The sequence below is a fragment of the Aeromonas sp. Y318-1 genome (assembly GCF_027706125.1).
Classification (GTDB): Bacteria; Pseudomonadota; Gammaproteobacteria; order Enterobacterales; family Aeromonadaceae; genus Aeromonas; species Aeromonas hydrophila.
In genome coordinates this window covers 1-113,127 of the sequence record NZ_JAPDCM010000007.1, presented here as the reverse complement: position 1 = coordinate 113,127, position 113,127 = coordinate 1, and the positions used below count along the sequence as shown (strand labels likewise).

109 protein-coding genes, 2 pseudogenes and 1 CRISPR repeat array (1 of these 112 only partly in view) are annotated in these 113,127 nt (G+C 58.8%); of the genes and pseudogenes, 49 read left to right on the top strand and 62 right to left on the bottom strand.

The window, feature by feature from the left end; translation table 11 throughout:
• Together OKB87_RS12210 and OKB87_RS12205 are read left to right on the top strand one after the other, a co-directional pair.
• Positions 1-788, top strand: partial view of a glycoside hydrolase family 32 protein gene (locus OKB87_RS12210; RefSeq protein WP_168756081.1) — the 3' portion only. The gene continues 628 nt to the left of window position 1, outside the view; 788 of the gene's 1,416 nt are visible here — the last part of the coding sequence; its start codon lies off the left edge, out of view; the stop codon is at positions 786-788.
• Positions 789-815: 27 nt separating this feature from the next.
• The gene (locus tag OKB87_RS12205; protein ID WP_168756082.1) at positions 816-1,841 is read left to right on the top strand and encodes a substrate-binding domain-containing protein; all 1,026 of its coding nucleotides are present in this window, start codon (positions 816-818) and stop codon (positions 1,839-1,841) included.
• 76 nt (positions 1,842-1,917) lie between these two features.
• Here OKB87_RS12205 and OKB87_RS12200 read toward each other — a convergent pair whose 3' ends face one another.
• The 3 genes from OKB87_RS12200 to OKB87_RS12190 all read right to left on the bottom strand — a co-directional run bounded on the left by OKB87_RS12200 (position 1,918) and on the right by OKB87_RS12190 (position 3,826).
• Positions 1,918-2,646, bottom strand: coding sequence for an MgtC/SapB family protein (locus OKB87_RS12200; protein ID WP_024945078.1), 729 nt, complete (start codon positions 2,644-2,646; stop codon positions 1,918-1,920).
• A 203-nt stretch (positions 2,647-2,849) separates the two neighbouring features.
• Positions 2,850-3,224: a hypothetical protein gene (locus OKB87_RS12195; RefSeq protein ID WP_029299609.1), complete on the bottom strand. Its 375-nt coding sequence runs from the start codon at positions 3,222-3,224 to the stop codon at positions 2,850-2,852.
• 416 nt (positions 3,225-3,640) lie between these two features.
• Positions 3,641-3,826: a YgaP family membrane protein gene (locus tag OKB87_RS12190; protein WP_039213421.1), complete on the bottom strand. Its 186-nt coding sequence runs from the start codon at positions 3,824-3,826 to the stop codon at positions 3,641-3,643.
• Positions 3,827-3,914: 88 nt separating this feature from the next.
• Between OKB87_RS12190 and OKB87_RS12185 the strand changes: the two genes are divergently transcribed.
• Genes OKB87_RS12185 through OKB87_RS12165 form a run of 5 tightly spaced genes read left to right on the top strand, consistent with a single transcriptional unit; the run spans position 3,915 to position 9,378 of the window.
• Complete coding sequence (locus OKB87_RS12185) at positions 3,915-4,232, top strand: ArsR/SmtB family transcription factor (RefSeq protein WP_168756083.1); 318 nt, start codon at positions 3,915-3,917, stop codon at positions 4,230-4,232.
• Positions 4,229-4,642, top strand: a complete 414-nt coding sequence (locus OKB87_RS12180; protein WP_168756084.1) for a YeeE/YedE family protein — start codon at positions 4,229-4,231, stop codon at positions 4,640-4,642. The genes OKB87_RS12185 and OKB87_RS12180 overlap by 4 nt, the downstream gene beginning before the upstream one ends.
• 13 nt (positions 4,643-4,655) lie before the next feature.
• A complete protein-coding gene (locus tag OKB87_RS12175; RefSeq protein ID WP_270827594.1) occupies positions 4,656-5,102 on the top strand; it encodes a YeeE/YedE family protein in 447 nt (148 codons plus the stop codon).
• Between the two features lie 36 nt (positions 5,103-5,138).
• Positions 5,139-6,176, top strand: coding sequence for an efflux RND transporter periplasmic adaptor subunit (locus OKB87_RS12170; RefSeq protein ID WP_201355617.1), 1,038 nt, complete (start codon positions 5,139-5,141; stop codon positions 6,174-6,176).
• Positions 6,169-9,378, top strand: a complete 3,210-nt coding sequence (locus tag OKB87_RS12165; protein WP_270827593.1) for an efflux RND transporter permease subunit — start codon at positions 6,169-6,171, stop codon at positions 9,376-9,378. The genes OKB87_RS12170 and OKB87_RS12165 overlap by 8 nt, the downstream gene beginning before the upstream one ends.
• A gap of 60 nt (positions 9,379-9,438) precedes the next feature.
• Here OKB87_RS12165 and OKB87_RS12160 read toward each other — a convergent pair whose 3' ends face one another.
• Positions 9,439-11,868 (bottom strand): diguanylate cyclase domain-containing protein, encoded by a 2,430-nt coding sequence (locus tag OKB87_RS12160; RefSeq protein WP_168756087.1) that lies wholly within the window; start codon positions 11,866-11,868, stop codon positions 9,439-9,441.
• Positions 11,869-12,312: 444 nt separating this feature from the next.
• Here OKB87_RS12160 and OKB87_RS12155 point away from each other — a divergent pair, with 444 nt between their 5' ends.
• The 3 genes from OKB87_RS12155 to OKB87_RS12145 all read left to right on the top strand — a co-directional run bounded on the left by OKB87_RS12155 (position 12,313) and on the right by OKB87_RS12145 (position 16,228).
• The gene (locus OKB87_RS12155) at positions 12,313-13,329 is read left to right on the top strand and encodes a lipoate--protein ligase A (protein WP_168756088.1); all 1,017 of its coding nucleotides are present in this window, start codon (positions 12,313-12,315) and stop codon (positions 13,327-13,329) included.
• Positions 13,330-13,517: 188 nt separating this feature from the next.
• Positions 13,518-15,212, top strand: coding sequence for a pyridoxal phosphate-dependent decarboxylase family protein (locus tag OKB87_RS12150; RefSeq protein ID WP_270827592.1), 1,695 nt, complete (start codon positions 13,518-13,520; stop codon positions 15,210-15,212).
• 227 nt (positions 15,213-15,439) lie between these two features.
• The gene (locus OKB87_RS12145) at positions 15,440-16,228 is read left to right on the top strand and encodes a hypothetical protein (protein ID WP_201355620.1); all 789 of its coding nucleotides are present in this window, start codon (positions 15,440-15,442) and stop codon (positions 16,226-16,228) included.
• Positions 16,229-16,346: 118 nt separating this feature from the next.
• On the opposite strand, the gene OKB87_RS12140 is transcribed toward OKB87_RS12145, so the two are convergent.
• The 9 genes from OKB87_RS12140 to OKB87_RS12100 form a co-directional block, all read right to left on the bottom strand.
• The gene (locus OKB87_RS12140; protein WP_270827590.1) at positions 16,347-16,709 is read right to left on the bottom strand and encodes a copper-binding protein; all 363 of its coding nucleotides are present in this window, start codon (positions 16,707-16,709) and stop codon (positions 16,347-16,349) included.
• Positions 16,710-16,767: 58 nt separating this feature from the next.
• Positions 16,768-19,896: an efflux RND transporter permease subunit gene (locus tag OKB87_RS12135; RefSeq protein WP_270827589.1), complete on the bottom strand. Its 3,129-nt coding sequence runs from the start codon at positions 19,894-19,896 to the stop codon at positions 16,768-16,770.
• A gap of 76 nt (positions 19,897-19,972) precedes the next feature.
• Positions 19,973-21,505 carry an efflux RND transporter periplasmic adaptor subunit gene (locus OKB87_RS12130; protein WP_270827588.1) on the bottom strand — a complete coding sequence of 511 codons (1,533 nt, stop codon included), beginning with the start codon at positions 21,503-21,505 and terminating at the stop codon, positions 19,973-19,975.
• Positions 21,506-21,787: 282 nt separating this feature from the next.
• Positions 21,788-22,225 (bottom strand): hypothetical protein, encoded by a 438-nt coding sequence (locus OKB87_RS12125; protein WP_113994558.1) that lies wholly within the window; start codon positions 22,223-22,225, stop codon positions 21,788-21,790.
• Between the two features lie 181 nt (positions 22,226-22,406).
• A complete protein-coding gene (locus OKB87_RS12120) occupies positions 22,407-25,535 on the bottom strand; it encodes an efflux RND transporter permease subunit (RefSeq protein ID WP_270827587.1) in 3,129 nt (1,042 codons plus the stop codon).
• 9 nt (positions 25,536-25,544) lie between these two features.
• Entirely contained in the window at positions 25,545-26,744 is a 1,200-nt protein-coding gene (locus OKB87_RS12115; protein ID WP_045789362.1) for an efflux RND transporter periplasmic adaptor subunit, read from the bottom strand.
• 338 nt (positions 26,745-27,082) lie between these two features.
• Positions 27,083-27,889, bottom strand: a complete 807-nt coding sequence (gene xthA / locus OKB87_RS12110) for an exodeoxyribonuclease III (protein ID WP_017410695.1) — start codon at positions 27,887-27,889, stop codon at positions 27,083-27,085.
• Between the two features lie 111 nt (positions 27,890-28,000).
• On the bottom strand, positions 28,001-28,963 hold the full coding sequence (locus tag OKB87_RS12105) for an ion channel (protein ID WP_017410694.1): 963 nt from the start codon (positions 28,961-28,963) through the stop codon (positions 28,001-28,003).
• A gap of 54 nt (positions 28,964-29,017) precedes the next feature.
• On the bottom strand, positions 29,018-30,664 hold the full coding sequence (locus OKB87_RS12100) for a tetratricopeptide repeat-containing response regulator (protein WP_270827586.1): 1,647 nt from the start codon (positions 30,662-30,664) through the stop codon (positions 29,018-29,020).
• Positions 30,665-30,989: 325 nt separating this feature from the next.
• Between OKB87_RS12100 and OKB87_RS12095 the strand changes: the two genes are divergently transcribed.
• Entirely contained in the window at positions 30,990-32,195 is a 1,206-nt protein-coding gene (locus tag OKB87_RS12095; RefSeq protein ID WP_270827585.1) for an MDR family MFS transporter, read from the top strand.
• 157 nt (positions 32,196-32,352) lie between these two features.
• Here OKB87_RS12095 and OKB87_RS12090 read toward each other — a convergent pair whose 3' ends face one another.
• On the bottom strand, positions 32,353-33,393 hold the full coding sequence (locus OKB87_RS12090; RefSeq protein WP_270827583.1) for an FAD:protein FMN transferase: 1,041 nt from the start codon (positions 33,391-33,393) through the stop codon (positions 32,353-32,355).
• A gap of 330 nt (positions 33,394-33,723) precedes the next feature.
• On the opposite strand from OKB87_RS12090, the gene azu reads away from it, so the two are divergent.
• Together azu and OKB87_RS12080 are read left to right on the top strand one after the other, a co-directional pair.
• Entirely contained in the window at positions 33,724-34,164 is a 441-nt protein-coding gene (azu, locus tag OKB87_RS12085; protein ID WP_060390100.1) for an azurin, read from the top strand.
• A 191-nt stretch (positions 34,165-34,355) separates the two neighbouring features.
• Positions 34,356-34,559 carry a hypothetical protein gene (locus tag OKB87_RS12080; protein WP_029299646.1) on the top strand — a complete coding sequence of 68 codons (204 nt, stop codon included), beginning with the start codon at positions 34,356-34,358 and terminating at the stop codon, positions 34,557-34,559.
• 16 nt (positions 34,560-34,575) lie between these two features.
• Here the strand turns inward: OKB87_RS12080 and OKB87_RS12075 are convergent, their stop codons facing one another.
• On the bottom strand, positions 34,576-35,031 hold the full coding sequence (locus OKB87_RS12075; RefSeq protein ID WP_135354555.1) for a PD-(D/E)XK nuclease superfamily protein: 456 nt from the start codon (positions 35,029-35,031) through the stop codon (positions 34,576-34,578).
• 108 nt (positions 35,032-35,139) lie between these two features.
• Complete coding sequence (locus tag OKB87_RS12070; protein ID WP_162516677.1) at positions 35,140-35,700, bottom strand: HutD family protein; 561 nt, start codon at positions 35,698-35,700, stop codon at positions 35,140-35,142.
• 282 nt (positions 35,701-35,982) lie between these two features.
• Between OKB87_RS12070 and OKB87_RS12065 the strand changes: the two genes are divergently transcribed.
• On the top strand, positions 35,983-36,951 hold the full coding sequence (locus OKB87_RS12065; protein ID WP_263708214.1) for a nucleoside hydrolase: 969 nt from the start codon (positions 35,983-35,985) through the stop codon (positions 36,949-36,951).
• 123 nt (positions 36,952-37,074) lie between these two features.
• A complete protein-coding gene (locus OKB87_RS12060) occupies positions 37,075-37,410 on the top strand; it encodes a DUF3634 family protein (protein ID WP_270827582.1) in 336 nt (111 codons plus the stop codon).
• Positions 37,411-37,472: 62 nt separating this feature from the next.
• Here OKB87_RS12060 and OKB87_RS12055 read toward each other — a convergent pair whose 3' ends face one another.
• Both OKB87_RS12055 and OKB87_RS12050 read right to left on the bottom strand, forming a co-directional pair.
• Positions 37,473-38,672 carry a c-type cytochrome gene (locus OKB87_RS12055; protein ID WP_270827581.1) on the bottom strand — a complete coding sequence of 400 codons (1,200 nt, stop codon included), beginning with the start codon at positions 38,670-38,672 and terminating at the stop codon, positions 37,473-37,475.
• A complete protein-coding gene (locus OKB87_RS12050) occupies positions 38,669-40,594 on the bottom strand; it encodes an NAD(P)-binding protein (RefSeq protein WP_270827580.1) in 1,926 nt (641 codons plus the stop codon). The genes OKB87_RS12055 and OKB87_RS12050 overlap by 4 nt, the downstream gene beginning before the upstream one ends.
• A 609-nt stretch (positions 40,595-41,203) precedes the next feature.
• Here OKB87_RS12050 and cyoA point away from each other — a divergent pair.
• The 6 genes from cyoA to OKB87_RS12020 all read left to right on the top strand — a co-directional run bounded on the left by cyoA (position 41,204) and on the right by OKB87_RS12020 (position 47,658).
• Positions 41,204-42,274 carry a cytochrome o ubiquinol oxidase subunit II gene (gene cyoA, locus OKB87_RS12045; protein WP_080761608.1) on the top strand — a complete coding sequence of 357 codons (1,071 nt, stop codon included), beginning with the start codon at positions 41,204-41,206 and terminating at the stop codon, positions 42,272-42,274.
• Positions 42,274-44,250 carry a cytochrome o ubiquinol oxidase subunit I gene (gene cyoB / locus OKB87_RS12040; RefSeq protein ID WP_017410686.1) on the top strand — a complete coding sequence of 659 codons (1,977 nt, stop codon included), beginning with the start codon at positions 42,274-42,276 and terminating at the stop codon, positions 44,248-44,250. The genes cyoA and cyoB overlap by 1 nt, the downstream gene beginning before the upstream one ends.
• A gap of 4 nt (positions 44,251-44,254) precedes the next feature.
• Positions 44,255-44,866 carry a cytochrome o ubiquinol oxidase subunit III gene (locus OKB87_RS12035; protein ID WP_270827579.1) on the top strand — a complete coding sequence of 204 codons (612 nt, stop codon included), beginning with the start codon at positions 44,255-44,257 and terminating at the stop codon, positions 44,864-44,866.
• Positions 44,867-45,199, top strand: a complete 333-nt coding sequence (locus tag OKB87_RS12030) for a cytochrome o ubiquinol oxidase subunit IV (protein WP_041217878.1) — start codon at positions 44,867-44,869, stop codon at positions 45,197-45,199.
• Between the two features lie 11 nt (positions 45,200-45,210).
• Positions 45,211-46,107 carry a heme o synthase gene (cyoE, locus tag OKB87_RS12025; RefSeq protein ID WP_005302932.1) on the top strand — a complete coding sequence of 299 codons (897 nt, stop codon included), beginning with the start codon at positions 45,211-45,213 and terminating at the stop codon, positions 46,105-46,107.
• A gap of 189 nt (positions 46,108-46,296) precedes the next feature.
• Positions 46,297-47,658: an MFS transporter gene (locus tag OKB87_RS12020; RefSeq protein ID WP_270827578.1), complete on the top strand. Its 1,362-nt coding sequence runs from the start codon at positions 46,297-46,299 to the stop codon at positions 47,656-47,658.
• A gap of 153 nt (positions 47,659-47,811) precedes the next feature.
• On the opposite strand, the gene OKB87_RS12015 is transcribed toward OKB87_RS12020, so the two are convergent.
• Positions 47,812-47,910, bottom strand: coding sequence for a type IV toxin-antitoxin system YeeU family antitoxin (locus OKB87_RS12015; protein ID WP_270827577.1), 99 nt, complete (start codon positions 47,908-47,910; stop codon positions 47,812-47,814).
• Positions 47,911-48,040: 130 nt separating this feature from the next.
• Between OKB87_RS12015 and OKB87_RS12010 the strand changes: the two genes are divergently transcribed.
• Positions 48,041-48,400 carry a hypothetical protein gene (locus OKB87_RS12010; RefSeq protein WP_270827576.1) on the top strand — a complete coding sequence of 120 codons (360 nt, stop codon included), beginning with the start codon at positions 48,041-48,043 and terminating at the stop codon, positions 48,398-48,400.
• 254 nt (positions 48,401-48,654) lie between these two features.
• On the opposite strand, the gene OKB87_RS12005 is transcribed toward OKB87_RS12010, so the two are convergent.
• From OKB87_RS12005 to OKB87_RS11890, 24 genes are all read right to left on the bottom strand, one after another.
• On the bottom strand, positions 48,655-49,641 hold the full coding sequence (locus OKB87_RS12005) for a DUF2860 family protein (protein WP_270827575.1): 987 nt from the start codon (positions 49,639-49,641) through the stop codon (positions 48,655-48,657).
• Between the two features lie 271 nt (positions 49,642-49,912).
• A complete protein-coding gene (locus tag OKB87_RS12000; protein WP_270827574.1) occupies positions 49,913-50,221 on the bottom strand; it encodes a CcdB family protein in 309 nt (102 codons plus the stop codon).
• Positions 50,222-50,224: 3 nt separating this feature from the next.
• Entirely contained in the window at positions 50,225-50,461 is a 237-nt protein-coding gene (locus tag OKB87_RS11995) for a type II toxin-antitoxin system CcdA family antitoxin (RefSeq protein ID WP_270827573.1), read from the bottom strand.
• Positions 50,462-50,570: 109 nt separating this feature from the next.
• Positions 50,571-50,903 carry a type IV toxin-antitoxin system YeeU family antitoxin gene (locus OKB87_RS11990; protein ID WP_270827572.1) on the bottom strand — a complete coding sequence of 111 codons (333 nt, stop codon included), beginning with the start codon at positions 50,901-50,903 and terminating at the stop codon, positions 50,571-50,573.
• An 83-nt stretch (positions 50,904-50,986) separates the two neighbouring features.
• Positions 50,987-51,301 (bottom strand): hypothetical protein, encoded by a 315-nt coding sequence (locus tag OKB87_RS11985; RefSeq protein WP_270827571.1) that lies wholly within the window; start codon positions 51,299-51,301, stop codon positions 50,987-50,989.
• A 142-nt stretch (positions 51,302-51,443) separates the two neighbouring features.
• Positions 51,444-51,740 carry a hypothetical protein gene (locus OKB87_RS11980; protein ID WP_270827570.1) on the bottom strand — a complete coding sequence of 99 codons (297 nt, stop codon included), beginning with the start codon at positions 51,738-51,740 and terminating at the stop codon, positions 51,444-51,446.
• 32 nt (positions 51,741-51,772) lie between these two features.
• Positions 51,773-52,114, bottom strand: a complete 342-nt coding sequence (locus OKB87_RS11975) for a hypothetical protein (protein ID WP_270827569.1) — start codon at positions 52,112-52,114, stop codon at positions 51,773-51,775.
• A gap of 1 nt (position 52,115) precedes the next feature.
• Positions 52,116-52,658 carry a hypothetical protein gene (locus OKB87_RS11970; RefSeq protein WP_270827568.1) on the bottom strand — a complete coding sequence of 181 codons (543 nt, stop codon included), beginning with the start codon at positions 52,656-52,658 and terminating at the stop codon, positions 52,116-52,118.
• Positions 52,659-52,786: 128 nt separating this feature from the next.
• A complete protein-coding gene (locus OKB87_RS11965; protein WP_270827567.1) occupies positions 52,787-53,014 on the bottom strand; it encodes a hypothetical protein in 228 nt (75 codons plus the stop codon).
• On the bottom strand, positions 53,011-53,373 hold the full coding sequence (locus OKB87_RS11960; RefSeq protein WP_270827566.1) for a hypothetical protein: 363 nt from the start codon (positions 53,371-53,373) through the stop codon (positions 53,011-53,013). The genes OKB87_RS11965 and OKB87_RS11960 overlap by 4 nt, the downstream gene beginning before the upstream one ends.
• Complete coding sequence (locus OKB87_RS11955; RefSeq protein WP_270827564.1) at positions 53,370-53,585, bottom strand: hypothetical protein; 216 nt, start codon at positions 53,583-53,585, stop codon at positions 53,370-53,372. Before OKB87_RS11955 ends, OKB87_RS11960 begins: the two co-directional genes overlap by 4 nt.
• A complete protein-coding gene (locus OKB87_RS11950; protein ID WP_270827563.1) occupies positions 53,585-54,082 on the bottom strand; it encodes a hypothetical protein in 498 nt (165 codons plus the stop codon). The genes OKB87_RS11955 and OKB87_RS11950 overlap by 1 nt, the downstream gene beginning before the upstream one ends.
• A 200-nt stretch (positions 54,083-54,282) precedes the next feature.
• Entirely contained in the window at positions 54,283-54,651 is a 369-nt protein-coding gene (locus OKB87_RS11945) for a helix-turn-helix domain-containing protein (RefSeq protein ID WP_104014566.1), read from the bottom strand.
• Positions 54,652-54,663: 12 nt separating this feature from the next.
• Positions 54,664-54,963: a type II toxin-antitoxin system HigB family toxin gene (locus OKB87_RS11940; protein ID WP_104014565.1), complete on the bottom strand. Its 300-nt coding sequence runs from the start codon at positions 54,961-54,963 to the stop codon at positions 54,664-54,666.
• 215 nt (positions 54,964-55,178) lie between these two features.
• The gene (locus OKB87_RS11935) at positions 55,179-55,517 is read right to left on the bottom strand and encodes a hypothetical protein (RefSeq protein ID WP_270827562.1); all 339 of its coding nucleotides are present in this window, start codon (positions 55,515-55,517) and stop codon (positions 55,179-55,181) included.
• Positions 55,518-55,541: 24 nt separating this feature from the next.
• Positions 55,542-55,733, bottom strand: coding sequence for a hypothetical protein (locus OKB87_RS11930; protein ID WP_270827561.1), 192 nt, complete (start codon positions 55,731-55,733; stop codon positions 55,542-55,544).
• Positions 55,730-56,227 (bottom strand): RadC family protein, encoded by a 498-nt coding sequence (gene radC, locus OKB87_RS11925; protein ID WP_270827560.1) that lies wholly within the window; start codon positions 56,225-56,227, stop codon positions 55,730-55,732. Before radC ends, OKB87_RS11930 begins: the two co-directional genes overlap by 4 nt.
• 72 nt (positions 56,228-56,299) lie before the next feature.
• Entirely contained in the window at positions 56,300-56,557 is a 258-nt protein-coding gene (locus OKB87_RS11920) for a hypothetical protein (protein ID WP_270827662.1), read from the bottom strand.
• 72 nt (positions 56,558-56,629) lie between these two features.
• A complete protein-coding gene (locus tag OKB87_RS11915; RefSeq protein ID WP_270827559.1) occupies positions 56,630-57,055 on the bottom strand; it encodes a DUF2787 family protein in 426 nt (141 codons plus the stop codon).
• A 236-nt stretch (positions 57,056-57,291) separates the two neighbouring features.
• On the bottom strand, positions 57,292-57,837 hold the full coding sequence (locus tag OKB87_RS11910) for a hypothetical protein (RefSeq protein WP_270827558.1): 546 nt from the start codon (positions 57,835-57,837) through the stop codon (positions 57,292-57,294).
• Complete coding sequence (locus OKB87_RS11905; protein WP_270827557.1) at positions 57,830-58,306, bottom strand: lecithin retinol acyltransferase family protein; 477 nt, start codon at positions 58,304-58,306, stop codon at positions 57,830-57,832. The genes OKB87_RS11910 and OKB87_RS11905 overlap by 8 nt, the downstream gene beginning before the upstream one ends.
• Before the next feature lie 155 nt (positions 58,307-58,461).
• Complete coding sequence (locus tag OKB87_RS11900; RefSeq protein ID WP_270827556.1) at positions 58,462-59,022, bottom strand: hypothetical protein; 561 nt, start codon at positions 59,020-59,022, stop codon at positions 58,462-58,464.
• 256 nt (positions 59,023-59,278) lie between these two features.
• On the bottom strand, positions 59,279-60,814 hold the full coding sequence (locus tag OKB87_RS11895) for a hypothetical protein (protein ID WP_270827555.1): 1,536 nt from the start codon (positions 60,812-60,814) through the stop codon (positions 59,279-59,281).
• 10 nt (positions 60,815-60,824) lie between these two features.
• The gene (locus OKB87_RS11890) at positions 60,825-61,496 is read right to left on the bottom strand and encodes a hypothetical protein (protein WP_270827554.1); all 672 of its coding nucleotides are present in this window, start codon (positions 61,494-61,496) and stop codon (positions 60,825-60,827) included.
• Positions 61,497-61,576: 80 nt separating this feature from the next.
• On the opposite strand from OKB87_RS11890, the gene OKB87_RS11885 reads away from it, so the two are divergent.
• Complete coding sequence (locus OKB87_RS11885; RefSeq protein ID WP_270827553.1) at positions 61,577-61,948, top strand: helix-turn-helix domain-containing protein; 372 nt, start codon at positions 61,577-61,579, stop codon at positions 61,946-61,948.
• A gap of 493 nt (positions 61,949-62,441) precedes the next feature.
• Here the strand turns inward: OKB87_RS11885 and OKB87_RS11880 are convergent, their stop codons facing one another.
• From OKB87_RS11880 to OKB87_RS23675, 4 genes are all read right to left on the bottom strand, one after another.
• Positions 62,442-63,386, bottom strand: a complete 945-nt coding sequence (locus OKB87_RS11880; RefSeq protein ID WP_270827552.1) for a hypothetical protein — start codon at positions 63,384-63,386, stop codon at positions 62,442-62,444.
• 82 nt (positions 63,387-63,468) lie between these two features.
• Entirely contained in the window at positions 63,469-64,146 is a 678-nt protein-coding gene (locus tag OKB87_RS11875; RefSeq protein WP_270827551.1) for an inovirus Gp2 family protein, read from the bottom strand.
• Between the two features lie 363 nt (positions 64,147-64,509).
• Positions 64,510-65,892, bottom strand: coding sequence for a DUF3987 domain-containing protein (locus OKB87_RS11870; protein WP_270827550.1), 1,383 nt, complete (start codon positions 65,890-65,892; stop codon positions 64,510-64,512).
• Between the two features lie 78 nt (positions 65,893-65,970).
• Positions 65,971-66,159, bottom strand: a complete 189-nt coding sequence (locus OKB87_RS23675; RefSeq protein WP_429075814.1) for a helix-turn-helix transcriptional regulator — start codon at positions 66,157-66,159, stop codon at positions 65,971-65,973.
• Between the two features lie 63 nt (positions 66,160-66,222).
• Here OKB87_RS23675 and OKB87_RS11865 point away from each other — a divergent pair, with 63 nt between their 5' ends.
• Together OKB87_RS11865 and OKB87_RS11860 are read left to right on the top strand one after the other, a co-directional pair.
• The gene (locus OKB87_RS11865) at positions 66,223-68,082 is read left to right on the top strand and encodes a hypothetical protein (protein WP_270827549.1); all 1,860 of its coding nucleotides are present in this window, start codon (positions 66,223-66,225) and stop codon (positions 68,080-68,082) included.
• A gap of 176 nt (positions 68,083-68,258) precedes the next feature.
• A complete protein-coding gene (locus OKB87_RS11860) occupies positions 68,259-68,660 on the top strand; it encodes an H-NS family histone-like protein (protein ID WP_270827548.1) in 402 nt (133 codons plus the stop codon).
• Positions 68,661-68,723: 63 nt separating this feature from the next.
• Here OKB87_RS11860 and OKB87_RS11855 read toward each other — a convergent pair whose 3' ends face one another.
• A complete protein-coding gene (locus tag OKB87_RS11855; protein ID WP_270827546.1) occupies positions 68,724-69,233 on the bottom strand; it encodes a hypothetical protein in 510 nt (169 codons plus the stop codon).
• A gap of 763 nt (positions 69,234-69,996) precedes the next feature.
• On the opposite strand from OKB87_RS11855, the gene OKB87_RS11850 reads away from it, so the two are divergent.
• The gene (locus OKB87_RS11850; RefSeq protein WP_270827545.1) at positions 69,997-70,731 is read left to right on the top strand and encodes a LysM peptidoglycan-binding domain-containing protein; all 735 of its coding nucleotides are present in this window, start codon (positions 69,997-69,999) and stop codon (positions 70,729-70,731) included.
• Here the strand turns inward: OKB87_RS11850 and OKB87_RS11845 are convergent.
• A pseudogene (locus OKB87_RS11845) lies at positions 70,645-70,824 on the bottom strand (transposase family protein); the annotation flags it as partial. The gene OKB87_RS11850 and the pseudogene OKB87_RS11845 sit on opposite strands and share 87 nt — an antisense overlap.
• Before the next feature lie 956 nt (positions 70,825-71,780).
• Between OKB87_RS11845 and cas3 the strand changes: the two are divergent.
• The 8 genes from cas3 to cas2e are packed head-to-tail and all read left to right on the top strand — an operon-like array spanning position 71,781 to position 79,948.
• Positions 71,781-74,381, top strand: a complete 2,601-nt coding sequence (gene cas3, locus OKB87_RS11840; RefSeq protein WP_270827544.1) for a CRISPR-associated helicase Cas3' — start codon at positions 71,781-71,783, stop codon at positions 74,379-74,381.
• Between the two features lie 3 nt (positions 74,382-74,384).
• The gene (gene casA / locus OKB87_RS11835; protein WP_270827543.1) at positions 74,385-75,872 is read left to right on the top strand and encodes a type I-E CRISPR-associated protein Cse1/CasA; all 1,488 of its coding nucleotides are present in this window, start codon (positions 74,385-74,387) and stop codon (positions 75,870-75,872) included.
• Positions 75,869-76,393, top strand: a complete 525-nt coding sequence (casB, locus tag OKB87_RS11830; RefSeq protein ID WP_270827542.1) for a type I-E CRISPR-associated protein Cse2/CasB — start codon at positions 75,869-75,871, stop codon at positions 76,391-76,393. Before casA ends, casB begins: the two co-directional genes overlap by 4 nt.
• On the top strand, positions 76,390-77,025 hold the full coding sequence (cas6e, locus tag OKB87_RS11825; RefSeq protein ID WP_270827541.1) for a type I-E CRISPR-associated protein Cas6/Cse3/CasE: 636 nt from the start codon (positions 76,390-76,392) through the stop codon (positions 77,023-77,025). The genes casB and cas6e overlap by 4 nt, the downstream gene beginning before the upstream one ends.
• Positions 77,026-77,037: 12 nt before the next feature.
• Positions 77,038-78,081 (top strand): type I-E CRISPR-associated protein Cas7/Cse4/CasC, encoded by a 1,044-nt coding sequence (cas7e, locus tag OKB87_RS11820; RefSeq protein ID WP_270827540.1) that lies wholly within the window; start codon positions 77,038-77,040, stop codon positions 78,079-78,081.
• Between the two features lie 3 nt (positions 78,082-78,084).
• Entirely contained in the window at positions 78,085-78,798 is a 714-nt protein-coding gene (gene cas5e, locus OKB87_RS11815; RefSeq protein ID WP_270827539.1) for a type I-E CRISPR-associated protein Cas5/CasD, read from the top strand.
• Between the two features lie 3 nt (positions 78,799-78,801).
• The gene (gene cas1e, locus OKB87_RS11810; RefSeq protein WP_270827538.1) at positions 78,802-79,683 is read left to right on the top strand and encodes a type I-E CRISPR-associated endonuclease Cas1e; all 882 of its coding nucleotides are present in this window, start codon (positions 78,802-78,804) and stop codon (positions 79,681-79,683) included.
• Positions 79,684-79,708: 25 nt separating this feature from the next.
• Positions 79,709-79,948: a type I-E CRISPR-associated endoribonuclease Cas2e gene (cas2e, locus tag OKB87_RS11805; RefSeq protein ID WP_270827536.1), complete on the top strand. Its 240-nt coding sequence runs from the start codon at positions 79,709-79,711 to the stop codon at positions 79,946-79,948.
• Between the two features lie 51 nt (positions 79,949-79,999).
• A CRISPR array of direct repeats spans positions 80,000-81,491; the repeat unit is 28 nt; unit sequence GTCTTCCCCACACCCGTGGGGGTGTTTC.
• Positions 81,492-81,693: 202 nt separating this feature from the next.
• Here the strand turns inward: cas2e and OKB87_RS11800 are convergent.
• Positions 81,694-82,848: an ElyC/SanA/YdcF family protein gene (locus tag OKB87_RS11800; RefSeq protein ID WP_270827535.1), complete on the bottom strand. Its 1,155-nt coding sequence runs from the start codon at positions 82,846-82,848 to the stop codon at positions 81,694-81,696.
• Between the two features lie 483 nt (positions 82,849-83,331).
• Between OKB87_RS11800 and OKB87_RS11795 the strand changes: the two genes are divergently transcribed.
• Positions 83,332-84,543, top strand: coding sequence for a NupC/NupG family nucleoside CNT transporter (locus OKB87_RS11795; protein ID WP_270827534.1), 1,212 nt, complete (start codon positions 83,332-83,334; stop codon positions 84,541-84,543).
• A gap of 182 nt (positions 84,544-84,725) precedes the next feature.
• Positions 84,726-85,169, top strand: coding sequence for an inhibitor of vertebrate lysozyme family protein (locus tag OKB87_RS11790; protein ID WP_017410358.1), 444 nt, complete (start codon positions 84,726-84,728; stop codon positions 85,167-85,169).
• Positions 85,170-85,238: 69 nt separating this feature from the next.
• Here the strand turns inward: OKB87_RS11790 and OKB87_RS11785 are convergent, their stop codons facing one another.
• Both OKB87_RS11785 and OKB87_RS11780 read right to left on the bottom strand, forming a co-directional pair.
• A complete protein-coding gene (locus OKB87_RS11785; RefSeq protein ID WP_270827533.1) occupies positions 85,239-85,781 on the bottom strand; it encodes a beta/gamma crystallin-related protein in 543 nt (180 codons plus the stop codon).
• 196 nt (positions 85,782-85,977) lie between these two features.
• A complete protein-coding gene (locus tag OKB87_RS11780; RefSeq protein ID WP_005302916.1) occupies positions 85,978-86,220 on the bottom strand; it encodes a DUF3297 family protein in 243 nt (80 codons plus the stop codon).
• A gap of 141 nt (positions 86,221-86,361) precedes the next feature.
• On the opposite strand from OKB87_RS11780, the gene OKB87_RS11775 reads away from it, so the two are divergent.
• The 3 genes from OKB87_RS11775 to OKB87_RS11765 all read left to right on the top strand — a co-directional run bounded on the left by OKB87_RS11775 (position 86,362) and on the right by OKB87_RS11765 (position 88,227).
• Positions 86,362-86,895, top strand: coding sequence for a metal-dependent hydrolase (locus OKB87_RS11775; protein ID WP_270827532.1), 534 nt, complete (start codon positions 86,362-86,364; stop codon positions 86,893-86,895).
• A 294-nt stretch (positions 86,896-87,189) separates the two neighbouring features.
• The gene (locus OKB87_RS11770; RefSeq protein WP_270827531.1) at positions 87,190-87,621 is read left to right on the top strand and encodes a YhfG family protein; all 432 of its coding nucleotides are present in this window, start codon (positions 87,190-87,192) and stop codon (positions 87,619-87,621) included.
• Between the two features lie 9 nt (positions 87,622-87,630).
• Positions 87,631-88,227, top strand: a complete 597-nt coding sequence (locus OKB87_RS11765) for a putative adenosine monophosphate-protein transferase Fic (RefSeq protein WP_270827530.1) — start codon at positions 87,631-87,633, stop codon at positions 88,225-88,227.
• An 863-nt stretch (positions 88,228-89,090) separates the two neighbouring features.
• Here the strand turns inward: OKB87_RS11765 and OKB87_RS11760 are convergent.
• From OKB87_RS11760 to OKB87_RS11730, 7 genes are all read right to left on the bottom strand, one after another.
• Entirely contained in the window at positions 89,091-89,639 is a 549-nt protein-coding gene (locus tag OKB87_RS11760) for a hypothetical protein (protein ID WP_270827529.1), read from the bottom strand.
• 986 nt (positions 89,640-90,625) lie between these two features.
• Positions 90,626-91,432: a tryptophan synthase subunit alpha gene (gene trpA, locus OKB87_RS11755; RefSeq protein ID WP_270827528.1), complete on the bottom strand. Its 807-nt coding sequence runs from the start codon at positions 91,430-91,432 to the stop codon at positions 90,626-90,628.
• Positions 91,429-92,622 (bottom strand): tryptophan synthase subunit beta, encoded by a 1,194-nt coding sequence (trpB, locus tag OKB87_RS11750; RefSeq protein ID WP_270827527.1) that lies wholly within the window; start codon positions 92,620-92,622, stop codon positions 91,429-91,431. Before trpB ends, trpA begins: the two co-directional genes overlap by 4 nt.
• Positions 92,623-92,701: 79 nt before the next feature.
• Complete coding sequence (gene trpCF / locus OKB87_RS11745) at positions 92,702-94,198, bottom strand: bifunctional indole-3-glycerol-phosphate synthase TrpC/phosphoribosylanthranilate isomerase TrpF (RefSeq protein WP_270827526.1); 1,497 nt, start codon at positions 94,196-94,198, stop codon at positions 92,702-92,704.
• Positions 94,198-95,211, bottom strand: a complete 1,014-nt coding sequence (trpD, locus tag OKB87_RS11740) for an anthranilate phosphoribosyltransferase (protein WP_043158896.1) — start codon at positions 95,209-95,211, stop codon at positions 94,198-94,200. The genes trpCF and trpD overlap by 1 nt, the downstream gene beginning before the upstream one ends.
• A gap of 10 nt (positions 95,212-95,221) precedes the next feature.
• Positions 95,222-95,821 carry an aminodeoxychorismate/anthranilate synthase component II gene (locus OKB87_RS11735; RefSeq protein WP_270827525.1) on the bottom strand — a complete coding sequence of 200 codons (600 nt, stop codon included), beginning with the start codon at positions 95,819-95,821 and terminating at the stop codon, positions 95,222-95,224.
• Positions 95,814-97,469 carry an anthranilate synthase component 1 gene (locus OKB87_RS11730; protein WP_270827524.1) on the bottom strand — a complete coding sequence of 552 codons (1,656 nt, stop codon included), beginning with the start codon at positions 97,467-97,469 and terminating at the stop codon, positions 95,814-95,816. Before OKB87_RS11730 ends, OKB87_RS11735 begins: the two co-directional genes overlap by 8 nt.
• 437 nt (positions 97,470-97,906) lie before the next feature.
• Between OKB87_RS11730 and rnm the strand changes: the two genes are divergently transcribed.
• The 6 genes from rnm to tesB all read left to right on the top strand — a co-directional run bounded on the left by rnm (position 97,907) and on the right by tesB (position 103,027).
• A complete protein-coding gene (gene rnm, locus OKB87_RS11725) occupies positions 97,907-98,788 on the top strand; it encodes an RNase RNM (RefSeq protein ID WP_168756044.1) in 882 nt (293 codons plus the stop codon).
• 102 nt (positions 98,789-98,890) lie between these two features.
• Positions 98,891-99,511 carry an L-threonylcarbamoyladenylate synthase gene (locus OKB87_RS11720; RefSeq protein ID WP_270827523.1) on the top strand — a complete coding sequence of 207 codons (621 nt, stop codon included), beginning with the start codon at positions 98,891-98,893 and terminating at the stop codon, positions 99,509-99,511.
• The gene (locus OKB87_RS11715; protein ID WP_429076708.1) at positions 99,504-100,415 is read left to right on the top strand and encodes a segregation and condensation protein A; all 912 of its coding nucleotides are present in this window, start codon (positions 99,504-99,506) and stop codon (positions 100,413-100,415) included. Before OKB87_RS11720 ends, OKB87_RS11715 begins: the two co-directional genes overlap by 8 nt.
• A gap of 35 nt (positions 100,416-100,450) precedes the next feature.
• Positions 100,451-101,047: an SMC-Scp complex subunit ScpB gene (gene scpB, locus OKB87_RS11710; RefSeq protein WP_011706719.1), complete on the top strand. Its 597-nt coding sequence runs from the start codon at positions 100,451-100,453 to the stop codon at positions 101,045-101,047.
• Complete coding sequence (gene rluB, locus OKB87_RS11705; RefSeq protein WP_011706718.1) at positions 101,040-101,963, top strand: 23S rRNA pseudouridine(2605) synthase RluB; 924 nt, start codon at positions 101,040-101,042, stop codon at positions 101,961-101,963. Before scpB ends, rluB begins: the two co-directional genes overlap by 8 nt.
• Before the next feature lie 200 nt (positions 101,964-102,163).
• Positions 102,164-103,027, top strand: coding sequence for an acyl-CoA thioesterase II (tesB, locus tag OKB87_RS11700; RefSeq protein ID WP_016351376.1), 864 nt, complete (start codon positions 102,164-102,166; stop codon positions 103,025-103,027).
• 64 nt (positions 103,028-103,091) lie between these two features.
• Here the strand turns inward: tesB and OKB87_RS11695 are convergent, their stop codons facing one another.
• The 3 genes from OKB87_RS11695 to OKB87_RS11685 form a co-directional block, all read right to left on the bottom strand.
• On the bottom strand, positions 103,092-104,270 hold the full coding sequence (locus tag OKB87_RS11695) for a dicarboxylate/amino acid:cation symporter (RefSeq protein WP_011706715.1): 1,179 nt from the start codon (positions 104,268-104,270) through the stop codon (positions 103,092-103,094).
• A 195-nt stretch (positions 104,271-104,465) separates the two neighbouring features.
• Positions 104,466-105,059, bottom strand: a complete 594-nt coding sequence (locus OKB87_RS11690; protein WP_077097871.1) for a class I SAM-dependent methyltransferase — start codon at positions 105,057-105,059, stop codon at positions 104,466-104,468.
• Between the two features lie 164 nt (positions 105,060-105,223).
• Positions 105,224-105,865, bottom strand: coding sequence for a TetR family transcriptional regulator (locus OKB87_RS11685; protein ID WP_077097873.1), 642 nt, complete (start codon positions 105,863-105,865; stop codon positions 105,224-105,226).
• Between the two features lie 143 nt (positions 105,866-106,008).
• On the opposite strand from OKB87_RS11685, the gene OKB87_RS11680 reads away from it, so the two are divergent.
• The 4 genes and pseudogenes from OKB87_RS11680 (at position 106,009) to OKB87_RS11665 (ending at position 112,822) form a co-directional block, all read left to right on the top strand.
• On the top strand, positions 106,009-107,202 hold the full coding sequence (locus OKB87_RS11680; RefSeq protein WP_077097869.1) for an efflux RND transporter periplasmic adaptor subunit: 1,194 nt from the start codon (positions 106,009-106,011) through the stop codon (positions 107,200-107,202).
• A 17-nt stretch (positions 107,203-107,219) separates the two neighbouring features.
• Positions 107,220-110,369 carry an efflux RND transporter permease subunit gene (locus OKB87_RS11675; RefSeq protein ID WP_270827522.1) on the top strand — a complete coding sequence of 1,050 codons (3,150 nt, stop codon included), beginning with the start codon at positions 107,220-107,222 and terminating at the stop codon, positions 110,367-110,369.
• Positions 110,362-111,768 carry an efflux transporter outer membrane subunit gene (locus OKB87_RS11670; RefSeq protein WP_270827521.1) on the top strand — a complete coding sequence of 469 codons (1,407 nt, stop codon included), beginning with the start codon at positions 110,362-110,364 and terminating at the stop codon, positions 111,766-111,768. The genes OKB87_RS11675 and OKB87_RS11670 overlap by 8 nt, the downstream gene beginning before the upstream one ends.
• Before the next feature lie 258 nt (positions 111,769-112,026).
• Positions 112,027-112,822 (top strand): annotated as a pseudogene (locus OKB87_RS11665) (integrase core domain-containing protein).
• The last annotated feature ends 305 nt before the right edge of the window (positions 112,823-113,127 follow it).

Below are 113,127 nucleotides of genomic sequence, written 5' to 3'. Positions count from 1 at the left end.
GGCTCGGTGAGTTTGGTTATATGTGGGAGTGCCCGGATCTGTTTGCGCTTGGTGAGCGCCATGTGCTGATCAGCTGCCCGCAGGGGATTGCCCCTCGGGGAGAGAACTATCGCAACCTCTACCAGTGCGGCTGGCTGGCGGGCGACTTCGACGGCGAGCACTTCGCGCACGGGTCTTTCCACGAGCTGGACCGAGGCTTCGAGTTCTATGCCCCCCAGACCACCCAGGACAGCGAGGGGCGGCGCCTCTTGTTTGGCTGGCTGGGACTGCCCGAAGAGAGCGAGATGAGTCAGCCCACCATCCCCTATGGCTGGCTGCACCAGATGAGCTGCCCGCGGGAGCTGTTCTGGCAGGATGAGTGGCTCTGCCAGCGGCCGGTGGCAGAACTGGCGGCACTGAAGGGGGAGCAGACCCGCTTCGAGGGGGAGCTCGGTGAATTTCCGGGGCTGGCCATCGATTCGGCCTGGCTCGATCTGAGTTTGTGCGGCGAGGGAAGCCTCTGGTTTGGCGCCGTGGCCGAGCTATGCTGGCAGCCGGGGCGCCTGGTATTGCGCCGCCTGAACTGGCAGAGCGGAGAGTGGGAGGAGCGATGCTGTCCCTGGCAGGGGGGCGGCATCACCGTCTTGTGCGATGGCTCCAGTCTCGAGTGTTTCGTCGATGGCGGCCGCCATACCCTGTCGGCGCGCTACTTCCCGGGACCGGGGCCGCAACTTGCGCCGGGCAAACCGGTCGCGGGCGGCAAAATTTGCCTCGATCACTGGCCGCTGGCGGCCTGCCTAGTACAATAGCCCGGTGTCAGTTTGCCGGGAGGTCAGGTGGAGAAGAAGAAACGGATCACGATTGCCCAGATAGCCGAGTTGGCGGGGGTGTCCAAGGCGACCGCCAGTCTGGTGCTCAACGGCAAGAGTGCGGAGTACCGCATCGCCGATGACACCCGCAAGCGGATCCAGGCGGTGGCGGACGAGTGCTACTACCAGCCGAGCTTTCATGCCCGCGCCTTGCGCGAGACCCGCAGTTACACCTGGGGTCTGGTGATCCCCGACCTCACCAACTTCGGCTTTGCCAGCATCGCTCGTGCCCTCGAGGCCCACTGCCGGGAGGCGGGGATCCAGCTGCTCATCGCCTGCTCCGAGGATGATCCCACCCTGGAGCAGCGGGTGGTGGACAACCTCATCAGCCGCCAGGTGGACGGTCTCATCGTCGCCTCCAGCGGCCACAGCGACGATATCTATGCCCGCATTCACGACCGCCTGCCGGTGGTGCAGCTCGACCGCCACATCGGCGAGTCGCGCCTGCCCATGGTGATCTCCGATGCCTGCAAGGCCACCGCCGAGCTGGTGCAGGAGATGGCCGGCCAGTGCGGCGAGGAGATCTACTACTTCGGCGGCCTGCTGGATCTCTCCCCCAGCCGCCACCGGCTGGCGGGCTACGAGCTGGGGCTGCACCGCGCCGGGCTGGAGGCGGACCCGACCCGGGTGCGCCACCGCGACTACCAGCCAAGCTCGGGCTATCAGTTGATGGCCGAGCTGGTGGCCGAGCTAGGCGCGCCCCCCAAGGGGCTCTTCACTGCCTCCTTCACCCTGCTGGAGGGGGTGCTGCGCTACCTCAACGAGGCGGGGCTGATGGAGACGGGCATGCGGCTGTGTACCTTCGACGATCACGACCTGCTCGACTGCATCCCCATGCGCATCGACTCGGTGGCCCAGGATTGCCCGGCCCTGGCCCGGGCGACCTTCGAGCTGATGCAAAAGCTTATTGCGGGCAACCCGCCGCCCCAGACCGCCCAGGTGATCAATCCGCGCATTCGCTGGCGCAGTCAGCGGGCTGCCCGGGTCGCCTGAGCTCCCCGCATCCTGAAAAGCAAAAGCCCCGTCGGCAATGGCGGGGCTTTTGCGTTTTCAATGGCGGAGTCTGGTGTCAGTCGGTGGTACTGGCGCGCCAGAACACCTGCTTGATGTGGGGGTGGATGCCGAGCTTCACCATCAGGGCGTCGAGCTCGTCGCCATCGATGGAGGTGGCCAGCAGCACCGCGGAAATTTCCAGATCCCGCTCGCCGAAGGGCTCGATGTCGAGCTCGCTCAACGGGTAGTTGGCCTGCTCCAGCATCTCTTCCAGCCAGTGCAGCACCTCCTTCTGGTACTCGCGCTGGGTGAGGGCGGTCACCCGATAGGTTACCTCGGTGTCGGTGTTGTCCACCGGACGGCGGTTGATCTGGTTGACCAGCGGGCGCAGCAGGGTGTTGGCGGCCAGCACGAACAGGGCGCCGAGGATCGCCTCCATGGCCAGCCCGGCCCCGCTGGCGGCGCCGACCGCCGCCACGCCCCACAGGGTGGCCGCGGTGTTGATGCCGCGGATGTTGCCGGACTCGCGCATGATGACGCCGGCGCCGAGAAAGCCGATACCGGAGACGATGTAGGCCACCACGTGCACCACCCCATAGGTGCCGCCGTGCAGGTCATAGATGCGCTGGGCCAGGTTGACGAACAGGGCCGCGCCCACCGCCACCAGCACGTTGGTGCGCAGGCCCGCGGTGCGCTGGCGATACTGGCGCTCCAGTCCCACCAGGCTGCCCAGCACGAAGGCCAGCAGCAGGCTGGCCAGGGTGTCGAGCAGAGAGATCATGTCGAATTGCTGCCACATTCTCATGGCGTACTCCTTCTGTTGCAGATGGCCTTTCTGAAGACGGGCGAGGGGACGGTACCCCCGCCAACGGCCCCGTGCGTGCAGGCCATGAGTTGACGAGAAACACGCACGAGGCGCCCGGCCCGTCCATCCAGGATGGCGGGCAGGGCGGTGAAACGGATTGAAAGGGGCCAGCATGGCTGGCCCCGGATATCAGTCGTGCACGATCAATTGAGCACGAGTTCGGGGTCGCGGCGGGGATGCAGCTCCCAGCGAACCGGGTGATGGACCCCCACCTGATGCACGAACTGCACCAGATAGCGACGCTGGGGCGGGGTGCAGTGCAGGTTGAGCACCAGCTCCCGCCCGCCGCTGCGACCGGGTCGCAGGGACTGCAGGGGTTGCAGGCCCGCCGGTTGCAGGGTGTGGTTCACCAGATCCAGCACCTGCTCCATGTCGGCCCGATCCTCGCAACGGATCTGCAGCCGGTAGTGGTGCTGGCGCCGTTTGCCACGCAGCCAGAGCGGCAGCAAGCCGCGGCCCAGTCTGCTCAGCAGGGGGTGAGTCCGGTTGGATACGGACAGAGTTGAAATAAAACGCATAGCAGCCTCCTTGTGGGAAGCAGAAACTATGCAGGCAAGGTGTCATGGCAAAGCCAGGTCACCTGACGTCAAGTGTAAAAAAGAGAAGAGGGGAGTGGATTTCCGCTTCTCGCAGGGCTGCGAGCATGCGGCAGAGGAAGACCTGCGGCTAGCTCGCGACCCGGGTACCGACGACGAGGGTCGGTCTACAACTGTCACTTGATGAGTTGCCCACTGATGGTCTCCGCTGTTGATTGACGGCCTGATGGTACTCATCCAGAGCGGTGAGGTAAAGCCTCATCACCCTTTCAGCAACATTTAGATACAAGTTTGTCAATAATCGGGGCCGGCTGGCTACCGCCAGGACGATGAAAGGGCGGTGAGCTCCCTCACCGCCCTCGTTCCATCTTCTGCTCTCCCCCTCGTTACCCGTCACGCTATTTCAGCCCCAGCCGCTTGAGGAGCATCGCGGCCGGACAGAAACCGGTGAAGGCGCTCTGGATCAGATTGACCCCGACAAAGACGCTCAGCCAGACAAAGCCAGGGTGTACCCAGGCGGTGAGCAGCAGCGAGAGCAGCAACATGCAGCCCGCGACGACTCTGACCCCGTTATCTACCGTCATGACCTTCTCCCTAGTTAATTTAGATGTTGCTAATTTAGTGTCGCTTTATACAATAGAACCAAATATCAGCAATTGCTAATTTACTTCCATGAGCCAATTCGACGAGATGAACAGACACGCGACAGCCGCCGCCTCCCTGCTCAAGGCGCTGGCTCATCCCGAGCGGCTGCTGGTGCTCTGCCAGCTGGTGGAGGGGGAGAAGGGGGTCGGGGAGTTGCTGGCTCACAGCCAGCTCGGTCAGTCGGCTTTCTCCCAGCAACTGTCGGTATTGAAGCGCCAGGGTCTTATCCGCTCGCGCAAGGTCTCCCAGCAGATCTACTACTCGCTGGTGAGCGAGGCCGCCATCGATGTGCTGGCGGCGCTGCAAACCCATTTTTGTCACTCAGAAAATAAGGAATTTCGATGATGGAAAGCCAATGGCTGCTCTCTCTGGGCGGCGGCGTGCTGGTGGGGCTCGCGGCCCTGATCCTGATGCTGTTCAACGGCCGGGTGGCCGGGATCAGCGGCATTCTGGCCGGTGCGCTGCAACACAGGGCACCCTGGCGGCTGCTCTTCTTGCTGGGACTGGGGGCGGGGGCCTGGCTTGCACTGAGCCTGGGTTGGGCCAGCATGCCCGCATTCAGCGCCCTGCCCGGTTGGCCACTGGTGCTGCTGGCCGGGTTGCTGGTCGGCATCGGCACCCGCCTTGGCAATGGCTGCACCAGCGGCCACGGCATCTGCGGCATGGGGCGGCTCTCCCTGCGCTCCATCGTCGCCACCCTCACCTTTATGGCGGCCGGCTTTATCACCGTCTTCGTCACTCATCATCTGTTGTAAGGGGCTGATCGCCATGAAGTTGTTGACAAGTTTGCTCGCGGGTCTGCTGTTTGGTCTGGGTCTTGCCATCTCCGGCATGATAGATCCGGCCCGGGTCATCGGGTTTCTCGACCTGGCGGGTCACTGGGATCCCAGCCTGGCGTTCGTGATGGGCGGAGCACTGCTGGCGTTCATGCCGGGTTACTTCCTGCTGGTCAAACCGCTCAAGCGCAGTCTGCTGGGGGAACCCATGGCCAGCGTGCCGGCCCCCAAACTGGATCGCCGCCTCATCGGGGGCTCGGCCCTGTTCGGCATTGGCTGGGGGCTGGCGGGGATCTGCCCAGGGCCAGGCTTGAGTCTCATTTCCAGCGGCCAGCCCATGGTACCGTTGTTTGTCGCCGCCATGGTGGCCGGGATTTTGCTTGTTGATCGGGTTTGGGTGAAGGTGCGGGAGAAGCGCTGCCACCCCCGCTCGGCCTGAATGGATTGCCCCTGCTGTCGGGGAAGGAGGAATATCATGGAACAGATCCGCGTGCTGGGGGCCACCATGCTGGCCGTGGTCTCCGCTCTTGTCTCTCCTATGACATGGTCTGCCGAGGCGACTGGTGATGCGACCCTGACCCTTGCCCCCCGTCAGGTGACCGACTGGCTCACCCTGGATGGCACCGTCAGTGCCATCCATCAGGGGACGGTGGCGGCCCAGACCAGCGGCCGGGTCTCCCGCATGCTGGTGGATGTGAACGATGAGGTAGTGGCCGGGCAGCCCCTGCTGGAGATCAGCGGCAAGGAGCAGTTTGCCGCCGTCACGGGTGCCCAGGCGCGATTGGCGCGAGCACAGGCCCAGCAGGTGGAGGCAGAGCGCCAGCTCGCCCGCTTTCAGGCGCTGATCGCCAAAGGGGTGATCACCCGCGCCCAGCTCGACAGTGCCCAAGCGACTGACCGGGCCGCCCGTGCCGAGGTGAACGCCGCCGAGGCTGCTCTCACCCAGGCTCGGGAAGCCTACGGTTATACCCGCATTCTGGCCCCTTACGCCGGGGTGGTGACCAAGCGGCTGGTGGAGTTGGGGGAGACGGTAGCACCCGGCACGCCGCTGCTCTCCGGCTTTTCCCTTGATGCGCTGCGGGTGGAGGTAGATCTGCCCCAATCTGCGCTCGCCCTCGCCAGTCAGCCTGCAGATGTGCAGGTGCTGCTGCCGGATGGCAACACCGTTACCCCCCTCAAACTGACCCGCTTCAACTATGCCGACAGCCAGAGCCACGCCTTCAGGCTGCGCCTCGACCTGCCGCCGCAAACCGCCGGGGTGCTGCCCGGCATGTGGCTCAAGGTACAGCTCAAACAGGGCGAACGTCAGCTGTTGCAGGTGCCGGAGCAGGCCCTGCTCAGGCAGGGTGAGTTCAGCGGTCTCTACCTCAAACAGGGGGATGGCTGGGCGCTGACGCCAGTGCGGGTGGGTCACTGTCAGGTGGGGCAGTGCGACATTCTGGCGGGCGTCCAGAGCGGCGATCAGGTAGCGGCGGATGGCTGGGCGCGCCAGCAGGCGGTGGCCCATGAGTAACGAGCTGAACGGCAACAAGGAGAGGCTGGGGCCTGCCGGTCGGCTGGCGGCACTGTTTCAGGGCTCGGCCATCACTCCGCTGCTGGCGTTGGTGGGGCTGTTGCTCGGCCTGTTTGCAGTGCTGGTGACCCCCAAGGAGGAGGAGCCGCAAATCGATGTCACCTTCGCCGATGTCTATATCCCCTTTCCGGGCGCCACTCCGGCAGAGGTGGAATCCCTCGTCACCACCCCTGCCGAGCAGGTGGTCTCCCAGATAAAGGGAATTGATACTCTCTACTCTTTTTCTCAACCCGATGGCGCCCTGCTGGTGGTGGTGTTCAAGGTGGGGGTGAGCCGCGAACAGGCCATCGTCGATCTCAACAACCAGCTCGACTCCCACCGCGACTGGTTGCCACTGGGGATCGGGGTCGGTCAGCCACTGGTAAAACCTCGGGGGATCGATGATGTCCCCATCGTCAGTCTCACCTTATGGAGCAAAGAGTGGAATAAAGAGGGGAGCAAGCAACTGGGGGCCGCCGAGCTGACCCGGGTTGCCCACGAGCTGGAGACCGAGCTCAAGCGACTGCCCGGCGCCCGCGATATCTACAGCCTGGGAGGCCAGCGTGCCGTGCTGCGGGTGATGCCGGATCCGGCGGCCCTCAGCGCCCACGGCATCAGCTGGGGCGAGCTGAGCCAGCGACTTGCCGCCGCCAATCAGGCGGGCCCGACACAGGCCATTGAGCAAGACAACAGTGAGATCAAGGTGCAGGTGGGGCAGTTCCTGCAAAGCGAGCAGCAGGCCCGCGAGCTGGTGGTGGGGTTGCACGATGGCAAGCCGGTTTATCTGGGGGATGTGGCGAGCGTGTCGCTCGGGGAGGAGACCCCGGTGCAGCGCAGCTGGATGGGGCAGGGGCAAGCCAGTTATCCGGCGGTGACGCTGGCAATCGGCAAGCAGCCGGGCCAGAACGCGGTCGAGGTGGCCAAGCGGGTGGAAGCGCGGGTCGAGAGCCTCAAGAATCGACTCATCCCTGCTGGCGTCGAGGTGACGGTGACCCGTGACTACGGCGTCACCGCCGAGACCAAATCCAACACCCTGATCGGCAAGCTGATTTTTGCCACCACGGCGGTGGTGCTGCTGGTACTGGTGAGCATGGGCTGGCGCGAGGCGCTGGTAGTGGGCGTTGCCATCGTCATTACCCTGGCGCTTACCCTGTTTGCCAGCTGGGCGTGGGGCTTTACACTCAACCGGGTGTCGCTGTTTGCGCTGATCTTCTCCATCGGCATTCTGGTGGATGACGCCATAGTCGTGGTGGAGAACATCCACCGCCATCGCGGTCTGGGCAAGGGTTCTCTCAAGGAGCTTATCCCGGGGGCGGTAGACGAGGTGGGGGGGCCGACCATACTGGCGACCCTGACCGTGATCGCGGCCCTGCTGCCGATGGCCTTTGTCAGCGGCCTGATGGGCCCCTACATGAGCCCCATCCCCATCAATGCCAGCATGGGGATGCTTATCTCCCTGCTGGTTGCCTTTATCTTCTCACCCTGGCTGGCGAGTCATTTGCTCAAGGGTGAGATGCACGGTGCCCACGGCGAGGCCAAGGCAGGCCTCTTCCAGCGGCTGATGACCCCTTTCCTGATGGGCGCTGGTGCCAGGAGGGCCAGACACCAGCTCTGGCTGGCCATCCTGCTGCTGGTCGCGGGCGCCGCCGCCATGCCCATGGTGCAGTGGGTGGTGCTCAAGATGCTCCCTTTCGACAACAAGTCGGAATTCCAGCTGGTGCTCGACATGCCGGAGGGGGCGACCCTGGAGCAGACCGAGCGCACCCTGCTGGCGGTCGGGCGAGAGCTCGCCAAGGTGCCGGAGGTGAAGGATTACCAGATCTACGCCGGCACCGCGGCCCCCATCAACTTCAACGGGCTGGTGCGTCACTACTTTATTCGCAGTGGTGCCAACGTGGGGGATATTCAGGTCAATCTGGTGGACAAGCATGAGCGCCATCGCAGCAGTCACCAGATTGCCCAGTCGGTACGGGCGCCGCTGCAGGCCATCGCCAGCGCGGCGGGGGGCAACCTGAAAGTGGTGGAGGTGCCGCCCGGCCCGCCGGTCTGGTCACCCATCGTTGCCGAGGTGTATGGCCCGACACCGGCCGCTCGCGAAGCGGCCGCGCGCGCCGTACAGGCCCGTTTTGTGGCCACGGCGGATCTGGTGGATGTGGATATCTATCTGACCGACCCGCAACCCAAGTGGCGGCTGGTGGTGGATCGCAGCAAGGCGGCCCGCTTCGGGGTTGATCTCGGCGACCTGGTGGCGACCCTCAACGGGGGCGTGGGCTATCAGGATGCCAGCTGGCTGCAGGGGCACGGCGCCAAGTATCCGGTGCCGATCCGCATCGAACTGGCCCCCGGCGACAAACGGGATCTGGCGGGCGTGCTGGCGCTCAAGGTGCGCAGCCAGAGCGGCCAGCTCATCCGGGTATCCGAGCTGGTGAGCCGCCGCGATGAGGTGGCCCCCAGCTATATCATGCACAAGAACATGCAGCCCATGGTGATGGTGGTGGCCGACATGGGCGGCCACACCGACAGCCCGCTCTACGGCATGTTTGCCGCTGGCGCCGATATCGAGCTGCCCCAGTATTACGTGCAGCAGCCCGACAAGCTGGGGGAGGTGGCGCTGTTGTGGGACGGGGAGTGGAAGGTCACCTACGAGACCTTCCGCGACATGGGGATTGCCTACGGGGTGGGGATGATCCTCATCTACCTGCTGGTGGTGGCCCAGTTCCGCTCCTATCTGGTGCCGCTCATCATCATGGCCCCCATTCCGCTCACCCTCATCGGGGTGATGCCGGGCCACGCCCTGCTGGGGGCCCAGTTTACCGCTACCTCGATGATCGGGATGATCGCGCTCGCCGGGATCATAGTGCGCAACAGCATCCTGCTGGTGGACTTTATCGAACAGCTGCGGGCGAGTGGCGTGGTGTTCGAGCAGGCGGTGATTGCGGCGGCGCAGGTACGGGCCAAACCCATCCTGCTGACCGCGCTGGCGGCGATGATCGGGGCCCTGTTTATCCTCGATGATCCCATCTTCAACGGGCTGGCCATCAGCCTGATTTTCGGGATCCTGGTCTCCACCCTGCTCACCCTGGTGGTGATCCCGCTGCTCTACTACAGCCTGATGTCGCGCCCTGGGGTCGCGATCGCGGCAGACCAGTCGGGCGCACAATGACAGAAGGGCCACCTCGGTGGCCCTTCTCGTTTCACACGTTCAGGTGGCTGGGGCGCTGGGTCAGCGTCCTTTCATCAGCGGGAAGTAGCGCCGGTCGGCCTGGCTCATGTGGCCGACGACCAGCTCCTGAATGATGAAGTTGAGCAACTCGTCGTTGCCCAGGGTGCCCGCCCTGGCGGCGGTCATCAGCTGGCTGGCTTTTTGCAGCAACAGCTGGTGGTCTTGCTGGTGGCTGGCCAGCTCCGGATAGCCGAGTTCGGCCAGCATCTGCTCTTCAAAGGCGAAGTGGTGGCGGGCCACGTCGAACAGGCTCTCCATGCACTCCAGGAACAGGGCCGGGTGCTCCTGGTGATCCTTCATGTGTTCCAGCAGCCGGTTGGTCAGCACGAACAGCTGACGATGCTCGGCATCGATACGGGGATGGCCGCATTCGTGGCTGCTCTGCCACACCAGCGAGCCCTGCTCCGGATCCAGCCCGGCGGTGAACAGACAGACCCGGCCCCGTCCTCTGCCCTTGGCCTGATACATGGCCTGATCGGCGTGGTGCATCAGGGTCTTGGGGTCGGTGCCGTGCTCCGGATAGAGCGCCACCCCTATGCTGCTGGAGATGCGCAGCTCCTGCTCCTCGTCGATACGAAACGGATGGCGCAGGCTCTGGTGCAGATGGTCGGCCACCGCCAGCGCCTCGTCCCCGGTATCGGGCAGCAGGATCACGAATTCGTCCCCTCCCAGCCGTGCCACCAGATCCCGCTCCCGCACGCAGTGGCGCATCCGTTCGGCCACCATGTTGAGCAGCACGTCGCCGGTCTCATGGCCGAAGGTGTCGTTAATCGGCTTGAAGTGGTCGAGATCGATGAACAGCAGGGCCAGCTGCGCTTCGCCCTCCATAGCCTCCTTCAACCGCTGCTGCAGCAGCCGGCGGTTGGGCAGGTTGGTGAGGGGATCGTAGAAGGCGAGCCGGCGCATCATCTCCTCGCGGGCGGCCCGCTCTGTGATGTCACGGGTCACCCCCAGAATCGCCTCCGGCTCCCCCTGCTCGTTGCCGTGCAGGGTGGTGACCGTTTCGGTGGCCACCAGATGTCCCTCTTTGTGACGCAGCTGGGTACGAATGACGCAGCGGGTCTGCTCGTGGTCGCCGCGTTGCCAGGCGGCGAGGGAACCGCTCAGCTCGGCGCGCAGCTGCTTTCTGGATGTCTCCGGAATCAGCTGCCTGATGGGGAGGGTCAGCACGTCGATCGCCTCGTAACCGCTGAGCGGCAAGATGGCCGGGCTGACATAGCGAAAGCGCAGGGTGGCGGTGTCCATGGTCCAGATGACGTCGGCGCTGTTCTCTGCCACGAAGCGGTAGTGCTGCTCGCTCTGGGCCAGCTCGCGGGTGAGCCGCTGGCGGTCGCGCGCCTCCTGGCGCAGGCGCAGGTAGAGGTAGCAGAAAATGCCGAGCAGGGTCAGCAGGGAGAAGGTCACCAGCATGGCCACCGCCACGCTCTTGTCGAGCAGTTGGCGTTGCTGGCGGATCCGCTCCCGATCTGGGTTGTAGAGAAAGTGTTCCAGATCGGGCAGGGCCGAGAGCAGGCCGGCCTCGAGGTAGCTTCTGGCGATCTGTTGCCAGCGCTCCGGCTGCATGTAACCGGGCTCGACCAGATCTGGCTGCATCAGCTCCCGGGTGGCGCTGGCTTCGAACTCCAGCTGCTCGCGGCCATAACCGCTCGGGTACTGCTCCATGATCCAGTTGATCATCTCGGCCGGGTTTTCCATGGCATAGCGCCACCCCTTGAGGCTCGCCTGCTGGAAGGCGTAGACCCGCTCCGGCCGGTTGTTCAGCTCGCGCTCCGAGGTGAACAGGTTGTCACCGTAGAAATCGAAGTCGATGCTGCGGGGGGAGAACACCCGGTAGGGGATCCCCATCCGGGCCAGATAGAAGGGCTCGGTGGTGCTGTAGGCACTGATGGCGTCCACCTGGCCGGCGAGCAGCGCCTTCAGCCCCTGTTCATAAGGCAGCTTGCTCCAGCTGCCCGGCGCGGCATGGCGATTGAGGTAGATCTGCAGCTCCTGGGAGCCGGGCTCCAGCATCAGCCGTTTGCCCGCCAGATCCGCCGGTTGGCGAATGTCGGGCCGCTCCAGAGTGAGCAGCACCAGCGGGGAATGCTGCAGCATGGAGGCCAGCACCACGACCTGCTGGCCACTGGCGCGCGCCAGCAGCAGATCGCTGCCGCTGACCCCGTACTGGGCATTGCCCGACATCACCTCGTTGACCACATTGGTGCCGGTGACGGCGGGTCGCAGGGTGACATCCAGCCCGGCATCTCGATAGAAGCCTCTGGCCTGGGCCGCGTAATAACCGGCAAACTGGAACTGATGTTGCCAGGGCAGTTGCACCACTATCTTGTCCACTGCCTTGGATGGCAGGGAGAAAAGGGTGCAAAACATCGCTGAACCAAGCATTGGCAGATACCAGCGCAGGCGATGAAGGGAGGAATTTACGACACTCATACTCATTCCTCTCGGGAGACGGGGGTCAGTCCTAGAGTCAAACAATTCCTTGTTGCCCGCAAGGGGGCGAAAGGGCGCTGGAATGGGGCATACATGACAGAAAAAAAGATTTCTGTGTTACTCATCACGTTTGGCTTTCCTGCTCGGTATTTTTGGCAATTATGTGAATAATTACGGAGCCATATGACCAATAAAAACGGTCGCATTTTAATCGTATTTGCCAGTCGTTTACCTCAATATCAGTAAGTGATTACTTAATTTTCAGCGCAATGCGTCAGCCTGTGTCGCCGTATCAACGGATACATTCATGTTGCTGTCAGATTGTGTCGATCTTTTATTTGTTGCGTTATCGGTCAGTAACGAGCCGAAACAGGCAGAAGGGGGCCGGATCCTGTCGACCCCGGTGTTATGATAGCGACTCTTCCATCCCGATGAGGCCTTCTCATGTCCCGATTGCGTCTGTTGCTGTCCGACTCTCACGACCCCCTGTTCAACCTGGCGGTGGAGGAGTGCATCTTCCGTCAGATGGATCCGAACCAGCGGGTGCTGTTCCTGTGGCGCAACGCCAATACCGTGGTGATCGGCCGGGCCCAGAACCCCTGGAAGGAGTGCAACACCCGCCGCATGGAGGAGGACGGGGTGACGCTGGCCAGGCGCAGCAGCGGCGGCGGCGCCGTGTTTCACGACCTGGGCAACAGCTGCTTCACCTTCATGGCGGGCAAGCCGGAGTATGACAAGAGTATCTCCACTGCCATCGTGCTGGACGCGCTCACGCGGCTCGGGGTCGAGGCTTTCGCCTCCGGGCGCAACGATCTGCTGGTGGCGACCCCGGACGGGGAGCGCAAGGTGTCGGGCTCGGCCTATCGGGAGACCCATGATCGCGGCTTTCACCACGGCACCCTGCTGCTGGACGCAGACCTCGGCCGGCTCGCCAACTACCTCAATCCCGACCCCAAGAAGCTGGCGGCCAAGGGCATCAGCTCGGTACGCAGCCGGGTGGCCAACCTCTGCGAGCTGCTGCCGGGCATCGATCACCAACAGGTGAGCGAGGCGCTGCAGGAGGCCTTCTTCAGCCACTATGGCGAGCGGGTGCAGCCCGAGCATATCTCCCCTGAGCAGATGCCCGACCTGCCCGGCTTTGCCGATACCTTCGCCCGCCAGCGCAGCTGGGAGTGGAACTTCGGCCATGCCCCGGCCTTCAGCCATCAGCTGGACGAGCGCTTCGGCTGGGGCGGGGTGGAGCTGCACTTCGACGTGGAGAAGGGGGTGATCGGGCGGGCGCAGATCTTCAGCGACAGCCTGGATCCGGCGCCGCTTGATGCGCTGGCCGCGCGGCTGCCCGGCACGGCCTACCGCGCCGATGCCCTTGACGATCTGCTGCGCCAGTGGCGCAGTGAGTTTGCGGCCCGGGAGATCGAGCTGGAGGAGCTTTCTCGCTGGTTGCTGGCGGCGCTGCGCTGACGTTTTTCTCGCCGATAGGGCGGGTGGATCACAAAATCAAAAGAGGCGCCCGAAAGGCGCCTTTTTGCCAGCCGCCGTCCGCCCTCATACATGACAAAAAGTAGGGGAGGCCATTAGATATTGTCGCTGTTTCAAACGGTGATCCGGGGGTATAAGGACTGCACATTTGCTGTACTAATGGTATAAAAATGAGTGACTTGGTCTATTTGAAAGATGAAGGCGTCAACGCCATCCACCCCGAATTCAAACGTCGTTTTGCCACAGTCAAAGCCAATTTCTTCTCGCGCAACCCCGATCTCTGGCCGGTCTTTCGAGAACCCGGTTTTGCCACCCTAAACGAGTTTCGTGCCCGTGGCCTGGCCCCGGCGGCGCGGCTCAATGCCTGGCCGGATGGCCGCGCCCGCCTCGCCGACTTGTGCGAGACCATGCCGGTGCCGGCCACCATGCGCACCCCGGGCGAGCCCATGGCCGAGCTGCTGTTTGCCAGCGCCCTGTCCAAAGACTGGGAGAACCCCTCCAGCGTCGAGAACGTCATCACCATGTCGGCGGATCCCGCCATTTACGGCGCCCAGATGGGCATTCTGGCCAACCCCAACCTGGTCTACTCCGAGTATGCCGGGGTGGCCGAGGAGCTGGAGAAGAAGGTGGTGCGCCAGATAGCGCTGCTGGTAGGTTACGATCCGGCCCGCGCCACCGGCATCTTCACCCAAGGCGGCACCTTCTGTAACCTCTACGGCTACCTGCTCGGCATCCGCAAGAGCCTGCCGGAGGCCAAGCACAAGGGGCTCGGCCACTATCAGGACTACCGCATCATCAACTCCCAGGGCGGTCACTACTCCAACATCACCAACCTCTCCCTGCTCGGAGTCGACATCGAGAACAAGACCATTCGCATCCAGGTCGGCGAGAACAACGACATCGATCTCGACCACCTGGAGCGCACCCTGACCGCCTGCTTCGCTCTCAAGCACGTGGTGCCCACCATCATGCTCACCATGGGCACCACCGACACCTTCGGGGTGGACCAGGTGAAACCCGTGGTCGAGCTGCGGGATCGGCTCTGCGAGCGGTTCGAGGTGGCGGTCAAGCCGCACATCCACGTCGATGCCGCCATCGGCTGGTCGATGATCTTCTTCCTGGACTACGACTTTGCCGCCAACCCGCTGGCCATCAACAGCGCCACCCTGGCGGGGATCGAGCGCAACGTGAGCCGCTTCGCCGAGCTCAAATACGCCGACTCCTTCACCGTCGACTTCCAGAAGTGGGGTTATGTGCCCTACACCTCCAGCTTGGTGATGATCAAGGAGCAGGATGACCTCAAGGCGATGGAAAACGACCCGGAGAACTTCTCCTATTTTGAGCGGGATATTCAGGGCCAGACCCACCTGCAGTCCACCATCGAGTGCTCCCGCGGGGCGAGCGGCCTGTTTGGTGCCTATGCGGCGCTCAACTACCTGGGGGTGGAGGGTTATCGCACCGTGCTGGCCCACTGCCTGCAAAACGCCAACTACTTCCGCTTCCGGTTAAGCCAGCTTGGCAACGTCAAGCTGGTGGCCCAGGAGAACCAGGGGCCGAGCGTGGGCTTCAAGATTTACAACCCCGAGTGGGTGCAGGACCCCGACGCCGAGTTTGCCTTCGAGCTGGCGCGCAGCCCGGATGCGGCCTACAAGGCGCGCTTGCAGCGCAACACCGACTACCACCGCAGCCTGTTTACCGGGCGTGGCAAGGTGGGGCTCTACACCAACTGGGTGGAGGCCATCGCTCACTCCGACTATGACGCCCGCGGCAAGTACTCCTACATCGCCGGGGAGAAGGCGGTGTTCATGAACCCGGCCTGCGGCCGCGAACAGATCGACGCCTTTATCGATCATATCCGCGGCTGATGGTGCGGCAGTGACGGGGCGCAGGCGGGTTTCCCCCTGCGCCCTGCTTTTTGATACGCCAAGCAATTGAATCAAAAGGGCTTGCTTGCGAATGGCCCGGGAAGTGTGAGGCGCTGCACGTTGCGCCTCTCTGTTTCCCTTTCTGACTTTTATCCCCCTGTTTTTTCCGTACGGTATGGACTCCAACGGGTTGATTTTCAGCCCTGGACATCAACAAAGGAGTCGTTATGGACAAGCACAGACGCAGAGTCACCCTGGGGCTGTTGAGTACCCCCCTGGTCGCTACCCTCGCCGGCTGCAACAGCAGCAATGACAGCCAGGGGAGTGCGGCGGATTTTCGCACCACCCTGACCGACCGGCTGAGCGCTGAGCTGCACGACGAGCAGACGGCCCGCCAGCTGGCCCCCTTCATCGAGGAGGCCTGCTTCAACATGACCCCGTCCCGGGTCGCCATCGACCAGGCCCACTGCGTCATCGCCTTTGCCTTCGGCAACCGCCCCAACGCCTCGGGCAACCCGGATGAACTGGCCGAGCCCGGCCCCATGAACGAGGCGCTGGCCGCCTGCTGCGCGGCCCTCTATCGGCAAAAGCCGGTGCCCATGTACGTGCAATGGGAGATCGCCCGCTTCCTCGACTCGGCCCGCTATCCCGATATTCCGGCCCGGGATGTCATCTCCATCGAGCCTTACTGGGATGATGCGGGCAAGCTGGTCTACCTCAGCACGGACGGGGTGGTGGAGGCCATCGTCAGGGATTACGCCGGTGGAGAGGCTGCCGCCCTCGGCACGGCGGCCGTCATCGGTCACCGCGACCACGTCAAACGCTGCATCATCACCTGCCGTGCCCGCAAGGTGGCGAGCCATGCCCCGGAGGGGATCGAACTGCCCGTCTGGTATGACGAGCAATCCGATCAACCCTGGACCCGTCGCCGCGACCTCTATGTATTGCAGGACATGTCTGTTCAGTTGCTCGGGATAGCTCAGGCGAATATCGCTCAGGCTTATCCGAACGGCTGAGGAGGCCGCTCGGCGGATGGTGCCGTAGCGGATAGTGCAGTAGCGGATGGTGCAGTAGATAGCGCAGTAAAAGAAAACGGCGGGATGATCCCGCCGTCTTTTATTGAAATGACTCTGCTCACTGTTTCTGGATGGCGGTCACGGTGAGCTTGCCGGCCGGGTTCTCGGCGTGAAAGCGCACCGCATCTCCCACTTTCAGATCTTTGAGCAGGGCCGGATCGGCCACCCGAAACACCATGGTCATGGCGGGCATCTTGAGGTTGTCGATCGCCTCGTGCTTGATGCCGACCTTGCCGTTGGCCGCGTCAATGCGGCTGATGACCCCCTGGGTCATCGCCATCTCGCCCATCTCGTTCATGCCTTCCATCTGGCTCATCTGGCCCATGTCGTGGCCGGCATGGTTCATCATCTCCTCGGCCTGCAGGCCGGTGTGGGCGGCAAGGCCAAGCAGCAGGGTCAGGGTCAGCGTCTTGTAGTTCATGGTGTTTCCTCGTCGTTGATTCAGATTCTTGGTTGTCAAAAAGGGGGCTATCACCGGGTTAGCCGGCGGGTTGGTGCTCGGTCGCGCCCAGGTGCCGGCTGCGCCACAGGTAGTAGGCGGCGGGCAGCACCAGCAGGGTCAGCACCAGCGCGCTCACCATGCCGCCAATCATGGGGGCGGCGATGCGCTGCATCACCTCGGAGCCGGTGCCGTGGCTCCACATGATGGGCAGAAGGCCGGCGATGATGGTCACCACCGTCATCATCTTGGGGCGCAGGCGCAGGGCGGCGCCGTGGATCACCGCCTGGTGCAGGCCCGCCTGGTCCGGCTTGCCGCTGGCCACGAGGTCATCCCAGGCGTGGTTGAGGTAGACCAGCATCAAGACGCCGGTCTCCACCGCCACCCCGGCCAGGGCGATAAAGCCCACTCCGACTGCCACCGAGAGGTTGAAGTCGAGCAGCCAGAGGGTCCAGATCCCGCCCACCACCGCCAGCGGCAGGGTGGTGAGAATGAGCAGCACCTCCTGGAAGCGGCGAAACGCCAGATAGAGCAGCAGCACTATGATGGCGACCGTGAGCGGCACCACGTAGGCGAGGCGCGCCTTGGCCCGCTCCATGTATTCGAACTGACCGGACCAGGTGAGGGCGTAGCCCGCCGGCAACACCAGCTGCTTGTCCACCTCGGCCTTGGCCTGTGCCACGAAAGAGCCGATATCGCGGCCGCGAATATCGACGTAGACCCAGCCGTTGAGGCGCGCGTTTTCACTGCGCAGCATGGGGGCCTCGTCGCTGATGTAGACCCGGGCCACGTCCGCCAGCGCGATGCGCGCACCGCTCGGGGTCACCAGCGGCAGCAGCTCCAGGCTCGCCACCGAATCGCGATAGCTCTGGGGGTAGCGCAGGTTGATGGGGTAGCGCTCGCGCCCCTCGATGGTCTGGCCCACCTCCATGCCGCCCACCGCGGTGGCGAGCACCGCCTGCACGTCGGCGATATTGAGGCCGTAACGGGCCGCCTTGAGCCGATCGATATCCACCTTGACGTAGCGGCCACCGGCCACCCGCTCGGCGTAGACCGATGAGGCGCCCTCCACCTTGCCGACGATCTGTTCCAGCTGCTGGCCGAGCTGCTGGATCACCTTGAGATCGGGCCCGGCTATCTTGATGCCGACCGGGGTCTTGATGCCGGTGGCCAGCATGTCGATGCGGGTCTTGATGGGGGGTACCCAGGCGTTGGTGAGGCCGGGGAAGCGGATGAGGGAGTCGAGCTCCTCTTTCAGCTTCTCCGGGGTCATGCCGGGGCGCCACTGGTTGCGGGGCTTGAGCTGGATGCTGGTCTCCATCATCACCAGATCGGCGGGGTCGGTGGCCGATTCGGCGCGGCCCGCCTTGCCGAACACGTTCTGCACCTCGGGCACGGTACGAATGAGCTTGTCGGTCTGCTGCAAAATCTCCCGTGCCTTGCCCACCGAGATATTGGCTGCTGTGGTGGGCATGTACATGATGTCCCCCTCATCCAGCGGCGGTATGAACTCGGAGCCCAGGTACTTGAGCGGCCAGAAGCCCGCCACCGTCACCACGGCGGCGATGGCCAGGGTTGTTTTCGGACGGGCCAGCACGGCCTTGAGCAGCGGTACATAGCCCTGGCTCAGCCAGCGGTTGAGCGGATTGGCCTGCTCCGCCAGCACCTTGCCACGGATGAAGTAGCCCATGATCACCGGCACCAGGGTGATGGCGAGCCCGGCCGCCGCCGCCATGGCGTAGGTCTTGGTGTAGGCGAGGGGGTGGAACATCCGCCCCTCCTGCGCCTCCAGCGCGAACACCGGCAGGAAGCTGATGGTGATGATCAGCAGGGAGAAGAAGATGGCGGGCCCCACTTCTATGCTCGCCTCGGTGATGATGCGCCAGCGGTTCTTGTCGGTGAGCGCCTCCCGCTCCATGTGCTTGTGGACGTTCTCGATCATCACGATGGCACCGTCCACCATGGCGCCGATGGCGATGGCGATACCGCCGAGCGACATGATGTTGGCGTTGATCCCCTGCAGGTGCATGACAATAAAGGCGGTTAGGATGGCGATGGGCAAGGAGATGACCACCACCAGGGATGAGCGCAGGTGGAACAGGAAGGCGAGGCAGACCAGCACCACCACCGCGAACTCCTCCACCAGCTTGCCGGAGAGGTTGTCGATGGCGCGTTGGATAAGGTCGGAGCGATCGTAGACGGTGACGACCTCGACCCCCTCTGGCAGGCTGCTTTTCAGCTGGGCGAGCCGCGCCTTGACCCCGTCGATGGTGTGCTGGGCATTCTCGCCGTAGCGCATGACGATGATGCCGCCCACCACTTCCCCTTCGCCGTTGAGCTCGGCCAGGCCGCGCCGGCTCTGGGGTCCGGTGACCACATCCGCCACGTCGCCCAGCAGCAGCGGGGCGCCGCGCACAGTGGTGCCGAGCGGGATCTGCTTCAGATCATCGACGCTTTTCAGATAGCCGTTGGAGCGCACCATGTACTCCGCTTCCGCCATCTCGATGACGGAGGCGCCGGTCTCCTGATTGCCCTGCTTGATGGCGGTCTCGATAAGGGAGAGCGGGATGCCGTAGGCGCGCAGCTTGTCCGGATCGACCCGCACCTGATACTGACGCACCATGCCGCCCACGGTGGCGACTTCGGAGACCCCCTCCACCGTCTGCAACTCGTACTTGAGGAACCAGTTCTGCAGGGAGGTGAGCTGGCTGAGGTCATGCTTGCCAGTTCTGTCCACCAGCGCGTACTGATAGACCCAGCCCACCCCGGTGGCATCGGGGCCGAGCTGGGGACGGGCGGAGGCGGGCAGGTTGGGCGCGACCTGGCTCAAATACTCCAGCACCCGGGCGCGGGCCCAGTAGAGGTCGGTGTTGTCGTCAAACAGCACATAGACGAAGGAGTCGCCGAAGAAGGAGTAGCCGCGCACCGTGGTCGCGCCCGGCACCGCCAGCATGGCGGTGGTGAGCGGGTAGGTGACCTGATCCTCCACTACCTGAGGCGCCTGGCCCGGATAGGCCGTCTTGATGATCACCTGCACGTCGGAGAGATCCGGCAGGGCGTCTACCGGGGTCTGTTTGACCGACCAGAGCCCCCAGGCGGTGAGCATGACAGTGAGCAGCAGCACCAAAAAGCGATTGCCCACGGACCAGCGAATGATGGAAGGGATCATGATCTGGCTCCTCCCTCTTGGCGTGGCGTGAACGGCAGGACATGGTCGCTAGTAAAGCGGCAAGGTATCGATGGGATCATGACTTCTTCTCCATCTCGGGCATCGCCATCTGATGCTGGCTATGATCCATGCCTTCCATCTTGCCCATCTCATCCGTTGCGGGCTTGGTGGTATCGCCGTTTGCCGGCGCTTGCTCCTGATGGATGGTGGTGATGCGGTACTCATCCCCCTCCTGCATCACCTGCAGATGAAGGGTCTGTCCCTCGGCCAGCTTGCTGATGTCGACCCCATCCGCCACGGTGAACTCCATCTCCATGGCGGGCCACTGCCACTCGGGGATGGGCTGGTGGGAGACCATCAGGGTACGGTTGGCCAGATCGATGCTTTCAACTTCGCCCTGGGTCCACACCTGGGCGGGGCGTACCGCAGTCATGCGCTGGAAGTCCGAATCGATGGCCGATTCGGAGTCGAGCAGGAACTGGGCCGAGCTGACGATGCTGTCCCCCGCTTCAACTCCCTCTTTGATGGCGACCTTGTCGCCAAACTGGGGGCCCAGGGTGACGGCCACCGACTTGAAGCTGCCATCCCCCAGCGCCAGCACCAGCCTGTCCTGGCTGCCGGTGCGGATCACCGCTTCGCTCGGTACCACCAGCCGGGGTTCGCCCTGCCCGGTGCGAATGCTCACCTTGGCGAACATATTGGGTTTCAGGAACTCGTCCGGGTTGGCGAAGCGCAGCCGCACCTTGAGGGTGCGGGTGGCGGCATCCAGGGTCGGGTAGAGGTAATCCACCTTACCTTGCCAACTGCGACCGGGGGCGTAGTCCAGGGTCATGGTGACCGGATCGCCCACCTTCAGCTGGGCCGCCTGGCGCTCGAACACCTCGGCGCTCACCCACACCTGCTTGAGAGTGCTGATGTTAAAGAGCGCCGCGGCGGGCTCCACATACTGGCCCTCGCGCACCTTCAGCTCGGAAACATAACCGCTGCTCGGGGCGTAGATGCGCACCGTCTCCTGCACCTGGCGGCTGCGCTTGAGGGCCGCAATCTGATCCGCCGGCACCTGCAAGGATTTGAGCTTGCCCTCGGCGGCGCGCAGCAGCAGCGGATTGGCGGTGTTGAGAGCGAGCAGATACTCGTGCTGGGCGTTGACCAGATCCGGGGCGTAGAGCTCATAAATCAGGTTGCCCTTGCTCACCTGCTGCCCCTCGCTCTTGATGGCGAGGGTGCGGATCCAGCCCGCCATGCGGGCGTTGACCGCCTCCAGCCTGTCCTCGTCATAACCGACGTAACCCACCGTCTCGATCTGCTGGTGGATGGGGAGCGTCTCCACCTTGGCGAGCCGCACCCCCAGGTTCTGCTGGATCTCGGGGCTGATGGTGACGGTGCCCGGCGAGCCGCCCTGTTTTTCCTCATAGACGGGGATGAAGTCCATCCCCATGTTGTCCTTGGCGGGGGCATCGCGCTTGTCGCGCGGATCCATGGGGTTGACCCAGTAGAGCGGCGTCTTCTCCTTGGCTGCAGTGCCAGTTGTGGTCTGTTTGGCGGCCCAGTAGCCGCCACCGGCGCCGAGGGCCAGCAGCAGGGCGGACATCAACAGTGTCTTGTTCATGACAAGCCTCCGGCGCGCGGGAGGCGAAGGGGCGACTGGTACGGCCGCGTGCAGGCAGACCGGATAACGGGGGTGGATGGCATGGTATCTCTTCTCTTCTGTCAGGCCGTCGGTGTGGTGGTGTGCGCGGGCTGGGCATCACCACGAGGCGGCAAACGGGGCGCAACTGTGTCAGCGCGCACGGCTCCCTGCGAGCGGGCGGTTTAGCAAGGGCGCAGGGTCAGGCAAGGCGGCAGAAAACGGGCAAGCCGAGGCTTGCTGTTGCCGCGAGAGAAGAGCTTTCTAGTGGCGCAGCACCGACAACATCAGGTGTCGGCGCGGCCAGGAGGGAGGGTGGGTGCCGCGGGATCGCAGGAAGGGATCCCGCAACCAGTTGTCCAGCCCGCTGCTCGCCGTCCCGAGGGGCAGCAGCAACAGCGGCAGCGCGAGCAGGGTCAGTAGGGCGGCCAGCAGCGGCAGGCCGGGAGTGCCGGTCGAGGTGAGCCCGCCGTGCATCTGGCACTCCTGGCTGGCGGCATCTTGCGCTCCCGCATCCGGGCTTGCCCCGTGGCAGGAGAGCCCCTGCATGGCACTATCGCTCATGGCCTGATTGCCGTGAGTCATGGCGGCGTTGAGGGCATCCACCCCGTGCCAGCCGATGCAGAGGGTGAGATTGCAGACGAGCATCAGCCCCAGCAACAGCCGGGCAATGCGTTCGATGGGCAATCTCGCTACGAGCATGGGGGAAAATCCTGACAATGACTGGGGGCACTGTAAACCTTACCTTGAGAGCAAGGTCAAGGTATGTGGGCAGCGGGATGCTGGCCGCGTGATCCCGCTCGCGGCTCGGGCCCGGCTGCGAGGTGTTGGCCCGCCTGGCGGATAAAAAAGCCCCCGCATGGCGGGGGCTGTGACTCAGGATTTACGACTTGGGTTGCGCCGTCTTGCCGCCGGCGCGTTCCGAGCGCCGCATGATGAGGCGGAAGAACAGTGGAATGAAGAAGATGGCGATGAAGGTCGCCGCCAGCATGCCGCCGATGACCGGCCAGCCGAGGGCATGACGGCTCGCCGCCCCGGCGCCGCTGGAGGTGACCAGCGGCACACAGCCGAGGATGAAGGCGAGCGAGGTCATCACGATGGGGCGAAAACGCAGCCGCGCCGCCTCCAGCGCCGACTCGATGAGGCTCATCCCCTCTTCGTGCTTCATCACCGCGAACTCCACGATCAGGATGGCGTTCTTGGCCGCCAGCCCGACGAGGGTCACCAGCCCTATCTGGAAGTAGACGTTGTTGGTCAGACCCACCAGCCAGGTGGCCAGCAGGGCGCCAAACAGGGCGAACGGGACGGCGGTGATCACCGCAAACGGCAGGCTCCAGCGTTCGTACTGGGCCGCCAGGATGAGGAAGATCATCACGATGCCGAAGCCGAACGCGGTGCCCGCACTGCCGGCGGCCGCTTTCTCCTGATAGGCAGAGCCGGTCCACTCCAGCTTGGCGTCGTTGCCGAGGGACTCGTCGGCCACGGCTTCCAGCGCGGCGATGGCCTGGCCGGAGCTGTAGCCCGGCGCCGGCTGCGCCATGATCTTGGCCGCCTGGAAGATGTTGAAGCGCTCCACCAGTTCGGGGCCGGTGGCATCACGCACCGTCACCAGGCTGCTGAGCGGGATCATCTCCCCCTTGTCGGAGCGCACATAGACGTTGCGGATGTCGCTCTTCTTGGCGCGGTAGTCCGCCTCGGACTGCAACTGCACCCGGTAGGTACGGCCGAACTGGTTGAAGTCGTTGACATAGACCTGGCCGAAGGTGGCCTGCATGGTGTCGAACACGGCGTTGATGGGCAGCCCCAGCGCCTTGGCCTTCTCGCGATCCAGATCGAGATAGACCTGGGGCACGTTGGCGCGGTAGGTGCTGGTCACGCTGGCGAACTCGGGGCGCAGCTTGGCCGCCTCGAGGAAGCGCTGCACCTCGGCCGAGAAGGACTGGGCATTGCCGGTGCTGCGGTTTTGCAGGTAGGCCTCCAGCCCGCCGGTGGTGGACATGCCGGTGATGGGGGGCGGGTTGAAGGAGGCAACGAAGCCGTCCGCCAGCCCCATCAGGCTCATGCCCTGGAAGGTCTTGGCCAGGGAGAAGGAGTCCTGCCCGGCACCTTGCCGTTCGCTCCAGTCCTTGAGGGTGATGAAGCTGATGCCGCTGTTGCTGATGATGGCGTTGGAGAGGATGTCAAAGCCCGAGAAGGTGATGACGTCCTTCACGTTGGGGTTGGCCATTGCCATCTGGTCGAAGTCGTTCGCTACCGCCTGGGTGCGGGTGAGGGAGGCCGCATCCGGCAGCATGACGGCGGAGAGCAGGTAGCCCTGATCTTCGTTCGGCACCAGCTCGCCCGGTACCTTCATCAGCAGGCCGTAGATGGAGACCAGGATGAAGGCGATGATGGTGAATGCCACCCCGACCCGGCGGTTGAGGAAGGCGACCCCGCGCACGTAACGGCGGGTGAGACCGTCGAAGGCGTTGTTGAACCAGACGAAGAAGCGGGCCGGCTTGTGGTGGCCCTCTTTCAGCAACACGGCACAGAGGGCCGGCGACAGGGTCAGCGCCACCAGACCGGAGATGGCCACCGACACCGCCACCGTGATGGCGAACTGCTTGTACATCACCCCGGTCATGCCGCCCATGAAGGCGACCGGCAGGAACACGGCGCACAGCACCAGCACGATGGCGACCACCGGGCCGGAGACTTCCTGCATGGCGAGGATGGCCGCCTCTTTGGGCGAGCACTTCTTCTCCTGCATGATCCGCTCGACGTTCTCCAGCACCACGATGGCGTCATCCACCACGATACCGATGGCGAGCACCATGCCGAACAGGGTCAGCAGGTTGATGGAGAAGCCCAGCACCAGCATGCCGGCGAAGGTCCCGATCAGCGACACCGGCACCGCGATACAGGGGATCAGGGTGGCGCGGAAGTTCTGCAGGAACAGGTAGACCACCACGAACACCAGCACGATCGCCTCGAACAGGGTGTGTACCACCTCCTCGATGGAGATCTTCACGAACTCGGTGGTGTCGTAGGGGATCTGGTACTCGATGTCCTGCGGGAAGCGCTCCTTGAGGCGCAGCATGGTGGCGTGCACCTGATCGGCTACCGCCACGGCGTTGGCGCCCGGTTGCAGATAGGTGGCGATACCGATGGCCGGCTTGCCGTTGGCCTTGGCCAGCAGGTCGTAGTCCTTGCCGCCGAGCTCGACCCTGGCCACGTCCTTGACCCGGATCTTCGAGCCGTCCGGCATGGAGCGGATGATGATGTTCTGGAACTCGCGCACATCCTCCAGCCGTCCCTTGGTCTGCACCGTGTAGGTGAAGTCGATGGGGGCCGTGGTGGGTTGGGCGCCGATCTTGCCCGCCGCGAACTGGGTGTTCTGCTCGCGGATGGCGCCGATCACGTCGTTCGGGGTGAGTTCGAGCTGGGCCAGTCGATCTGGCCTCAGCCAGATGCGCATGGCGTAGTCGGTGCCGCCGAACAGGGTGGTGTCGCCGACCCCGGGAATCCGCTTGAGCTCGTCGATGATGTTGAGCAGGGCGTAGTTCGACAGGTAGGTGGTATCGAAGGTGCCATTAGGCGATTGCAGGGTGACCACCTGCAGGATCGAGGTCGATTTCTTCTTGACCGTTACCCCCTGCTTCTTCACCTCTTCCGGCAGCTGGGCCATGGCGGCCGAGACCCGGTTGTTGACGTTGATGGTGGCCTGATCCGGATCGGTGCCGATCTCGAAGTAGACGTTGAGGTTCATCTGACCGTTGGAGGCCGAACCCGACTGCATGTAGAGCATCCGCTCCACGCCGTTGATCTGCTGCTCGAGCGGTGCAGCCACCGTCTGGGAGATCACCTCGGGGGTGGCGCCCGGATAGAAGGCGGTGACCGACACCACCGGCGGGGTGATCTGCGGGTACTGCTCGATGGGGAGCGATCGCATCGCCGCCAACCCGCCCAGCACTATGATGATCGAAATCACGCTGGCGAAGATGGGGCGTTCGATGAAGAACTTGGAAAACATACGAACTCCTTACTTGGCCGCGTTCTGGCCGACCATCTTGGTGGTGATCGCCTTCATCTCGGAGGCCGTGACGGGCTTGACCACGGCGCCGGGACGGGCCTTCATCAGCCCCTCGACGATATAGCGCTCACCGGGCTCGAGGCCGCTGTCGATCAGCACGCCGCTGTCGACCACGGAACCCAGCTTGACCGGGCGGGGCACCACCTTGTTCTCTTTGTCCACCACCATCACCATGCGGTCGGCCTGGGACTGGACGATGGCGCGCGGCGGCACCAGGATGGCATTTTTGCGGGTGCCCAGATCGATGGTCATGCGCACGAACTGGCCCGGCAGCAGCACGCCGTCCTTGTTGTCGAAGATGGCACGGGCCCGGATGGTGCCGGTCTGCGGGTCGACCCGGCTGTCGGAGAAGTTGAGCTTGCCCGCCTCGGGATAGACGGAGCCGTCCGCCAGCCGGATGTGGGTGCGCCAGTTGGTGGCATCCTTGGCCTCAATCAGTCCCTTTTTCACCGAGTTCTCGAAGTTGAGACGATCCTGCTCCGAGTAGGAGAAGTTGACGTAGAGGGGATCGAACTGGGTGATGGTGGTGAGCAGGCCGTTTTCGCCGCTGGTGGAGATGAGGCTGCCCTCGGACTGGGAGCTCTTGCTCGCCATGCCGTTGATGGGGGCGGTGACCTGGGTGTAGCTGAGGTTCAGTTCGGCCTCTTTCACCTTGGCCTGGGCGGCCTGATGGCTGGCGATGGCCGCCTCGTAGTTGGCGATGGTGTCGTCATAGTCCTTGCGGCTCACCACCTGGCGCTTGAACAGCGGGATGATGCGATCCCGGTCGGCGCGCGCCTTGTTGAGGCGGGCCTGCTCCTGGGCCAGGGTGCCCTTGGCCTGCTCCAGCGCCACCTTGTAGGGCTCGGGGTCGATCAGGAACAGCGCCTGACCGGCGGTGACCGGCTGCCCCTCGATGTAGGTGCGTTTGAGCAGGATGCCGCTCACCCGGGAACGCACGTCAATTTCGCGAAAACCGGCGGTCTCGCCCACCATTTCGGTGGTCATCGGCACGTCGGTCAGTTTGACCTCGGCCACCACCACGGGCACCGGCGGCAGTGCCTGGGCTCCGGCGGCCGGTTCATCACCACAGGCGGTCAGTGCGCTGGCCAGTGCCAGGGCGATACAGCCGCGCTTGAACATCTCTTCCCTGACGTATTGCACCTTCATCATCACACTCCTGTGGGATGGTGCGCGATTGCCGCGCCCAGCCTTTTTCTTCATGAACATGGTTAACTGCATGGTTACAAATTTAACTCATTGGATTACTGACAGTTTTCTAATGATAGAGCACGAATATTGAACCCAGGCTGCTCGACACTGAAAGTTGTCGGTGTCGATCGCGCAGTGGCGGAGGGGGCCGCGACAATTTGTGTCAGGCAGGCAGACCCTGCAGCGTGATCTTGCCGGGGAGCAGGAGACCCGGAGGGAATTATAAGAAGGAAAAAGCGGGGGAAGTGGGGGCTTGGTCACAGAGAGGGCTTCAAATGCCCCCTCTGTTGTCGTTATCAGGCGAAGCAGGCCCAGATGGGGGCGTGATCCGAAGGCTTGTCGATGCCGCGCAGCTCGTAGTCGATGCCGGTCTCGGTCACGGTGTCCTTGAGTGCGTCGGAGGCCATGATGAGGTCGATGCGCAGGCCCCGGTTCTCGTCAAAGCCCCTGGAGCGGTAGTCAAACCAGGAGAAGCGCTCGCACTCGGTGGGGTTGGCGGCGCGGAAGGTGTCGGTCAGGCCGAACCCTTTCAGGCGCTCCATCCATTCGCGCTCGATGGGCAGGAAGGAGCACTTGCCGTCCCGCAGCCAGCGCTTGCGGTTCGCCTCGCCGATGCCGATGTCGAGATCGGTGGGGGAGATATTCATATCCCCGATCAGCACCAGCTGATCGCCCGGGGTGTGGTGGGTCTCCAGATAGTGCTGCAGATCCTCGTAGAACTTCTGCTTGGCCGGGAACTTGGTCTCGTGATCCTGGCTTTCACCCTGCGGGAAGTAGCCGTTCATCACCTTGATGAGGGAGCCGTCTTCGCGCTCGAAGGTGGCCATGATCATCCGGCGCTGGGCCTCTTCGTCGTCGGTGGGGAAGCCTTTCTCCACCTTGACCGGCTTCTGCTTGCTCATGATGGCCACCCCGTAGTGGGCCTTCTGGCCGTGAAACTCTACGTGATAGCCCATGGCCTCCACGTCGGCCAGCGGGAAGGCCTCGTCGTGTACCTTGATCTCCTGCAGGCCGATCACATCCGGCTGATGCTTGTCGATGATGGCTTGCAGCTGGTGCAGGCGGGCGCGCAGGCCATTGATATTGAAAGAGATGATCTTCATGTCCGGGATGCTCATGTCATTTTTATAAGTGGCTATTGGACTAGGAATCCGCCGTGGATGCAAGTGAAGGCGAGGGGCCACATCCGGGACGGGCCGCCCGCCATAGCGGGCTCAGCGGGTCATCTTCTTGACGAACACCACCACAAACAGCGCCAGCGTGAAGCTGCCGGTGAAGGCCTCGAAGGCGGCGAAGAGCCTTGAGAGGCCGATGGGGGTGAAGTCGCCATAACCCAGGGTGGTGAAGGTCACCACGCTGTAGTAGAGGCACTCCAGCAGGAAGATGGCGTTCTGCTCAAAAGGGGCGCCGGGCCGGTAGATGAGGTGGTTGCCGTTGAAGCTCAGGCCAAAGAAGAAGTAGAAGATGCTGCAGATGAAGATGAGCAGCAGGGAGAAGAGTACCACCCGCATGGGGGCCTCGCCGTAGCCGCAGAACAGATCGACGATCCAGGAGGTGAAGCGCTGGGTCGACCAGAACGGCAGCTGCAGCCGGCGCATGGTGAGCTCCTGCTGGATGTAGCGGCCGGACATGGTGAAGATGCCTTGCGCTTCCGAGGCCTTGCGCAGATCGCGATAGGTCTCTTCGGCCTCCTTTAGCCAGATGCGGGCCTGTACCGGGTCACGCTCCTTGCGGCCGCGCCGCTCCTGCATCAGCCGCTTGCCGGTATCCAGGTTGTCGAGGCGGGTGTTGTGCCAGCGAATGCCGAGCAGGTTGACGTCGTCGAGGGTGGCGCAGTGCAGGTTCGCTTCGCTGAGATCTGCCTTCATCAGGCTGCCACCCTTGATGCGAATGCCGTAGAGGTGAGCCCCCTGCAGATTGGCGCGGTAGAGGTTGCACTGCTCCAGCAGGAACCCCTGCGGGGCCCCTTTTTTCACCAGGTTGAGGCCCGCCAGATTGGCGCGGGCCAGTTGCAGGCCGTGGCACAGCCCACCCTGCTGGATGTAGTGCTCCAGCTCGCGGGCGGTGTGGGGATCCTGATGATTGGCGTGGGGATCGTGCCAGCGGCACAGATCATGGTCCCCCGCCTCTTCGCTGCAGTGGCGACCGTCCGCCACCAGATATCGACACATGGCCATCGCCACTCTCCTCCCTTTGCCGAGTCAGTATCAGCATAGGCGAGCGGGCCCTGGTCAGCTGAGCTGGGTAAACTCCTGACGCAGCTTGCGAAAACGATCCTGCTGGGCCGGATTGAGGGGGATGCCGTCCAGCACCTCCAGGGTCTCCTTGCACTCGGCGCCAAACTCCGGGCTCTTGCGGTTTTTCTGCATCAGCTGCAGCAGCACCTGGATCTTGTTGAGGGCGGCGCCGGTATTGGCCGGAGCCCGGCGCAGCGCTTCGCGAAAGTGGCCGAGCGCCTGCTCCAGCTCGCCGCTCTGATAGGCCTTGATGCCCAGCTCGTTGAGCTGCTGATAGCGCTGGCGACGCTCGAGCACCGTCTTGTCATCGCGGGTGGCCTGGATGCAGGTGGTGAGCAGCCGATCCTCGTCTTCGGCCAGCAGCGCCTGCAGGCTTTCGGCATATTCGAATTCACCGAGCTGATAGAGGGCGAGGATGGTCTCGCCCAGCAGGCTGGGGGGCATGGTGGCCGGTTGATCGAGCCAGTTCTGGTTGGCGCGGTAGAGCATCTTCTTGCCCTTGAGCAGCTCCCCCAGGGCGATCTGCACCCGGGCCTGGCAGATCTGCTCGAACACCGGGTAGTTGAACTCCGACATCATCAGCGAATCGCGGATGCGCGACAGGGCCGAGTTGACCTGCTTTTGCAGGTTGGCGATGTGGTAGATGTCGTTGCTGTTGAGGGCGTAGAGGGTCAGCGCCTGGATATAGGCCCCCAGGTAGTGGGGGGTGCGATGGATGGAGTTGCGCGACAGGTCGATCAGCGACAGCAACACGTCCTTGGCCTGGGCGTAGTCGTGGCGCAGCAGGCACACCTCCGCCAGCCGGCGTGAGAGCTGCACCGACTGGGGCGAGATGTCGACCGCCCGCTTGAGCTCCTGCTGGGCCTGTTCGTCGTTGCCGAGGGCGAGCTGGGACTCTGCCAGCCAGAGGTGGGCCTCCACCATCAGCGGGGTGTTCTTGAGGGTGGCCTGCAGGTGGCTCACCGCCTCTTCGTTCAGCCCCAGAGTGTGGCACGCCTTGCCGAGGGTGAGCCGGGCCCAGCTGTTCTCCTGGCCGGCCAGCAGCTGGCGCATCAGGCTGCGGGCCTCTTTGGCCTGGCCCAGCTTGAGCTGGGTATCGGCCTGCAGGCAGCGGCAGAAGTTGGCAAAGCGCGGCACCGCGTCGGCCCGCTCGGCGCAGGCGGCGAGCAGGGTGGGCAGATCCTCTTTGGCAAGGGCGCTGAACACGCTCTCCAGCGCCTGACGGCGGGCGAGGGCGCGTTTGAGACGAAACGAAAACTGCTCCTGGGAGAAGGGCTTCATCAGGTATTCGTCGGGTTCGGCCTCCAGCGCGCTCAGCACCATGGCGCGGGAGCTGTCGCCGCTTACCATGATCACCACGCTCTGGGGCGGAATGAGCTTCTGATCCCGAAGGCTCTCCAGCAGCTGGCGGCCGTTCTCGCCGACCCCCAGCTCGTAATCGAGCAGGTAGATGTCAAAGGTCTCTTTCTGGCAACGCCGTCTCGCCTCTTCGGCCGAGTTGACATAGGTGATGCGGCTGATGCCGATGTTGATCAGCATCGCCTTCATCATCACCTGAAAGGAGCGCTGTTCGTTGACCAGCAGGATGCGCTTCGGTTTGGGTGGGGCTTTTTTCTCTGGCTCGGATTCCGGTGTCTGCATCTGTCTGGTCAGGGCGCTACGGGCGGATAACAGAAGTGTGCCACCAAAGCGCGCAGACAGGCAATTGAACATGGGGCGCTGCCGCGGTTTTTCCGCCAAGCCCCGCCATTCATGGCTTCTGCCGGACCAAATAGGGGGTGAACTGGGAGAGGGCAGATGGCGGACGCCAGCCTGGCCTGGACGGTGAAGCCGCCCACCGACCGGTGCTGAGCTGGTCCCTTCGGGCGGTTTTTTTCCGGGCGGGGATTGTGCGCTCAGGTGTCTTTTGATACCACTGAATGCTTTCCCCTGCGGATCAGCTGCCATTGCGCGACAAGGAGTTCCCATGCGCCTGCCCCCCTTTCCTCCGCTGGTCTGGATCGTGATCCTGGGTACCTTCATGGTGCGCACCAGTTTCTTCATGGTCTGGCCCTTTCTCTCGATCCTGCTCTACCGGGAGTATGCTCTCTCGGCGTCCGGCATCGGGATGCTGCTGGGCGGCGCGGCCGTGCTCTCCTGCCTCATCGGCTTCTATGTCGGCTGGCTCTCCGACCGGCTCGGTCGGCGCACCATACTGCTGCTCGGCTGCGCCCTGTCGTGCGGCGCCTACCTGCTGCTCGGGTTTGGCCACTCCCTCTGGCTCATCGCCCTCGGGGTGTTTGGCTCGGGTCTCTCCTACGCCTTCATCGACACGCCGGGCAAGGCGCTGATGGGGGATCTGCTGCCCGAGAAGGCGCAGCGGGAGCTGGCTCAGCACCTGCGCTACTTCCTGCTCAACGTGGGGGCGGGAGTGGGTCCCCTCATCGGCGTCATGGTGGGGCTGGGCGCGCGCCAGGAGACCTTCGTGGTGACGGCCGCCAGCTATGGTCTGCTCGGCATCGCTTTCCTGCTTGGTTTTCGCCGCGAGTGCACTGGTCGGCAGGATGCGGGCCTCACCCTGGGGGCCATGCTCAGGGTGGTGGGGCGGGATCGGGCCTTCATGCTGTTCATCCTCGCCAACCTGCTGATGATGCTGGTCTACGCCCAGGTGGAGTCGCCGCTGATCCAGTACCTGACCCGCGCCGGCGCCCCCGAGGTGGAGACCCTGGTGGCCCTGCTGGTGGCCACCAATGCGCTGACCATCATCACTCTGCAGTTTCCGTTGCTGCACCTGACCCGGCGCTGGCGGGTGAGCCTGCGGCTGCAGTTCTCCATCCTGCTGATGGCGTCCGCCCAGGTGTTGTTCGCCCTGTCGAGCCCGGCCCTGCTGTGGCCCTGGCTGGTGGCGGTGTTCTTGCTGAGCGTGGGGGAGGCGGTGCTGTTCCCGCTCTTCAACGTGCTGATCGACGAGATGGCGCCGGCCCACCTCAAGGGGAGTTACTTCGGGGCCAGCGCGTTGGCCGGGCTTGGCTGGGCGCTCTCGCCCCTGGTGGGGGGCTGGCTGTTGCAGGTGTGGGGCGGCCCGGCCCTGTTCGCCGTGATGACCGCGATTTGCGTGCTGGTGTTCCTCCTCTACGGGGCGGGCAACCGGGTGGCGCGTCCGTCTGCCGACTCAGCCGGCTGCGGGGAGTAATACGGAAGTAGCTTGGCTGTAGTCACTGGCCTGATGCCAAGCCGCTGGTGGCCCTGGCGCCCCGACGCACTCCCATCGACTCGAGCAGACGTGAAGACAAGGAGGCCCCGCAGTGCGGGGCCTCTTTTTTTATGGCTATTGGGTTATGGCGGCTGATTTACGGCTGTTTTGCCACCAGATAGGGGGCGAACTGGGGGGTATGGCTGGCGGCGAAGCCCTGCTCGGTCTTGACGATGAGGTAGACCGCGAGACCGTGCGCCTTGGCAAAGGCCATCGCCTGCTCCGGCCCCATCACCATGAGGGCGGTGTCGAGGGCGTCGGCCTCGAGCGCGGTCGGGGTGATGACGCTGGCGGAGACCAGCTTGTGGGTAATGGGCTGGCCGGTGGCGGGGTCGATGATGTGGGAGTAGCGCTTGCCGTCGAGCTCGTAGTAGTTGCGATAGCTGCCGGCGGTGCTGAGGGCCATGCCGTTGGGGATCACCACGTCCGAGAAGGCGCCGGGCTGGTCGGATGGCTCGACGATGGCCACCCGCCAGGGCTTGCCCTTGGCGTTGTTGCCCTTGCTGCGCACGGCGCCGGCCACCTCGATGAGGTAGTTGTGCACTCCCTTTTGCTCGAGCAGGCCGGCAATCTCGTCAGAGGCCGCCCCCTCGCCCAGGGTGGAGAGATCGAGGTAGAGATCGGGGATGCGCTTGCCGAGCAGGAAGTGATCCCCCTCGGGCACCAACGTCAGCCGGTCGATGCCCACCTTGTGGCGGGCGCTGGCGATCTGCTCGGCGCTGGGCCGTTTGACGGGCCGCTTGTCCGGCCCGAATCCCCACAGGTTGACCAGCGGGCCCACGGTGACGTCGAGCTTGCCTGCGGTGAGATGGCCGGCGTCGATGCCCTGCTGCACGATTTTGGCCATGGTAGCGGGAATCGCCATGGGGGGCTGGCCGCTGCCCTGATTGAAGCGGGAGATGAGGGAGTTCGGGTCGTAGGTGGAGATCTCGTGATTCATGCGTACCAGCAGGGCATCGACCTCTTGCTGCAGCGCCGGCTCGCCGCCTGGGAAGGGGTCGCTCAGGGTCACCGCGTAAAAGGTGCCCATGGTCTTGCCCTGAATGCGGGTCTGGGTCGGGGCCGGCTGACAGGCGGTCAGCATCAGCAGCAGGGTCAACAACAGGCCACGGTGGGCCGGGCGAGCAAGAATCGACATGACGGATCTCTTTGGCTGAAACGGATGGCACTGGAGGCAAGCGTGCCGGGGTCGCCAGCTTAGCCAAGGGGGCGACGGCGGGCGAGTCGCGGCTGGACAAAAGTGCGGGGGATAATTAAACAAAGAGTGGTTAGTGGGTGGCGCGGCCGGTTCGTCCAGACAAAAAAATGGGGGCAATCTGGTGACCTGACCCGCAGCTTTACGCTAAAGACATAGCCGAATGACGACAGTTGAGTAGAATAAGGTCGATTTTGACAGCATGTTTGCCAGCCATGGTGCGAGCCCGCAGGCAATTGTGTTGCCATCTATTGCCAATCAAAGGAGAGGATGATGAAAAAGGCGATTACCCTGCTGTTTCTGAGCACCCTGGCGGCCCCGGCTCTGGCCGATGAGTGCGCGTTGGTCATCGAAGGCAATGATGCCATGCAGTACAACCTCAAGGAGATGAGCGTCCCGGCCACCTGCAAAGAGGTCACCGTGACCCTGAACCATACCGGCAAGATGCCGGTGACCGCCATGGGCCACAACTGGGCGCTGGCCAACACCGCCGACTATCAGGCCGTGGCCACCGCTGGCATGAGCGCCGGTGCCGACAACAACTACCTGCCCAAGGATGACCCGCGCGTGCTGGCCCACACCAAACTGGTGGGCGGCGGCGAGAGCACCAGCGTCACCTTCAAGACCGACGGCCTGGCCGGCAAAGATCTCACCTTCTTCTGCTCCTTCCCCGGCCACTTCGCCATGATGAAGGGCTCCTTCAAGGTCGGCTAAGCACAGCTTGTCGACCCAGAAGCCGGGCACTGCCCGGCTTTTTTGTGGCCGCTTGCAGCGTGAGTTGGATGTCTGTGATGGCGCTATGGCGCGCCGTTTTATGATCCGGCGCCAGGTGAGCGGGGGAGTGAAAGGGTAAAATAGGCGCCTTTCGGGCCTGCTGGGCCCGCTCAAGAGGAAGCAAGGTCGTCATGAAAGCCATGAAATGGGTGATCAGCAGTTGCCTGCTGCTGGTGTGCGCCATCGCGCTGGCAGCGGAGCCGCCGGTCAAGAAGAGCAGAAACGGCATCTGCCATCCCCAGGGCGGCACCTATTACAGCCGCACCAAGCACTATACCCCCTACGACTCCATGCAGGCCTGTCTCGACAGCGGCGGACGGGCGCCCAAACGCTGATTACTACACAGAGATATCAAATCCAAAGTGTGAAATCGGCCAAGTCAAAACATCGGATGTTTTTAGTTGTACATTTGGCTGACTCAGTCTTTAACCATTCAAAGGCTGCTTTTTTATGTCCTTGTCCTTCTATCAAAATAATGACATTAGGTTCAGGCGCCTTATAGGCACTTTGCAGGAAGAAAGGGAACTTACGGTCAACAGAGCCAGAGACCTGTTGTTGGTGGGGCTCAATTCGAGTGAGGCCATATAGAGGATGGTTAATTACAAAAGCGCTAATGGCTTTAAGACCGTATAAATCTTCATAAGGAACACGGCATTTGAATGTTTTTGGTGCAGATATTTTACTGTCTTCAACATACTGAAATTCAATAAGAATTTCTCTTATTTTGGTCTGTAGTTGTTGATTGCTTTTTTCTTCTTCCGAGGTCAGTTCTGGTGGCGCCTCGAATCCTTCAAGAGTGTATTGCATAGGGCCTCTCATTACATGAAAGCAATGAGACCCATACTACCCTCCAATATTGATGATATTCAATATTGGAGGGTGTTTTTTGAGCATGACTAATATAGGAAAGTTTCTTCAAATAATGGGCTGCAGGGTAAAAAAGGCGATGGCGCTCTTCTTCTGGCAGTCGAAGTGGATGCTCTGCTCGCCGCTGATCAGCAGGGTCTCGTTGACCGCCATGGGGTGGCCCGCCGCCGTGAGCTGGCCGCTCAACAGGTAACAGAGATAGGTCTTGTCCGCTTCCAGGGTGAGGGTGAGCGGGAAGGGTAGGTTGAGCACCCGCACGTTGGCGCTGAGGCGGGCCGGATCATAGATGAGCCCCAGATCCGTCACTTCTTTTTTCAGCAGTTCGCAGTGGGTGTCGTCATCCCCGCTGAAGTGGGCCGCCTCGAAGGTGGCGTAGGGGTGGCCGTTGAGCACGAAGCCGGCCCCGCTGATGGGCAGCAGGATACGCTGATAGCCGGGAAATTTCGAGAAGGGGCCGGCCCCCTTGATGGGCGCCGAGCTCAGCCGGTAGGCAAAATCGAGCCTGTCGAGGCTGGTGCCGGCAGGGGAGATGAGGATCTGGGCTGTGGTGCCCTGCTTGTTCTTCCAGGGCATCTTCAGCTGGTCGGACTCTTTTATCAGGGTGATCAATGGCGCCTCGGCAGGTGGTGAGCGGGGTGAATCGTGTGGCCAGTGATACCACCCTGCCCGCCGCTCCACAAGGCTGCGGCACTCACCGGCCATCCGCTTGCCCATTATTTCGCCGGCGCCACCCGCTTCGCCTCTCCTTGTCTCCTGCCGCGTCGTCATCCCTGTATGAAATGCCGCCACTTGGGCAAGGCGGGCAAGGGCAAAGCCTCAGGCTGTGATCCCGGCGCTGTTAAAGCGGCGGCGGCTCGCTACACTGGCTGCTCTGTTGCCCAAGGAGGCCCCATGACTCACAAGATCATTCTGGATACCGATCCCGGTATCGATGACGCCATGGCAATTCTGTTTGCCGAAGCCCATCCCGCCATCGAGCTGCTCGCCATCACCACCGTATTTGGCAATGCCACCATCGAGAACGGTACTCGCAACGCCCTCTGGCTCAAGCAGCAATACGGCATGAAGGCGGACGTGGCGCAGGGGGCGGCCGCCCCGCTGCGGCGCGAACCAGTGGGCCCGACGACCGTGGTGCACGGACCGAGCGGGTTTGGGGACGTGACGGCGGGGGAAGTGACCCTGGCGCCGGATCCCCGGCCGGCCTGGCAGTATATCGTCGAGGCGGTGAAGGCCGCGCCCGGCGAGATCACTCTGGTCACCATAGGGCCGCTCACCAACCTGGCGCTGGCGCTGCAAGAGGCCCCCGAGATCACCGGCCTGGTGAAGCAGGTGGTGGTGATGGGGGGCGCCTTTGGCGTCAACGGCCATCGTGGCAACGTGACTCCCTATGCCGAGGCCAACATCCACGACGATCCGGATGCCGCCGACCGGGTGTTCACCGCCGACTGGCCGGTGGTGATCATCGGGCTGGACGTGACCCAGCAGAGTTTCTTCAGCAGCGCCTATCTGGATGCGCTGCGCGACGACGCGGGCGAGCCGGGGCGCTTCCTGTGGGATGTGAGCCGCTTCTACCTGCGCTTCTACTCGGAGCGGATCGGGCTCGACGGCTGCCACGTGCACGACCCGTCCGCCATCGCCTACGTGATCGATCCGACTCTGTTCACTCTGCGCGAGGGGCCGGTGCGGGTCATCAACGAGGGGCCTGCCATCGGTCACACCCTGCAGAAATTTGACGGCAAGTCCCACCCCCACGACGGCTGGGCCGATTATCGTGCCCAGCAGGTCGGGGTGTCGGTGCGGGATCAGGCGCTGCTGGCGCTCTATCGGGAGACGCTGGTGGCCTGGGGCCGCAGCCGCTAGGGGAGCTTGGTGAGCAGGGTGGCCTTGCGGCCGGGATTGAGGCGCGGCTGTGATCCGCGCCAAACAATCGGGGGTCAGTTGCGGCTTATACTGTCCGCAACCGTGTGAAGAAGGAGAAACAGGATGGCCTGGTTGTCGTTGCTGGTGGCGATCGCCCTCATCTGGTGGTTGATGAAGCTGGGGCGTGGCGCCCTGTTCGAGATCCGGCTTGCGCCCGGCAAGGTGCAGGTCAAGCGGGGCAAGGTGTCGCCTGCGTTCATCGAGCAGGCCAGGCAGATCCTGCGCCACGAGACGGTGCGTGGGCGCATCCTGGGTCAGCGCGATGGCGATGGGGTCAAGCTGGTCTTCTCCCGCTCCATTCCCGAGCCGGTGGCCCAGCGCTTTCGCAACATCTTCCCCTATGGTGATTATCGGCTGGGGGCGGTGCCGCTCTCCGGCTCCAAACCGCCCAAGGGGTGAGTCGTCACTCACATAGCAAACGGGCCTCCACTGGAGGCCCGTTTCGTTATGGTCGGCGTGACTTATTGGTGCAGGGCGCGCTGGGCCTTGACCGTCTCCGGCTTGATGGCCACCCCTTCATTGCCCCAGGAGGCGCGCAGGGTGTTGACCAGCTCGGCGATCTGCTGATCGTTGAGGGTCCAGCCATAACCCGGCATGTGGTAGCCAATGTTGCCCTGGGTGACCGGGGTCTCGGCGCCGTGCAGCAGCACGTTGAGCAGGCTGCTCGGATCCTCGGCCAGCACGGTCTGGTTGCCCACCAGCGAGGGGATGACGTGGTCATTGCCCTGACCGTTGACCCCGTGGCAGGTGGAGCAGTACATGGCGTAGTCCGCCTTGCCACCGGCACTGGCGTAGGCCCGGTTGCCCTTGCTGACCGCCGCGTCGTCGTCGAGTTCGGTCAGGTAGGTGGCGATACTGGCCAAGTCCGCGTCGCTGAAGTACTGGCTGCTGTGCGTGATCACTTCCGCCATGGGGCCGCTGACGGCCTGATGCTGGCTGCGGCCGGTTTTCAGCAGGTCGATCAGCGCCTGCTTGTCGTAGCGGGTGCCGCGAATGTTGGGGGCATACCAGCCATCCAGGGTGGCGCCGCTCAGATAGAGGGGATCCGCCTCGGTCAGGGCTTTTTCCTGCATGCCGAGCCCGCGCGGGGTGTGGCAGCTGCCGCAGTGGCCCGCCCCCTGAACCAGATAGGCGCCGCGATTCCACTCCTCGCTCTTGCCGGCCACCGGGGTAAAGCGACTGTCATCGTGATAGACCCAGTTCCAGCCGTTGAGCGGCCAGCGCATGTTGAGCGGCCAGGGGATGTCGCTCTCCTTGTTGGCAACAGCCTGCGGTTGCACATCCTGCATCAGGTAGTGGTAGAGGGCGGTGAGATCCTCATCGCTCATCTTGGCGTAGGCGGTGTAGGGCATAGCTGGGTAGAGGGGATCGCCGCTGCGGGTGATCCCTTCGCGCATCACCTTGATGAACTCGGGCAGGCTGTAGTTGCCGATGCCGTGGGTCTTGTCGGGGGTGATGTTGGTGGCAAACACGGTACCGATGGGGGTGGGGAAGCCCTTGCCGCCGGCGAGCGGCTTGCTCGCCTCGCTGGTGTGGCAGGCGGCGCAGTCCCCCAGCTTGGCCACGTATTCGCCGGCCGACATGGCAGACGCGGCCTGCAGGGTGAAGGCGGGCAGGGCCAGCAGCACGGCGCTGGCTGTCAGGGTCAGGGAACGGATCATTTGGCACCTCCCTTGTGGATGGCAACCAGCTCGTTGACGGCGCGCCAGGCTTGATCGATGGCGGAGTGGGCGTAGGGGCTCCAGTCCGAGTCGGAGTTGGCGATGGTGATGTTGCCGACCGGCTGGCGACCCAGCTCGATCCACTTGTCGCACTGCTCCTCGTCATCGAACAGGGTGTTGGTGATGTAGGAGTAGCCGTGGGACCAGCGGTTGACCGTGATGGCGAGGATATCCTGCTCATGGTTGAAACCGGCGCCGCCCAGCATCCCCTGCAACTGTTCGCGGATCATCTGCTCGTGCTGCTCGAACGGCATGCCGAGGATCATGGCGCGCCCCTTGCGGGACTGCTCGCGGGCCGAGAGGCCGCTGCCCGGCAGGGTCGGTACGTAGACCATGTGCAGGCACATGGGCTGATCCGGGTTCTTGGGATGCTCGTAGCCGCCGAGGTTGACCGGGTAGTCGAGCTTGACCCGGCTGTAGGGGGCAGCGGGGGAGTAGACCTCGTGCACCCCCAGCTTGACGAAGGATTGCCAGTTCTTGATCACCACCTTGGTGTAGACCAGCGGCGCCTTGACGTTCTGGCGCAGCGCCTCCTTCTGGGGCTCCGCCATCTCGGGCACCATGTAGGGGATCATCATGTTGTAGCCAGCCATGATGGACTGCTTGGCCCGCACCCGGTGCAGTTTCCCCTCCTTGATGTAAGTGACGTCCACTCCCTGTTTGCCGTCTTTGAGCGGTACGTTTTTGGCCTGCAGCGCCGTGCTGCAGAGGCGCAGCTGCACCTTGTGCTCGGGCAGGTCGAGCTTGCTGTAGTCAAACTTGGCCAGCACCACGTCCTGCATGGTGTGGCCGGGGGCCACCTGCGGGATGAGCTTGCGCACCATCAAGCGGGTCAGGCCGGCGTTGCCGTCCGGGAAGTGGAAGATGTAGGGATCGTCCAGCTCCGCCTGCTCCTCGGCATCGAACGGGGTCAGGTTCATGCCACCGAAACCGGGCAGGGCGCACAGGCGAGCATCGGCGCAGGCGGTGGCGTCGATGCCGACCGCCTGGAAGTCGTTGGTGCGTTGCTGGAAGTAGGTGATGGCCCGCTCGCTCAGGCCTACCTTGTCGCGCAGGAAGGTGGTGTAGCTGTTGCGGGTCATCCAGAGGTCTTTTTCCGCCTGGGTCATGCCGCTCAGGTAGTCGGTCTTCTCCTCGTGCAGCGCCAGCAGGGCCGCCTTGTCACTCTCATCGAGCGGGAAGTCACCGATAAACTGTGCCAGCGGCCGGCCGTTCAGGCGATCGCGCGGGATGTCGTCGGCCACGTTGTGGCCCGGGTCACCGCTCACCACCTTGTTGACGCCAAAGTGTTTCTCATCGAAGTAGACGCCGCGGCTCAGGCCCAGATCCGGGTAGAAGGTCTGCTGGAAGCCTTTGGCCAGCTCGTCGATGTTGACCTCGAGCGCCTTGAGCAGCCCCAGCGCCACCGGGCTGTAGACAGAGCGCGGCGATTGCAGGGATTCGCTGCCGCCGTAACCCAGCCGCAGGCCGTCGGGTGTGGTGAACTCGTTGCGCTTGGCGTGGCCGCCAAAATCGTCATGGTTGTCGAGCAGCAGGATCTTTTTGTCCGCGCCGAGCAGTTGCTGATAGAAGCAGGCCGCCGCCAGACCGCTGATGCCGGCGCCGACGATCACCAGATCGTATTCGCCCTCGAGGGGAATGTTGGCGAAGTCATACTGTTTGCCGTCGCGGGCGATACTGTGGGCCGGTTCGAAGGAGCCCGGGTGGTTGCCGCGCAGCCCGGTGAGGGCGGGCGGGTAGACCAGCGTTTTTTCAGCCAGCGCCGTGCCGCCTTCGGCCGCTTGCAGCAGCTTGATGGGGGCGACCCCGGCCGCAATGGTGATGGCGACGCCGTTGAGAAAGTCTCTGCGTGTGATGCTCATGGCAATCCCTGTGTATGAAGAGTCGAGTGAGAAATGGGATAAGGTTGAATTCGTGACTGGCGAGTAACGAAGGGGCGCAACCTACCGCCATATCCGGATGGAGTCCATGGGTTTGATAATAACTTATTAAACAAAATGATGGACCCTGTGATCGGCCAGGTCGCATGAGACGTATGTGGTGTGCATGTTTGCGGGTAAAGCCGCACCAACTTCATGGAATTAATTGAAATTTAATTTGATTAATTATGGTTAATTTCGAGTCCTTTAATTGTTCTGCCTTGAGCGGCCAAATGTGCACGGATTTCAGCCCGGAATTTCGCCGGCTAGCCACAAAGGGGTGTCATTTGTCCTTGTTAAATAAAGGGTTAAATCGCGGAGTGTCTGTTTAATAAACAGATACAGGGTGAAATGGCACCAGCTGGCGATGAAAGGGGGTCGAGGCGGTTTTGATAATTTTCATGACGTCAAGGCATTAACATGCAACACACAGAAATCGCAATCCACACACAAGTGAAAGATTAATTTTTCATGTTGTTCACATCCCCCCAGGGTGAAATAGAATGCTGCGTTTTTCTTACAACTTTAGCCCTGCGAAGATGAGGACATTGCATGAGACCTTTTGATGTAAAGAGGGGCTTGGGCGCTTTGCTGTTGCTCGCGACTGCCGGCTTGCTGAGCGGCTGCGACATGGCTCTGATGAGCCCCAAGGGACAAGTTGGTCTGGAGCAGAAGTCACTGATACTGACCGCACTCGGCTTGATGCTGATTGTGGTGGTGCCAGTGATCGTGATGGCGGTGGCGTTCGCTTACAAATACCGAGCGTCCAACACCAAGGCCACCTATGCACCGGACTGGGCCCACTCCAACAAGATTGAAGCGGTCGTCTGGACCGTACCCGTCATCATTATCGCCATCCTGGCGGTGATCACCTGGAAAACCTCCCATTCTCTGGATCCCTACAAACCGCTGGAATCCGAGGTGAAACCGATCCAGGTCGATGTCATCTCCCTTGACTGGAAATGGTTGTTTGTCTATCCGGAACTGGGCATCGCCTCGGTCAACGAGCTGGCATTCCCGGTCAACACCCCGGTCAATTTCCGGGTGACGTCTGACACCGTGATGAACTCCTTCTTCATTCCCCAGCTGGGCGGCCAGATCTACGCCATGGCGGGCATGCAGACCAAGCTGCACCTGATCGCCAACGAGGCAGGCCAGTACAAGGGCATCTCGGGCGGCTACAGCGGCGCCGGTTTCTCAGGCATGAAGTTCAACGCCATCGCGACCCAGGATCAAGCCGGTTTCGACGCCTGGGTTGCCAAGGTGAAGGCCTCCTCCAAGGCGCTCAACACCATGGATGAGTTCAATGCCCTGGCCAAGAAGAGCGAAAACCACCCGGTGGAGTATTTCGCCAGCGCCGATCCCAAGCTGTTCGTCAACATCATCAACAAGTTCATGGGCGACATGAAGCACGGCGAGCACGCCGCCATGCAACACGGCGAAAAGCAGGCCGCGATGTCCCATGACGAGTCCATGAGCCACGAGGGGATGGAGCATGACGCCTCCATGAACCACGCAGGCATGGAGCACGGCGACGCCATGCACCATGAGGCCCAGGGCGAGCAGATGGACCACGCCGGCCACATGCCGGCCGACAAGACTGTGAAAGCGGGTACTAACTGATGTTTGGAAAATTAACACTCGACGCTATTCCGTACCATGAACCCATCATCATGGTCACGATAGCCGGTATCATTCTGGGGGGCCTGGCCGTCGCCGGGCTCATCACCTATTTCGGCAAGTGGCAATATCTGTGGAAAGAGTGGCTCACCTCGGTGGACCACAAACGCCTCGGTATCATGTATCTCATCCTCGGCATGGTCATGCTGCTGCGCGGCTTTGCCGATGCGGTGATGATGCGTACCCAGCAGGTCATGGCCTCGGCTGGTGGCGAGGGCATACTGCCACCGCACCACTACGACCAGATCTTCACCGCCCACGGCGTCATCATGATCTTCTTCGTGGCCATGCCGCTGGTGATCGGCCTGATGAACATCGTGGTGCCGCTGCAGATCGGTGCCCGTGACGTCGCCTTCCCCTTCCTGAACAACCTGAGCTTCTGGTTCACCGCCGCCGCCGTAGTACTGATCAACGTCTCCCTCGGGGTCGGTGAATTCGCCCAGACCGGCTGGCTGGCCTATCCGCCCTTGTCGGGGCTGGAGTTCAGTCCCGGGGTCGGGGTCGATTATTGGATCTGGAGTCTGCAGATCTCGGGTCTGGGGACCCTGCTGACCGGCGTGAACTTCTTCGCCACCATCATCAAGATGCGCGCGCCTGGCATGACCATGATGCGCCTGCCGGTGTTCACCTGGACCGCCCTGTGCGCCAACGTGCTGATCATCGCCTCCTTCCCGATCCTGACCGTCACCATCGCCCTGCTCACCGCAGACCGTTACCTGGGTACCCATTTCTTTACCAATGACATGGGTGGCAACATGATGATGTACATCAACCTGATCTGGGCCTGGGGTCACCCCGAGGTGTACATCCTGGTACTGCCGGTATTCGGGATCTTCTCCGAAGTGGTGGCGACCTTCTGCAAGAAGAAGCTGTTCGGTTACACCTCGCTGGTGTGGGCGACTATCGCCATTACTGTGCTCTCCTTCATCGTCTGGCTGCACCACTTCTTTACCATGGGGTCGGGCGCCAACGTGAATGCCTTCTTCGGCATCACCACCATGATCATCTCCATCCCGACCGGGGTGAAGATCTTCAACTGGCTGTTCACCATGTACCGCGGTCGCATCGAGTTCACCTCGCCCATGCTGTGGACCGTCGGTTTCATCATCACCTTCACCGTAGGTGGCATGACCGGGGTACTGCTCTCCGTGCCGGCCGCCAACTTCGTGCTGCACAACAGCCTGTTCCTGATCGCCCACTTCCACAACGTCATCATCGGCGGCGTGGTGTTCGGTTGCTTCGCCGGTATCACCTACTGGTTCCCGAAAGCGTTCGGCTTCAAGCTGGATGACACCTGGGGCAAGCGTGCCTTCTGGTGCTGGATCACCGGCTTCTTCGTCGCCTTCATGCCGCTCTACGTACTGGGCTTCATGGGCATGACCCGTCGCGTCAGCCAGAACATCGATCCCGAGTTCCACGGTTGGCTGGTGGTGGCTGCCTGCGGCGCCGGCCTGATCGCGCTGGGCGTACTGTGCCAGGTGATCCAGATCGTGGTCAGCATCCGCGACCGCGAGAAGAACCGCGACCTGACCGGCGATCCCTGGGGCGGTCGTACCCTGGAGTGGTCCACTTCCTCTCCGCCCCCCTTCTACAACTTCGCCATCGAGCCGAAGATCAAGGGACTGGATGCGTTCTGGGAAGCCAAGCAGGACGGTTCCGCTTATCAGCAGCCCAAGCACTATGACCCGATCCACATGCCGAAAAACTCCGGTGCCGGCGTCATCATCGCCGCCTTCAGCACCCTGTTTGGCTTTGCCATGATCTGGCACATCTGGTGGATGGCCATCGCCGGCTTCGTCGGCATGATCGCCACCTGGATCATCCACAGCTTCAACGACGACGTGGACTACTACGTGCAGGTTGACGAGATCGAGCGGATCGAGCGTCAGCATTTTGAAAATATCAACAAGGTGGCTTAATTCCATGGCGACTGACGTTCTACATCACACCCAGGGTGCCCATGAGGATGGGCACCATGATGCCGGTGCCAACAAGGTATTCGGCTTCTGGATCTACCTGATGAGTGACTGCATCCTGTTCGCGACCCTGTTCGCGACCTATGCGGTCCTGGTCAACGGCACTGCCGGCGGCCCGAGCGGCAAGGAAATCTTCGAACTGCCGTTCGTATTTGCCGAAACCATGCTGCTGCTGCTGAGCTCCATCACCTTTGGCTTCGGCATGCTGGCCATGAACAAGAACAAGGTCGCGGCGGTCAACACCTGGCTGTTCATCACCTTCCTGTTCGGCGCCGGCTTCATCGCGATGGAAATCTATGAATTCCATCACCTGATTGCCGAGGGTTACGGTCCGGATCGCAGTGGCTTCCTCTCTGCCTTCTTCACCCTGGTCGGTACCCACGGTATCCACGTGACCAGCGGTCTTGTCTGGATCATCGTGATGATGGTGCTGGTAGCCAAGAAGGGGCTGACCGATCGCAACCGTACCCGTCTGATGTGCCTGAGCCTGTTCTGGCACTTCCTCGACGTGGTGTGGATCTGCGTCTTCACCGTGGTCTATCTGATGGGGGTCATGTAAATGAGCAATCATACCGTTGACAGTCACGGCGCCAGCCACGGCAGCGCCAAGAGCTACCTGATCGGCTTCGTGCTGTCCCTGATCCTGACCGCGGTGCCGTTCTGGATGGTGATGGACGGTTCTGCCTCCCACACCACCGTGCTGGCCACCGTGGTCGGCATGGCGGTGGTGCAGATCTTCGTGCACCTGGTCTACTTCCTGCACATGAACACCTCGTCCGAGGAGCGCTGGAACCTGGTGGCACTGATCTTTACCGTGCTCATCATCGCCATCGTGGTCGTGGGTTCCCTGTGGATCATGTACAACCTCAACATCAACATGATGGTTCACTGAGCAGGTTGGCAATGATGATGAAGCAATACCTGCAAGTGACCAAGCCGGGCATCATCTTCGGTAACCTCATCTCGGTTATCGGAGGATTCCTGCTGGCCTCCAAGGGGAGCCTGGATGTGCCCCTGTTCATTCTGACCATGGCTGGTGTATCACTGGTGGTCGCCTCCGGTTGCGTGTTCAACAACTACATCGACCGGGACATCGACTGCATCATGGAGCGCACCAAGAACCGTGCTCTGGTGAAGGGTCTGATCGCCCCCGGCGTATCGCTCTGGTACGCCACCGCGCTCGGCATTGCGGGCATTGCACTGCTCTATTTTGCGGCCAATCCGTTGGCCGCCTTGCTGGCGGTGCTGGGCTTCATTGTCTATGTGGGGGTCTACAGCCTCTACATGAAGCGTCACTCGGTCTACGGCACCCTGGTCGGCAGCCTCTCCGGCGCGGCTCCGCCGGTCATCGGCTACTGCGCGGTGAGCGGTCAGTTCGACTCGGGCGCCTTGATCCTGCTGGCGATCTTCAGCCTGTGGCAGATGCCGCACTCCTACGCGATCGCCATCTTCCGCTTCAAGGATTACCAGGCGGCCAACATCCCGGTGTTGCCGGTGGTGAAGGGGATCCCGGTGGCCAAGCTCCACATCACCCTCTACATCCTGGCCTTCATGGTGCCGACCCTGATGTTGTTCCTCGGCGGTTATGCCGGTTACAAGTATCTGGTGGTGGCCACCGCAGTCAGCGTCTGGTGGCTGGGGATGGCGCTGTCTGGCTACAAGGCGGCGGTGGATGACTCCCTCTGGGCGCGCAAGCTGTTCATGTTCTCCATCGTCACCATCACCTGCCTGAGCGTGATGATGTCGGTGGACTTCCAGCCGGAGGCCGAGCCTGCGGTGCTGGTGAGCATGCTGCCCTAAGGTGCATACCTGTCATGCTCCGTGTTGTGATGCGACGCGGGAAAATCAGTAGAATCCAGAGCCGGGAACCTTCCCGGCTCTGTTATTATGGGGCCGCCCCGTCGGGCACTTTTCCCCTCTGTCGGGTGTGGCATGGCGCGTGTCGGCTACCCCTTGAGTCTTCCTTTTCCCTGACCTATCGAGGCCATCATGAATGATTTCACCATGACGAGGGGCGAGCGCCGTGCCACCTGGGCGCTCGGCTCCGTCTTCTCGTTACGCATGCTCGGCATGTTTATGGTGCTGCCGGTGCTGACCACCTACGGCATGTCGCTGGCGGGGGCCTCCGAGGCGCTCATCGGCCTGGCCATCGGCATCTACGGCATGACCCAGGCGCTGTTCCAGATCCCGTTCGGCCTGCTCTCCGACAAGGTGGGCCGCAAGCCCCTCATCGTCGGCGGCCTGCTGATGTTTGCCCTCGGCAGCGTGATCGCGGCGCTGACTCACTCCATCTGGGGGGTGATCCTCGGCCGCGCCCTGCAGGGCAGCGGCGCCATCTCGGCTGCCGTGATGGCGCTCTTGTCGGATCTCACCCGCGAGCAGAACCGCACCAAGGCGATGGCCTTCATCGGGGTGAGCTTTGGCATCACCTTCGCCATCGCCATGGTGACCGGCCCCCTCATCACTCATGCGCTGGGGCTCTCCGGCCTGTTCTGGCTGATCGCCCTGCTGGCGCTGGCAGGCATCGCCGTCACCCTCTGGCTGGTGCCGACCCCGAGTGGCCACCTGCTCAATCGCGAGTCTGGCATGGTGAAGGGGGGGATGCGCACCGTGCTGACCAACCCGCGCCTGCTCAAGCTCAACTTCGGTATCCTCTGCGTGCACACCCTGCTGATGTCCAGCTTCGTGGCGCTACCGCCGCTGCTGGAGCGCGCCGGTTTGCCCCGCGACAGCCAGTGGCAGGCCTATCTGGTCACCATGCTGATCGCCTTCGTCAGCGTGGTGCCGTTCATCATCTATGCCGAGAAGCGCAGAAAGATGAAGCGGGTGTTCCAGATCTGCGTGCTGGTGATGCTCGTCGCCGAGCTGGTGCTCTGGCAAAGCGGCCTGCAGCTGTGGGGCCTGCTTGCCGGCTTGCAGATCTTCTTCATCGGTTTCAACGTGATGGAGGCGCTGCTGCCCTCTCTTATCAGCAAGGAGTCGCCCCCCGGCTACAAGGGCACCGCCATGGGGATCTACTCCACTAGCCAGTTCATCGGGGTGGCCATCGGTGGCAGCCTCGGCGGCCTGCTCTACAGCCTGGGCGGCGGCCCCCTGGTGTTTGGCGGCTGCGCCGCGTTGGCTCTGGTCTGGCTCGGGGTCAGCCTCACTATGGCCGAGCCCCCCTATGTGAGCAGCCTGCGCATCGTGTTGCCGGAAGGGGTGGCGGCCGACGCGGAGCTTGAGCAGAAGATCCGTGCCTGCGAGGGGGTGAGCGACGTGCTGCTGGCCGCCTCGGAGCGCTCCGTCTATGTGAAGGTGGACAGCAAGCGCCTGAGCCGGCGCGATCTGGAGTCGCTGGTCGCCGCTTGAAGACGCCCGCCAGCATGAAAAAGCCCGCCAATCCTGAAGTGAACCCTTAGTGCTGGATAGTAATGCATTGCTGGCGTTGGACATCCTGCTCGCTCTCCAGTTCTTTGATGATGTTAGGAAAGGAGGCTTGTAGCCGGTCGATAACCCCTATGCTCATTCGCCAATCAGTGAATCGCGATTTGATAGAAAATGTAGGTGATTATGCCCCTGAATCAGGCGAGCCCCAAAGCGTGGGGTGACGGTATGAAGCAAGCCCCACTGTGCAAAAATCCGAGCGGACTGGTCTGGTGCTAGATTGGCCCCTTGAAGATCCAGACACTTCGCCCCTCTTAACTTAAGAGGTAGTCTTGGAACTATGTTTAGTACTAGTCACAACGAGAAGATGGTCGAAGTATTAACAGGGGCAGAGAGCCGTCTGAATAACCCCGATTCCCGAGGTTCTTATTTTGATAACAATTTTACAGCTCTGGAAGGAGCCGCTGATAAGGGTGTGATTACTGGCTGCGGATATGATGCCGTGATGATTGATGAAGGACGCAACTTTGATTGTCGGTGGTTATCTCTGGTTGCCCAGTTATTTAATAACCACGAACGTTCTCTACTACTGATGTATGAGTATGCGCAGTCGCTATATTATCGCGAACAGGGGGCTGAACTTCTCTCTGGCAAGTGTTGGGAGCTAGGCACAGGGGGCGGATCTCCGTGCTTCGCGTTAACTATCGCAATCCTCGAAGTTTCGTAATGTGAAGGTCAGGAGTTCAATCCTCATCCTCCTTATTGTCGCCATATAAAACAATGGGGTAGCGTCTCAGTGAGGCTGGTCCTTTGTACTTTTTGGCTTGGGGTACAACGAAGTAGGGGCGATTCACTTTGAGACATCTAAACGGCCTCTGAGCTCTGGAAATCGTATCCCTATACCTTCTCAAGCAGTCTTTCTGATTACTGTAAAATGGCCCCCACTTAGGGGGGCATTTTCTTTTTCATGTACTGCTGTTATCAGAAATTGTAGAGTAGGCCAGTACTGAATACGGTCGACTCGGTGTCATAGAAACCGATCTCGGAGTCAGATTTGGCATAACCTGCAGTCAACGTTGCAGAAAGGGGAGCAATCCCAAAGAGTCGATGCCAGAAGAAGGTGCCATTGACAGCAAATTCGTCCGAGTCGGCCTGCTGGTTGAAGATAGGATTTACCTCATCATATTTGGTCTGGCCCACATAAATGTTGCTGACAAACGACCACTGAGAAGCACGCTTGGCAAAGGTTAATTGCATGCCATTGCTCTCGTAACTCTGAGCGCTGCCATCGAGGTCTGCTTGACGGTAGATAAACGCTGGTTCCAGAAGGTAACCTGGGGCGAAATGCCACTGATAAGAGAGCTCCATGGCATGCATTTTCCCGTTACGATCCAGCTTGGCTGCTGTCGCGGCGTCGAATTGACTACCACTTCGTTCCTCATCAACCTCGATGTTACGTGTGGTGAGGCTACCGTAGAAGTTACTGCCCCAGACCTTGTCCCAAGCAAACCGGACGCCTTTGGATTTGATATCGGTGGATTGGCGATTTACGCCAACGGCAAAAGGATCGCTCCACTGTTCAATCGGCATCGCGTTGAACACCACGGAGCCTGCCACTATCCCTTTATCGCTCATTTCCTGACGAATACCCAGTTGCTGAGTAAAGTCGAAGCGAATGGCATCCTGGATCAGGTTCCCCAAAAATACCTGCGTCCGGGTGTCAGCGAAAGTGTAGCGAATGTCGGCATTGAGGAGAGGGTTGACGGTAGAGGTATTATCGGCGTTACCTAAGCTATTAATGTGCTCTTTGCTGTCGTCACCACTATAAAAATTAGATTTATAATTGAGCGTGTTGATGCCCCCCAGCAGGAAGCCAGACCAGCCTGACTCTTTGGGGATGTCTCCCAAATCAGCATATGCATTAGTTGCTATTAGTAAACCCAAGCCAAGTAGGGTAGTGTTGCGCATTAGTTCACTCCAGATTAAAAGTGTAAAGCAAAATTATATGTCGATTAGCCTTAATAGCTACTATTAATAAAATTGTACTTATTGTGCTGGGTAGGAAACTTTGCCCACTATTTTTGCTCTTTCACAGATGGCCAGGGAGAATTGCACACTTACAGAACCTGTAAATGAGTCTGATCTCTGAGTCAGCCATCAATGCACCGTTTTGATGGGGATGAGGGCATGCATTAGAGCGGGAGGCTGGTTGATTCGAGGGCACTCCCATGTGAATGATTTAAATGCCATCGATCAGAAAATCTATCGCGTCCTTGATCTGTTGGCGATATCCCTGAACGTCCGCAACCTCACCCCCCAGTTGACCGATCCTGATCCCTGCCATTTCATGGGTCATCACGACGTACCTTTTTCCCTCAATGGTAATCACGGGATTGAGTCGTTGTGCTGGTTGTCCACTAAATGCGGTTAATGGGAACAGGGGGATCACCATCCGAGAATTCAGATCTCCAATGATATTGCTTTGTACATCAAGCAGATAGGGATAAGCCCGGCTATTACCGTTATTGCTGTATACAGTGAACTGCATTCTTTAAAAAGTCCTGTAGTCGTCAGAAAGCAAGCCATGCTCTTCATTGATACGATTCAACGTCTCAATTGCTGTACGGTTCTCGCGCTTCCAGTATTCTGCTTCTGAGTCACTGATCTCACGTTGTAATGCCGTTGCCAGGGTTGCAGAGAGATTGATCCCCGTAGCTCGAGCTCGTTCTAGCAGATGGGGATCTAAGGTGACACTCACAGTTCTTTTGTTACGGATGGTCGCTGGCATCACCTTTTCTCCAAAAAGCACGTGTGACTACACGTGTACTGATGGTATCACATCCCGATATAGGGTTGGTTGAACATTTTTAGATCGCCAATACTTCCAGTCTTGCAGGTTACCCCATTGGACTGGCCGAGGCATCTGCCCTGATATCCGGGTAGTCCGGGTAGATCGCTATATAGAGATACCCATGGCTCCCCAAGGTGTCAGCTTCGCAGGTGAAACCGCTGTGATGGACGGTGATACGTTGCTGACAGTGGGCATCCAGCTCGCCGGTCAGCAGTTTGCTTTCCAATTCTTTGATGATGGTAGGGAAGGTGGCTTCCAGCTGGTTTATTGCCTCCTCTGCCCATTCGCCAATCAATGAGGCCCGATCTGACAAAAAGTGCAGCCGATGATGTTCCTGGATAAGGCGAGCGCCAAAGCGGGGCGTCACGGTATGGGGCAAGCCTCACTGTGCAAAGATCCGGGTGGGCTGGTCTGGTGCTGTGGGTTGTTGGTCCTGGGTGTGGATGGTTGTCGTGGTCATGATTAGCGATACCTCAATTGGGTGTGGATGATGGTGCCGGGCACGTTGTGGCGCTGGCGTAGTCTGGCCAGGTGCTCGGGAAGGTCGGTCAGACTGGCCAGTTGCCCCCGGTAGAGCCGGGAGAGATTGACGTAGTCAGGGTGACTCACGGTGATGGTTATCTGATGCCCTGGCTGCCAGCGGCCAAGCAGGCGGGCTTTGGCCTCTTTGATGGTGGTGATGCCGGGAGCGGGTAACGTCTGCCGGTTGCGCAGGTGCAGTTTGTTAAGCTCGGGGGCATAGCGATGCACCTCGAGCCCTGTGATAAGACGGGTCATGTTCGGTGACTCCAATGATACAAAGGGCCAGTCTGTGAGGGCTGACCCTTTATGCTGTTTGTGGATAAACGGGGCTGGGTTGTTGTGGCTGTTGGTGCCGAGGCTGCAGAAAGCTGCCGGGCCGCAGTGACAGGCGCAGTGGTTAGTTGTTGTAAAACAGGATGTAGCTCACCCCAGCTTGCGTTGCTGCTGCGAGCAAGGGCTGTAACGTTGGTGGGTAGGCATCGAGCTCCATAGCCAGGTTCAAGGTGTACTCATAGGCGGAGTCATCCTTCACACCGACATGTTCATGGAAGGCCATACGCTTGACCCAATGCCATTCTGGTACCAGGTCTGCGTCATCGTAATCGCCGATGATGGCACTCATGGCGACATCCAGCATCTGCATCACCGAATGGCCTGCCAGTGGGTTCGTTGTTGCAGGTAGGATGTTAGTCATTGAGCGGTTCCTTCTTGTCTGTGGGCTGTGCGTTACATCTGATTGATAGCTGGTTTGCAATTGAGTCTATCCAGCAGATGCAGCGAGCCGTACTGGGCTACCAGTCGGTCTATGGCCATCCGGGCACAGGCCGCTCTGCTGGGCTTATTCTCAGGGATTGCGTAACGCACAGTGAGCCAGCCGCCGAGCAGCGCGATGCGATAACCACTCGGGATGTGGGTTAGCGACGTCCCTATGCCCCTCCCGTGAATCAGGAAGGGCACGGCCTGGCCGCCGATGTCGATATCCATGCGTTGCCCCTTGAGCTCGAAGGTAGTGTGTTCCCCGGTTTGCGGATGTTTGCCGGGCACCTTGATGGTGATGTTCTTAGCCATTTCACACCTCCGGCTTGGCTTCAAAATGTCGGGTCACAACGCCCGCTTCTGGGTCGATGCTGATAAACGCCGGTGCTTGTGGGTGGTACTGGTAGAGCCGTGCCAGTTCAGCGCGAAACGCCTCGACGTCTGGCGCAATCACATGGCTTGTATCCCCCTCGGCGTAGGTAAAGGTCTCCAGCTTCTCTGTGTTAATCCAGATGCCAAAGTACCAGGCGTCTTCCTCGGTATCGTATTGCTGCCAACCTTGAGCCAGCAGTGTCCGGTCGTAGTAGTAACGGTCAGCTTGATGGCTGCCCCGGTCGATACGGCAGCCGGTCACGGTGAGCTCGAGTTGGATACGCCCCGCCTTGTGAGCCTTCTTGACTCGGCGCAGCAGCTTGAGGGCCTTGGCTCTGCTACGGCCATTACCGAGCGGATGGGGCTGTCTGGCCCGCAATGCGAGGTGGGTCATTATCTTCGGTGTGGTGTTGTGGTTGAGCTGGCCGATAGCGGCGGTTATCTGCCAAGCGGTCAGGGTCTTGTAATCATGCAGGTCATGCATGGTGGGATTTCCTTCAAATGCAAACAGCCCCTCGGCGTGAGGGGCTGTGTGGGGTGGGAGGATTGTCTACAGCCATTGCTTGAGGCACTTGATGTCTCGCTGATAACGGCGGCAGTGGCGGTGCCAAATCACCCGTTCGGCTGCTGCCGCCAGCAGTGTGCGGTGGTCACCGTGCGAGGCAGGACCAGATTTGCCCCGTCCCAGTTATCCAGCTCCAGCACGCCAGAACGCACCAGGCTGGCCAACTGCGTATCAAGCTTGTCGGCCAGCTCCAGCGCGATGAACGCCTCGATATGGGCTCGGAGCCTGGCAATAGCGGCCTCTGGCGCCATTGATGATGTTGTGGACGTAGTCATGTATGGCTACTCCAGTCCGGTGCGTCGTTGCTGCCATGGTTGACGTAGGCTCCGACAATTACCCGCTGCCATTCGCCGATCGGTTGACCTGCTGCATTACAGGCGCAGCGAAAGCGGGCGAAGTTGATTTCGCGCGGCAGGTGTTCACGCATATCCCGTGGACTGACAAAGAGCGTGGTCTTGTGCAGTACCGGATTGGGGGCAACCAGCGGGCCGCCGATACGCCTCCCTTCCATATCGTGGGCATAGGCAAAGCCAGGCAGCATCAACTGCTGGCTGATAAGCTTGGCGAGCTCTGGATGGGCGCACATAGCCTGCGCCACAGCGGCCTGGCTAAAGCTATCGTTGAATTCGATCATGGGTGTTTCTCCATTTCCGCTGGTATGCGGTAAGCCGCTGCCAGCAGCGCAAACTGCTCGACCAGGTAACTGATGCTGATGCCCAGTTCATCACTGACCCCACCCCACAAATGGTGGTGCAGGTGAGCCATGTCATCAGAGATACGTTGGACTATCTGGGCTGTACCGCCCGGTGCTGAACTCGTCATGGTCAGGGTGATGGAAAGGTTCATCACATCTCTCCCCAAGGGGCTTGCTCCCACAGTGACAACCGGGTCAGTACGTCTTGCGCCAGCGCCTGTTGCAACTGCTGTATTACTTTCACCAACCGGGGAGCCTGCTCAGGACTCCCGCTCCATTCGCTCGATTGGTACAGGGCGCAGCAGGTGAATTTGTACAGCGCCACCAGTTCGGCATCGGTGAGTGGTGCCTGGTGGTAACGGTGGACAGGTCTAAACGGTTTAGAGCGACGCTGGCGCGGTTCCTTTTGGTCTTGCTGACGCCCTAGCTGATAGCGATGCCAGACTGCACGCCGGTTGGCGAGCATCATCAACCGTACCAGCCGGTCTACCCGCCACGTCCAGGTACTGGTGACATCGATTGGCGAGTTCCACCAGAGGGTGCGCAGCAACTCGAGGGTGTAGTGCGGTGGCATGGGGGCATTGCAAAAGCGGTGTAACTGCACGGCAAAGGTAAGGTAATCCTGGCGGTCGATCATGAAAGCAGACATGGGCATAGCTCCTTGAAATGCAAAAAGCCACCTGCAGTGAGGTGGCCCTGGTGGTTGGGTGATATTCAATATCCCTGGGAATGGTGAACCTGATGACAGGACACAAAGAGCACTAATAGAAAACGGGCCAGCAGATGCAGGCCCGTTATGGTTTTGTGTGCTGTTATTCCGTTGAACAATGACACATAGCTATCGCATCGTTATGCCGATAGCGGGTAATCCGAAATGAGGCTCTCCAGTGGGATATGCAGGCCGTTGGCCAGATTCCTTATCATCTTGAGCGTCAGTTTACGCTTACGGTTGAGGATGTCGGTTACCCGGCTGCGATGGCCCAGATAGACCACCATGTCCTCGGGGGTCAGCCCCTGCTGCTCCATCCGAAACTTGATTGCCTCTACCGGGTTGGGTGGTGCGATAGGGTAATGCTTGGCCTCGTAAACCTCGACCAGTGTGGCCAGCACGTCCAGTTCATCACCTTGTGGCGTGCCGACGGGAGCGCCCCACAGCTCATCAATGCGCGCCATAGCGGCATCATAGTCCTGCTCTGTTCGGATAGGGGTGATATTCATGGATACCTCCGCTTACACCTCTGTGGCATTAATTTTATCGTATTCGGCATGGGTGCCGATAAAGCGTACCTTGCACCATTGCCGTGGATAGTCCATCGCAACGATAAGCCGGTATTTATTTCCCGCGATGTTGAACACAACCCTGTTGCCAGCCACAAAGCTGGCAGTGCGATACATCAGCTTGACGGCTTGCGGGGTTTCCCACGTCGCGGTCTTGGCTTCGTCGTACCATGCTCTTAGCGGCTGCTCGGCATCGGCGTATCTTGGCTGCTCCCAGAACGCGCGTAGGGTTCGTAATGACAACACCTTCATTTAACCTAAGCCTTTTACCATTTTGGTAAATTTGTAAGTGGATGGTAGCCTGTTTTACCAAAATGGTAAAGCAGGCGATGATACTGTGCATGCTCTCTGCTGACTGTTGGTCAAGCACGAGATAGATCATCGGGATCATGTCGTTAGTGTTGATGATCCGGGTGATCGGGTGGAAACGTGATCGGCATGCATGTTATTGGGCGATCGACGGTTCGTTATTGGTGATCCTGGCGTGTGTCGGGGAGATCCGCATCAAACAGGATGGCGTAGAGCGCACAATCAATGCCGTTGACGGCATCGTGATGCGGGTAATAGGGCGGTGTGTCTCGGGATCGCCCGACGTAGTCACCAAAGCAGCTGAGACACTCGCGTATCTCTACGGTGGAGCCCTGCAGCAAGGTCTCTTCAAACTGCTTGGCATAACCCTCGTCGTCACGGGCCTTGGTGACGGCCTTCTCCAGCAACGTCAGCGCATCCTCATTACTGGCGGTTGTCAGGCCATGGCGTAACTTCTCGAGCGTTTCCTCAAGGGTATAGGGATTGGGTAGTCGCATGGTGTGTGTGCCTTCTTGGGTTGGCTAATGGCGCAACTGATGGAGCCGCGCATCGATGGCCTCGACACAATCGCTCTGGGTGAGCAGATAACCGCTCGGCAAGTGAGCGACGATAGCGGGCTCGGCCTGCATCTCGACGTTGTCCGCCAGCCAACAGCGTAACTCGATGAGGATATCGAGGGCGGTGAGGTGGGTTTTGTCTGGAGGAAGGCTCATAGCTGACCTCTTTCGGCAAGCGAGACTACGCCCTCAGCACCGACCACCAGATGGTCGAGCAATCGCACATCGACCAGCGCCAAGGCCTCTTTGAGGGCTTGGGTGAAGACCCTGTCAGATTGACTGGGTTCCGGGTCACCGCTGGGGTGATTGTGGACCGCGATAATCGAGGCACTGCACAGCAGTATGGCCCTTTTGACCACCTCCCGTGGGTAGATGCTGGCACTATCAATAGTGCCGCGAAACAGCTCCTCAAAGGCCAGCACGCGATGCTGGGCGTCAAGGAACAGTGCCCCAAACACTTCGTGTTCCCGGTCTTGTAGCAGGGTCTGCAGCCGCTCGGCGGCATCAGTGGTGCTGGTGATGGCAGTACCTTTTGCCAAGCGCTTGCGGGCAATCTGGTTAGCGATGCGCAGCAGGTCTTGTTCGGTCACGGGGTTGGTGACGACATAGGTGCCGGGGCATTCCCCGGCTTTAAGTTTGTGATAACGCATGGTGGGTCTCCTGAAAAAGAAAAACCCCGGTAGCGCTAGGCATGCCGGGGCTAAATGAGCGGTGTTGTTGGTTCAGATTAAGGGGCGTTCAGTCGGTCGTAGTGGTAATGGTTCCCGCGGTGGCTGTGGGTTCCGGTTCACCGGCATCAGCGGTTCGGGGACCAGCACGGTGAGCGGGATAGCCAGTGCGATGCTCAGCCGTTCGGCCAGCTCGTATGCAGGTCCTATGGTGTCGTAGTCAGCTACCCAGGTCGCCAGCGCCAGTCCACAGGTCTCTACCGCCCGCAGGTAGAGGCTGTAGCCCTGCACGGACAGGCCACTATCATGCATCACCTGCGTTTCCCCCTCTCGATTAATCGCCTCCAGCTCTATGGCTATCGGTTCTTTAGGCATCCATCCTCCTCAGTCACCACTGACGGTGACGGTAAAAAAGCCCAGCTGGGCGTAGGCAAGGAAATTGTGTTGCCACAGGGTGAACAGCTCCTGAGCCTCTGCCATCGGCAGTGGCCCCCAGCCTTGCAGGTAGTGCTCGTTGTCCAGAAAGTTGAAATCAAGCTCTTTGCACAGCTCGGCATCCAGGCCTTGGCCCTGATAGCTGAAATCGGTGATGTAATCGAAGCACCAGCAGCCGGCTTGACGGAGCAGACGCATTTCTACCGGATGAACACCACCCGCTGTTGGACTGTAGGTGGGATTGCGAAAGTGAAAGGTCAGGGCTGTCAGGTTGGTAAGGTCACGCTGGGTGTGCGTGAGCATGTCACCAAGCAAGGTGAGCAAGGGCTGTGTCACGGGCAAGGATGAGCTGTCCAGATTAACAGGCAGGGTCATGAGTAAACTCCGGGATAAAAAGAAAGCCCAGACCTGTAGGAAACAGGACCGGGCTGTAAATAGACTGTCATAACGCCACATAGGAAGGGCAGGACGTCGTGGTGATATCAACCGGTAGGCGCTGGAAATGCGTAAGGTTGATATTCCTAGTCTGTCGCTGCTTGGCATTGAGCATAGTCCAATGTGAACGAGATGCTGAACGTGAGGTGGCTGCAGTGATGCAGATGTCTGGTTACTCAGGGAGACACACAGAGCGTGATGTCATGCTCCTGGTTACCCAGTGCAAGGGAGACCTGTATCCGCAGCGCAGGCGTTGATGCGAGTTGTTGCTCCCAAGTTTGCAGTGCAATGACCAGGGCCTCGTGGCGCATCGGAGCCCACTGCAGTTGATAGCCCACGGCCTCTTGACCAAACCAGAAGGCATGTTCGCAGCAAGGCGGGGCTGCCTCTTCAATGAGTGTCAGCGACGACAGGCTGGCAATCACCCAGCGTCCCGATTGCCAATGCAGGGAACAGGTGGTGTTGGGAAAGATACCAGCCGGGTTTGCTGATGCGCCTGGCGACGATTGTGCAGCATTGTCATCATGTTCATGTTCATGTTCATGTTCATGTTCATGAGCCATGAGGGTCATCAGTGCTGTTTGTCCTTCGCTCAGCACCTTAAGCGTTACAGCCATGCAGGTAAGCGCTTGCTGCATCCACGTCTGAAACAGCGCCTCGGTATGGGCAGACAGGCCCGGCAATGCGGACCTGGGTAAGGTGGTATCGACGCGATTATTCATCGTTATTCTCCGGGCTTTTCCACCATGCGGCCAAGAGGCCTCCCAGCACAATGGCGCCGCCCAGCAACGGATGACCCGTGGCACGAGCAGCAGCCAGTAACCACCACGAGACCTGGGAGCTGTGACTGACCCCTTCGATACACCATTGCACAAAGTGCTCGCAGTTATTGAACGCCGGGTGATAGCGTTGCTCTCCCTGGCGACGATAGGCCCGCGCAATCGATGCTTGAGCGTCATAACGGCGGTAAGGATGTTCAATCACCCGCACTGCTTGCCCTTGGGCAAAGTCAGGGAGTGATACCGTCTCAATGCCATCGACGTCTCCGGCCCTGGAGGAGCTTGCCCCTACGCCTCCGGCGTAGTGAATAACCCGTCCCTGACCCAGATAAAGACCGTGATGCTCAAATCCCAGCCGAGCACTGACCAAGTGGTCGCCGGGCGATAATTCGTCAAATAATGATGCCGGCATTGCGCCTCCTTGAATGGATATAAAAACGGCATCCTGAAAGCAGGATGCCGAAGAGGTTCTATTAAAGTATTGTTTCTCACACTTCATGTTCAAGGGATTAAAACAATATTTAGCCTAATGCAACTGGAACCGTTTGTGTGTGTAACTTGGTTTTATTAGAATGTAATGACAGTTGTGCCGATATCCGTGATGATGGTTGCTTCATGGATTTCACAACCTCGGCCAGTTATTTTAAATGTTTGGCCATAATCAACGGATGTCGCTGGATTGAGCAGGTATGATGGGTAAACAACCGTACTGCAGCGTCCTTTATTTATAATAACATCCTGAATATGTACTTTATAGTCGGTAGTGGATGTGATGGAGACCCACTTGGTATAAAGGGGCAGGCGGGTATTCAAGTTTAAATTCAAATTCTCCTGCATCAACCACTTACCTTGGAAACCAGTCTCCAATATTTCTGCTGGCACAATAGCTTTCGTTTCATCTTTGATAGATAACTTAAGTTTTTTATTCAGCTCCCCTCCATTTTTACAATCCTCCTCCCAATCGGGATATAAATTGCGCATTGGAGGTAATGCTTCCCCAACTTCGCTATCGGCATTGTAGCGTTTTTCGTAGTCGCGAAGGCAACTCTCCACGCTGCTGGCAATGACCGAAGGTGAAAGTAATATCGATAATAAAACATAAGCAGCACTGCCGTTCGTCATCTTCACTTGATGAATCCTTGTTTTGTAGGTGAGGGTGTAAACGTGAAGGCCGTCAAAGACATAACCATTTAATGGTGCTTTTAGTCGGCTTCATGGAAATAATATATCAGTGTAAATGTTTTATTGTGCATTGTGTGGTGTGTATGCAGAGAGAAATTAATGGCGTAAGCTCTTGCTAGAGAAGGGCGGGGTAAATACCGCCCTCTCAGCTCAATTCTCTGTGAATGAACACCCAAATTTATAGTTACTTTTTATTGTTTCTTTAAGTGGACTGAATATCCTTTGGCAATGCCAACATGTTATCTAGCGCTGCATGAATAAATTGGTCCTCTTCGCAACCCCTGAGACCAAAAAAATCACGCTTTTCTAGCCAGTGGGTCAGCCACGCCATAGCCATCGCACACAGAGCTCCAGTGATAATGCCAGATAGCAGGCCACCAAAAGGTATCGGTGCTAGCAACAACTCGATGGACGACTCCAATGAAATACCTGCAATGACAATGCTGCCATTGAATATCAATAGTAATGCAGCTTGCGCGGACTCACGCCATGAGGTTCCTTGGGCGGGGAATATGAGCGTTTTAAGTGATCTACAGAGCGTGAATATCCCTTCTCGAATTAACCGAACATGTCGCCGATATGTCATCTTGAAAAGATTTATTACCAATGTCAGGAGGCTGGAAAAAATCCCTGACATCAACCCGTCAGTAAAAGAGGTGCAAAGCTCTTTTCGTTTGGTATTGAGGTCTGCCATACGTGTACGCCCTTGCTTTGACAAATACTGGCAGGCCTTTTTGAAGTCGTACTTGTGGACGAAACAGGTCTTCATATCCTGGATTAATCCAGAAAAAAACTCGACCAGTAACCATCCCAGCGCTTGCTGCGCCCCCATCTTGATCCCATCCAACATGCCAGCTTTTACGCCATTGAGGGTGTAATATTTGAGTTTCTCGGTGGTGCTAGGAAGATGGCGCTCTTTGACAGTTTGGCCTTGTTGATGTAGATGTTCAAGGCTGCCACTGTCAATAGAAAAGTATTCATCATTCGCCATATCTCGACCACTGGCACATTTCTTAGCCCACTCGAGTTTATCATCATCACGCATCGATTGATTTATATCACGACGAGTGATTGCCAAATTATCCTCATCAGTGGCAAAGTCTGCCTTGCGCACGGGATCATGCATGAAACCACCTGTACGATGAAATTCGTGATTAGAGGTGATATGGTCTGGGCTAGTGTGAGAAGCCCTTTCATCTCTCCCCGTATAGGCGTCGGTCACATTGCCTTGCTCATTGATGTGGTGACGAGTGAAGCGATTCCCAACGGAGTTAGCTCCGTTGCCTTCAAACCGTTCACCTCGTGAGTTTTTTTCCGCCGTATACTTTTTACGATTGTATTTATCTTTCTCCTTTGCATATATTCCCTGTTGCGCATTATGGATAGTGGTCACCTGTCCACCATCTTGGTCTAGTTGTGCAATGATCTTACCAAGGCCGAGAGGGCTCACAATGGCTTGCAATATATCATGTTGAGTTTTATCTATTAATTGTTCCAGTCGTTGTTGGCTGAAATCATGGCGTAATTGACTAAGCAATGTTCTTGCTTGCTCCAAGGTTATCTCATCTGTTATACCAAAAGAGAGTGGCTTGGATAATGCATTAATGCGTTCCCGATCAATCTCGGCGTTTAAAAGTGGTAATGTGGTTGTGGCTGGTAGTGCCTCACGCAAGTGGGCCCCTTTTTTCCATTCTGCACGTAATGCTTGGCGACGCTTTAATCGAGTAAGACGATCCACTGTTCGTTCCTTAGGCTGCTCTTAATTGATACCAAGCCTGACGAAATGCAACTTCGTTATCGTGCTCGTGTTCATCTGCGGCGATGATCATGTTGACGATGTCATCAAACATCTCGAGAGGTAGCGACGATGTGCATGCGATCTCAAAGGCCGTCGGCAGATTGGGTGGATTGTCATAAAAGTCCTCAATTTGAGTCAGCACCTCTTTGGGCAATATGCTATGGCTCATACCAGTGATGAACTCTTCGATCTCCACGCGTTCGTGTTCACAAAAGTGACCATCACAGAATGCAGTTGCGATGGCGACTGCGTACATAGCACGAATGGCGGCATAGGGCTCTTTCGCCTGTGCAAGTTGTGCCTTCATCCTGTCGACACTGATGGCGGACTCAGCTTTCCCTTCCCGGTATCCTTCGCGCCGTCCCTCTTCACGGATATCATCATCGTCGTCAAGATAGGCCCCAGCCGCAGCTCCGACTGCGCCGGCACCCACAGCGGCTGCAATGGTACCGGCTCCTGTGAGTGACCCAACGAGCGTTGCCGCACCAAGTAACGATCCTCCACCTGTAAAGGGGGCTGCAGCAATAGCACCAACGCCAAGCGCTGCCCCACCTAACATTTTCCAAAAGCTCATTTCAATCTCCAGGTTAAATTTATTTGAGTTAATGGGCTTGTTATACAACTCAAGAGTTCTTTTATCAACCTATCCGCTCGGTAGGCTATCAATCACAACTTTTTTGATTGGTCTTGATGGGATGGGTTATGAGCAAACTGACTGCAACAGAAGTCGATGTGGTGCTGGGAAAGCGGATCCAGCACAGGCGTAAAGAGCTTGGCGTGTCTGCTGCGCAACTTGCGGAGGCCTTGGGTTTCTCCCAACAACAGCTATCACGCTATGAGCGAGGGCTAAACCGAGTCAGTGCCACCTTGCTGGTCGATGTGGCCGGACTGCTGGATACACCTGCGGAGTGGTTCTTGTTGGAGTGCCCGACGAGGCACGCGGCCTTGACCCAATCAACACAGGCATTGTCATATGGTCCAGATAAGGGGCTAAAGAAACGATTAGACCAGCAGTGGTCAGCATTGCCATTAGAAAAGCAGCAAGCGTTGGTGCAATTCCTGGATTTTTATTAATACCAATCGCTGTGTTGAGGATTATTGACGTTTTCAGTGTCTGTAATAATCGGCGAAAATAACGAAGGCCTTATGCCTCCTTTTTCATTTAACGCTAACCAGCGCAATGCCTTGGGTGCTGGATTGTTGCCGCCGATATTCGCAATAAGAGTATTTTATTGTATCGTGTATCCACGTTAGAGATATTTGCATTGGTGTCTACATGAAAGGGCTTGGACAGCAGCGTATCGAATGGATGCTTTATCACGCATATCATTATTTAGAAAAGGTCTATATGGGTTGTCTGCTACATTCTTGGTGAGTGAGCCCATCCTGTCAACGGGCCTTCGTCAGGAAGACATCACGACAGGGAAGCATTGCATACCCTGTCGTGTCATATTTCTCTTCAAAGAGGAATATACAATCTCGAGTGAGGTTGAAGATTGTAGAGATTGATATGGCCAGATGATTTTTTAGTGTGGTATCCATCCATGCTACAGCAAAAAACATCATCTCAGCATTTCGTGTGGTGATAGTTTTTTAAGTCTTTGGTGATACGAAGTTTGATAATGCTGTCTTGACTACAAAACGCTTCAGTGATGTCGTTTATTTGGTTTATTATCGCACACTCGGATGATGCTCGCTGATTGACATTGACTGGCAATGGTTTGGGAATGAAATGAGGTATGTTGGGTCGTTTCTGCCAGGATGCTCGCCATTGGTGGTTTATTTTATCTATTGTAATGTGCTGGGGATGGCTTGGGTCCACTGCAAGCAACATGTTTACATAGTAATTGATGTTGGTATCATATCTCAGTTGCCATAAATAGCCATCAAATCCACGTTGTTGTGGCGCTTTGTTATTAAGTGCGTGCATGGTGTGTTTGAATGCACCAGCAAACTGAGATAGCGATATCTCTGTGCTGGTGTGACAAGGCGAGTATAGATTTATATTGACGATGGTCATGCCTTGCATGAGTAGGTGATGCGTTAACCATTTATTGACAGCGCTGCGTTTGCGTCTGAATAGACGGTCAAAATTAGCACTTTTCGCTCGATGCTCTGCTGTGTTGAGTAAGTTTGTAAGTTCACTCATATATCCGGAGAGTTTGTTTTTTAATTCGCTCATGTCTTGCTTATTTGTCAGCGAACATTGAGGGATGTTGTATTTCTCTAAAAGCGATTTACTTAAGCTCAGTGATGGATGTAAGGCATAGCATGGTGTTAATGCCGATACGTGACTGTACAGCTGTTGCCATTGTCCAAGGTGTGGGATGGGGGCGCTATTATTGTGAATGATTGACCACTCAAGCTGTTGCCACAGCTTGATAAGGTTATTGGCCCGCCAATGGGGGACGTTTGATAGGTCTATGCGTAGAGACCCTCCCTGTGTGTTGCCATCACAGTGCAGTTGGTGCCACATCTGGTCGGTGGCATTCATAGTGATATCGGTTCTCATTACGCTTTCTCCGGATTTTTTATATCTTTGTTTTTGAAAAACATCGACAATGCTCTGATAGAAGTGTCCATTGTCACAAAACTCAGAAATTTGGATTATCAATTTTCTGAATGCGGCTGCAGCCAAAGCTGCGATAGCCTGGCTTGCACACTTTGGTGTCCAGCTTGGCAAGGTACCCTGCGCGCAATAGCAGGGCGCTTAGCCGTCCCTCCTGTTGCGCTTCTGGTTTGTGTCTATCCAGGTGGTACTGTGCATTCTCTGGCACATGCACAAGTCCTATGGTTTCTTGTGGCATCAATGAGAGGGCGCTGGCCCATGCTGCTCTGATTTTATTAAGTAGGGTATCGTCGGTATTATTGAAATTACCCAAGGTATAGTACCTGTCTTTGTTAAAGAGCAGCAGGAGGTGGTAATGCTCATGGTGAGCGTTATTGCATTCTCTTGCCCAGGCGTAGTGAAGGTGGCAAGGATGGACTGATTTTCCCATGCGCTGTTTGTATTGTGTTTCTGCGGTTATTCTGGCTTTTAAGGCATCAATGAAGCGGGAAATGACGGCGCTGCCTGTTAAGGTGGGGTAGCATGGCATGTCGTTATCCTGGTGAGGGAAGCGTAGGTCTATTCTGAGTGCAAAGATTCTCGCATGCGTAGCTTGAGCGCTATCTATTGTTTGTGCAATCAGGTTGAGGTGGTGTTGATTAACAGGGGCGTAGCGTTCGGTTATTTTTGCTAGCTGCTGAATTAACGTTTTTTGGGCTGACACAATTCACTCCTATTGGATTGGATGGTTTAAAGAGCCGTGCACTAATGCACAGCATGCGATGTTGGTTGCTATGCTTTTAGGTCACTATGCAATAACGCCGTTTTTAGGTGGTGGTTATATTGGTGGCTTTGTTGTGTGACAATGTGGCAATAGTATTCTTTACATGCGGCAGATTAATTGCCTCTCTCTCTCAGGGAGTATGGTTGCTGTAGTGGTGTTTATATAACTACCACCGAGGTTTATTCGGTATGGCTGGGCAACGCATCGCCCAGCCATATTGCGCACAAATAGTGCATTTAAATAGTGCGCTCAATTAAATGTCAGTGTTATAAGGGGCGTGATTTCACTCTGGAATTAGCGTCGTTAGTGTTGGTCGTTTAGTGTAACAAAAACACTTTTTCCTGATTTATGTATTAGGATATATCTGTTACGTGCCAAGTATTCCAGTATGGTGCTGAGCATGTCACTATCAGTGATGTGGCGACACCCTCGCTGGATTTGGCGTTGAGTAAAATGGGGGTAACCGGTTTGTTGCCGTAACCAATAAATTACATGGCAGGCGTCATTGTGTAACTTCTCCCCTTGGTACGGATGATAAAAATCCCATTGTAACGTCATGAAGCGAGCGAGAATGTCAGCGGCATGATGAACTGTGTGCTCCTCAATGGTCTCACCATCCGCATTATAGAGGTGTACCAGTGCTGCAATCCGTTCCAGATGAACGGGAGCTTTTGCGAGAAACGTACCAAACGTCATGTGCTGATATTGTTCTTGTTGGCATTTGAACTGCTCAAGGTATTCCAGGGCGGCTGCTTTTGCTGGCTCAGAAAACACCAGCGTATGTTGTTTTTGCAGCGTGATTAGTCTCATGGCGCGCTCATTAAATTGCTCAACCAGTGTCGTTGAGTCAATCGCTGGCTCGGGAGTATAATTGAATGGCGTTCTCAGCAAGGCTGATTGGTGGTTCATTTGCTCTGGCACAATAATGCAACGCTGTAGGAGTCCTCTGTTGATGGCTTCTTCCCCCATTTTTTTCATATAGCGCTCGAATGGCCGTCCTTGCATTGCCAGCATCATACTGAAACAGGGTTGTTTGATATGATAATCGTGATGCTGGTCGCGAATTTCCAGGTCATCACCATCCCATGTGGCGCACGTAAACGGGATCATCATCTCATCCATGCGCTGTAACTGTGACGCCGCTTCGGTGGTTGCAAGGGTGACAGCCTGATAGATTAAGGTACGTTTAAATCCGGCTAGTGTCCCGTCTTCCATCACGACGGCAGGTGGCCGTGGTGCCACGGGTTTTTGTGCCTCCAATGCCGCCATCTCTTCGTCAATCAGGGAGGCGTCACGCACCAGGTCTATATTGGCGAGTTCTTTTTCCAATTTTTTCTCGAGCCGCTTGCACAGTTTCATCTGAAATTGATAGCGTGAAGTTATTTTTTTATAATCATCTTTCAATGAACTGGAGTAATTCAATATCCGCTGAGCGAGGAGTTTAAATATTCTGGTTTTTCCCGCCCCGGATTTTTGGATGATAATGGTGAAAAAATTAATGGGGGTCAGTTTGCCATTGAACGCAGAGATGTATCTCACCGTGTCTTGACTGGCATGGGCAAGGACTGTAAATGCCATGCACATCAGGGCGAAAAAATAATATTTTTCGAGCTGGGATAATTGGGTCATTTGTGCATCCAATTGATTTGGTTCATTGGTGTTTTTAACATTGATTATGTTATGCATGATAATTCACCTTCAGTTTTGGGTATTCGTTTGGTGTGCATCAGTCAGACTGGTGTTAGGGCTTATTTAGGTCTGCCTTTATCCAGGTAAGATATTCGTGTGTTTGGCCCTGCTGTTTATCCAGCGTTCAATTTCATCCGAGATCCAGTCGATCGTTCTTGTTGTCCCTAATCGAATGGGTTTTGGCAGGTCTATAACAAAATAGGCTGAGTTTGGTGACAGCCAGTTATATAACGTAGAACGTGATATCCCCAGCTTTTCGCACACTTATTTTCGTCTTAGGACCCTTGTCATGTTCACATCATCCTTATCAACACAGCGAGTCTTGCTGTGGAAGAGATGATGCGCCAAAAAAATGGGTGTGTCCAAGCGCTACCTTTATTGCGAAGATGCACCCAAAAACACCATTTGTTCATCTTAATGTGCTTATTTATATTTCAGCTGGCATTTTTTTCATTAAAATGCGGGTATTTAAATGCAAAGGGAGTGGCAGGTATGAGAGGTAATGCAAAGGAGTGGGCATGGTTTGATGGTGTATTTGGTCGGGGGGAGGCCACGAGGCTCTTGGATAGTTCACAGCAGGTCATTTTTGCGTGCTGGGAGCAGATATTGTTACTGTCCTTTTATGCTCGCTATTGGGTTGGTCATAAGGCAGGAATGCAGCGTGCTCCGTCCGGGGGGGATGGCCGTGCATCAGGACGGTATCGCAAAATGTTTACGGGTGATGAGCAGGCAAGGCTAGGCATTGAGCTGCGGCTGCACTTCTTGATGCTGGCGCAGCATGAGTGTCGTAGCCCGTCCGAGCAGCCTGTTTTACATCTGATAGAGCAGTTGCTGGAAGAGGGGGTGGGGGGGACGGAAATCCTGATGCGAGTCAAAGAGCTGTTCCCCCTGATAGCCAGCCGCATGGAAAGTCTGTGTGCACGCAAGCGCATCGTTTTTTCTGAATTGCCAGTAAATGATCGGCCACGATATAGCTATCGCCTGATGTTGAATGCGCTGTGTAACTTCATTCCTTTGTGCCAAAAAATGCTTGATGTGAAGCCAGAGGTCATTTTGAAAGAGGTAGTTCCGTCATGCGTCAGGCAAACTTGCCGATATTCGCTGGATGCCAGCATGGTCCATCAAGCGGCGGGGCGCGTAGTCGATACCGAGGCCCAGGGCGCGCCCTCATTGACACCGCCAGCATCAGATGAGTACACCCCCAAGGGAAATAAATTTGGTGCGATGGCAACGGTCAGCATGACGGTACAGGATGCGGTTAACCGTCTGACACCGGAACAAAAGCAGGCGCTGCTTGAGGATATAAGGGCCGCAATGGTCAATCGTCTTAATGAGGCGCTATCGGGTGTTTATTTCGAGGCTGGATACACCCAAAAAAATACACCTGACATGCCGGGGTCTTTGTCAAAAATATGGCTTTTGTCACAACATTCGGCACCTGACATGCTGACGCTGACCGTTTGTAGGGCTTCGTTAGAGGCTTCCTTGGCCAAGGGGAACGCCGCCAGTGTGTTGAAACCGCTCGTTCAGATGCTATCGGAACACGGTTATCCGCTGATCCCCCTGGATGTTCCCCCCTCCTCGACAGGGATGGAGAGCATAGAGCGTTGGTATGAGAGCAAAGAGGCTTTACAGCTTCATCGACACTCACATCGCCTGCGACGATACATTATTGGCATGTTGCTTTTTGATATTTACTCTGGTCATGAGGAACTGGGTTGCGTGTATGGCCCATCAGGATTATCGATGGCTAATAGCGAGGGGCTGATTGCGCGGATGACAGAAACCAAAGCAATGAAGTTGACGACCATTGTACTGCGTCATGCACTTTATTACGGGCTCGATATCAATATGTTGTATGACCAAGGCAAGAGTAAAGGTGTACAGCAAATTAAGACCATTCAGGATTTATTGAGTGCGCCGGTAACCCCTATGGCCGACAAGGTGGTCAACGTACACAAGATCTTCGAGACATGGGCGCAAGTGGATAACATCGTCTCCGATGGTCAGCGCGGTGATAAATTGCAGGCAGATAACGTGGTCAAAAATCGGTTCAAAGGGTTGTATAAAGAAATGACTGACCATATTGAACAAATCCAGAGTACAGTACGACATCAAGCCTCCCGTGCAAATGGCCAATCTTGTCATTTGTCTGACGGTGTTCCTTTGGCGCTCTGGGCTTATTAGGTGCGAGGGGGGAGGGCTTTTCATGCCCTTAGGTATGATGTGTGGCGTGTAATGAATAAGACAGGGCATGAAATAGGACTGTTAATTAACGGTCAATGTTTGCCTGTTTTATGGGGTAGCCCTGACAGGGGACAACCCCTTGAGCAGATTGAATGGATCTATTGAGGTGAATGTTGATGAGCGAATTTTTGAAGGTTTTGTTGAATGTGCGCAGTCTGCGGGCTGCACTGCGCGAGTTATCACTGGAGCAAGTCAAAGAAGCGCACGAGAAGATTGAAGCGATCTATCTGGAGCGATTGGAGGTTGCCCAGAAAGAGCAAGCCGCCAATGCTGAGCGTCAGCAGAAGTTGGCTGAGTTCCAGGCGATGTTGGCGCAGGCGGGAATTGACCCCACTGAGTTGGTGGGCAGTGCCCCGGTAGCAACGGCTGCGACTAAAGCTAAGCGGGCACCTCGTCCCCCGAAATACCGTTATGTTGAAAATGGGGTAGAGAAAACCTGGACCGGTCAGGGCCGTACCCCCAAATTCCTGGCACAGCAATTGGAGCAAGGCCGTCAGTTGGACGAGTTTCTTATCTAGCGCGAGACTTGGAACATAACGGGGGCTGTTGCGCCCCCGTTTGACTTCATGGTTGCGCGTATCTCAACGGGTCACGATGGTGGGAGCTTGGTCTTCATGAAATAGGCGCTGCTTATCAGAGAGCATGCGTGTCCCATCTGGGCGATAGAGTAATGATTGCGGATAACCCTCTCGGTGCCTGTATGGATAGTCATCAAATGCTACCCGCAATGGTCTGCTGTCATGCCAATTGGCGGCAATGACAACCCCTTTTCCCCACATTAAATCAATGACTCGCTCGCCCAGATAAAAAGGCCGGTTGGGATGGTGAGTGCTGACGGTGGGATGTTGCGTTTCCTGAAACAGGGTTGGGTAATTGACCAGCCAATCCCCTTCTTCGGCACACCTACCTGAGATATCGAAATAAACATGATTATACGGGTAGTTTGGCATAAAGACCCGAAGCCAGGCTTTACCATCGAACCAGCGGTCTATGTGGCCTTTGCGTTGTCTTTCAATAATAATGCCTTCACCATAGACGCAGCAAAAGACGTTATCACCGATATTGAATGATGTATGCGTATGACATGGCATAACGGTATTCTCGCTGGCTGAAATACGGTGAGGATAGGATAGGAAATGGGAGAGAGGAGAACTTGGTAAGATATTTCATTTTTTATTTATTTTATTGGTAAGTGATGCACTAGCGCTGTCAGATAAACCTCGCGGTGGTTGCTAACGTCGTATCGACTACGCGACTTGAATACCTTGGCCAAGAGGCTGTGATGTCCTTAGCTGCGAGTGTACATCGGTGTTTTCATCTGCACTGAATTGCACTACAGAAAGCCCAGGCAACGGCTGTGATATCGTCACCTGTGGCCAGGGCTTTGCATGATAAGGACACGGATAAAGGGGGGCGAGTAAATTGACATGGCAAATATAGGTATCACTATCTGTTTATTATTATTTTATAAATGGTCTTCAGTGTGTGCGGATAGTTCGCGATGTGCATTGGTATGACCTTAAAATTGGGTGGCGTTAAAATGTGATGATTGTCACGTTATTAAAATAAATTATTTGGCCAAGAATGAGTCTGAGCATTTAAGCAAAGAGGGGGTGAGGTGGAGGTGATATTGCGCTTTTATTATTTTGACTTTTGAAAATCAAACAGATAGGCTTTCATTCATTCATTCATTCATTCATTCATTCATTCATTCATTCATTCATTCATTCATTCATTCATTCATTCATTCATTTATTGCTAAACTATTTTTTGTTATTTTAACCAGGCCATTCCTTTTTATCCCCTCTTGTATAGTCCCGCCTAATTACAGGCATACCCCCTCAGGGACTATTTATGAAATTCAAACCAAGCAAGGTCTATCAAGTCGTTTGGACTTATCTCTTTTTGGGACAGCAGGCCCTGTTTCCAGTGGCCTATGCTGCTGAACAACTCGCCAAGCCAACTTCAGAGCAGCCTGAAGTCATCCGCTATCAGGTCGCCAAGGGAGATACGCTTGGTTCTGTATCACGCCGGTTTGGGGTGGCCCCGCATCAACTGTTGGTGTTAAACCACCATCTGACGCCTGAGGCACCTTATTTGGTGGTGGGAGATACCATCAATGTACCACGAACACAATCTTTGCCCACACTGGCGGGCGAGAACCCGCTGCACCTGAAAGAGGATAAAGCGAGTGCCATCAATGTGGAGCAAAAGGTGGCCCAGCATGCCGCTCGCCTGGGACAGGCATTCTCGGCCTCTGATGAGGTGGGCGCGCTTGTTGGGGCTGAAAATGAGAGTGAGATAGTCAAAGGTGCACGCCGTGCACAGCGCAACAGTATTGCCGCCTCCGGGGAGTTGGAGTCGACATCCGCACCGAGTCATGGGGCAAAGCAGGAGGCGCAGTATTGGCGTCAGCAGCTCGCCACTCAGTTTGAAGAGGAAGCCAATGCCTATGCCACCTCCTTGCTGGGAGGGATGGGCACAGCCAGAACTCGCATGACGTTGAAACAAGGGAATATGAACCTCACCGAAATCTTCAATATCTTTCCACCCGTCTGCGCTGTCGATCACAGCGCAGACGGTGAGTAACAGGACATCGTAAAAAAGGGTAATAAATCTTGGCATACAGGAGAGGGTCGGGAATATCATCGAAAAACTGAGCAAAACAGCATCAATAGACATGAAGAAACTCCTGAAAAAGGAGCATAAGATCACAGGGCCAAACCTGTTTTTTGGTCAAAAAATGTCTGCAATCTTGCTCTGTGTGTCCCTTGCCATTATTCACATCATAGTTAATATGATCTGTGTGTTTGTAAAAATAAAATAAATGTAAATCATGGCGTCGCGTTATCCAAGCATCTGTTTAGCTTTCGATTATGATGTTTATGGGGGTATTGGTTTTTGACAAAAAAGACCACCCGAAGGTGGTCATAAGGCAGTTACGGGTTGTGCATATAGGTCTTAAGTCGGGAGACGTTGACCTAAGGAACGAAAAATATCCAGAAGGATATGTACTATGCTGTGCTGTCTGTAACAGACATTGTCATGGTAGTTGGTCAGGTGAGACAGCGTCAAGATTGAAAAGAGATTGGTGTGTGATTTTATTTTTTATTTATTTTTCCAAGAGTACTATTCTCAGAAAATATCTCTGCATGGCTGTTATCTAAGTGTCATTCCAAGAATGAGAATAGTTAGGTTAATTACTCAGGATATTGTTGTCTGAACAGGGTAATGTGTTGTATGGGCCAGCCAGTTGTAGAACTCGCTGGTTTAATGCATGCTCTTGAACATCGCAGTTGCAATATTGAATCAAGCAGTTGGATTGCCGACAAATCCTGTCGGTAACTATCTAGTTGATACTTGTTTACACTGGAGCGTCAGGGGAATGATTGCTATTTAACTCACTACAGAATACCTAACTAATGAAATTTAGTTATGAGGTTGAAGTTCTGTTTTCACCAGAATAGTGCTAGTGCGTATGGGCCATCATTACTGTGTGACTTAAAGAACATAGTGTCGTTACATCAGTAGCCCCACCAGTGAGCCAGTGAGAAGAGAATGGCCGACGTGATGGAACAAAAGGCGGTGGCAATATGATGAACCGAAGACGAAAAACAACGGACACGGAGTCAGAGGTCATGACAATCCCCTTTGAATTGTGTCCAGCCAAAACCTACCAAAACCAGCAAGGCGTACCCCAGTTTGGCCCAAGTGTGTTTAACCACTGTCAGATAGTGGGAGAAACTGCACGTGCTTTGCTTAACCGTATGCCAATGACGATTCGAGACGCTCTCTTTCCATCTGGGAGTGCCCTACAGGCCGCCCTTCACGACATTGGTAAGGTCAGCCCTGTCTTTTTCCTCAAATTACAGTGTGCGGTGGAGGGTGAGCAGTCCTCTTGGCTGCAACGCATGCCTCAGTTCCGAGCAATGCGGGAACGTGACTGGGGTGGCCATGCCGGTGTCAGTGAGCTGGCCCTCGCTGCCATCACAAACAACCCGTTTGTTCCTCGAGTCGCCGGGCAGCACCACGGTTTTAATCCGCCTGATGCGATGTTAAGCGCCAGTGCTGAGCAGCTTGGTGGGAAATCCTGGCAAGCAGAACGGTGCAGGCTGGTGGAGGCGTTACAACGGGTTATGGGGGAAGAAATCCCCACTATCACGACGCCGGAACAAGCAAGACTATTGGCAGGGCTGACCACAGTGGCAGATTGGATTGGCTCTGGTCATCACTTTGAAGACCCAACAATCCCCTGGCAGCCAAGAATAGAACAAGCACTGGATGATGCTGGGTTTGTCTTGCCTCAGGTGCGTAAAGGGCTGGCTTTTGGTGATATTTTCAGGGCTGAGGATGGGACACCTTATCAACCCAATGAACCTCAGCAGCTTCTCCACCAGCACAGCCAGGGAGTCGGAGTCTATGTGCTTGAGGCGCCAATGGGGCTTGGCAAGACCGAGGCCGCGCTCTATGCAGCCTACAAAATGTTGGAAGAAGGCAAGGCCACGGGCATTTATTTTGCTCTACCCACTCAACTGACATCCAACAAACTGTTAGACCGCTTCAATGACTACCTCAAGCAGATCCTGACCGAAGAGAGTCCACACCGTCACTCCCTACTGCTTCATGGCAGTGCCTGGTTGGTTAATCAGGCGTTGGGAGAAGAGGGCAAACCCGGCCGTAGCTGGTTTGACAGTGCGAAGCGTGGTTTGCTGGCACCGTTTGCCGTGGGCACCCTCGATCAGGCATTGATGGCCGCCATGAACGTCAAGCACGGTTTTGTCAGAGCCTTTGGCCTGGCGGGTAAGGTGGTGATCCTCGATGAGGTGCACAGTTACGATGCCTACACGAGTGTGATCCTCGACGAGCTGATCCATCTACTTCGAACCCTGCACTGCACCGTAATTATTCTCAGCGCCACGCTGAGTCAGGCTCGCCGCAGTGAGTTGCTCGGGCAGCCGACACAGCAAGACTCCTACCCTCTCATATCCGTATCAATGGGTATCACACCATCACTGCTGCAAGAGCTGTCGGTGACACCAGAGGAATCCCGCTCAGTTCATCTGCAATGCAAACCCATGGCAGACCAGAGTGTGTTAGAGGAAGCGCTCATGCGAGCAACCCAGGGCCAGCAGGTGCTTTGGATTGAAAATACGGTGGCTGAGGCACAGGAACGTTATCTCGATCTGGCTGCCAGAGCACAGGAAGTGGGAGTGGCCTGTGGTTTACTGCACTCTCGCTTTACCGCACGGCATCGGCAAAACAATGAGACACATTGGGTTAGCTGCTATGGCAAGGCGGGCAGAGCAGCCCGTGGGAAGCAAGGCCGTATCTTGATCGGCACTCAGGTACTGGAGCAATCTCTTGATATCGATGCCGACTTTCTGGTAAGCCGCATGGCCCCCACCGATATGTTGTTTCAGCGTCTTGGTCGTCTCTGGCGTCATGAACAGACCCCGAGGCCCACCGAGGCCCGCAGAGAGACCTGGATCCTTACCCCTGACCTCGATGCTGCGCGCCAAGACCCCTATCAGGCCTTTGGTGCAACAGCCCACGTTTATTCACCTTATTTGCTCTGCCGCTCTTTGGAGGTTTGGCTTGCCCAAGTAAGGGAGGGGACAGTCTCCTTACCCGACCACATCCGCACACTGGTGGAATTCACCTATCAGGATCGCAGCGAAGATGACGTGATGGCTCGCTGGAAACAAGAGCTCTTTGACGGCTCTCGCCTGCGTAAAGGGGTCAACGGTCTTCGGCAACTTGCACGGCTTACGCTCTCCAAAGGGGGCAAGACCCTACCCGAGGCCAAAGCGCAAACCCGCTACAGCGAACAGGAGAGCGGTGATTTGCTGCTCCTGTCTGAACTGTCTCTGGACAACCACGACCAGGCCACACTCCTGACTTTTCTCGACGGTGAGCAGGTTGTTATTCCATGGCATGCACATCGCCTTACCCCAACAGAGTGGCGAGGCCGCGCGGCACAGGTGACCCAGCATCTGGTCAGCTGCCGTTTAAGCCAACTGCCCCGGCCACCAGCAAGGCTCTGGTGTCAAAAAGCAGGTTTGGGCAATGTGCTGTATCTGGGCCATCCGGAGCAGGATGACGCCGCTATATCTATTGCCCTGGTCACTACAGATCATCAACTGCATGCCGTCGATGGTTGCTCACTCCCCTTAAGCGATCGCCTCTCTTATCGCTATCGGGATGACATGGGTCTCACCATTACCAAATACAAGGAGTAAGCCTTGGAACATCGCTTCAATCTGATCGACGAACCCTGGATCCCGGTAGCCGACAAGGGACGGGTCGGGCTCAAGGATATCTTCACCCACCCCGAATACCGAACTCTGGGTGGTAATCCGGTGCAAAAGGCCGCCATTCTGAAGCTGCTGCAAGCTATCACCCAAGCCGCTGCTACCCCACAAGATATGGAGGCGTGGCAACAACTAGGTTGGCAAGGAATGGCAGACAGAGCCTGCAGCTATCTGGCCCAGTGGCACGATCGCTTCTATCTCTACGGCCCGGAACCCTTTCTTCAAATGCCTGCCATTGCCAAAGCTGCCATCAAGAGTTTCGGCACCGTGCTGCCCGATGTAGCGACCGGCAATACCACTGTGTTGACCCAAACCCAAGCAGAGCAGCCGCTCGATGATGGCGAGCGGGCCCTGCTACTAATCACCCAGATGGGTTTTGCGCTGGGCGGCAAGAAAGTTGATAACAGCGTGACATTAAGCCCTGGCTATCAGGGGAAGACTAAATCAGGAAAACCAGGCCCTGCTGTTGCCCATATGGGATTACTGCACAACTACTTTCTCGGCCCAACCTTGCTGGAGAGCATCTGGCTAAATCTCTTTACCGAGGCGGAGATCGCCGATCTCACCCTGTATCCGCTTGGCTTAGGTACGCCCCCATGGGAACAGATGCCAGAGGGAGAGGACTGCAACATAGCACAGCAGCTTAAAGGCTCCTTGATGGGGCGGTTGCTACCATTGTGCCGCTTTTGTCTGCTAACCAACGAAGGCTTGCACTACTCCGAGGGGATTGCTCACGGTAATTACAAGGACGGTGTTTTCGACCCCTCAGTGGCTATAGATATCAGCGGCAAGGAACCCAAAGTACGCTGGGCCGATCCCGAGCGCCGCCCTTGGAGGGAACTCACCAGCCTGCTTAGCTTTATCAGACCGGGAGGAAAATCGTTCGACTGTCATCAACTCAGGTTGGCATTTGCCAAAGTCAGACGACAACAGGCACCTTTTGCAGTCTGGTCAGGAGGGTTGAAGGTCAGAAATGATTCAGGTGAACAGAGCCCTAAAGGCTCAGACGATATGGTGGAGTCGCTTTGCTGGTTTTCTCCCAATCATGTTAACGAGCTCTGGTTTAGCCATTTCCAAACCGAAATCGGCAAGTTAGATGAGCTGGCGGATACCCTCTATGACAGCGTGATTAACTACTACAAGACAAAGTCAGCGGCTAATAAAAAGCCCACTAGCTTGGAGAAAGCACTTGCCAAACAGGCAAATAACCTCTTCTGGCAGCTCTGCGAGCGCCAGAGCCAGGCCCTGATCGATGGCTGTGATGAGGTAACAGCTCGCCAACAACTGCGCCGCCAATTTGCCCGCTACACCACCCAGGTATTTGACCAGTTTTGCCCCCATCAAACGGCTCGGCAGATGGATGCCTGGGCCAAAACCAAGCCAAACCTCTCCGCCTATTTGCAACAGGAGCAACCATGAGTACGCAACCGCAAGCGTCACAGAGTCGCGAGGTGGATTTTGTCGCATACCTCTGTCAGCGCTGCCAAAAAGACAAGGGATTTGCCGCCCGGCTGCGCCGTGCCGATAACCCCACCACCGAGTATCAAAGTTGGGACACCCTGGCCGCTTTCGGGATCAATCTGGAGTGTGCCGAAGAGCGCCAGCCATTTGCTCTGATTGCCGCAGCCGTGGCACGCAGTGATCAGGCATGTAATGGTGCCTTGCCACTGGGGCAGGCGATAGCCCTCGCGTTTAGCGAAGGACGCGAGAGCGATCAAGCCAAAGCCAAGCTACGCCGCCTGCTTGCCTGTGACGATACCGAAGAGGTATGCCGCATTTTGCGGCCGTTGCTGACGTTGATCCGTAGCCGGGTCAAGCAACCCCTAGATTACGCGGCACTGCTGGTGGACTTACGCTGGTTTCATCGCAGTGCAGATCGCGCCAAAGCACGTTGGGCTCAACAGTTCTACGGCTGGCAGGAAAAGGAGATAACAGCATGACCCTCTATGCCAGTGTGTTACGCCTAGATCGGGCCACAGTGAGAGCGCTGCGAGTGACCGACCTCTACTCACTGCACCGGGTGGTTTACGGACTGTTTGAGGATGTTCGTTCAGAAGCACAAAAGCAGGCCAGCGTACCAAGCGGAATTCAATGGGTCGATAAAGGAGGTGATCACCTTTGTCGCCAGATCTTGCTGCTCTCGGACCGTCTTCCTCAAACCGGTGAATATGGTGAAGTTGAATCACGCCCTCTGCCCGACGATTTTCTGTCGCACCGCCACTACCGCTTTACCGTCACAGTCTCTCCGACCAGACGAGATAACCAGAGCCGTCAACTCAAGCCAGTGAAAGGGCGAGAGGCCATTGCAGGTTGGTTTATCGAACGCAGCGCCAACAACTGGGGATTTAGTGTTGATCCCCTGCGGTTACAGGTCGATGACGTGAGAGTAGCCCAATTCAAGGCCAAAGCTGAGCGAGACATCACCCTGCAGCAAGCCACCCTGAGCGGCTATCTCACCGTGACAGACCCCGCACGTTTCGCCCTGAGCGTGGCCAGCGGGCTGGGCCGTGGCCGCGCCTTTGGCTGTGGTCTACTGCAAGTCGTTCCCCTTATCGAACAACCCCTTTTCTGACAAGGAATCATCATGAATAACGAGCTGAAAAATACTCGTATCGAGTTTCACATCCTCCAGTCTTTTTCCGTTACGTGTCTGAACCGTGATGATGTAGGAGCCCCCAAAACGGCAGTCGTAGGTGGCGTAACCCGCGCCAGAGTCAGCTCCCAATGCTGGAAGCGTCAGGTGCGTTTGGCCCTGCAAGAGTTTGGCGTCAAGCTGGGTATTCGTACCAAAAAGGTCGCCGAACTTGTCACTGAGCATTGCATCAAACTGGGTGCAGCACAGGAACCTGCCCAGCTGTGTGCAAGTAAGATAGCCGAGCTGCTGGCCGACGATACTTTGCTGTTTATCAGCGACAGTGAGGCCGAAGCCTTTGCTGGCTATGCCAAAGAGCAGCAGTTCGACGCAAGCAAGATCAAAGATAAAGAGCTGGCAAAGCTTGCTAAAAAAAGCCTCAACCCAGCCCTGGATGCGCTCGATATCGCTCTCTTTGGTCGCATGGTCGCCAAGGCAGCAGACATGAATGTCGAAGCAGCCGCCTCTTTCAGCCACGCCATCTCAACCCACAAGGTGGCCAATGAAGTGGAATTCTTCACTGCGCTCGATGATCGGCAAGAAGAACCCGGTTCGGCCCACATGGGGAGCCTGGAATTTAACTCCGCCACCTACTACCGCTATATCAGTCTGGATCTGGGTCAACTCGCCGACACCATGGGTGGGGATGAACTAAATAAAGAACAGTTGAAGCAAGCCATTGCCGCCTTTACCAAGGCGCTGTTTGTCGCGATTCCCGCTGCTCGTCAGACTACCCAATCCGGAGCCAGTCCATGGGAGTTTGCCAAAGTGTTGGTTCGTAAGGGACAGCGCTTACAGGTGCCATTTGATGAGCCAGTAAAAGCCGCTGGCCATGGCTTTTTACTCCCCAGCGTGAAAGCTCTCAAAGGCTATATCTCCAAGAAAGAGGCGCTCACCGGCAGCCTGTTTGGCAAGCTGGGAGATTACGAGTGGGGTGAGGACGAGACATTCAGTTTGGATCACCTGATCGCTAAGCTGCAAAGCCATGTGGAGTAAGTCATGAGTCAACCCTACCTGTTGCTATGGCTGGAGGGGCCACTACAAAGCTGGGGGCACGATTCCCGCTTTGGACGACGTGAGACCCTGCACTTTCCGACCAAGTCCGGGGTCCTCGGGATGGTCTGTGCTGCCCTTGGGGCCGGTGGCCCCCAGACATCCCTGCTCGCCCGATTTGCCGATCTCGATATGCAGGTCCACAGCTTTGCTCGTCGTCACAAGAACAGTGAGCTAGTGCCCCGTGAGCCCTTATTGCGCGATTTTCATATGGTGGGCAGTGGCTACGATGACAAGGACCCTTGGCAGAGTCTGCTGATCCCCAAAACCAGTGAAGGAAAGAAAGCGGTGGGAGGAGGCACAAAGATGACCTACCGCTACTACCTGCAAGATCAGGCGTTTGCCGTACTGCTCCAGGTCCCTGATGACCTGTTAACCGAGGTCGCCCAGGCTTTGCAAAATCCGGTCTGGGATCTCTCCCTTGGCAGGAAAACCTGCGTACCCACCGAGTTCATCTTTCAGGGACAGTTTGCCAACCGGGGTAACGCACTGACTGCGGCCCTCAATCTGGCCGAACAAAAGCAACGAGCCCGAGACTTTATGGTGATCCAGGGATCCACTGAAGGAGGTGAGCTGCTGACATTAAACGATGTTCCGCTGCAATTTGGTCAGCACAAGCGCTATCGGGATCGGCAAGTGACGCTGATAAACGAGGGCTAGACCATGGGCGGTGGTCAGCGTCTATTCGTCAAGATCACTCGAGAGTCCCTGCCTCAGGTCAAGGATAAATACCCCTTTATCTACCTAGAGCGGGGACGCCTCGAGATTGACGACAGCAGTCTAAAGTGGCTCGATGCCGAAGGCCAGGTCGTACGTCTGCCGGTAGCGACTCTCAATGCCATCTTGCTAGGCCCTGGCACCAGCGTGACTCACGAGGCAGTCAAGACTGCCGCTGCAGCCAACTGTGCGATCTGCTGGGTGGGGGAAGACAGTCTGCTCTTCTACGCAGCAGGTTTTTTACCCACCGCCAATACCCGCAACCTCAATTACCAGATGCGGTTAGCCTGCAATCAAAAGTCATCCCTGGAGGTTGCTCGCCGCATGTTTGCCTATCGCTTTCCCGACGCAGATCTGGCAGGTAAGAGCCTTAAGGAAATGATGGGCATGGAAGGTAGCCGGGTGCGCGCGCTTTATCAGCAAAAGGCCCAACAATATGGGGTCGGTTGGAAAGGCCGTCAGTATACTCCCGGTAAAATGGACCTCAGTGATACCACAAACCGGGTGCTGACCTCCGCTAACGCAGCTCTCTACGGCATCCTCTGCTCTGCACTCCATGCCATGGGTTACTCCCCTCATATGGGGTTTATCCACTCGGGCAGTCCGCTGCCCTTTGTTTACGATCTAGCCGATCTCTACAAAGAGAACCTCTGCATCGATCTTGCCTTTTCCCTGACGCGTGAGATGGCCGGGCGCTACGAAAAATCGCTGGTCTCATCTCGCTTTCGAGAGCGGGTGATCGCGCTGGATCTGCTCGCTAGTTTAGCCAGAGATATACCGTCATTACTTGGAGGGGCAAGTACTGATGCTGATAGTTCTGGCAAATGATTTGCCCCCTGCGGTACGAGGACGAATGAAGCTTTGGTTTATCGAGCCAAGGCCCAACGTCTTTGTCTCTGGCATTAAGGACTCGGTCGCTGACACAGTGATCGAATACCTCTACCAACACTGTTCATCGGCAGCTGGTGTGGTGATATTCAAGAGCATCGCCAAAACACCAGGCTATCAGATCCGTACCATAGGCTCACCGACCAAGACGCTCTGTGAGATAAACGGGCTGCAGTTGGTGGTAGAAAAGCTACTCGACCAGTAAGCTAACCACAATATGTAGCTGGTGTGGTACGATCTTTAACAATATATTGGTGTCTTCCCCACACCCGTGGGGGTGTTTCCCCTTCAGTAGCTAAGTTAGGCTTGATGTCGCAGTCTTCCCCACACCCGTGGGGGTGTTTCTTGTCAGGCATCTATTACGGAGTGCATTAATGAGTCTTCCCCACACCCGTGGGGGTGTTTCTAAGAGAGGCTGCGTCATCAGGTAAAGGGGCAAGTCTTCCCCACACCCGTGGGGGTGTTTCGCACTGATCAGCGCTCAATCGCGCCAGAGGATCGTCTTCCCCACACCCGTGGGGGTGTTTCCGAGCCTATAGACTTTGAGGCCATCGTTATCTCGTCTTCCCCACACCCGTGGGGGTGTTTCTCCAGGATGAGGAGCTGCAGGTTACTGTTGCCAGTCTTCCCCACACCCGTGGGGGTGTTTCTGCGAATGATGTCGGCATCGACGAGACCACCGGGTCTTCCCCACACCCGTGGGGGGGTTTCCGTAGAACCCCCGGTCGTTGATGAGCTGGTCAAGTCTTCCCCACACCCGTGGGGGTGTTTCTGAGCGGGCGCTTCTGGTTGGTTGCCTTGAGGTGTCTTCCCCACACCCGTGGGGGTGTTTCCTTGACCGAGACATCGAGCTGCTGGCGATTGTTGTCTTCCCCACACCCGTGGGGGTGTTTCTGGCAGGCCGAGGTGCGGGCCAAGCTGGAGGATGTCTTCCCCACACCCGTGGGGGTGTTTCTATACGCCGTGGGATAGATTTGAAAGGTGCAGAGTCTTCCCCACACCCGTGGGGGTGTTTCCCGCATGCAGGCCATGAAGGAGAGCAACGAGCGGTCTTCCCCACACCCGTGGGGGTGTTTCTCATGGATAGAAGCTCTCCACAAACTTGATGGTGTCTTCCCCACACCCGTGGGGGTGTTTCCAACTATGGCCAAGGCCGCAAGATCCTGGGGGTGTCTTCCCCACACCCGTGGGGGTGTTTCCCCAGCCATGGCAGTAACAGCGGTGAGGACACCGTCTTCCCCACACCCGTGGGGGTGTTTCTCTGGGGTCTCAAGAACCTGCCGAAGAAACACAGTCTTCCCCACACCCGTGGGGGTGTTTCTGTCCACCAGGATGTCCTGCTGCATCACCTTGGGTCTTCCCCACACCCGTGGGGGTGTTTCTGGAGCAGTGGCTGCGGTACGTCGCTCTCATCCGTCTTCCCCACTCCCGTGGGGGTGTTTCCGATCTGTTATGGCAGCACCGCTGGGGTAAGGTGTCTTCCCCACACCCGTGGGGGTGTTTCCAGCAGAATTACATCGCGGCTGCCGTGGATAAGGTCTTCCCCACACCCGTGGGGGTGTTTCTGGCAGGGAGGTCTTCTTGACCAGCATGCGCAGGTCTTCCCCACACCCGTGGGGGTGTTTCTGCGCATCACCGGGTGGCAATACTGACTCGATAGTCTTCCCCACACCCGTGGGGGTGTTTCCCTATACGGCGACTTTTCTCGGCGATCTTGAGGGTCTTCCCCACACCCGTGGGGGTGTTTCTGGGAGGGGGGCGGTAGCGCCCGAGATGTTTGTAGTGGTAATTTCATAACAGCCGCTTCTCTACAGTCAGTAGCTGAACGTACATTCGCCACTTTGGCACTTCAGATGCCGTTTGGGGTAGGTGTGACCATCCCATTCATAACGCATCCGTGATGCAAAAAGTGTGCAGGCAACGGGCCGGGTGAGCGCGGCGTGCCTGAGCTCAGCGCTCCAGCAGGGGGGTGGAGCGGTAGCTCCAGAGCCCGTAGGTGCGCAGGGCGTCGCGGTAGATGCCGAGCAGCTCGCTGTCGCTCACCTTGGCAAGCTCGGAGAGCGGCTTGTCGGGATAGCTGACGCTGTCTATCCGGATCCCGGCCGGCCCGCTCTGCCAGCAGGCGATCTCCAGCAGGGTCTGGCCCCGGCGCACATGGCTGGCGGAGCTCACCAGGGTGGCATACTCGATCTGGTGGCGGGCGAGGGCATAGCCGCTATAGAGGGCGTTCTCCACCGTGCTGGTGGCGTAGTTCTCTTCGATGATGCGCGAGCGATCTATCCCCTTTTTCACCAGCCAGTCCGCCATCAGCTTGCCCTCGGTCTGACGGTTTTGGGGCACGCCGCCGGTCAGGATGATGAGGGCCGCCGGGTTGGCCTTGGCCAGCGCCCGGGTGGTTTCCAGCCGGCCCAGCAGGATGTCGTGCATGGAGCCGTCGGGATTGAGGGCATAACCTAGGGTGACGATGACCCGGTTGCCCGGCTTGGGTGAGCGCTCCCCCTGCTCCTTGAGCGGGGTGGCGACGACGCGCTCGACCGTGTCGAAGATACGCTGCAGATCGGCGGCCCGGCCCGGGTTCAGGCTGGCCAGCTTGCTCTGATACCCCTTGGCGGCGGCCTCGTTGTGTTTGAAGGTCTGCCAGGTGGCGAGGTAGCTCAGCAGGTCGATGTCATCGGGCGCGGTGCTGAGGACCTGCTCGAACAGGCCGATGGCCTTGTCCACGTTGCCGTTGTAGATCTGGGCGTTGGCCGCAGAGATGAGCAGGTCGGTGCGATAGGGCTCGAGCTGGTAGGCCTGCAGCAGCAGCTCGGTCACCTGCTCCATGTTGCTCGGCATCTTGGCGGTGAAGCCGGCGGTGGAGATGCGGGCGGGGGATTTGAAGATCTGCCAGGCATCCGCCAGCAGCTGATCCACCACCTGGCGCTTGCTGATGTACTGGTCGTAATTCTGCTCCTTTTGCAGGGAGCGTACCGGGGTAGCCCAGGCTTCGGAAGGGAGCACGGCAGGCAGTGTCAGCAGGCCGGCCAGCGTCAGGGCAATCGCGGTTCTTTTCATCATGATGGCGTTCCACCGAAGGTTGATGGCACCAGGCCATTCCAGGACCATGGGGCTTTTTCAATAAAAACATAAACTTGGTGATTGGCCAGTGTATCGCGTCGTGGCGTGAAAAAACGTGAACCGCTTCGGTTATCCGGGGAAGGGGGTGGCGCCTGCCCTATTCGGGGGGAGCAACATGTACTTTCCCTGTGGGTTTGCTCAGTTGTGGCGCAATCCTGCCGCGTTTTGGGTAAAGCTCACCGCAGCCGTGAAAAAGTTGGCGGGGCCAATCGTTTTACCGCTTTTTCTGTGACGGCGATCACTGTACCATCGCCGCCCGACCTGCCACCCGGCCGCAGCTCCCCCTGCGACGGCGCTGGCGTCACCCGATACTCGCCGTCACCTGGAACGTGAATGACCCCAGGATGGGACCCGCCACTAACCTGTAGGTTTGTGGTCTGCGTGTCGCGGGGTCGGCACCTCTCCCGCCCGCTCCCTGCGATGCCTGTCTGCAGACTTGCCGTATGAAACTTCTCTCTTCATAGGTGCAAGATGACGCTGTTATTGAGTCTGGTCGGTATGCTGGCCCTGATGTTTATCGCCTGGCTGGCCAGTGAAAACCGCCGTGCCATCCGCTGGCGGACCGTGCTGGGGGCCCTCGCCCTGCAAACCGGCTTTGCCGCCCTGGTGCTCTACTTCCCCCCCGGTCAAATCATGCTCGGTGCCATGAGCAACGGCGTCTCTGCCCTGCTCGGCTTTGCCGACAGCGGCATCCGCTTCGTGTTTGGCGATCTGGCCAGCAACGGCTTCATTTTCGCCGTGCGGGTGCTGCCGCTGGTGATCTTCATCAGCGCGCTGATCGCCGTGCTCTATCACTTCGGCATCATGCAGTGGGTGATCCGAGTGTTGGGAGGCGGCATTCACCGCCTGCTCGGCACCAGCCGCGCCGAATCCCTGGTGGCCACCGGCAACATCTTCCTCTCGCAAGGGGAATCCCCGCTGCTGATCCGCCCCTTCCTGGCCGGCATGACCCGCTCCGAGCTGTTTGCGGTGATGACTTGCGGCATGGCCTCGGTGGCAGGCTCTGTGCTCGGGGGCTACGCCGGGCTGGGTGTGGATCTCAAGTACCTGATCGCGGCCTCCTTTATGGCGGCGCCGGGGGGCCTCTTGATGGCGAAACTCTTGGTGCCGGAGCAGCAGCAGGTGCGCGAGCAGGCCGAGATCACCCTCGACAAGAGTGACTACAGCAACGCCATCGACGCCCTGGCGGGCGGCGCCATGAGCGGCATGAAGATCGCGGTGGCCATCGGCACCATACTGCTGGCCTTTGTCAGCGTCATCACCATGATCAACGCCGGTCTCACCACGGTGGGCGAGTGGTTCGGCTGGGCTGATCTCTCCCTGCAGCATCTGCTGGGTTACCTGTTTGCCCCGGTGGCCTGGCTTATCGGCGTGCCGGCCAGCGAGATGATGGCGGCAGGATCCTTGATCGGCCAGAAGGTGATCATGAACGAGTTCGTCGCCTACCTGGACTTTGCCAATATCAAGCAGGATCTCAGCGCCCACACCCAGATCATCATCACCTTCGCCCTCTGCGGTTTTGCCAACCTGGGCTCCATCGCGGTGCAGCTCGGCTCCATCGGCACCATGGCGCCGGAGCGCCGCCACGACGTGGCGAGCCTCGGCTTCAAGGCGGTGCTGGCGGCGACCCTGGCCAACCTGATGAGCGCCACCCTGGCGGGGCTGTTCGCCTCCCTCGGCTAAGCGACCCTTGCCCCCATGCACACCCCGTCTCGCCACTGGCGCGGCGGGGTGTCGTCCATCTGGCGCCAGCCACTGACGCCTCGGCACGGCATGGACTCGACAAGGGCGGGCGCAGGCGGTAGCGTGATGGCGCGCGGCCAGCCCGCGCCTGTTCAGGCATTCATATAACAAGGAATCACATCATGACCCGTTTCTCTCGCGCATTGGCGCTCTCCCTGCTGCTGGTCGGCGCCGCGCCAGCGTTTGCCGCCGCTACCTATACCTCGGATCTGCTGCTGTCGGCGGACTTCAAGGCCCCCTGGGCCAAGGCGACCCAGGGCATCAAGAACCTGCCCAAGTGGGTGCGCAGCGGCAACGGCACCAGCTCCCCGCTCGAAGCCGTGGCCGGCACCCCCTATCAGAGCGGCTCGGTCTGCAAGCCCCACGACTGCGCCAGCCACTACATGCAACTGCTGGTGGATACCAAGGCCAAACGGGTGTGGGGTGTGCTGATCGACCTGCCGGATAGCGACGCCGCCCGCGAAACCCCGTCCAAATTCGCCCGCTACACCTGGCTCGGCCAGCCGGACAAGGGGATGCAGGCTGCCCTGATGAAGCAGGTTGAGGCCGACCCCAACTGGCAGTAAGCCTCGAAAAGCAAAAACCTCTGCCTGGGCAGAGGTTTTTTTATGGCGAAGAGGTGATGGGGCAAGGCGCTAGTGGCTCAGGATCCGCACCGAGCGGATGCGGTTGTTGAAGTCGGTTGCCTCCTGCTCGCCGCCCTTGCGGGTGTAGTAGCCACCGCGAAAGTCGGTCTCCTCGAAGAAGCGTACCACCCAGCCAGCCGGTACGGTGAAGGAGGAGATGCGGTTGGCAAAGCCGTAGCGGCCGAGATCCGCAATATCCCGGTCGATGCGCAGGGACTCGCCGCTCTGGTGGGCGCCGTCGAACACCAGCAGGGTGCTGGCGTCGTCCCCTTCGTCCAATCGGGTTGTCAGGCAGCTCGCCTTGGCCACCTCGCAAAACAGGCTGTTGTTGCCTTGGCCCTGCTGGCAGCGGCGGCTCACCTTCTGGCGCGCCAACCACTCGCTGCGCCCCGCATCGGCATAGACGCTGTTGAAGGGGGTCAGGGTACAAACGTGGATGCGCCCGCCACCCTGGCTCTGGCCGTTCACCACGATCTGGGGATTGATAAGGATATCGGCGCGGACCGCTGTGCTCAGGGTCAACAGCGCCAGCAGGACAAACAGCTTGTTCATGGATGAGATCTTGCCAGTTCAAGGGGCGGCAAGGATTGCCGAGACGCCGGCCTGATGCAAGAGAGTGCGGCGCCCGCTGCGACACTCCTTGCCCGCCACAGGCGTCAAGATGCAGGGCTCAAAGCAGAACACCGGCACAAGGCCGGTGTTCTGAACAGCATGGCGGCGGGCCCGGCGGGCGCGCGGTCAGGGCAGCTTAGGCGTAGAAGGCCTCGACGGTGCCCTTGACGGTGATCAGCATGGGGTTGCCGTAGCGATCCTTGGCCTTGGGGGAGGGGATCTTCACCCAACCTTCGCTGATGCAGTACTCCTCGACATTGGTGCGCTCCTTGCCGTTCACGCGAATGCCAATCTCGTGTTGGAAGCACTCAGCCACGTGGTGCGGGCTGCGCGGGTTGGCCGCCAGACGGTCGGGCAGGGCCGGTTTGTTGTCGCTCATTTTATTTACCTGAGTGTGATAAAAAGTGGGTCATTGTAGGCAATGCCCGTCATGGGCTCAAGGCTGGTGGCACGCAACTTCACCTTCACTTCACCGAGCGGGAATAAGGTAGGCTCACGTTTTCAGTTGGAGCTTCACCCTATGCCGACCATCGTCACCCACGCCGCCGTCCCTCTCTGCCTTGGACTCGGGCTTGGCAGCCGGATTATCCCGCCGCGCCTGCTGCTGGCAGGTATTGCCATCGCCATGCTGCCCGATGCCGACGTGCTCGCCTTCAAACTGGGGGTCGCCTACGGCCATGTCTTTGGCCACCGCGGCTTTACCCACTCATTGCTGTTTGCATTTGCCCTGCCCACGCTGGCCATGCTGCTTCACCGCCAGCTTAAGGCCAGTGCCGCTACCGTCTGGTCGTTTCTGCTGGTCTCTCTGCTCTCCCACAGCCTGCTCGATTCCCTCACCACCGGCGGCAAGGGGGTTGGCTGGCTCTGGCCGTGGCGGGACGAGCGTTTCTTTGCCCCCTGGCAGGTGATCCGGGTCGCCCCCTTCAAGCTGGAGGCCTACCTCACCGCCCGAGGTGAGGCGGTGATCCTCTCCGAGCTCTACTGGGTCTGGCTGCCGGGAGGTGCGTTGATGCTGGTGTTGATGGGATGGCGGGAGTGGAGAAGGGGGCGGTAGTTGTGGGGTTGGAAAGGTTTGTTTGATATATGCTGGCTGAGCAAAAAAATCAAAAAGTGGAGACATCTCTCTTGTGTTCTGGCTATGCAACGTCGTGCTCAGAAAGATGGGAGCCCTGATTTTTTGTTTGCTCGGGTGCTTTTGGCATTCCCTTTTGCCAGTTAACGCCCGAATTTGTGGCTGTATTTGGAGCACAGCGGAAAAGTCGTCCGGCAACATGCGCTTGTTAGCTGCATTTAACTTGAATTAGATGCAAACTCCCTCTATTATGCGCATATATATGCGGAGGTCAGTATGAACTATGAACTCGATGTTCTAGCAGCTCTAACTCAGTTATCTGAGCCCACAACACAAGATATAGTTGCGGCAACAGGGATATCTGAGCGCAAGGTTCAGAATGTCATGAAAGCACTTCAATCAGACTTGAAGATTGTAATAAAGAAAACGAAGGATGGGCGAAATATTCGTTACTCCATAACAAGCTGGGGCGTATTTGAGTCAGGGAATGTCTTAGAAAATGAATTAGTAGCGAGACCTCTAAAGAAAACTACTCTCAAGTTCAGCAAAGCTGCCTTTTATGAATCAGTAAAAATGATTAACTATAAAGAAAGCTCACGGCTTGAAGGAATTGCGATTCATTTTTCTATATCAACGAAGAATCTAAAAAAATATAGCTCTACAAAAAAACGCTCTCTTATTGCAAAATACTCAAGCTATAAAATATGAGCAATAATCATGGTTGATAAATATGGAACAGGTGACGATCCGTACACCTACAAGAACTCTGATGTACTAATAAATAAGTTTGATATACAAGACCTCCGGATTTTAGAGGAAGCTGAGAAGGAGTTTACCGAGCTGGCAGCTTTATCTATTCACTTTAAAGAGCCACCTTATACTTTTGAAACACTATGTGACATTCATAGAACTCTCTTTTCAGACCTTTTTGAATGGGCAGGGGTAATAAGAATTATCGATATATCAAAAGGAACTACCCGATTTTGCAGCTGTGAATTTATCAAGCAAGAATCTAATAAATTATTCAGTAGCCTTGCTAAAGAAAGTTTTCTAGAAGGACTTGAAAGAGCTCTCTTTATCAAAAAACTCGCTGAATATTACTGTGATATCAATGTTCTCCATCCTTTTAGAGAGGGAAACGGAAGAGCCCAAAGGATTCTTTTTGAACACATCTGTATAAACTCTGGCTATAACTTAAATCTATCTGGAGTTTCTGTAAAAGAGTGGGCAGATGCAAATATCCTTGGCTATCACTGTGACTATAGCGCGATGGAAATAATCTTTGACAGGTGCCTCTCAACTATAGAGGCATGATTACAGCTAATGTTCTGTTAAGGGGTGAGCAACGCTACCACGTATCTAAACCATTGCACAGTAAAAACGAAACCCAACCCTGAACTTGTTGAAAAGGCCAAGCGTTGGGAATCACTCTTAAATGCTTTGTGAGTTCACTTTACTTCCATTCCGATTAAGCTTTTAAATTCTAAATCTAACATCGGTAACATCTGATGAATTGTTTCAATTGAAGCATTCCAAGTTTCTGACACTTTAGGATTTACTATGTACTCACCCTTTTCATTCTTAATAGCTAGATTTGAGTAATTTTATGATATAAAGGAAGATAATTGTGTAATTCGACTTATTAACTCACAGTATTCAGTCGAGAGGTAAAATTTATTGCGTCCGTGAAACTCATTTAGTTCATTAACAGACCCCTTTAGGGCCCCACCATTTCTTGCTCTTGAACTGTAAGTGTATGCACACCATAGATGTATTCCCATGGCTCGTAGGTTTTATATTGGCGCTCGCGTGACTTTTGGAGTTGCCATGGAAAAATTAAATTAAATCAGTCTATTACCAGTATGTCTCTGATACTTGAATGTATTCTCTTGAACTAATTTTTTACTCTATCATTACTACTGTGTAAAAAACAGTTCAGGAGCCAGCTATGGAGAGTACCGCTAAACCCCGTTTGCGTGAACAGGTCAGGACAGTGATGCGTTTGCATCATTGCTTTGTTAGACTTTAACTTGTTGAATTATTTCTTGGCCTATTACTAAGGCACTTGATGTAGTACCGCCAAGGTAGGCTTTGGCTGCGACATTCGCTGAAGAGTGAGCTAACTTTATAAGTTCAGCAATTACCTGTTTGTCAACGACCTTTAGCTCTTCTGTATGTTAAATTATTATATGTGGCTGAAATGCAGGGATTCCATTGATCAAAAGTTGGTACTGATAGCCGGTATAGCTTTTATGTTCATCCCAGATCACGCCAGCATCTTTCTCTATTTTTACGTAGGGTTTAATTTCAACACCAAAGGCCTTTACTTGAGCTTCATGTTCCATTTTTGCAATTGCCCGCCCCTTCTTTTCCGCTTCAGCCTCTTGCTTCGCAAGTTCTTCACGATGTGCTGACTTGATGTTTGTTATTTCAAGGAGGTGATCTTTGTTTGCTGCTGTGATCCCAAGATCATAACCTTGTTGGTGTGCCTGTTCCTTCGATTTCTTTAGTGAATCATGGTGCGCAATTTCAAGGTTGTTTTTTGAATTAATATGTTCTGCCTCAAGAAGATGAATTGATTTTTTATGTTCATTTATAATAGCATCCAATTCTTGAATTTTGACAACAGCATTTTTAGTTTTTTTTGAAAATAAAAGCACAAAGATAATTGCAGTTGTGATGGTAGATAAAATTATTGCGGTCAGTAAGCTTGATTGTGAATACATGTCACTTCCTTATGACTGAATTAAAGTCCAATGATTAACACATGTGCGGTAAACCGCAGATCTCTTATATTTAAAAATCGTAGATTGGTGCTGAGAGAAATAAAGCCCAACATTGTACCGTGAATATATCTGAAACCCTATTTCACGATTTTGCCACATGCTTGTTTATCCCGATCGGGTTGGCGCAATAAGGCTCGCCTGTTGGGCTTCGCTACGCTCTGTGCCAACCTACAAAAACCACGCTACCGCCCCTGAGTGACAGCCCCCAGTTCGCTGCTGTTAACCTGCGAGAAAGCAACAATCGCAGCCATGGTGAGCTTCCGAGAGATGGATTGTCGTTTGGCTATCTTAAGGGGGGGGTGAAGGGCGAGAAGATTGTTTTGACGGGAATTTGCACTAGATCAATAAAATTGTCATTAGCGATGTTTGAGGTGCGCCGATCACTCGGCTGGGTATGTGCAATACCCCTCACCCCTGCCCTCGCGCAAGGGGAGAGGGAGCATATCTGCGGTTAGACGGGGCTACGGGTTGGCACGGTGTTGATCTCCCTCTTATTCGCTGAGGCGAGCCCTCTTGTCCAGGCCGCGAGAACACGGATGTTCGAAGCAGGCTTTGGGCGAAGCCATGGATAGCGGAGGCCAAAGGCTCATCGGCGCGTACCGTTGGACAAGAGGATGAGCCGAAGGTACCCGACGTTAGTCGGGCGAATAAGCGGGGGGGGGGCCTTTCTTTTGGTGACTTTTCTTTGGCCACGCAAAGACAAGTCACTCGCCCCGACCCGAAGGACGGGCGAAGCCCCGTCGAGGGCAGAGCCCTCGCGTCCTGCATGGCGAAGCAGCGCCACCATATCAACGTCGCGAACGTCCGATTACGCTTCGCTAATCAGACCTATAGAGAAGCCAACCGCTGACGCCGGATAACAAAAGGGAGCCTAGCAGGCTCCCTTTCCTCAGACACGGTCAATGGCATGTGACCCATGCCGCCCCTTATCGATTGGTCGCGGCCTTCATCCCTTCCACAAACTCCTTCAGACGAGTGAGCATATGCTCCGGGTTCTGGTGGTGGGTCTCGATAATCTTCACCACGGCGGAGCCGGAGATGGCACCGGCGGCGCCAGCAGCGATGGCTTCACGCACCTGGGCCGGTTCGCTGATGCCAAAGCCGAGCAGGGCAGGGGGAGCGTTGAACTCGCGCAAGGTATTGATGAGACCTTCCACCGGCATGCCAGCCTTGGTCTCGGCACCGGTCACGCCGGCTCGGCTCACCAGATAGGTGTAACCATTGCCGAGCTCCGCCACCTGTTTCAGGGTCTCGGCGTCGCCATTGGGCGGGGCGATAAAGATGCTGTCGATGCCGAACTTGTCGGCGGCCGCCTTGTAGGGGGCGCACATCTGCACCGGCACGTCGGCGACCAGCACCGAATCCACGCCCGCCTGCTGGCACTTCTCGTAGAAGCCGTCAATTTTGCGCACATAGACTAGGTTGGCGTAGACCAAGAGGCCAATGGGCAGCTGCGGGTACTTGGCACGGATGCGGCCGAGCAGCTCGAAGCAGTCGTCTGGGGTAGTGTGACTGGCAAAGGCGCGCAGGGCGGCGCCCTGAATGGTGGGGCCATCCGCCACCGGATCGGAGAAGGGAATGCCGAGCTCGAGGGCATCGGCGCCCCCTACGACCAGCGCATCGACGATGGCCAGGGAGAGTTCAGGTGTGGGGTCACCCAGCATCACGAACGGCACAAAGGCGCCCTGATTGGCTTCATCCAGACGGGAGAAGAGTTGTGCGTAACGGTTCATGACAAGGTTCCTTCTTTTTCAAAGATGTCGGCAACGGTGAAGATATCTTTGTCGCCACGGCCGGAGAGGTTGACGATGAGCACCTGCTCTTTTTCCGGTTCACTGCGGGCCATCTTGAGGGCGTGGGCCAGCGCGTGGGAGGACTCCAGCGCCGGGATGATCCCTTCGGATTTGGCCAGCTCCTGGAAGGCGTCCAGCGCCTCCTTGTCGGTCACCGAGGGGTACTCGGCGCGGCCGATGGCGGCCAGGTGTGCGTGCTGCGGGCCGACGGAGGGGAAATCCAGCCCTGCCGAGACGGAGTAGGACTCCTGGATCTGACCCTGATTGTCCTGCATCAGGTAGGAGTGCATGCCAAAGAAGACCCCCTTGCTGCCGTGCCCCAGCGGCGCGCCGTGCTCGCCACTCTCGATGCCGTGACCACCGGGCTCGACGCCGATGAGGCGCACCGACGGCTCATCGATAAAGTCGGCAAACATGCCGATGGCATTCGAGCCGCCGCCGACGCAGGCGATCACCGCATCGGGCAGCCGCTCTTCCTTCTCGAAGCACTGGGCTTTGGCCTCTTCGCCGATCATCTTCTGGAACTCCCGCACGATAGTGGGGAAGGGGTGTGGGCCGGCGGCGGTGCCGAGCAGGTAGTGGGCCGACTCGTAGTTGGCAGCCCAGTCGCGCAGCGCCTCGTTGCAGGCATCTTTGAGGGTGCTGGAGCCCGAATGCACCGGAATGATGGTGGCGCCCATCAGCTTCATGCGAAATACGTTGGGCTTCTGGCGCTCGCAATCCTTGGCGCCCATATAGACCCGGCACTTGAGGCCGAGCAGGGCGCAGGCCAGCGCAGTGGCCACGCCATGCTGACCAGCCCCGGTCTCGGCAATGATCTCGCTCTTGCCCATCCGCTTGGCCAGCAGCGCCTGACCCAGCACCTGGTTGGTCTTGTGGGCGCCGCCGTGCAGCAGGTCTTCACGCTTCAGATAGAGGCGGGTCTTGGTACCCTTGGTCAGATTGCGGGTCAGGGTGAGCGGGGTCGGGCGACCGGCATACTCGGTCAGCAGGGTCTGAAACTCGGCGATAAAGGCCGGATCATCCTTGGCATCGACGAAGGCCTTCTCCAGCTGGAGCAGGGCGGGGATGAGGATCTGGGGCACGTACATGCCGCCAAATTCACCAAAAAACGGGTTGAGCAGGGTCATGGTTTCTTCCTTATACCTTGAGTCGAAAACGGAACATCAATTACGAAACAGTAATTCAGTGGCGGCCTCACAGGGCTGCTTACAGTTGGCGCAGGGCGGCAAACGCGGTCGCCAGCTTGTGTGCATCCTTCTGGCCCGGGGCACTCTCTACCCCGGAGTTGAAATCAAGGCCGAGGCAGCCGATCTGGGCCGCTTGCAGGGCGTTGTCGGGGTTGAGGCCGCCCGCCAGCATCAGCTTGGCTTTATCGAGATGGGCCAGCAGGGCCCAGTCGAACGCCTGACCGGTGCCGCCGCTCTGGCTGCCTACTTTGGTATCCAGCAGCAGCCGATCGGCCGGGTAGTCGAGAGCGGGCAGCGGTTCGCCACTTGTGACTCCAACTGCCTTCCAGATCTGGCAGCCAGCCGGCAGCAGGGGACGCAGGCTCTCGATATAGGCGGCGTCTTCATCCCCGTGCAGCTGCACCGCGGCGAGCCCCAGCGCCTCCACCGTCTTGACGAGGGTGGCGGGCTGGGCGTTGCGAAATACCCCGACGTAAGAGAGCGGCGCGCCCGTCATCACGGCGCGGGCGGCGGGGATGTCCACGTAGCGCGGGCTTTTGGCCACAAAGATAAGACCGCCAAATACCGCGCCCGCCTGATGGGCCGCAGCGGCGTCTTCGGCGCGGGTGAGGCCGCACACCTTGTTCTGGCCCAGAGTGAGCTTGCGCACCGCAGCCTCCAGATCCGGCTCGGCCATCAGCGATGAGCCCACCAGGAAGCCCTTGGCATGGTGGCGCAGATCCGCCACCTGGGCGCGGTGGTTGATGCCGGATTCGCTGATCACCACCCGATCGCTCGGAATATCTTTAGCCAGCTGTTTGGTGCGGTTGAGATCCACGCTCAAATCCCGCAGGTCCCGGTTGTTGATGCCAATCACCGGCGCCCCCAGCGCGATGGCGCGGGTCAGCTCCTCCTCGTTGCTTACCTCGGTGAGCACGCCAAGGCCCAGCTCTTTGGCCACCGCGAACAGGGCGCGATACCCCTCGTCGGTGAGCACCGAGAGCATCAGCAGGATGGCGTCCGCCTGATAGTGGCGGGCCAGATAGACCTGATAGGGGTCAATCATGAAATCCTTGCAAAGCACCGGCTGCTGAACACGGCTGCGTACGCGAGGCAGGAAGGCGAAATCCCCCTGAAAGAACTTCTCGTCGGTCAGCACCGAGATGGCGGTGGCGTATTTGCCATAGATGTCGGCGATGGCCTCCGGGCTGAAATCATCGCGGATCAAGCCTTTGGAGGGGGAGGCCTTCTTGCACTCCAGAATAAAGCGGGTGGAGCCCGCCTTGAGCGCGCCGACGAAATCCCGATCGCTTGGGGTCAGCGCGCTCTGGAAGCTCTCCAGTGGCTGGGCCAGCTTGCGGGCGGCAACCCACTCCTGCTTGGCCGCCACGATTTTGCCGAGAATGGTCTGGCTGATGGAGGCCATGTTCAGAAAAGCATGGGGGGCAATAAGGTCTGACATCTCGTTATCCTTGCGAAGCTGGTTATTGCCGGTTGGGCGTTCTGAATGACTGCTGTGCAGAGTTGTGGCTGACATCATGCCTCCTGATGACTCAAGGTGGCCAGCCGAGCGGCGAGCTCCGCCGTCTTGCCGCTTGCCAGCACCGCCAGCACCTCGGCCGCCGCGCTCTTGAGATCCTTCGCCTTGTCTGCCATCAGCAGCAGCGGCGCCACGTTGGCGGCGATGGCGGCGTTGTGGGCCGGGGTACCACGCCCTTCCAGAATGGCGGCGGTGATGGCGCGGTTCTCTTCAGGCTCTCCCCCCTGAATGGCGCTGACCGGATAGGTCTCCAGGCCAAAGTCAGCCGGGGTTAACAGAAACTCGCGGATCTCGCCGTCACGGATCTGGGCCACCTGGGTCGGGCCGTGGATGGCAATCTCGTCAAGGCCGGCGCCGTGCACCACCATACCGGTTTTCAGCCCCAGAGCCAGCAGGGTTTCGGCGATGGGGCGTACCAGCTCCGGGGCATAGACCCCCATCAGCTGATAGGTGGGGCGAGCGGGGTTGATGAGCGGCCCCAGCACATTGAACAGGGTGCGGGTCTTGAGGGCTTGGCGCACCGGCATGGCATGGCGCACCCCGGCGTGATACTGGGGGGCGAACAGGAAGCAGATGCCAAGCTCGTCCAGGCAGCGGCGCGCCTGCGCCGGGCTCATGTCGAGCTTGATGCCCATTTTGTCGAGCAGATCGCTCGAACCAGACTTGCTCGAGACCGAGCGGTTGCCGTGTTTGGCCACTTTCAGGCCGCAGGCGGCAGCGACCAGTGCCGAGGTGGTGGAGACGTTGATGGTGTTGAGGCCATCGCCCCCGGTGCCGACGATGTCGCAAAATTCATAGTCCGGACGCGGGAAGTCGCGCGCTTCTGCCAAGAGTGCCTCGGCGGCGCCGGCGATCTCCTCCGGGGTCTCCCCCTTGATCTTGAGGGCGGTCAACAGACTGGCGAGCACGATGGGATCCACTTCGCCACGTACCACCTGGCCGAAGGCGTCGCGGGTACTTTCACGGCTCAGAGACTGACCCTGATAGAGGGTGTTGAGATGATGATGCATGTTGGTCTCCTTACCGCACACTGCTTTCTGGACGGGTGATGTGGGCGAGCGCCTGAGTCAGCAGACGGGCCCCTTCCGAGGTCATGATGGATTCCGGGTGGAACTGGAAGCCCAGCACCCGCTCATCCTGCTGCTCGATGGCCATGGGCATGCCCTGATAGTGGGCAATCACCGTCAGCTCTTCCGGTACATAGGTGGCGACCAGCGAGTGGTAGCGGGCCACCGGCAGCGGGCTCGGTAGACCGGCGAAGGCGCCGTGGCCGGTGTGCTCAATCAGGGAGCGCTTGCCGTGGACGATCTCGCCCGCCGCGCCGACGGTGCCACCGTAGGCTTCGCACAGGGCCTGATGGCCGAGACAGATACCGAGGATGGGCACCTGACCACGGGCCAGCTTGATAAGGTCGATGAGGCAACCTGCCTCGTGGGGGGCGCCCGGCCCCGGCGAGAGCACCAGCACGGCATCCCCTTCGCAGGCGGCAATCTCGCTCATGATGCGGCTCGCCGGCAGGCTGTTGCGGTAGATCCGTACCGGATAGCCGAGGGAGCGGAACTGATCGACGAGGTTGTAGGTAAAGGAGTCGAAGTTGTCGAGCAGGAAGATGTTAGTCATGGCTCACGTCCTTATGTTGCTCCTGCTGGGCGCTCAGGGCTTGCAGGGAGGTGCCATGGCTGGCGGCGATGGCGGCCAGCACGGCCGCCGCCTTGGCGCGGGTCTCGTCCGCCTCGGCCTGGGGTTTGGAGTCATAGACCACCCCGGCACCGGCCTGCACATGGGCCACGCCATCTTTGACAAAGGCGGAGCGAATGACGATGCAGGTATCCATCTCGCCAGCGCCGTTGATGTAGCCGACCGCGCCGCCGTAGCTGCCGCGGCGCTTGCCTTCCACCATGCGAATCAGCTCGCTGGCGCGGATCTTCGGCGCGCCGGTGAGGGTGCCCATGTTCATGCAGGCCTGATAGGCGTGCAGGGCGTCAAGGTCGGAGCGCAGGGTGCCGACCACCTTGGAGACCAGGTGCATCACGTGGCTGTAGCGATCCACTTTCAGCAGCTCCTTGACGTAGCGGGTGCCCGGCTCCGAGATGCGGGCGATGTCGTTGCGGCCCAGATCCACCAGCATCAGGTGCTCGGCCACCTCTTTCTCGTCCTGACGCAATTCCAGCTCGATGCGGCCGTCGAGATCCCGGTTGATGCTGCCATCGGGGTTGAAGCCGCGGCGGCGGGTACCGGCGATGGGGTACATCTCCACGTCGCGGCTGGTGGCGCAGAATTTCACCGCGCTCTCCGGCGAGGCGCCAAACAGGGTGAAGCCCTCGTCCTGCACGTAGAACATGTAGGGGCTGGGGTTGGTCTGCTTGAGGCGGCGATAGGCGGCGACGGGGCTGGGGCAGGGGAGGGAGAAGCAGCGGGACGGTACCACCTGGAAGATGTCACCGCGGCGAATGAAGCCCTTGAGCTTCTCCACCTCGGCGCAGAACTGCTTGTCGCTCTTGTCCACGCTCATGCCGCCGGCGAGGGCCGGGGTGGCCGGAGCCTGCGCAGGGGCTTGCTGGCAGGCGTGCTTGAACTGGACGAGGCGCTCGCTCAGGCGGTGGTATCTGTCTTCCACCCGGCTCTCGTCGCTGTCGCCGCCGAAGATGCAGGCGAGCAGCGCAGTGGAACGCGCGATGTGGTCGATGGTGATCAGGGTCTCGGCCACGTAGAAGCAGTAGTCGGGGCAGTCGTTGCTCCCCTCCGGTACCTCTGGCAGATCCTCGAAGGAGGCGATGAGGTCGTAGGCGAAGCTGCCGGCCATAAACAGGGCCTCGCTGTTCGCGCTAGCGTCAAGAGGGCCGAGCTTGCAATCAAGCTCCCGCTGCAGGGTGCGCAGCACGTCCAGCACGCTGATCCCCTTGAGACGGCTGTCTTCATCCTGCTCCCGATCGGATGCCGGGAAGTCGAGCTGCAACTCTCCGGCCACCATGCTCTGGGCAACGGCGGCGGGCAGACGCTCGGCCAGCAGGCTCTGCAGCTGGGCGCCGTTGTCGTTCAGGCTGCGCACCCGCACGGTGCGGCCACGGCACTCGATGCGCAGGCAGGCGTCCACCAGCAGCAGGCTCTGTTTGCCGGCCTTGGAGTCGATCTCGACCGATTCGAGCAGCAGGTTGTTGGGGCGACCCTGGCAAAGCTCGCTGTAGAGTGCCAGCGGATCGGCCACGTAGGGGGCGTTGAGGGTGAGGGTATCGAATTCACCCAGAGGAAGGCGATGGCTGGCTGTCATAGTGCGTTCCCTTGCGTGTGATGCTGTTTACCGATGTTCATGACGTTGAATTCCTTGAAAATTTAATGGGTCTGGGGTGGCTGGTTCAGGGGCGCCATCGCCAGGTCAGGTTGCTTGTCTGAATTCTCGGTTTCATCACAGGTCCATTTGCCGGATAATAAAAAAGCCCGCTGGGGTCAGCGGGCTTTTTCTTTGGGTTCTTTATTTGCTGTCAGATTTACAGGTACAGCAACGACCACACGCCCGCATGTCAGGGAGTGTGCCACCACCAGATGGTCAGGATGGAAGTCGTTTGCATGATAAAGTCCTGTAAAAAGATGTTTGCAATGAAGTGCCTACAGAAAACGATAAAGCCGCGGCCAAGTCAAGTCGCTTTTTAGCCTTCTTTCACCGAATGTGTACCCATGGTGACCTGACCACGAGAGCGGAATAATCTGATGAGATTCGATCTACACTGCCATACCACGGCCTCGGATGGCGTGCTGAGCCCAGCCGAACTGGTGCGCCGCGCCGCCGCCCAAGGGGTCGAAGTGTTAGCAGTCACTGACCACGATACCCTTGCCGGGCTTGATGAGGTGCGCCGCACCATCGACGCCGAGCAACTGCCGCTGCGGCTGGTGAGCGGGGTCGAGATCTCCACCGGCTGGGAGCATCACGAAATTCATATCGTGGCGCTGGGGGTGGATGAAAAAAATCCGCAGCTGGTGGCGTTTCTGGCCGGCCAGCTGGCCCGTCGGGAGGCGCGCGCCCAGGAAATAGGGCGTCGTCTGGAGAAGTGCCAGCTCTCCGGCACCTATGAAGAGGCCAAGCAGCTGGCCGGCGACGCCGCCGTCACTCGGGCCCACTTTGCCCGGGTGCTGATGGCGCGCGGGGTAGCCGATACCATGCAGAAGGTCTTCAAAAAGTACCTGAGCCGGGGCAACAAGGGCTATGCTCCGGCCGAGTGGCCCGAAATGGGCGAAGCGATCAGCGCCATTCACACCGCTGGCGGTCTGGCGGTGCTGGCCCACCCGAGCCGTTATGATCTCACCGCCAAGTGGATCAAGCGGCTGCTGGTGGCCTTCAAGGCGGCCGGTGGTGATGCCATGGAGGTTTCGCTGCCCCAGCAGAGCCCGCAGGAGCGGGCGAATCTCGGCCAGTGGGCCAAGGAGCACGACCTCTACATCTCGGTGGGATCGGATTTTCACTTCCCCTCCAACTGGACCGAGCTGGGGCGCCACCTCTGGTTGCCCAAGGAGGGCACGCCGCTCTGGCTGGCCCATCCCGGCCACTTCGGCCTGAGCGCCGAGCAGCACGCCGCCCTGCTGGCCAGCCGTTGATAGGCGCCGGCGGGCGTCAAACAGATTAAGATAGTGTCGTGGAGCCTGGCTCCACGACCATCAAGCGGGCAGGCATTGCCGCCCCCATTGCGAGAACGAGTCATGAGTCAGCACTTTTACGTACATCCGGAAAACCCCCAGGCCCGTCTGATCAGCCAGGCGGTACAGATCATTCAGAACGGCGGCGTCATCGTCTATCCCACCGACTCGGGCTATGCGCTGGGTTGCCAGATGGGCGACAAGGGCGCGCTGGAGCGCATCTGCCGCATCCGCCGCATCGATCCCAACCACGACTTCACCCTGGTGTGCCGCGATCTCTCCGAGATCTCCACCTATGCCAAGGTGGACAACACGGCGTTTCGCCTGATCAAGAACAACACACCCGGCCCCTACACCTTCATCTTCAAGGCCACCAAGGAGGTGCCGCGCCGCCTGATGAACGAGAAGAAGAAGACCATCGGCATCCGGGTGCCGGACAACAAGATTGCCCAGGCGCTGCTGGAAGCGCTCGGCGAGCCGCTGCTCTCCACCACCCTGATCCTGCCGGAATCTGACATGGCGGAGTTCGACCCGGAGGAGATCTTCGACAAGCTGGGCAAACAGCTGGATCTGGTGGTCAACGGCGGTTATCTGGGCGAGCAGCCCACTACCGTGGTGGACTTCTCCGACGACGAGCCTGTGCTGCGCCGGCGTGGTGCCGGGGACCTGACTCCGTTTGAGTGATACTGCCGATCCTGTGCCGGTGACGACCACGCCCATGGCGGGCGAGAGGGGGACGAACCCGGCGGGGGAAGCCATTCTCCCCCAGGCCGTCCCGTCTCCCATCGCCCGGGTGCTGGGGCAGCCCTATCACGAGCTGCCCCAGGATTTGTTCATCCCGCCCGATGCGCTGGAGGTGTTTCTCGATACCTTCGAGGGGCCGCTTGATCTGTTGCTCTACCTCATCCGGCGCCAGCAGCTCGACATCCTCAACCTGCCGATCCTGCAGATCACCGCCCAGTACATGGAGTACGTGGAGCTGATGCAGGGCCTCAATCTGGAGCTGGCGGCCGAATACCTGCTGATGGCGGCCTGGCTGGCGGAGATAAAATCCCGTCTGCTGCTGCCCAAGGCGCCTGAGCTGGAAGATGAGGAGGAGGGGGAAGACCCCCGCGTCACCCTCATCCGCCGGCTGCAGGAGTACGAGCGCTACAAGGTGGGGGCGGAGCGGGTCAACGAGTTGCCGCGGCTGGAGCGGGAGATCTTCATCGCCACCGCCCTGCCGCCGGATTTTGGCGATCTCAAACCATTGACGCCCGATGTTTCGCTGGTTGAGCTCGCCCTTTACATGCAAAGTGTGGTAAAACGCGCGACTCATTTTGAACATCACCAGATCCGCCGTGAGCAGATCCCGACCCGGGTGCGCATGGCGGAGATCCTTGCCATGCTCTCGCTGGGCCAGACCCTGCGCCTGGATCGGGTGCTGCGCGCCGAAGAGGGGCGCATGGGGGTGTTGGTGACGTTTCTGGCCTTGCTGGAGCTCTGCAAGGAGCAGCTGATCTGGATCCTGCAGGCGGAACCGCTGGGGCCGATCCACTTTGCCCTGGCCGGCCAGCATGAGGAGAGCGAGCGTGGCGCTGCCCACTGAACGGTTGAAGAGGCCGATGTTGCGAGGAGCGGACCATGGCGCTGCCGGCTGAACGACTCAAGACGCTGATCGAGGCGGCACTGTTCGTCGCCGGACGCCCGCTCAACGTCAGCGAGCTCAAGAGCAGCGTACTGGCGGACTACCCGGTCACCAGCCGCTACGTCCAGCTGTTGCTGGCGGAGCTCAGACAGGATTACAGCGAACGGGGGGTGGAGCTCAAGGAGGTCGCCTCCGGCTGGCGCTTTCAGGCCCGTCAGGAGTACGCCGAGGAGCTCTCCAGGCTCTGGAGCGAGCGGGCCCCCCGTTATTCGCGCGCCGTGATGGAGACGCTGACGCTGATCGCCTATCGTCAGCCCATCACCCGGGCCGAGATCGAAGCCATCCGCGGGGTGGCGGTCTCGAGCCAGATAGTGAATACCCTGAAAGAACGTGGCTGGGTGCGCAGCATCGGTCACAAGGAGGTGGTGGGCCGCCCGGAGCTGCTCGCCACCACCCGAGAATTTCTGGATTATTTTAATCTGCAGAGTCTGGAGCAGCTCCCCGAGCTTGATCCCGAACTGCAACCCTCGTTGTCCACGCTGACATTGGCAGCTGCGGGCAGCGATCAACAATCAGGTAACCCCGATGAGTGAAAAACTGCAAAAAGTGTTGGCCCGCGCGGGTCACGGCTCCCGTCGTGAGATGGAGGCCCTGATCACCGCAGGTCGGGTCAGTGTGGATGGCAAGGTCGCCACACTGGGGGATCGCGTCGAAGTGAACGCCGTGATCCGGGTGGATGGTCACCAGATCAAGACCCGTGCCGCAGAGGAAGTGATCTGCCGCGTGCTGGCTTACCACAAGCCGGAAGGGGAGATGTGTACCCGTCACGATCCGGAAGGTCGTCCCACCGTGTTTGATCGTCTGCCCAAGATGGAAGGGGCCCGCTGGATCGCGGTCGGCCGTCTCGACGTCAACACCTCAGGTCTCTTGCTGTTCACCACCGACGGTGAACTGGCCAACCGGCTGATGCACCCGAGCCACGAAGTGGAGCGGGAATACGCGGTGCGGGTCTTTGGCGAGATCACCGAAGCCATGCTGCAGCGCCTGCGCAAGGGCGTGCAGCTGGAAGACGGCATGGCCAAGTTCAACAAGATCAAGCCGGCCGGCGGCGAGGGTCTGAACCAGTGGTTCAACGTCACCCTGACCGAGGGTCGCAACCGTGAAGTGCGCCGCCTGTGGGAATCCCAGGAAGTGCAGGTGAGCCGCCTGATGCGCATCCGCTACGGCGACGTGCAGCTGGATCGCGGCATCCCGCGTGGTGGCTGGCAGGAGCTGAAACTGCCCGAGGTGAACTACCTGCGTGGCCTGGTCAACTTGCCCAACGAGACCGAGTCCAAGGTCGATCTGCAGCAGGATGGCAAAACCAGTCGTCACAAGCAGGCCGCCCAGATCCGTCGCGCCGTCAAGCGCCACAAGGAGATGCAGGGCAAGGAGCCGCGCGCCCGTGCCACTACGGCTCGTCGCAAGCCGACCTCCTCCACCCGCAACTCGGGTACCGGCAGCAAGTAAGCGCTGCGTGGCCGCAAGGCCGCACTGCAACAGGCCCGCCTCTTCGGCGGGCCTTTTCGTTGGCGCCTTTTGAGTTTGTTATTGTTCGAGCGAGCGTAATGCTGAATTAATGGGGCCGGGCAGGCGACTGGCAGGGGCGGGGATGGTTGCTCGGCACGGGCGGGCTTGTTAGCCTTCCCGCACTGACACAGGAGATAATAATGAGCAAGGTACTTGATGAGCTGCTGGCGTTGCTGGCGCTCGAAAAAATCGAGGAGGGCCTGTTTCGGGGCCAGAGCCAGGATCTCGGTCTGCGGGCCGTGTTTGGCGGACAGGTAATGGGGCAGGCCTTGTCAGCCGCCAAGCAGACGGTGGCAAGCGATCGCCAGGTGCACAGCTTCCACTCCTACTTTCTGCGCCCCGGCGATGCCAACCGTCCCATCGTCTACGACGTGGAGAACATCCGCGACGGCCAGACCGTCTCCACCCGCCGGGTCAAGGCCATTCAGGGCGGCAAGCCCATCTTCTATCTCAACGCCTCCTTCCAGGTCGAGGCGGACGGCTTTGAACACCAGATCGCCATGCCGGCGGGGATCACGCCGCCCGAGCAGCTCAAGAGCGAGCTGGAGCTGGTGCGCCCCTACGAGCAGCAGATCCCGCCCGCCCTGCGCGACAAGATCATGTGCGAGAAGCCCATCGAAATTCGCCCGGTGACCCTGGTCGACCCGATCCGCCCCGACGTGCACGAGCCGCTGCGCCACGTCTGGTTCAAGGCCAATGGCCAGATGCCGGACGATCAGCGGGTGCACAAGTACCTGCTGGCCTATGCCTCTGACTTCCACTTCCTGTTCACCGCCCTGCAGCCCCACGGCGTGTCGTACTGGGAGCCGGACATGCAGGTGGCCACCATCGATCACTCCATGTGGTTCCATCGGGACTTCCGGCTGGACGACTGGCTGCTCTACGTGGTGGACAGCCCGAGCGCCAGCGCCGGTCGTGGCCTGGTGCGCGGCCAGTTCTTCACCCGCGATGGGGTGCTGGTGGCGAGCACGGCGCAGGAAGGGGTGATCCGCCGTCGCGGTTGAGCAGCGCTGAGCGCCAACAAAAAACGGGAGCCGATGGCTCCCGTTTTTTTATCTGCTTGCTCTATCAGGCCGCATCTTGCTCGGCGCTGAGCGCTGGCTCGCCGCTCTGGGCGAAACGGTCGGCCCACAGGGCAATCACGCCGTCGCCGGTGACGTTGCAGGCGGTGCCGAAGCTGTCCTGGGCCAGGTAGAGGGCGATCATCAGGGCGATGGAGGCCTCACCGAACCCCAGCATGGAGGTGAGCAGACCCAGCGCGGACATGACGCCGCCACCCGGGGCACCCGGCGCGGCGATCATGATGACACCCAGCATCATGATGAAGGGCAGCATGGTGTCTATGCCCGGAATGGCCAGATGCTCGGAGAGGAACATCACCGCGGTGGCGCAGGTCACCAGCGTGATGGTGGAGCCACACAGGTGAATGGTGGCGCACAGCGGCACGGTGAAGTTGGCGATGCCGTCGCTCACGCCGTTGTTCTTGCTGGCCTGCAGGGCGACCGGGATGGTGGCGGCGCTGGACATGGTGCCGAGGGCGGTGAAGTAGGCCGGCAGCATGTTCTTGATGAGCTGGGCCGGGGAGCGGCCCAGGGCCAGACCGGTGCCGACGAACAGCACGGAGAGCCAGAGCCAGTGCATCACGATGGCCATCACCAGCACCACGCCGAAGGTCTTCAGGGTGGCGAATACGGTGCCTTCCACCGTCATCTCGACGAAGACGCCGGCGATGTAGAACGGCAGCAGCGGGATGATCACCTTGGCCAGCAGGCGGTCGATGATGTCACGACCCTGATCGGCGACCCGGCGCAGATCGGTGGCCTGGGTGGCGCTGATGCCGATGCCGAACACGAAGGCGGCGGCCAGCGCCGACATCACCCCGAACAGCGGCGGGATCTCCAGGTTGATGTAGGAGGCGAGCTTGATGGCGCTCTCGGCGGTGGGCTCGGCGGCGGTGGTCAGGCGTGGGATCAGGTTGCTGGCCACGGTAAAGGCGAACAGGCCCGCCAGTATGGTGGAGCAGTAGGAGAGGGCGACCGTCTTGCCCAGCAGCTTGCCGGAGTTCTTCGGCAGGCTGGCGATGCCGCTCATGATGAAAAACAGGATGATGAGCGGAATGGTGAAGGTGATCAGCTGACCTATGACTGTCTTGGCCGTAAACAGCACGCGTGCGACCCATTCCGGGGCGTAGAGACCGAGCAAGAGACCGGCGAGGATGCCGGCAACCAGTTTGAGGACAAGTTTCATAAGTAAATCCAGGTGTTAGTGTCTGATTTGTTATTTAATTTTGATTTTAATGCCGCTTTTTAACACAAAATCCGCATCATGTCTGTCGTGTGTGCGTTAATGTCGAGTTAAATATTGTTAAATGTGATCATGGTGGTGATAGTCACTGGCGAGGTGAGCGCGAGGTGCGGTGGGTGATTAATTTGGCGCGGCCCTTCAGGCGCGGATCAGCAGGGCGTGCAGCCAGCGGCCATCCGCCTGCTCGCTCTCCCAACACTGCTGCAGTTGCAGCGGCAGCGGGGCGATGAGCTGGCGCAGGCCATCCTCATCGAGCTGGGTTTGGGAGAGGAGCGCTTGGGCTGCGGGAGCACCAGGAGTGCTGCCGGTGGCAGCGAGCTGGCCACTGGGGTGAGGAAAGGCGCAGTAGAGCGGCCCGGCGGGCTTGAGCAGGCCGGCCAGATGGGCCAGCGCGTCGCTGAGTTCGTCTGGCGCGATCGCCGGCAAGGCTCCACGCGCCCAGATGCCGTCATAGGGCACCACGCTATGCAACTGCTCGATGCGGCAGACCCGCACCGGCTGGCCGCTGCGCCGCGAGGCGATCCTGGCCTGTGCCAGACGGGCATCGAAGGCCGTCACCACCAGACCCTGCTGGCGAAAGAAGCAGAGATCATCGCCTTCGCCGCAGCCCGCCTCCAGCAGGTGGGCGCCGGGGGGGAGCTGCTCCAGAAACGATTGGCGCGCCGCTGACCATGGGTCGGCTGAGAGCGTGGTAGCAGATGCTGGAGGGCAAGAGGGAGACGAACGGGACATGGCGGGCACCTTGGTTCGGGGGGCGCAACTCAATTTCGGGGGCGTGACTATAGCAAACTTGAACCAATTTGGCGCCGGGGCGCCAAAGGGATAATAGGAGGAGATGGAAGGGAGTGAGGGTTGTCTGCACCGGGCCAAGGCCGCCAGTGTTCGGCCTTGCTGGCTCAGGGGCGACGAGCGGCCGGGCCGGTTGGCAGGGCGATCAGGGCGAACAGGCTGTCCAGCAGGAAGTCGGCCTCCTGGCGCAGATCGATGCGCTCCGGAAAGTGCAGCCAGTTGATGATGTAGCCGTCCAGGGTGCAGTGCAGCAGGGTAGCGGCTCGCTGCAGGTCCAGCCCCTGCGGCAGTTGGCCGAGGCGTACCGAATTGCCCAGAGTGATCTCGAGATCCCGGAAGAAGTTGCTGGACTGGCTGCGCATGTGCTCGCGCAAGGAGATGGCTTCCCCCTCCAGCGACTCCAGGTTGAACATGATGGTGAACATCTGCTGATGGGCCGGGTTGGTGCAGATTTTGACCAGCACCTCCTTGAGGAAGGTGCGCAGCTTGCCGAGGGGGTCGGGCTCCAGCTCGGAGACGCAAGCATCGAGCTGGTGGGAGAGGGGTTGGCACAGCTCCTCCCAGAGGGAGACGAACAGCTCTTCCTTGTTCTTGAAATGCCAGTAAATGGCGCCCCGGGTCAGCTCGGCAGCCCTGGCGATGTCGGTCAGGCTGGTCTTGGCCAGGCCGTGTGAGCAGAACAGATCCAGGGCCGTACTCATGATGTGGCAGCGGGTCTGCTGTGCCTCTTCTTTGGTTCTTCTGGCCATCTCTGCGTGCACCTTGTAAAAGTAAAAAAAGTCACTTACATACATTTATGAATGTATGTATATTGCCTCATCTTTCCGATTTTACCAACCGGGTCCTATAAACCCTGTGGTTATTCATTGATAGACAGAGGCTCAGGTTCTCCATGCATAAACATATTCTCGCACGTTCAGTCGGCCTTGCGCTGCTGGCGAGCGGTCTGCTGACCGCTTGCGGCGAACAGGGCAGTGCCCAGCAGGGGCCCGGTGTGATGCCGCCGGCCGCGGTGGATGTCGTCACCCTGCACACGGCGCCGCTGCAGCTCACCACCGAGCTGACCGGTCGCAGCGCCCCGCTGCGGGTCGCCGAGGTACGCCCCCAGGTGAGCGGCATCATTCTCAAGCGTCTCTTTACCGAGGGCAGCGACGTCAAGGCCGGCCAGCTGCTGTACCAGATCGACCCCGCCGTTTATCAGGCCGCGGTGGCCAGTGCCAAGGCCAACCTGGCCAAGGCGCAGGCCAACGAGCAGAGCGCCCGCCTCAAGGCCAAGCGCTATGCCGAGCTGGTGAAGGTGAAGGCCATCAGCAGCCAGGAGTATGACGACGCCGATGCGGCCTGGAAGCAGCAGCTGGCCGAAATCGGTGCCGCCAAGGCGGCGCTGCAGACCGCCAACATCAACCTGGCCTACACCCGCATCACGGCGCCCATCAGCGGCCGCATCGGCAAGTCCGCGGTGACCGAGGGTGCACTGGTGACGGCCCAGCAGGCTGACAGCCTCACCTCCATCCAGCAGCTCGATCCCATGTATGTGGACGTGCGCCAGTCCACCGCCGATCTGCTGCGCCTCAAGCGCCAGGTGGCGGCCGGCAAGCTGACCCAGGACGAGCAGAAAGGTGCCCGGGTGAGCTTCCAGCTGGAAGATGGCTCCACCTACGGCGAAGAGGGCTCGCTGCAGTTCTCCGACGTGACCGTGGATGAGACCACCGGCATGGTGACCCTGCGGGTGATTGTCCCCAACCCTCATCAGCTGCTGCTGCCGGGCATGTTCATGCGTGCCACCCTGCAGGAGGGCGAGCGCGCCGAAGGGCTGCTGGTGCCGCAGACCGCGGTGACCCGTACCCCGAAAGGCGGCGCCACCGTGATGGTAGTGACGGCGGACAACAAGGTGGAGCTGCGTGAAGTGCAGCTGGGCCGCATCGTCGGCAGTGACTGGGTGGTGGAATCCGGTCTCAAGGCGGGCGAACGGGTGATCGTCGCCGGCCTGCAAAAGGTAAAACCCGGGGTCGTCGTGGCACCTGCTGAACAGAGTGCCGCTGCGCAGTCTGCCCATGCGCCGGCCAATGCCCCGGCCAACAAGTAGGATGGAGTAGTCGCCTCATGGCACGATTTTTCATAGACAGACCAATTTTCGCCTGGGTGATCGCCCTGGTGATCATGCTGGCGGGGAGCCTGGCCATCATCAAGCTGCCGGTCGCCCAGTACCCGAGCATTGCGCCGCCGGCGGTGGGCATTTCCGCCAGCTACCCGGGGGCTTCCGCCAAGACGGTGGAAGACTCGGTGACCCAGATCATCGAGCAGAACATGACCGGGCTGGATCACCTGCTCTACATGTCCTCCCAGTCGGACTCCTCCGGGCGGGTATCGGTCACCCTCACCTTCCAGCCGGGGACCGACCCCGACATCGCCCAGGTGCAGGTGCAGAACAAGCTGCAGCAAGCCATGTCGCTGTTGCCGCAAGAGGTGCAACAGCAGGGGATCCGGGTCCAGAAGACCTCCAGCAGCTTCCTGATGGTGGCCGCCTTTATCTCCAAAGATGGCGCCATGAGCAACGATGACCTGGCCGACTACGTGGTGGCCAACATCAAGGAGCCGCTCAGTCGTCTGGACGGGGTAGGGGACATCACCCTGTTCGGCAGCCAGTACTCCATGCGGGTCTGGCTCGATCCCAACAAGCTCAACCGGGTGCAGATGACCCCGGGTGACGTGCAGGCCGCCATCAAGGCGCAAAATACCCAGGTGGCCTTCGGCAAGCTGGGGGGCACCCCGGCGGTGACCGATCAGCAGTTCACCGCCACCATCATGGGGCAGACCCGGCTCTCCACCGTGGAGGAGTTCAACGACATCCTGCTGCGGGTGAACCAGGACGGCTCCAAAGTGCGTCTCAAAGACGTAGCCCGGGTCGAACTGGCCGGCGAAAGCTACGATGCCGAGGCGCTCTACAACGGTCAGTCGACCGCGGCGGTGGCCATCAAGCTGGCGACCGGTGCCAACGCGCTGGATACCGCCGAGAAGGTACGTGGCAAGCTGAATGAGCTCTCCACCTACTTCCCGGCCAACATGGCGATCGTCTACCCGTACGACACCACGCCGTTCGTGAAGATCTCCATCGAGGAGGTGGTACAGACCCTGGTGGAGGCGATCTTCCTGGTGTTCTGCGTGATGTATCTGTTCCTGCAGAACTTCCGCGCCACCCTGATCCCGACCATTGCGGTGCCCGTGGTGCTGCTGGGGACCTTCGGGGTCATGTCGGCGTTCGGCTTCTCCATCAACACCCTGACCATGTTCGGTCTGGTGCTGGCCATCGGCCTGTTGGTGGATGACGCCATCGTGGTGGTGGAGAACGTGGAGCGCCTGATGAGCGAGGAGGATCTCTCTCCACTCGAGGCGACCCGCAAATCGATGACCCAGATCACCGGCGCCCTGGTGGGGATCGCCCTGGTGCTCTCGGCGGTGTTCGTGCCGATGGCCTTCTTCGGCGGCTCGACCGGTGCCATCTATCGTCAGTTCTCCCTCACCATCGTCTCGGCCATGGTGCTGTCGGTGCTGGTGGCGTTGATCCTGACCCCGGCCCTGTGCGCCACCCTGCTCAAGCCCATCAAGCATGGCGAGTTCGGTGCCAAGCGCGGTTTCTTCGGCTGGTTCAACCGGGCCTTCGACGCCAGCGCCAACCGCTACCAGAGCGGCGTGCGCAAGGTGGTCAAGCAAGGTGTGCGCTACGGCATCATCTACGCCGCCATGCTGGCGGTACTGGCCATCCTGTTCATGCGCATGCCCACCTCCTTCCTGCCGGAAGAGGATCAGGGGGTCATCATGTCCATGGTGCAGCTGCCGGTCGGGGCGACCAAGCAGCGCACCGAGGTGGTGCTGGCCGACATGCGCGACTACTTCATGAAAAACGAGAAGGACAATGTCGACTCCGTGCTGACGGTGGCGGGTTTCAGCTTCGCCGGTAGCGGTCAGAACAGCGGCATGGCGTTCATCAAGCTGAAAGACTGGAAGGAGCGCAACACACCGGATCGCAGCGCCAATGCCATCATTGGCCGTGCCATGGGCTACCTGTTCAGCATCAAGGAAGCCCAGGTGTTCGCCTTCAACCTGCCTCCGATCCCGGAGCTGGGGACGGCGACCGGTTTTGACTTCTTCCTGCAGGATCGGGCCGGCGTGGGCCACGACAAGCTGATGGCGGCACGCAACCAGTTGCTTGGCATGGCGGCGCAGGATCCCAACCTGGTGCGGGTGCGCCCGAACGGGATGGAAGACACCCCCCAGCTCGACATCAAGATCGACTACGAGAAGGCGTTGGCGCAGGGGCTCTCCATCAGCGACATCAACAGCACGCTCTCCAGTGCCTGGGGCTCTGCCTATGTGAACGACTTTGTCGACAGAGGCCGGGTCAAGAAGGTTTACCTGCAGGCGGATGCCCCCTTCCGGATGAACCCGGAAGATCTCAAGCTCTGGTACGTGCGCAACAGCGCCGGTCAGATGGTGCCCTTCTCCGCCTTTGCCAGCACCGACTGGAGCTTCGGCTCGCCACGGCTGGAGCGTTACAACGGCGTACCGGCGATGGAGATCGTCGGGGAAGCGGCGCCGGGCAAGAGTACCGGTGACGCCATGGCCGCCATCGAGCAGATGGTGAAGCAGCTGCCGGAAGGCATCGGCATCGAGTGGACCGGTCTCTCCTATCAGGAGCGGCAGGCAGGTTCTCAGGCGCCGGCCCTGTACGCCATCTCCCTGCTGGTGGTGTTCCTCTGTCTGGCCGCCCTCTACGAGAGCTGGAGCATTCCGTTCTCGGTGATGCTGGTGGTGCCGCTCGGGGTGTTGGGGGCCATTGTGGCCGCCACCCTGCGCGGGCTGGAGAACGACGTCTACTTCCAGGTGGGCTTGCTCACCACCATAGGGCTGTCGGCCAAGAACGCGATACTTATCGTCGAGTTTGCCAAGGAGCTGTACGACAAGGGAATGGGCTTGGGTGAAGCAGTGGTTGAGGCTGCGCGTCTGCGTCTGCGTCCCATCCTGATGACCTCCCTCGCCTTTATCCTGGGTGTACTGCCGCTGGTGATCAGCTCGGGTGCCGGTGCCAGCAGCCGTAACGCCATCGGGACCGGCGTGATGGGGGGGATGATCAGTGCGACCGTGCTCGCCATCTTCTTCGTGCCGCTGTTCTTCGTGCTGGTGACTCGCCACTTCACCAAGCATAATTCACAGGAAGAGCAGGCTGCGCTTGCCAAGGAGACCCATCATGACTAAGACGCTGGTCGCCTTGGGCGTGACACTGCTGCTGGGGGCCTGTTCCATGGCCCCTGACTATCAAAGACCCGAATTGCCCCAAGGCGCCTCCTGGCAGAGCAATCAGACAGCAGGGGAGGCGGCCGTCTCCCCCTGGCAGCAACAGTTTCTCGACCCGACGCTGCAAAGGCTCATCGACACCGCACTGGAGAATAACCGCGATCTGCGGATCGCGGCTCTCAACATCGAGGCGTATGAAGCCAGGTACCGTATTCAGCGGGCGGCACAACTGCCGACCCTGGCAGCGAACGGCTCGGGCACCCGCCAGCAGGGATCCGACGATCTCAGCAGCACGGGGCAGGGGACTATCAGCAGCCAGTACGATGCCAATCTCGGCATCACCGCCTATGAGCTGGACCTGTTTGGCCGGATCCAGAGCCTCAAAGATCAGGCTCTGGAGACCTACCTTGCCGAGATTGAGACCCGGCGCAGCACCCAGATTGCACTGATAGCGTCGGTGGCCAATGCCTATCTCACCTTGCTGGCGGATCAGGAGTTGCTGGCGCTGAGCGAGGCGACCCTGTTGACCGAGCAGGAAAGTTATGGCCTGACCGAGCACAAGTACCGCCTGGGCGCGGCCTCAGAGATGGAGCTTGCCCAGGGGCGTACCGCACTGGAAAGCGCCCGGGTCAGCCTGGCCCAGTACCAACGCCAGGTGAAGCAGGATCGCAATGGTCTGGCACTGCTCCTTGGCACCCAGGTTCCTGTGCTGGACAGCCAGCCGGTGACCCTGGCCGAGGTAAAATTGGCGGCGATCCCGGTGGGCGCGCCTTCGAGCTTGCTGCAACAGCGCCCGGATATTCTGGCTGCCGAGCACAGTCTGAAGGCGGCCAATGCCAATATAGGCGCGGCGCGCGCCGCCTTCTTCCCCTCCATCTCGCTCACCGCGACGGCGGGGACGGCCAGCAACCAGCTGAGCGGCCTGTTTGACGGAGGAACCGGCACCTGGTCGTTTATCCCCCAGATCAACCTGCCCATCTTCGACGGTGGGAAACGTATCGCCGATCTTGATGTGGCTGAAGTGAGTACCCGGCAGGCGGTGGCGAGCTACGAGAAGAGCATCCAGACCGCCTTCAAGGAGGTTGCGGATACCCTCGGTGCCCAGGCGGACTATCAGCAGCAGTTGCAGGCACAGCAGGCTCTGGTCGAAGCCAACCAGACCTATTTCAAGCTGGCGGAGTTCCGTTATGAGCAAGGTGTGGACAGTTACCTGACCCGACTCGATGCCCAGCGTTCGTTGTTCAGTGCCAAGCAGGGCCTGATCAGCACCCGTCTGGCCCAGGTGACCAACCAAGTGGCGCTCTACAAGGCCATAGGTGGTGGTTGGCAAGAGCCCAAAGAGGAGAGGCCGGCCAGCTAGCGCGGGCAGGAGGAACTCAACGGTGTACCGTCGGTGCCGACCAGCACGGGGCGAACCACTTGGTTCGCCCTATTTTTTCACTCTGAGACGAACTGGGCCTGTTTAGTGAATGGAAAACCATAATTTGTATGAAGATGGTATTCACCTGACAGTTGTCCACAAAAGGGGTGGTCATACGGCTTCAAACCGGTATCCACACGGTGTTATTTGGAGTCGCTGTAGACCGGCAACGAGAAAGGAGTACTTCGTAAACTCAGCCTGCAAGAACTCGCCAAAGAGCTCAATAACGTCAGCAAAGCCTAGAACCTCATCGGCTACAGCCGCCAGCAGTTCTACTCGATCCGCTGATCAGACCTATGGCGCCGAGGGCTTGCTCGACAAACAGCCTGGCTGCAAAGGGGCTTATCCCAACCTGGTCGTTCCCGAGATTGAACAGGTCATCCTCAATTACTCGCTCACCATGCCGACCCATCGCCCGCTGCAGGTCGCGCAAAAACTGGCCCTGCAGGCATCAACGTCTGTGCGGGCGTTGTGCGTGGCGTGTGGCAACGTCACGACTCGCTCTCCAAACACGACCGCTTGCTGCGTCTCGAGAAAACCCATCGGGAGCAGACGATTGAGCTCAATGATGAGCAAATTCGCCTGCTAGAACGCTTCAGCACCGAGTTTCGCGCGCCAGATTGAGGTCTACTACACCGGGGAGTTGGTGGCGGTCGATACCTTCTTCGTGTGGGCGCCCTGACCATCATCCCTACGAGCTGTGCCTGCAACTGGAGGGGATTGAGCACCGGACAACCAAGGTGTGCAAGCCGCAGAGCAACGGGTTTATCGAACGGCTGCACCGCACTTTACTAGATGAATACTTCCGCATCAAAGGCGGACAACTTGGTATGAGTCGGTGGAGCAGGTACAGGCAGACCTGGATAGTTACCTGAAGCACTACAACACCCTGCGACTACATCAAGGTAGGATGATGGAAGAACAAATTCCCTACAGCATGTTCAAAAAGGGTCTGAAATTGATACCGAAGGAAGTACGCACTAAAGTAGCGTAAACAAGACACCAGTTTGAGGCCGGTGTCAGGTGATAATTAGAGCTTTCAGCATTATGGACATCACTTTATTTGTAAGGCTTTATTTACCTAGGGAAGGTGCGAATAAGCGGGGAAATTCTTCTCGACTGACTCAGTCATTTCATTTCTTCATGTTTGAGCCGTTTTTTCTCCCGTAAATGCCTTGAATCAGCCTATTTAGACCGTTTCTTCGCCATTTAAGGCGTTATTCCCAGTTTTTAGTGAGATCTCTCCCACTGACGTATCATTTGGTCCGCCCGAAACAGGTTGGCCAGCGTGAATAACAT

Excerpts from the sequence above, each read along its gene's own strand:
- OKB87_RS12145 (WP_201355620.1), top strand. The coding sequence starts at position 15,440 with ATGGACAAGCACAGACGCAGAGTCACCCTGGGGCTGTTGAGTACCCCC.
- OKB87_RS12115 (WP_045789362.1), bottom strand. The coding sequence starts at position 26,744 with ATGAAGGTGCAATACGTCAGGGAAGAGATGTTCAAGCGCGGCTGTATC.
- OKB87_RS12140 (WP_270827590.1), bottom strand. The coding sequence starts at position 16,709 with ATGAACTACAAGACGCTGACCCTGACCCTGCTGCTTGGCCTTGCCGCC.
- OKB87_RS11765 (WP_270827530.1), top strand. The coding sequence starts at position 87,631 with ATGGTTGATAAATATGGAACAGGTGACGATCCGTACACCTACAAGAAC.
- OKB87_RS11880 (WP_270827552.1), bottom strand. The coding sequence starts at position 63,386 with ATGAGAACCGATATCACTATGAATGCCACCGACCAGATGTGGCACCAA.
- OKB87_RS11735 (WP_270827525.1), bottom strand. The coding sequence starts at position 95,821 with ATGACTAACATCTTCCTGCTCGACAACTTCGACTCCTTTACCTACAAC.
- cas7e (WP_270827540.1), top strand. The coding sequence starts at position 77,038 with ATGAATAACGAGCTGAAAAATACTCGTATCGAGTTTCACATCCTCCAG.
- OKB87_RS11720 (WP_270827523.1), top strand. The coding sequence starts at position 98,891 with ATGAGTCAGCACTTTTACGTACATCCGGAAAACCCCCAGGCCCGTCTG.
- OKB87_RS11905 (WP_270827557.1), bottom strand. The coding sequence starts at position 58,306 with ATGCCGGCATCATTATTTGACGAATTATCGCCCGGCGACCACTTGGTC.
- tesB (WP_016351376.1), top strand. The coding sequence starts at position 102,164 with ATGAGCAAGGTACTTGATGAGCTGCTGGCGTTGCTGGCGCTCGAAAAA.
- OKB87_RS11860 (WP_270827548.1), top strand. The coding sequence starts at position 68,259 with ATGAGCGAATTTTTGAAGGTTTTGTTGAATGTGCGCAGTCTGCGGGCT.
- OKB87_RS12010 (WP_270827576.1), top strand. The coding sequence starts at position 48,041 with ATGGTCGAAGTATTAACAGGGGCAGAGAGCCGTCTGAATAACCCCGAT.
- OKB87_RS11870 (WP_270827550.1), bottom strand. The coding sequence starts at position 65,892 with ATGCATAACATAATCAATGTTAAAAACACCAATGAACCAAATCAATTG.
- OKB87_RS11790 (WP_017410358.1), top strand. The coding sequence starts at position 84,726 with ATGACCCGTTTCTCTCGCGCATTGGCGCTCTCCCTGCTGCTGGTCGGC.
- OKB87_RS12175 (WP_270827594.1), top strand. The coding sequence starts at position 4,656 with ATGAAGTTGTTGACAAGTTTGCTCGCGGGTCTGCTGTTTGGTCTGGGT.
- OKB87_RS11950 (WP_270827563.1), bottom strand. The coding sequence starts at position 54,082 with ATGTCTGCTTTCATGATCGACCGCCAGGATTACCTTACCTTTGCCGTG.
- OKB87_RS12170 (WP_201355617.1), top strand. The coding sequence starts at position 5,139 with ATGGAACAGATCCGCGTGCTGGGGGCCACCATGCTGGCCGTGGTCTCC.
- xthA (WP_017410695.1), bottom strand. The coding sequence starts at position 27,889 with ATGAAGATCATCTCTTTCAATATCAATGGCCTGCGCGCCCGCCTGCAC.
- OKB87_RS12155 (WP_168756088.1), top strand. The coding sequence starts at position 12,313 with ATGTCCCGATTGCGTCTGTTGCTGTCCGACTCTCACGACCCCCTGTTC.
- OKB87_RS12100 (WP_270827586.1), bottom strand. The coding sequence starts at position 30,664 with ATGCAGACACCGGAATCCGAGCCAGAGAAAAAAGCCCCACCCAAACCG.
- rnm (WP_168756044.1), top strand. The coding sequence starts at position 97,907 with ATGAGATTCGATCTACACTGCCATACCACGGCCTCGGATGGCGTGCTG.
- OKB87_RS11975 (WP_270827569.1), bottom strand. The coding sequence starts at position 52,114 with ATGGCTAAGAACATCACCATCAAGGTGCCCGGCAAACATCCGCAAACC.
- trpA (WP_270827528.1), bottom strand. The coding sequence starts at position 91,432 with ATGAACCGTTACGCACAACTCTTCTCCCGTCTGGATGAAGCCAATCAG.
- OKB87_RS11915 (WP_270827559.1), bottom strand. The coding sequence starts at position 57,055 with ATGACCCTGCCTGTTAATCTGGACAGCTCATCCTTGCCCGTGACACAG.
- OKB87_RS11960 (WP_270827566.1), bottom strand. The coding sequence starts at position 53,373 with ATGATCGAATTCAACGATAGCTTTAGCCAGGCCGCTGTGGCGCAGGCT.
- OKB87_RS12165 (WP_270827593.1), top strand. The coding sequence starts at position 6,169 with ATGAGTAACGAGCTGAACGGCAACAAGGAGAGGCTGGGGCCTGCCGGT.
- OKB87_RS11695 (WP_011706715.1), bottom strand. The coding sequence starts at position 104,270 with ATGAAACTTGTCCTCAAACTGGTTGCCGGCATCCTCGCCGGTCTCTTG.
- cyoB (WP_017410686.1), top strand. The coding sequence starts at position 42,274 with ATGTTTGGAAAATTAACACTCGACGCTATTCCGTACCATGAACCCATC.
- OKB87_RS11780 (WP_005302916.1), bottom strand. The coding sequence starts at position 86,220 with ATGAGCGACAACAAACCGGCCCTGCCCGACCGTCTGGCGGCCAACCCG.
- OKB87_RS11670 (WP_270827521.1), top strand. The coding sequence starts at position 110,362 with ATGACTAAGACGCTGGTCGCCTTGGGCGTGACACTGCTGCTGGGGGCC.
- OKB87_RS12200 (WP_024945078.1), bottom strand. The coding sequence starts at position 2,646 with ATGAGAATGTGGCAGCAATTCGACATGATCTCTCTGCTCGACACCCTG.
- OKB87_RS12135 (WP_270827589.1), bottom strand. The coding sequence starts at position 19,896 with ATGATCCCTTCCATCATTCGCTGGTCCGTGGGCAATCGCTTTTTGGTG.
- OKB87_RS11940 (WP_104014565.1), bottom strand. The coding sequence starts at position 54,963 with ATGAAGGTGTTGTCATTACGAACCCTACGCGCGTTCTGGGAGCAGCCA.
- OKB87_RS11690 (WP_077097871.1), bottom strand. The coding sequence starts at position 105,059 with ATGTCCCGTTCGTCTCCCTCTTGCCCTCCAGCATCTGCTACCACGCTC.
- OKB87_RS11935 (WP_270827562.1), bottom strand. The coding sequence starts at position 55,517 with ATGCGACTACCCAATCCCTATACCCTTGAGGAAACGCTCGAGAAGTTA.
- OKB87_RS11945 (WP_104014566.1), bottom strand. The coding sequence starts at position 54,651 with ATGAATATCACCCCTATCCGAACAGAGCAGGACTATGATGCCGCTATG.
- OKB87_RS11955 (WP_270827564.1), bottom strand. The coding sequence starts at position 53,585 with ATGAACCTTTCCATCACCCTGACCATGACGAGTTCAGCACCGGGCGGT.
- cas3 (WP_270827544.1), top strand. The coding sequence starts at position 71,781 with ATGACAATCCCCTTTGAATTGTGTCCAGCCAAAACCTACCAAAACCAG.
- OKB87_RS11995 (WP_270827573.1), bottom strand. The coding sequence starts at position 50,461 with ATGCCAGCGACCATCCGTAACAAAAGAACTGTGAGTGTCACCTTAGAT.
- OKB87_RS11680 (WP_077097869.1), top strand. The coding sequence starts at position 106,009 with ATGCATAAACATATTCTCGCACGTTCAGTCGGCCTTGCGCTGCTGGCG.
- trpCF (WP_270827526.1), bottom strand. The coding sequence starts at position 94,198 with ATGTCAGCCACAACTCTGCACAGCAGTCATTCAGAACGCCCAACCGGC.
- OKB87_RS11675 (WP_270827522.1), top strand. The coding sequence starts at position 107,220 with ATGGCACGATTTTTCATAGACAGACCAATTTTCGCCTGGGTGATCGCC.
- OKB87_RS12120 (WP_270827587.1), bottom strand. The coding sequence starts at position 25,535 with ATGTTTTCCAAGTTCTTCATCGAACGCCCCATCTTCGCCAGCGTGATT.
- OKB87_RS11920 (WP_270827662.1), bottom strand. The coding sequence starts at position 56,557 with ATGCATGATAGTGGCCTGTCCGTGCAGGGCTACAGCCTCTACCTGCGG.
- trpD (WP_043158896.1), bottom strand. The coding sequence starts at position 95,211 with ATGCATCATCATCTCAACACCCTCTATCAGGGTCAGTCTCTGAGCCGT.
- OKB87_RS12000 (WP_270827574.1), bottom strand. The coding sequence starts at position 50,221 with ATGCAGTTCACTGTATACAGCAATAACGGTAATAGCCGGGCTTATCCC.
- OKB87_RS12020 (WP_270827578.1), top strand. The coding sequence starts at position 46,297 with ATGAATGATTTCACCATGACGAGGGGCGAGCGCCGTGCCACCTGGGCG.
- azu (WP_060390100.1), top strand. The coding sequence starts at position 33,724 with ATGAAAAAGGCGATTACCCTGCTGTTTCTGAGCACCCTGGCGGCCCCG.
- OKB87_RS12090 (WP_270827583.1), bottom strand. The coding sequence starts at position 33,393 with ATGTCGATTCTTGCTCGCCCGGCCCACCGTGGCCTGTTGTTGACCCTG.
- cyoE (WP_005302932.1), top strand. The coding sequence starts at position 45,211 with ATGATGATGAAGCAATACCTGCAAGTGACCAAGCCGGGCATCATCTTC.
- OKB87_RS11985 (WP_270827571.1), bottom strand. The coding sequence starts at position 51,301 with ATGACCCGTCTTATCACAGGGCTCGAGGTGCATCGCTATGCCCCCGAG.
- OKB87_RS12180 (WP_168756084.1), top strand. The coding sequence starts at position 4,229 with ATGATGGAAAGCCAATGGCTGCTCTCTCTGGGCGGCGGCGTGCTGGTG.
- rluB (WP_011706718.1), top strand. The coding sequence starts at position 101,040 with ATGAGTGAAAAACTGCAAAAAGTGTTGGCCCGCGCGGGTCACGGCTCC.
- OKB87_RS12190 (WP_039213421.1), bottom strand. The coding sequence starts at position 3,826 with ATGACGGTAGATAACGGGGTCAGAGTCGTCGCGGGCTGCATGTTGCTG.
- OKB87_RS11760 (WP_270827529.1), bottom strand. The coding sequence starts at position 89,639 with ATGTATTCACAATCAAGCTTACTGACCGCAATAATTTTATCTACCATC.
- OKB87_RS12005 (WP_270827575.1), bottom strand. The coding sequence starts at position 49,641 with ATGCGCAACACTACCCTACTTGGCTTGGGTTTACTAATAGCAACTAAT.
- casB (WP_270827542.1), top strand. The coding sequence starts at position 75,869 with ATGAGTACGCAACCGCAAGCGTCACAGAGTCGCGAGGTGGATTTTGTC.
- OKB87_RS11850 (WP_270827545.1), top strand. The coding sequence starts at position 69,997 with ATGAAATTCAAACCAAGCAAGGTCTATCAAGTCGTTTGGACTTATCTC.
- scpB (WP_011706719.1), top strand. The coding sequence starts at position 100,451 with ATGGCGCTGCCGGCTGAACGACTCAAGACGCTGATCGAGGCGGCACTG.
- OKB87_RS11800 (WP_270827535.1), bottom strand. The coding sequence starts at position 82,848 with ATGGTCCTGGAATGGCCTGGTGCCATCAACCTTCGGTGGAACGCCATC.
- OKB87_RS11980 (WP_270827570.1), bottom strand. The coding sequence starts at position 51,740 with ATGACTAACATCCTACCTGCAACAACGAACCCACTGGCAGGCCATTCG.
- cyoA (WP_080761608.1), top strand. The coding sequence starts at position 41,204 with ATGAGACCTTTTGATGTAAAGAGGGGCTTGGGCGCTTTGCTGTTGCTC.
- OKB87_RS12075 (WP_135354555.1), bottom strand. The coding sequence starts at position 35,031 with ATGCAATACACTCTTGAAGGATTCGAGGCGCCACCAGAACTGACCTCG.
- OKB87_RS11970 (WP_270827568.1), bottom strand. The coding sequence starts at position 52,658 with ATGCATGACCTGCATGATTACAAGACCCTGACCGCTTGGCAGATAACC.
- OKB87_RS12105 (WP_017410694.1), bottom strand. The coding sequence starts at position 28,963 with ATGGCCATGTGTCGATATCTGGTGGCGGACGGTCGCCACTGCAGCGAA.
- OKB87_RS12035 (WP_270827579.1), top strand. The coding sequence starts at position 44,255 with ATGGCGACTGACGTTCTACATCACACCCAGGGTGCCCATGAGGATGGG.
- OKB87_RS11770 (WP_270827531.1), top strand. The coding sequence starts at position 87,190 with ATGAACTATGAACTCGATGTTCTAGCAGCTCTAACTCAGTTATCTGAG.
- OKB87_RS12065 (WP_263708214.1), top strand. The coding sequence starts at position 35,983 with ATGACTCACAAGATCATTCTGGATACCGATCCCGGTATCGATGACGCC.
- OKB87_RS12150 (WP_270827592.1), top strand. The coding sequence starts at position 13,518 with ATGAGTGACTTGGTCTATTTGAAAGATGAAGGCGTCAACGCCATCCAC.
- OKB87_RS12030 (WP_041217878.1), top strand. The coding sequence starts at position 44,867 with ATGAGCAATCATACCGTTGACAGTCACGGCGCCAGCCACGGCAGCGCC.
- OKB87_RS12160 (WP_168756087.1), bottom strand. The coding sequence starts at position 11,868 with ATGAGTGTCGTAAATTCCTCCCTTCATCGCCTGCGCTGGTATCTGCCA.
- cas1e (WP_270827538.1), top strand. The coding sequence starts at position 78,802 with ATGGGCGGTGGTCAGCGTCTATTCGTCAAGATCACTCGAGAGTCCCTG.
- OKB87_RS11930 (WP_270827561.1), bottom strand. The coding sequence starts at position 55,733 with ATGAGCCTTCCTCCAGACAAAACCCACCTCACCGCCCTCGATATCCTC.
- trpB (WP_270827527.1), bottom strand. The coding sequence starts at position 92,622 with ATGACCCTGCTCAACCCGTTTTTTGGTGAATTTGGCGGCATGTACGTG.
- OKB87_RS11910 (WP_270827558.1), bottom strand. The coding sequence starts at position 57,837 with ATGAATAATCGCGTCGATACCACCTTACCCAGGTCCGCATTGCCGGGC.
- OKB87_RS11965 (WP_270827567.1), bottom strand. The coding sequence starts at position 53,014 with ATGACTACGTCCACAACATCATCAATGGCGCCAGAGGCCGCTATTGCC.
- cas2e (WP_270827536.1), top strand. The coding sequence starts at position 79,709 with ATGAAGCTTTGGTTTATCGAGCCAAGGCCCAACGTCTTTGTCTCTGGC.
- OKB87_RS11775 (WP_270827532.1), top strand. The coding sequence starts at position 86,362 with ATGCCGACCATCGTCACCCACGCCGCCGTCCCTCTCTGCCTTGGACTC.
- OKB87_RS12060 (WP_270827582.1), top strand. The coding sequence starts at position 37,075 with ATGGCCTGGTTGTCGTTGCTGGTGGCGATCGCCCTCATCTGGTGGTTG.
- OKB87_RS11730 (WP_270827524.1), bottom strand. The coding sequence starts at position 97,469 with ATGACAGCCAGCCATCGCCTTCCTCTGGGTGAATTCGATACCCTCACC.
- cas6e (WP_270827541.1), top strand. The coding sequence starts at position 76,390 with ATGACCCTCTATGCCAGTGTGTTACGCCTAGATCGGGCCACAGTGAGA.
- OKB87_RS12050 (WP_270827580.1), bottom strand. The coding sequence starts at position 40,594 with ATGAGCATCACACGCAGAGACTTTCTCAACGGCGTCGCCATCACCATT.
- OKB87_RS12185 (WP_168756083.1), top strand. The coding sequence starts at position 3,915 with ATGAGCCAATTCGACGAGATGAACAGACACGCGACAGCCGCCGCCTCC.
- OKB87_RS11785 (WP_270827533.1), bottom strand. The coding sequence starts at position 85,781 with ATGAACAAGCTGTTTGTCCTGCTGGCGCTGTTGACCCTGAGCACAGCG.
- OKB87_RS11685 (WP_077097873.1), bottom strand. The coding sequence starts at position 105,865 with ATGGCCAGAAGAACCAAAGAAGAGGCACAGCAGACCCGCTGCCACATC.
- OKB87_RS12055 (WP_270827581.1), bottom strand. The coding sequence starts at position 38,672 with ATGATCCGTTCCCTGACCCTGACAGCCAGCGCCGTGCTGCTGGCCCTG.
- OKB87_RS12195 (WP_029299609.1), bottom strand. The coding sequence starts at position 3,224 with ATGCGTTTTATTTCAACTCTGTCCGTATCCAACCGGACTCACCCCCTG.
- OKB87_RS11855 (WP_270827546.1), bottom strand. The coding sequence starts at position 69,233 with ATGCCATGTCATACGCATACATCATTCAATATCGGTGATAACGTCTTT.
- OKB87_RS12125 (WP_113994558.1), bottom strand. The coding sequence starts at position 22,225 with ATGCTCGTAGCGAGATTGCCCATCGAACGCATTGCCCGGCTGTTGCTG.
- OKB87_RS12080 (WP_029299646.1), top strand. The coding sequence starts at position 34,356 with ATGAAAGCCATGAAATGGGTGATCAGCAGTTGCCTGCTGCTGGTGTGC.
- radC (WP_270827560.1), bottom strand. The coding sequence starts at position 56,227 with ATGCGTTATCACAAACTTAAAGCCGGGGAATGCCCCGGCACCTATGTC.
- OKB87_RS12095 (WP_270827585.1), top strand. The coding sequence starts at position 30,990 with ATGCGCCTGCCCCCCTTTCCTCCGCTGGTCTGGATCGTGATCCTGGGT.
- OKB87_RS11885 (WP_270827553.1), top strand. The coding sequence starts at position 61,577 with ATGAGCAAACTGACTGCAACAGAAGTCGATGTGGTGCTGGGAAAGCGG.
- OKB87_RS12130 (WP_270827588.1), bottom strand. The coding sequence starts at position 21,505 with ATGAACAAGACACTGTTGATGTCCGCCCTGCTGCTGGCCCTCGGCGCC.
- cas5e (WP_270827539.1), top strand. The coding sequence starts at position 78,085 with ATGAGTCAACCCTACCTGTTGCTATGGCTGGAGGGGCCACTACAAAGC.
- OKB87_RS11795 (WP_270827534.1), top strand. The coding sequence starts at position 83,332 with ATGACGCTGTTATTGAGTCTGGTCGGTATGCTGGCCCTGATGTTTATC.